Consider the following 112,498-nt stretch of genomic DNA (forward strand, 5'->3'; position numbering starts at 1 on the left):
GCGATGCTCACCAAGGAATTGCGCGCCGATCTGGGTGTGATGATTTCGGCTAGCCACAACCCGTTCGCCGACAATGGCATCAAGCTGTTTGGCCCCGACGGCTATAAGCTCAGCGACGATGACGAGATGGCGATCGAGGCGCGCCTGGAGTCCCCGTCGAAGCTGGTCGATGCTGAAAAGATCGGCCGCGCCAAGCGGATCGACGACGCGCGGGGGCGCTATATCCATTTCGCCAAGTCGACCTTTCCCGAGACTCTCAGGCTCGACGGGCTCAAGGTGGTGATCGATTGCGCCAATGGTGCCGCCTATCAGGTCGCTCCGGAGGCGCTGTGGGAACTGGGCGCCGAAGTGGTCGCGCTGGGCACCAGCCCCAACGGCACGAACATCAACGATGGCTGCGGGTCGACCTCGCCCGATATTCTGAGCGAGACGGTGGTGGCTTCGGGCGCCGACCTGGGGCTGGCGCTCGATGGCGACGCGGACCGGTTGATTGTCGCGGACGAAAAGGGGCGGCTGGTCGACGGCGACCAGCTGATGGCGTTGATCGCGCTGGCCCAACATCGACGCGGGACGCTCACGGGTGGGGCCCTGGTGGCGACGGTGATGTCCAACCTCGGGCTCGAGCGGAAGCTGGCCGACGAGGGTGTGGGCATGCACCGCACCAAGGTCGGCGACCGTCATGTGCTCGAGGCCATGCGTCGGCTGGGCTGCAACGTCGGCGGCGAGCAGTCGGGGCACATCATCCTGACCGACCATGCGACCACCGGGGATGGGCTGGTCGCGGGCTTGCAGATCCTCGCCGCGCTGGTCGAGAGCGGCAAGGCGGCGAGCGAGGTGCTGCACATGTTCGATCCGGTGCCGCAGCTGCTGAAGAATGTTCGCTATGCCGGCGGGCGGCCGTTAATGGATGAGACGGTCAAGGCGGTCATCGCCGAGGCCGAGGCCGAACTCGACGGGCGCGGGCGGCTGGTGATCCGCAAGTCGGGGACCGAACCGCTGATCCGGGTGATGGCCGAGGGCGACGATCCCAAGCTTGTAAAGAAGCTGGTCGACCGCATTTGCGATGCAGTGAGCGAGGCGGCGACCTGATGCTTGAGATGCAGCCCGATTGCGAGAAGCGCGGGATCGACCGCCCGGCGCGATCGGGCGCCAATCTGAAGTGGCATCCAGCCTCGACAATCCGGAAACATCAAGGATGAGCACGGTCCGCGTCCTTGCCATCGCCGGGTCGGATTCAGGAGGCGGCGCGGGCATCCAGGCCGACATCAAGACCATCACCATGCTCGGCGGCCATGCGATGACGGCGGTCACCGCGATCACCGCCCAGAACACCGAAGGGGTAAGCGCGGTCCATGCGGTGCCGACCGAGATCGTGCTGGCGCAGATCGACGCGGTGGTCGGCGATATCGGAGTCGACGCGGTCAAGATCGGGATGATCGGATCGCCGTTCACCGCGCTCCACATCGCGGCGAAGCTGGAAGCGCTCGCGGTGCCGGTGGTGTTCGATCCGGTGATGACCGCGACCAGCGGCGCCAACCTGGCCGACGAAGCGACCATCGCCGCGTTCGGCAGGCTGATGGACGTATCGACCATCGTCACGCCCAACCTGCCCGAACTGCGCCGCTTGACGAGCGAAGAGGATGAAGTCGCGGCGGCGTTGCAGCTGGTCTCGAAACATCGCTGCGCGGTGCTGATCAAGGGTGGTCATGAGGAAGGCGACGCGCTCGCCGACGCGCTGATCGAGGAAGATAATATGACCAGCTGGCAGGGCCAACGGATCGACACCACCAGCACTCATGGCACCGGCTGCACGCTAGCCAGCGCAATTGCCTATTATCTCGGCCGCGGGCTCGGCCTTGCCCAGTCGGTCGAGCGGGCGCGGCTGTTCGTGCGCATGGCGCTGCACGAGGCGCCGGGCCTCGGCAAGGGGCATGGGCCGCTAGGCCAGCAGGCGGTGCGGCTCGATACCGGCATGGGCCTGAGGCTCAACCAAGTGACCGTCACCGGCAACGATTATGCCAAGATGGTCAACTTTTATCGGGCGCTCGGCCTCAAGCAGATCATCGACAGTCCGGACAACCAATATGCCCGGTTTGAGACCAACGGCGGGGCGACCTTCTCGGTCCAGTGCGACCCCGAGGAGACCGTGTCCGAGACCACGGCCATCTATTTCGAGTGTGATGACCTGGATGAGCGGGTCGAGCGGCTGGCGCGATCGGGCATCCCATTCGAGCACGGCCCGCGCGGCCAGCCGTGGATGTGGCGCGAAGCTCGACTGCGCGACCCTTCAGGCAACACCATTTTCCTTTATCGCGCGGGCGAGGCGAGACGCTACCCGCCGTGGCGAATCGCTGACGCCTGATTTCACGCGAAGCGTGAAGCAAGAAAATAGGAACTATTTTTTTCTGGCTTCGCCAAAGGGTGCCTTCTGGCATAGGCTGGCGCGATGATTGCGGGAGTCGATGAGGCGGGGCGGGGGCCGTTGGCGGGGCCGGTGGTGGCTGCGGCGGTGGTGCTATGCGGCAAGGAGATCCGCGGGCTGGCCGACAGCAAGGTGCTGGCCGCCGCCGAGCGCACCAAGCTGGCGAAACGAATTCGGGAGCGGTGTCATGTCGGGGTTGGCCTGGCCAGCGTCGCGGAGATCGACGCGATCAACATTTTCCAGGCGACGATGCTGGCGATGGCCCGCGCGGTTGAGGCGCTGTGCGCGGTGATTGGCTGCGATCCGCTGCAGGTGCTGATCGACGGCAATCTGACCCCGCGCGGACGGCGCGAGGAATGGCGCTGGCCGGCCCGCGCGATCGTCGGCGGCGACGCGAGGGAGCGCTGCATCTCGGCCGCGTCGATCGTCGCCAAGGTCCATCGTGACGCGCTGATGACCGCCGAGCATGAGCGGCTGCCGCACTATGGTTTCGCGCGCCACAAGGGCTATGGCACGCCCGAGCATCTCGCCGCGCTGCGCCAGCACGGGCCTTGTGAATTGCACCGCCGTAGCTTCGCGCCGGTGGCCCAGTGTCAGCTTTTCCAGGGTTTGAGTCTTTACGGCCACACCACAAGGGATTGAGTAAGACCCGCAGTTCCGGCCCTATATTTTGTGCCCTGACTCGTGGCGGATTCCGTTTGTTCTTATGCCTCCGGGGCGCCCAAACATAGCCGCGGCCTTGACCGCGACTCCCGCCTGACTCATCGGTGGAGGGATAACGGGGGGCTAGCGTTTCGATGAACATGATTGTGCCGGTGACGGAGACCCGTGGGCGTTCGCGCCCGCGCACTAGTCCGGTGAAGATGAAAGAGTTGCCGCTCGACACGATCGTCGAGGGTGACTGCATCGCCGCCATGGCGCGGCTGCCCGACAAGTCGGTCGACATGATCTTCGCCGATCCACCTTACAATCTCCAGCTGCAGGGCGATTTGTTCCGGCCCGAGGGCGGGCGGGTCGACGCGGTCGACGATGATTGGGACAAGTTCGACAGCCTCCAGATCTACGACGATTTTACCCGCGACTGGCTGGCCGAAGCGCGGCGCATCCTCAAGGACGATGGCACCATCTGGGTAATCGGCAGCTACCACAATATCTACCGCGTCGGCGCGCTGCTGCAGGACGCCGACTTCTGGATCCTGAACGACATCGTGTGGCGCAAGTCCAACCCAATGCCCAATTTCCGCGGCACTCGCTTCACCAATGCGCACGAGACGCTGATCTGGTGCGCCAAGGACGGCAAGGCGAGATACACTTTCAACTATCGCCAGATGAAGGCGCTTAACGACGATCTCCAGATGCGCTCGGACTGGATGATGCCGATTTGCGGCGGGGCTGAGCGGTCCAAGGACGAAGCCGGCGACAAGGCGCATCCGACCCAGAAGCCAGAGGCTCTGCTCTATCGAATTCTGCTCGCCTGCACCAAGCCGGGCGATATCGTGCTCGACCCGTTTTTCGGCACCGGGACGACCGGCGCCGTGGCGCGCCGGCTGGGGCGCAAATGGATCGGGATCGAGCGAGAGGCCAAATATGTGAAGGTAGCGCGGGCGCGGATCGACGCGACGCTGCCCCTGGACGAGAGCGCGATGACGGTGATGGCCGACAAGCGCAACGCGCCGCGCGTGGCATTCGGCCTGCTGGTCGAAAGCGGGATGGTGCCGGCGGGAAGCAAGCTGACCGACGCCAGGCGACGTTGGAGCGCGAGCGTCGGCGCCGATGGATCGATCGTCTGCGAAGGGCAGGCGGGGTCGATTCACCAGGTGGGCGCAGCGTTGCAGGGCGCGCCTTCGTGCAATGGCTGGACGTTCTGGCATGTCGAAGAAGCCGGCAAGCTCCAGCCGATCGACGCGCTGCGCCAACAGCATCTCTCCGCGCTATAAGCGAGCGATGCGAACCCTTCTCCGCCCCACGGGCTTCGTCGATTCGCCGTTCGGGCAGGACGGTAAAGTCGCAAGGCTGGCGGGGGGCCTAAGCTGGTTCGCGTCGGTCGAACTGGTCCACGAAGATGGCACGCGCGAACTGGTGCCTGTCGAGGGGGTCGAGGCACGGTTTGACGCGGCTATGGCGGCAGATTGGGCGCGGATCGTCGCGCCGCGCGCGCCTTTGATCATGGGCACGCGCACGATCCGACTCGACCAGCCTCAGGTGATGGGGATCATCAACGCAACCCCCGACAGCTTTTCGGATGGCGGCGTCTATGCCGACGCGACCGCTGCGACCGAAGCCGGCGCGACGATGACAGCGCAGGGCGCCGCCCTGATCGATGTCGGGGGCGAGTCGACCCGGCCGGGCGCGAGCGAAGTATGGGAGGGCGACGAGATCGAGCGTGTCCTGCCGGTCGTACAACAGCTCGCCGCGGGCGGCACGGCGGTGTCGATCGACACGCGCAAGTCGGGGGTTATGAGCGCGGCGATCGGCGCGGGCGCGGGGCTGGTCAACGATGTGTCGGCGCTGACCTGGGATCCGCAATCGGCGGAAGTGGTCGCCAACGCCGGCGTGGCAGTGGTGTTGATGCACCATCGGGGCGACCCGGCGACGATGCAGGACGCGCCGCGATACGACGACGTGCTGGTCGAAGTGTTCGAATGGCTCGAGGATCGGGTCGCGGCGGCGCTGGAGGCGGGAGTCGACCGCGCCAACATTCTGGTCGATCCGGGCATCGGGTTCGGAAAGTCGGTGGCCCATAATCTCGAACTGCTCAACGGTCTGGCGCTACTTCACGGGCTGGGCTGCCCGATCGTCGTCGGCGCGAGCCGCAAGCGGATGATCGGCGCGCTGGCGGGCGAGGCGCCCGCCGACCAGCGGCTCGCCGGTAGTCTAGCGCTGGCGCTGAAGGCGGTCGAGCAAGGCGCACAGATGGTCCGTGTCCACGACGTGCCCGAGACCGTTCAGGCGCTCAAGGCGTGGCGCGGGTTGCGCGACGCCGCCCTGACTCCGCGGGCTTGAACACCACCACCATCGGCCCGAGGTCGGCAAAAGCGTCCATGCGGTTGTCGACCGGATCCCACAGCGAACTGACCGAGCCGTCGAAGTAGAGCGCATCGCGGACCCCGACCCGCTCGCGCATGAAGCGGGCCAGCTTGCCGAACGACACTGCATCCAGGCTGATCACGAAATGCGCTCCACCCTTATAGTCGATCCCCACCGCGTTGCGGACGAAATGCGACGCGCCATCGCGATCGATGCGCGGGTTCATCTGCCCGCCAATCAGCAACATCGGCCCCGATTGGGTCGCATATTCGATGGTGGGCGTGGGTCCGACCCGATCGCTGGTGACGGCCTCGACCGCACCATTGTCGCGCACCAGGAAAACCCCGTTGGGCATCAGATGGAAATTGCCGAATCCCTTGCGGCGGTTGATTGCGTGGACCTCACGCCCCTTCTCGACCATCAGCCCGACCGGCTTGCCGGCATCGTCGAACATGCCGGCGTTCATGGCGAAGGCGACGTTGCCGGCACGTTCGCCGAGCGCTGCCTGGAGCGCCGCAAAGCTGCGATATCCACTATGAATTTCGATCTTGCCGCGACCAGGCTCGCAAACGGTAAAGGCGGTGCTTTCGAACCGCTCGTCGTGACAGGGAGATTTGGGGGGCGCGGGCGGGGGCGCGGTCGGCGAGCAGCCGGTCATCAGGAGCAGGAAGGGCCAGGGCCGCATCGTGTGACCTTGGCGGCGTCAGGCGGCGGTGTCGATGCCCAGTTCGCCCAATTTGCGATAGAGGGTCGAGCGACCGATGCCGAGGCGGCGGGCGACTTCGGTCATGCGGCCGCGATAATGGCCGATGGCGAGGCGGATGATGTCGGCTTCGATGTCCTCGAGGCTGCGCAAATGGCCGTCCTGCCGGTAGAGCGTTACCTGCGCAGCGCCGGACATGGCGGCGTCGGCCGAAGCCTGGCCGATGTCGGTGGCGACGTCGCTGCGGCGCCCGGTGAAGCGCGATTGAACGGCGATATGCGGGAAATCATCGGCGGTCAGCGAATGGCCTTCGGTCTGCAGCGCGGACCGGAACAATACGCCGGCGAGCTGCCGGACATTTCCCGGCCAGCCGTAGCGCATCAGCACGGCCAGCGCGTCATTGCCGATCGACAGCGGGCGCATTCCCGGCTCGCTGGCGAAACGGGTGAGGAAATGGCGGGCGAGCGCAGGAATATCGCCGCTCCGCTCGCGCAGGGGCGAAAGGGTGACGGTGGTCGCCCCGATTCGATCGGCCAAGTCGGGATCGAAATCGTTGGGCAGTGGGCGGCTGGATGTGGCGATCAACCGGACATCGACCGAATTGGACCCGTTGCAACCGACCGGCCGAACTTCGCCAGTGGCCAGGACTCGGTCAAGTTTCTGCTGCGTTTCAAGGGGCAGCGTACCGATCTCGTCAAGCAGCAGCGTGCCGCCGTCGGCCTCGACCAGCCTGCCGGTCTTTTCCGCGAAGGCACCGGGAAAGGCGCCGGGGACATGGCCGAATAGCGCCGATTCGATGGCATTGGGCGCGATCGACTTGCAGTCGAGCTGGACCAGAGGACCGCGAGCGCGAAGGCTCGCGTGATGGATCGCGCGCGCGAAAGTTTCCTTGCCGCTGCCTGGTTCACCGAAAATCAGGACGGGAAGGCGGTTGCGCGCGCCCTTCGCGGCGACCGCGAGAGCGGCGCGGAAATCGGGCGCGGCGCCGACCAGCTGATCGAGCGACAATATGGGCGCAATCTTTTCCGACAAGGGAGCAAGCTCGCCCGGCGCTCGGCGGCGATCGGCGTGCGAGGCCAGCGCGTCGAGCAGGCGTTCGGGCGCGATCGGCTTGGCAAGGTAATCGGACGCGCCGGCGCGCATCGCCTCGACCGCCAGCGCGACCGAGCCGCCGTCGGCGAGCACGATCACCGGCAGTTCGGCGCGGCACGAGCGCAGTGCCGCGATCAGCGCGGGGCTTTGGTCCGCCGCCCAACTCGACAGGACCGCGGCGCGGACTTCGCGCCCATGGGGTCCCTGGAGCAAGCCTACTGCGGTCTCGGCGCAGACGGCGCCGACTGTGCTCCAGCCCGCGCGCGAGGCGACCGACGCCAGCTGCCGCCGCTCATTTGCGTCGGCATCGACCAGCAGCAGGGACCGCAAGACTTCGTCGGGCATCGGCTTCTCCGTCCGGCAAGCATATCGACGAGGAGTAAAGGGCAGCTTAAGCACTGGCGAAAAAGGCGCTTGGGCGGCGACGGCAGGCTTGTTAAGACGCCTGCCAACGATCGTTTCACCAAGGGAAATCGCCATGGCCGCCGACGAGGCTCATCCGACCGTTACCGAAATGGATTACCCGGCGCATGAGCGCAATTATTCGGGCTTCATCAACCTGTTCAAATGGGGGACGGTCGGCGCAGCGATCATCGCTGCCATTGTCCTCTATATCATCGCCAACTAGGCCGCCCGCTTGAAGATCGCGGTCCTCAAGGAGAGTGGCGAGGAGACGCGGGTCGCCGCCATCCCCGAAACGGTGAAGAAATTCAGCGCGCTGAGCGCCGCAATCGCGGTCGAGCAAGGGGCCGGGACAAAGGCGTCGATCGCCGATCATGACTTCGAGACAGCGGGCGCGAGAGTCGCGCCGCGGGGCGAGGTTCTGAAAAACGCGGACATCATCCTGTGCGTGGCGGGGCCGGAGGCAGCAGCGCTGGCCAGCGCGACGCCCGGGGCGCTGCTGGTTGGGGCGCTCGACCCGGTACGGCGCGGCGCCGAGATCGCGGCATACGCCACGGCCGGCATCGAGGCGCTGGCGATGGAATGGATGCCACGCATCACTCGCGCGCAATCGATGGACATATTGTCCTCCCAGTCGAACCTGGCAGGGTACAAGGCGGTGGTCGATGCCGCGTCCCTGTATGGACGCGCCTATCCAATGATGATGACCGCGGCCGGTACGGTCAGTCCGGCCAAGCTGTTCGTGATGGGAGTAGGGGTCGCCGGGCTGCAAGCGATCGCCACCGGGCGGCGACTCGGAGCGCAGGTCAGCGCGACCGATGTCCGTTCGGCAACACGCGAGCAGATCCAGTCATTGGGTGCCAAGCCGATCTTCGTCGAGAATGTCGCCGGGATCGAAGGCGAAGGGCAGGGCGGCTATGCCGGCGAGACCAGCCCCGAATATCAGGCGGCGCAGGCCGAGCTGGTGTCGGGCCATATCGCTAAGCAGGACATCGTCATCACCACCGCGTTGATCCCTGGGCGGCCGGCGCCGCGGCTAATCAGCGATGCGCAGCTGGCGACGATGCGCCCCGGAAGCGTGATCGTCGACCTGGCGGCGGAGGCTGGAGGCAATGTCGAGGGCTGCGTCGCGGGCGAGACAATCGATCGCCACGGAGTGAAAATTGTCGGCGCGGTGCAACTGGCGCGCAGCCTGGCGGCCGACGCATCGGCGCTATATTCACGCAATCTGTACAATTTCCTCGCCGCCTTTTGGGACAAGGAGGCGGGCCTGGCGCTCCCCGACGAAGACGAGATTGTGAAAGCGATTCGCCTGACGCGCGCGGGCGCAGTGGTTCATGAACGAGTTCGGCCCTAGCCCGAGTCGCAGGCGGAAATCGGTCGCGAATTCGGCGATGCCCGGTCGATACGAAAAAGGCCCAGCGCACCCGTGACGGAGTGAGCCAAGCACAATTCAAATAGAGCGTAAACGACAAACAGCGATCTGCGCCGAACCGCAAATCGCCTTTTGTCTCAAATTGTTACCCGGCCGAGGCCGAGAAAATTGTTAGCCGCGACCGCCTACGCCGTCCCAGCCGCCGCCGAAGAGCCAAGTCCACAGCCCGCGGTTCGGGCGTTGAATCTTCTTCATGATCGTCCCCTGTGTTCGCACGGCCACTCATGCCGTCGACAGGGACGTTAACCTTAATCGAAATGGTTATCAAGAAATTTACCAAGTTATGCGGCCCGGCGTTTCCTCTCGCTAGTTAGCCGTCTGCTTAAATCGCTGAAGCTGGACGGGCGGGCGATGACGAAACCTTGCGCAACTTCACATTTCATTGCGACTAGGAGGTCCAGGGTCTCGCGGTTCTCGACTCCTTCGGCGACAACCGTGCGACCGAGGGAGTGGGCGAGTGCGATCGTCGATTGAACCATGACCAGATCGCTGCGGTTGTCGCGCATTGATTTGACGAAGCTCTGGTCGATCTTGATCTCACTAGCCGGGATTTTCTTGAGATATTCGAGGGTCGAAAGTCCGGTGCCATAATCGTCGATCGAAATTTTGATTCCCAGATCGCGCAGGCGTAATAGCGGCTCGATATCGGATCCGTTGGTGGCCAGCGTGGCGGTTTCGGTCAGTTCCAGGGTTAGCCTGGCCGGGTCGAGATGATGCTTTCGGAGCAGCGCGCTGACGCGTGAGGGAAGAATGGGGTTCGACAACATGCGCGCCGAAAGGTTGACCGCCATATCGAACGGGCGGTGGTCGCGGTTGACCTTGGCCGCCACCGCAATCGCGCGGTCGAGGACGAAAAAGGTCAGCTTTTCGATGCGGTCATTCTGCTCGGCCGCCGCAATAAACTCGCTTGGGCTGATCGGCCCTTTTTCCGGGTGGGTCCAACGCGCAAGCGCTTCCGCGCCCTTGGTGAAACCGGTAGTGAGGTCCATCTGCGGCTGAAAGGCGACCCACACTTGGCCATTGTCGATGGCATTGTCGAGCTGGCCGAGCAGCGAAAGCCGCCATTCGGCATCCTTCAGCCGTTCCGGATCATGGTATTTCCAGCGAAGCCCCTCTCTATGCGCTTCGTCGGCCGCGACCAGCGCACTGCCAAGACGATTGGAGATAGATCGCCCACTGCCGATTTCGACGCCAAAACTCACCGAAATATCAAATTGTTTTCCATCGACCTTGGCAGGACTGCGGAACAAAGCATGCAGCGCCTCGACATGATGGCCGATTGCTGTGTCGGGCTGGACGGTCCAGGCGAAGATGCCCTCGTCTCCTTGATAGACGGTCTCAATTTCCGAGCCCACCTTGAGACGAGCGACGATTTGTTCAATCAGATTTGCCTCCTGCGCGAGCGACATCGTCGAGACGATTTGCGGGAAGTTGAGAATTCGCGCGGCGACTAGCGTCCGATTGCGTTCTTGATGGGACCGCCGCAGCGCGTGCATATTCGGCAGGCCGCTGACGGTGTTGACCAATCCGCGTTTCTTCGCGTGGGCCCACCCAAGCGCTGTACCCACAAAAATCAGCGTGAAGAGCGCTGGAGTGATGTCAATGAAGATTAGGTTTGCTTCCAAGGCCACCGGTACGGCCAAAAGTCCGATACCCACGGCAACGAGGACTAGAGGGCGCTTCGGTCCGCTCATTCGCAAGCACAAAAGAATCGCGCCTAAGGTAATCACAAGTACAAGTAGCCACCCCATGTCAACTGGATCGCCCGCCTTCAGGGTTTCTGCCGCAATTATATGGACGTACACGCCGCCGTATTTTCCCTGACCGGGTATCATATATTGGTCATATTGTCGCCAAGCGTCCGGGCCAACGATAACGACTTTACCGCGCAAAGCAGAAGCGGGCACTCGGCCCGCGAGTAAATCAATTGCGCTGATTTTTGGGATGGATTTTACGTCGAAGGCGTAATCGATCCGAAATGACGGTCGGTCGCTAACCTTCCTCTCCGTCATGATTGTCGCAAAAGTTGGAAACTTTCTACCTCCAATCGGGACCCAATAGTTCAAGTTCCAAATTTCGTTTGCATAATTATAATGAGCAGAAATCGAACCAATTTGCGCATTTCGATAAAAACGCGGAAGTGAACGCACACTAACGCCCGGTTCGTTGTCAATCCCTACCCGATCAAGAATAGCTAGCACGACGTTCGTGTTCGAAGAGATGGCGCGTTCCAAGGCGGCGTCTTCGACGGGCGTCGTCCGATCAGGGAAAATGAAGTCATGCACCTGCATTTTGGGATGCGAGGCGCCAATCTTGCTGATCAGTTCGGCATAGCGCGACCGAGGCCACGGCCAGCGGCCGACCTTCTGCACCGATTTTTCGTCAATCGCGACCAGCACGATATCGCCGCTGACCGGCCGTTCATGAAAATAGTTGCGCACGACACGTAAGCGGTCCTCAGGATATTCGCCTGCGCCAATCAGCCCGAACAGTAGGCCAAGCAACACCGCCCAGATGACCGTCCGATACGGGCCTCGGGTTGCGGACTTGCTACCGGTTCGGCGCAACAGGGGCATATGGTTTCGGCTTCCTGCTTCTTCCCACCCGCGATGCGCAGAAAAAGGTTATCAAATCGGAAACCGCGCCGGAATTAATCGGGCGCGGCAGTGATGCGCCCGGCCGCCCTCGACAAGCCGCCACGGCCTTGCCACAACATCGGCTTTGCCAAGGGAGGCCGGCTTGGACTTCATCTCGATCCTATCGATATTCGTGCTGGCCTGTTTCGTCGGCTATTTCGTCGTCTGGTCGGTGACCCCGGCGCTGCACACGCCGCTGATGTCGGTGACCAACGCGATTTCTTCGGTCATCATCGTTGGCGCGTTGATCGCCAGTGCTGCAGGCGGCTCTGTCACGTCGAAATGGCTTGGGCTGGTCGCGGTCGCGTTGGCCAGCGTCAATATTTTTGGCGGTTTCGCGGTGACCGCGCGGATGCTGGCGATGTACAAGAAAAAGGACCGCGGCGATGCATGAGGCGGTGACCCCGGCGTGGGTGCTGATCGCTTATCTGATCGCCGGCATTTGCTTCATCCTCGCACTGCGCGGCCTGTCGAGCCCGGCAACCAGCCAGCGCGGCAACCGGCTAGGCATGGCGGGGATGGCTATTGCCGTCATTACGACGTTGTGGACGCAATTTCTGGACTTTTCGGCGGTGGGTCTGGACGGCCAACACATTCGGCCATTCGAAATGATGTTGATCGATTGGACGGCCATCGGTGAAATTCTGGCCGCCATCGTGATCGGCGGCGGCATTGGGCTGGTTACCGCCCGCCGGATCCAGATGACCGCGATGCCTCAGTTGGTCGCGGCTTTCCACAGTTTGGTCGGCTTGGCCGCGGTGCTAGTCGGAGCGGCCGCCTTCCTCAACCCGGAGGCGTTCGGAATCGCCGTGCGGATCACGCCGATCGCCACCCCCTCTTTCCTTAGCATCCTGCCGGTAAGCAGGGTCGAGATGGGGCTTGGCGTCGCGATTGGCGCGATCACCTTCTCTGGCTCGGTTATCGCCTTTCTGAAGCTCAACGGCACCATGTCGGGCGCGCCAATTCTGCTGCCCCTGCGGCATGTCCTCAACCTTGGCACACTGGTCGCGATCCTCGGGCTGATCGCCTATTTCACTCAGGATCAGTCGCCCTGGATATTCTGGACCATCACCGCGCTCGCCTTCGCGATAGGCTTCCTCCTCATCATCCCGATTGGCGGCGCGGACATGCCCGTCGTGATTTCGATGCTCAACAGCTATTCGGGTTGGGCGGCGGCGGCGATGGGCTTCACGCTGCACAACAGCGCGATGATCATCACCGGCGCGCTGGTCGGATCGTCGGGCGCGATTTTGAGCTATATCATGTGCCGCGCGATGAACCGCAGCTTCATCAGCGTCATCGCCGGCGGGTTCGGCGCGGTTGCCGGCTCCGGCGGCGGCGAAGCGATCGACCGGCCCTACAAGCGCGGCTCGGCCGAGGACGCCGCGTTCCTGATGAAACAGGCCGACAAGGTGATCATCGTTCCGGGCTATGGCATGGCGGTGTCCCAGGCCCAGCATGCGCTGCGCGAAATGGCCGAGATGCTGAAGAAAGAGGGGGTCGAGGTCAAATATGCGATCCACCCGGTGGCGGGGCGGATGCCGGGGCACATGAACGTTCTCCTTGCCGAGGCCAATGTTCCCTATGATGAGGTGTTCGAACTGGAGGACATCAACAGCGAATTCGCGCAGGCCGACGTCGCCTTCGTGATCGGCGCCAACGACGTCACCAATCCGGCCGCAAAGACCGACAAAACATCGCCGATTTACGGCATGCCGGTGTTGGACGTGGAGAAGGCGCGGACCGTTTTATTTATCAAGCGGTCGATGGGCGGCGCGGGTTATGCCGGGGTCGATAACGAGCTATTCTATCGCGACAACACGATGATGCTTCTGTCCGACGCGAAAAAGATGGTCGAGGAAATCGTCAAAGCGCTCGGCTAGGTTGGGCGACAGTTCGCGCGCTGTCGTCTAGCGAACCTCGATTGCGATGACGGTGATCGCTTTGCCCGAGCCCGGCAACTCGACCTCCTCCCCGACTTCGGCGCCGAGCAAGGCGCGGGCGAGGGGCGCGGAAAAGGCGATGCGGTCGGCGGCGGGATCGGCCTCGTCGTGCCCCACGATTTCCATTGCGCGCGTTTCGCCAGCGCGAACAAACGTCACGCGCGTCCCGATCGCGACCATATCGCCCTTGGGGGCAGCGGCGATCTGGGCACTGGCGAGGCGGTTGCGCCAGTAGCGGGCGTCTCGCAGCAGCGCCTTGCGCTCCTCCTCGCCAAGTTCGGCGCCAAGCTGAGCCTCGATCGCGTCATGGCGCGCCTCGATCAGCGCATAGCCCCGTTCGGTGACGAGGTTGGGGCCGGGCGGCATCGGCAGCTCGAACTTTGGCTCGAGATGCTCCTCATCGCTCTCGCGGCGAAAGGCGACGCTCATCGGCGGGCGCGGGGGCGGTGGGCAATCATCGTCGGCCTATTAGCATAGGCGGACGTCCTCGCACGAGGATTGGCGCGCTGCCTATCGCAACTCTGTCGCTTAGCCTCTAAATCCTTCTCGTGAGCAAAGCCGATCGCCCAGACCAGCCCAATGCTTCCGCGCGCTTCAATGAGGAGGCGGCGACCTATACCGTGCGCGGGTCAGGCGCGCCCGACATCGAGGCGGGGGTGGCCGCTATCCGCAACGTGTTGAAGACGTTACCGGTGCGGCCTGGCGTTTATCGGATGCAGGATGCGCGGGGCGACGTGCTCTATGTCGGCAAGGCCAAGGGGCTCAAAAGCCGGGTGGCCAATTACACCCAGGTCGCGCGGCTGCCCAAGCGGTTGCAGCGGATGGTCAGCCAGACGCGGTCGATGACCATCGTCACCACACGTACCGAGGCCGAGGCGCTGTTGCTCGAGGCGCAGCTGATCAAGCGCTTCCGTCCGCCGTACAATGTTCTGCTGCGCGACGACAAAAGCTTCCCGTTCATCCTGCTGCGCGACGATCATGCCTTTCCGCGGGTCCAGAAGCATCGCGGTGCGCGACGCGCGAAGGGGCAATATTATGGGCCGTTCGCCAGCGCCGGATCGGTCACGCGGACGCTTAATGCGTTGCAGAAGCTATTCCTGCTAAGAAGCTGTTCCGACAGTTTTTTTACCAACCGCTCGCGTCCGTGCCTTCTGTATCAAATCCGCCGCTGCTCGGCACCGTGCGTCGGGCGGATCGGTGAGGAGGAGTATGGCGAGCTGGTCGCCGACGCCAAGAATTTCCTCACCGGCAAATCGACTGGGGTCCAGGCGCGGCTGGGCAAATCGATGTCCGAGGCGGCCGACAAGCAGGATTATGAGCTGGCCGCGGTCTTTCGCGACCGGCTGCGCGCGCTGACCTATATCCAGGGCAGCCAGACGGTTCATGCCGAGGGGCTGGGCGATGGGGACATTTTTGCGCTCGCCTGCAACGCCGGCCAGATGTGCATCCAGGCTTTTTTTATCCGCGGCGGGCAGAATTGGGGGCATCGCGCCTTCTTCCCGGCGCACACCAACGATGTGCCCGAAGCCGAAGTGCTGTCGAGTTTTCTCGTCCAATTCTACGAGGATGTCCCGCCGCCGCGCCGCATTCTGCTCGACCGCGACCTGCCAGAAGCAGCGCTGATCGCCGAGGCGTTGAGCGAGCGCGCCGAGCGCAAGGTCGAGATCGACCGGCCGCAGCGTGGCGCGCGCAAGAAGCTGATCGACCAGGCCAAGCGCAACGCCGAAGAAGCGCTCGAACGGCGGCAAGCGGAATCGACTACCCAGGGCAAATTGCTGCGCGAGCTGGCCGAGACGTTTGAGCTGGCCGAACCACCGAAGCGCATCGAGGTTTATGACAACAGCCACATCATGGGCGCCAACGCCACCGGCGCGATGATCGTCGCCGGGCCGGAAGGGTTCCGCAAGAATCAGTATCGCAAGTTCAACATCAAGTCGGGGATTACGCCAGGCGATGATTTCGGGATGATGCGCGAAGTGCTCGAGCGGCGCTTCGCCCGGCTGGAAAAGGAGGACCCGGACCGTAGCTCCGGCGAATGGCCGGACCTGTTGCTGATCGACGGCGGCAAGGGGCAACTCTCCACCGTGTGCGAAATACTGGAGAATGCCGGGGTCCACGACATTCCGGTCGTCGGGGTCGCCAAGGGGCCTGATCGCAACGCCGGGCGCGAGACGTTTCATATGCCGGGCGGCCGCGAAATCACTTTCCCGCCCAACGCGCCGCTGCTGTTCTACTTCCAGCGGCTGCGCGACGAGGCGCACCGCTTTGCCATCGGCACGCATCGGGCCAAGCGCGCCAAGAGCCTGACCACCTCGACCCTCGACGAAGTTCCCGGGATCGGCCCCAACCGCAAGCGCGCGCTGCTGATGCACTTCGGCACGGCCCGGGCGGTCAAGGGCGCGGCGCTCGATGATCTCGAGCGGGCGCCGGGTATTTCGAAGACGATGGCGCTGCAGCTCTACGACTATTTCCACCCGCACGGCTGATGCGCTTCACCACGCCCGCTATCATCCTCTCGCTGCGCCCCCACGGCGAGCATGGCGCAGTGCTGCGGGTGATGACGCCGGAGCATGGGCTGCAGGCGGCCTACGTGCGCGGCGCGCGCGGACGGCGGATGCGTCCGGTGCTGCTCGCCGGGAATTTGGTCGAGGCCACCCTCCGCGCGCGGACCGACACGCAGTTGCCGCAGGCGACGGTCGAGCTGCTGCATAGCCGAGCCCCGTTGCTCGCCGAGCCGCTGCCCGCTGCGGCGATCGACTGGGCGACCGCGCTGACCACAACGGCCTTGCCCGAAGCGCAGCCCTATCGGCGGCTCTATTCCGCGCTTGATGGGTTGCTGGCGGCGGTCGAAGCGGCCCCGGCTGCGAGCGGCTGGGGCGCTGCGCTGGTTCGCTACGAACTGCTGCTGCTCGCTGAGCTCGGCTTCGGGCTCGACCTCGATCGCTGCGCGGTGAGCGGCGACGCAGAGGATTTGATCGCGGTCAGCCCGCGCTCGGGCAGGGCGGTTAGCGCGGCCGAGGCCGAGCCCTATCTCGGCAAGTTGCTGCCCCTGCCACGCTTTGTGCGCGAGGGTGGGATAGCGTCATGGGCGGATATTCTCGACGGACTGACTCTAAGCGGCCACTTTCTGCTCCGCGATGTGGTCACGGATCGTTCGGCGACGGTCGCCGATGCGCGGGGACGGCTGGTCGAGCGGATGCGGCGTGCTGCCGGGCCCGGCTAAGGTCTGGCGATATACCAGGGCAGGGCTTCATCGAGGCCGCGTTTGACCGAATAGGCCGGTTGATAGCCGAGCTTGCGGCGCGCCTTCGAAATGTCGGCCTGGGAATGGCGCACGTCGCCGGCGCGAAAGTCGGCCATCGTCGGCTTTCGGTCATAATGGACTTGGTGATCGCGCAGCCCGTCGCGGATGAACGCGAACAACTCCCCGAGCGTGGCGCGGTCGCCGAACGCGACATTATAGACCTCCCCTTGCGCTTCGTCGGGGCCGAGCGCGGCTAGCAGGTTTGCCTGAACGGCATTGGCGACATAGCAGAAATCGCGGCTGGTCTCGCCGTCGCCATTGATGACGACCTCCTCGCCCGCGATCATCGCCGCGACCCATTTGGGGATCACCGCCGCGTAGGCCCCATCAGGGTCCTGGCGTGGGCCGAACACGTTGAAATAGCGCAGCCCCGTGGCCTGATAGCCATAGCATCGGGCATAGACCGAGGCGTAAATCTCGTTGGCCAGCTTCGTTGCCGCATAGGGCGACAGCGAATTGCCGATTCGCTCCTCGCGCTTGGGCAAATTGGGTTCGTCGCCATAAGTTGAGCTGGAGGCGGCGTAAATGAAGCGTGACACGCCGGCGGACCGCGCTGCATCGAGCATGTTGAGGAAGCCGGTGACGTTGACGTCGTGGCTGGTCAGCGGATCGGCGATCGATCTCGGCACCGATCCGAGCGCTGCCTGGTGGAGGACGATATCGGCACCGGCGACGGCCGCGGCGCAGGTATAGCGATCGCGAATGTCGCCAACAATCATCCGGAAGGTCCCGCGGCTGGAACTCAGCGCCTCGTCGAGGTTGCGTTGATGCCCGGTTGCGAAATTGTCGAGGCCGACCACGCTCTGGCCGTTAGCGAGCAGCACCTCGACCAGGTTCGATCCAATGAATCCAGCGGGGCCGGTCACTAGCCATCGCCTCTGGCGGCCCTCGAGCAAGCGAGGAAGATCAAAGTCCGACGGATCCATGCCGGGCTTCTTGGCGCGATAAAGTGATCCTGTCGATTGGCGATGTTGCGGCTTGCGAAGGTCGCGGCCACGAGCCTAGCTTCAGCTATGGCCGATTTGCTCGCTTCGCTGTTTCCTCATGTCGCCGAAACGCGTGGCATGACGGTGCGGGTGGCTGTGAGCTTCCTTGCCGAACAGTCAGCGCCGGCGCAGGGCCGCTGGTTCTGGTCCTACCATGTCCGGCTTGAAAATCATGGTGAAGGCGTGGTCCAGTTACTCGCCCGCTACTGGAAGATCGTCGACGGGCGGGGCAATGTGCACGAAGTGCGCGGCCAGGGAGTGGTCGGGGATATGCCGGTCATTCCGCGGGGCGAAAGCTATGACTATGTCTCCGGCTGCCCGCTCGACACCCCGACAGGAACAATGAGCGGTCATTATCAGCTGGTCGACGAATCGGGGACCGCGTTCCACGTCGCCATTCCGAAATTTGCGTTGCTCGCGCCGGCCGAAATACGCGAATGACGCCGCGCAAGGGCGGCGTCATTCAGTGGCGCGACGTTGAGTCAGGCCCTAATTGGGGCTGCGCGGGACCGGAGTGAAGTCGAGATCGTCGTTGTCATCCCTGGTGAGAATGTAAATCCCGAGCGCTATCGTACCCAAAATCACCGCCAGAACGGGAAGAGGGGGGAAGCCTATCCCGTCGTCATCATCGTCGTCGTCGTCACGATAGTTCTGAGCCGCAGCCAGCGACGCGGCGCTCGCGCTGCTCAAGGAACTCATCGCCCCCAGCGCAAGCCATGGGTTGACCGCCGTAGCGCCAATCGCGGGAGCCGGGGCAGCCGCAATGGCGCTTGTCGAAACCGAGCACAGCGCTAGGGCGGCGACGGCTGCTGTTAACTTGCGCATGGAACTCGACATGGTGCTAAACTCCCGGATGATGGCGCGACCTTATCCAATAAAACGCTTAACGCCAAGTCATTTAACGCATTTCTTTGACGCAGGTTTCATGAAATCTGTCGCCGGAACGCCACGGTCCGTCGATGCGGAGGAGGAATAATATTCCGAGTCGCCCCCGGAGTGTTGTCTAACGGTGAGCGAGGCTTCTATGCGATTGACGTCATTTCCGTCGCCGACGGCTCCGCCGCCCCGCCATTCTTGAGGCACTCATGCACCCCGGCAAGGTCAAGCCAACACCTACCATCCTTATTTCTGCCAACAGTCTGTTCAATATCGTTAACTTTCGTGCCGGGCTGGTACGGGGCATCGCTGCTGAGGGGTTCAGGCCGATCCTGGTCGCACCGCTCGACCCGGCCTTTGAGCCGTTAACCACTCTGAATGCCGAAACCATTGCCGTCCGTATCGATCGATCGGGGATCAACCCGCTGATCGATGCCGCCTTGCTGCTCGCGTATTGGCAGCTGTGTCGGCGGAAGCGGCCCGCAGCCTACCTGGGGTTCACGATCAAGCCCAACATCTACGGGGCGCTGGCGGCAAGGGCGGCCGGTGTGCCCAGCATCCTCAATGTCAGCGGGCTCGGCACAGCGTTCCTCAGCAGCGGCCTGTTCGCGTGGTTCATAAGTCATTTGTATCGCGTCGCTTTCAATCGAGCTGCGACCGTCTTCTTCCAGAATCCCGACGACCGTGACTTATTTCTCACACGCAAGATCGTGCGCCCCGAACAAGTCCGGCTGCTTCCCGGTTCAGGAATTGACCTTGATCGCTTTCGCCCGATCGAGGTCGATCCCGGAGCTGAGCCGGTGTTTCTGTTCATCGGCCGCCTGATCGCCGACAAGGGAGTGAGGGAATTTGTCGAGGCCGCGGGCCAAGTCCGCCAAACTCATCCGGGCGCTCGGTTTCAGCTGCTTGGCGCGATCGATCCAGGAAACCGGACGAGCGTCACGCCGACCGAGCTAGAGCGCTGGGTCCGGTTAGGAACGGTCGAGCATTTAGGGCAAATGGACGATGTTCGGCCGGCAATCGCGGCCGCCAGCGCGGTGGTGCTACCTTCCTACCGCGAAGGCTTGCCGCGGTCGCTGCTCGAAGGTGGCGCCATGGGCCGGCCGCTGATCGCCACCGATGTCCCGGGCAATCGCGAGCTGGTCGAGGAAGGTTTGACCGGCATGTCATGCCGCCCCCGAGATGCTTCCTCCCTGGCAGAAGCGGTGCGTCGTTTCCTCGACCTTGAGGCGGTCGGGCGACGCGCCCTTGGCCAAGCGGCGCTTGAGCGGGTTCGCGGACGTTTCGGCGAGCGCAAGGTGATCGACGCTTATCTGGGCGCGTTGAAACCATATCGCACCTCCACCGGTTAGCGGTCCGCATGTTCGGTTACGACAAAGAGGCGAAGGGTCCACCGCGAACCCCTAAAGGCTACCGCGCCTATGCGGTCGGCGACGTTCATGGTCGGCTCGACCTCCTCGAGCTGCTGCTTGCCGACATCGAACGGGACATGGTCGAGCGCCCTTCGCGCCGATCGCTGCTGGTTTTCCTGGGCGACCTTATCGATCGCGGATCCTCGTCGCGCGGCGTGATCGAGCTTTTGCGAACATTTCACCGACCCGGAGTGCGTCCGGTCTTTCTTGCCGGTAACCACGAAGAAGTGCTGCTGCGCCTGCTCGCCGGCGAACGCGGGTTGTTCGCCGATTGGCTGAAATATGGCGGGGCCGAGTGCCTGGCGAGTTATGGTGTCGACCCGACGACGGTCCAGCAACATGGCGAGCGAGCGGCCCTGGCGCGCCTCAAGGCCGCCATTCCGGCCTCGCATCGCCAGTTCATGGCCAGTTTCGTGGACACGTTGCGGTTCGGCGACTATCTGTTCGTGCACGCTGGCATTCGGCCCGATGTCGACCTGACGCTCCAAACTCAGTCGGACCTTCGCTGGATCCGCCAACCCTTCCTCGGTGACGAGCGCGATCATGGCTTCCTCGTGATCCATGGCCACACGATCACGACGAGCGTCGACGAATGTGCCAACCGGATAGGCCTGGACACAGGCGCCTACCGTACAGGGGTACTCACTGCGATTGCCCTCGACGGATGCGAGCGGCGCTATTTCTCTGCGAAGAAAACCCACGATGGAGCAAAGTAGCCCGACATTGATTTGGTTATGAGGCCGGTTTAGGGCGTCACCACTATAGGGATCGCGTGTAGGATGATTGATATGCAGGACAGGTCCCTGGAGCGGAAGTCGCACCGCCGAACGATTCTTGCCGTGCTTGCTTGCGCGGCGGTGATGGCGCCCGGCTGTGCCGACAAGCGCGGCGGGCCCATCCCCTACGGAGTGTCGACGTTTGGCGTGCCGGACTCGCCGGCCGTGATCCCGCTCGAGGCGGGCTACAAGATCGCGCCGATGGACACGCTCAGCGTCAAGGTGTTCAAAATGCCCGATCTGTCGGGCGATTATGAGGTCGACCTGACGGGCCAGGTGTCGCTGCCGCTGATCGGCAGTGTATCGGCGGCCGATCTGACCACCACCCAGCTCGACGACGCGCTGACCCGCAAGCTGGGCGAAAAATATTTGGAAAACCCAGACGTCAGCGTCGGCATCAAATCGTCAACGCGCCGCAATCTGACGGTCGATGGCGCGGTCAACAAGGCCGGATCGTTCGCGCTCAACGGACCGACTACGTTGATGCAGGCTGTGGCGCTCGCCGGCGGCACCGGGCCGGATGCCAATCCCCGCCGCGTTGCGATCTTCCGGTCGATTAGCGGTAAGCGTCAAGCGGCCGCATTCGACTTGACCAGCATCCGCCGCGGCGAAGCGGAAGATCCGCAGGTCTATGCCGGCGACATCGTCGTGATCGACGGGTCTTCGGTCAAGGCCATTCAAAAGCAGCTCCTCAACGGCCTGCCCATCCTGTCGATATTCAGCCCATTCTAATGGAAACGCCGATAAGCCTTCCGATATCAATTTGGGCGATGTGCCGTGAACCATAATATTGCCGTGACCGACGACAATGATTTCTACCTGGATCGGGTGCCGCCCGACGGTCGTGTCGGGCAGCGCCGGACGACGGTAAACCCGCCCCCCGCTAGCCTCGACCTTCCCGCCCTGCTCCGGATCATTAGCCATTGGCGTTGGCTGATCCTGGGGGCGATTGCGCTTGGATTGCTTGGCGGGATCGTACTCACGATGTTGACCACTCCGGTCTATCGTTCGTGGGTGACTCTCGAGGTCAACCCGCCGACCGTGGAGATCATGGACGAGCAGTCGCGCGAGCGGGCGTCGGCGTCGAGCAGCTGGGATTTTGTCGCGACTCAAGTTGGGCTGCTGTCGAGCCGCAGCATTGCCGAACGCGCGGCCCAGGACCTCAACCTAGCCAACAACAAGACATTCGTAGGCGAGGGCGGCGACGCATCGACCCGCCTAAAGGCGGCGACCGGCAAGGTCGCGGGCGGAATCAACGTGATCGCGCCCAAGGAAGGACAGCTGATCAAATTCAGCTATGACGACACGTCCCCGCAACTGTCGGCGGCGATCGCCAACCAGTTGGCCGACAGCTTCATCAACAGCAATTTGCAGCGGCGCTACGACGCCTCGGCTTACGCCCGCAGTTTCCTTGAAAAGCAGATCGCCAAGACACGTGCCGACCTGGAGCGGTCGGAAAAGCAGGCGGTCGCCTATGCGCAAGCGCAAGGGATTATCAACACCGGCGCCGCCGACGGCAAGGCACCGGGCGACACCAACTCTCTGCAAGGCGAATCCCTGGTCGCCCTCAACCGGGCGCTGGCCGATGCGGTGGCGCGACGGGTCGCGGCCGAAGGCGCTTTCCGGCAGGGGGGCGCGGTCGGAGCAACCGCCGAGGTCAACGCCAGCGCTCAGGCGCTGCGTCAAGCGCGGGCGGTGCTGGAAGCGGAATATTCGGAGAAGCGCACGCTGCTGAAGCCCGAACATCCCGACATGCTCAGTCTCAAATCGCGGATCGACGAGCTCAATCGACAGGTCAACCGTGAAACCGCACAGGCATCCTCGGGCCGGTCGAACACGCTGCTTGCGGATTATCGCTCGGCGTTGGCTGCCGAGCGCTCACTGCAAGGACAGGTGGCGGGGCTTAAGGGATCGGTGCTCGACCTTCGCGGGCGGAGCATCCAATACACCATCCTGCAGCGCGAAGTGGACACCAACCGTGCCCTCTACGACGCGCTGTTGCAACGCTATAAGGAAGTTGGGGTAGCGGGCGGCATCGGTACTGCTCCGGTTTCGGTCGTCGATAGGGCCGATGTGCCCGGCGGGCCATTCAAGCCCAATCTGCTGCTCAACTTGCTGCTCGGGATGATGGCCGGCCTGCTTGCTGGGCTTGGCATCGCGGTTGCGCTCGAATTTCTTTATGACACAGTCAAGACGCGGGACGATGTGCGGACCAAGCTTGGCCTCGCCTGCCTTGGCGCGATTCCCAAAGCGGGGGGCAAGGACAGCTTCATCGACGAGCTAAAGGACCCCAAGTCGATCGTCTCCGAAGCCTATTCGGCGGTGGTCGCGTCGCTTCGCTTCAGCACCGAGGAGGGGCTACCCAAGACGCTGCTGGTGACAAGCACTCGCCCAACGGAGGGCAAATCATCCTCGTCGCTGGCGCTGGCACAGAATTTCGCCCGCCGCGGCGCGACTGTGCTGCTGATTGATTGCGACCTGCGCAAGCCGGCATTCAGGGCATCGTCGGAAAAGGTTGGGCTGACCCGCCTCCTGACCAGCGAGGACGAAGAAGTCCGCAAGCACGTCTTGCCGACCCAGTTTTCCGACCTGTGGCTGCTTCCCAGCGGGCCGCTGCCGCCCAATCCCGCCGACCTTTTGTCGAGCGGGCGCTTTCCTGAAATCCTCCGCCAATTCAACGAGCATTTCGACATCGTCATCTGCGACGCCCCGCCGGTGTTGGGACTAGCGGATTCTCTGTTGCTAGCCTCGGTCGCCGGCAATGTTCTGTTCGTCATCGAAAGCGGCAAAACACGGACCAAAGCCGCGCTCGAAACGCTTCGCCTCCTGCGCGACACCGGGACGAATATTGTCGGCGCGGCGTTGACCAAGTCGTCCGAAGACATGGGCGGTTACGGCTATAAAGCCTATGGCTATGGCGCACTTGACCGGAAACGGACCGAAATCCTCATGATCCCACACGAGGCCGACAGCTGAGTGGCGACCGGTCCGAGGGGAGATGTCCGTGATCCGGCTAGTCGCGATCGGCCTGCTGTCATTGCTTGCGATCGTCCAGATTGCCCGCCAGGCCGTGGTGTCGGCCTTTGCAAAGACCCACCCGGCCTATGCTCGCGCAACGTGGGGCGCTCATCCCGACGTCGCGTTCAAGTTCGGCCTGGAGGCTATCGCCGCGGCCGCCGCCGAACATCGTTCGGCGCCGCGCGCCCGCATCCAGGATATGTTGGCCAGGGCCCGATGGTCGCCCCTTTCGCCCGAACCCTTCCTCGTCCGAGGCGTCGATTTGCGCCTATCCGCCAATGAGGGCGGGGCCGGTCGGGCCTTTGCCGCAGCCCTGCGTCGCGACCCTAGGTCGATCGCCGCGCGCTATTTCCTCGCCGACCATTATTTGCGCAGTGGGCAAGGCGACAAAGGCCTGACCGAACTGGCAATGCTGACGCGGCTTGTGCCCAACTCGATCTCCGGTGTGGCGCCATATTATGCCGCCTTCGCCAGCCGCCCCGGGGGCGCAGCGCGGATCAAGGCGATGTTGGACGACCATCCCGAGTTCGAGCCGGTGGTCCTGGCGGCGCTGGCAGACGACGCCCGCAACGCCGATCTCATCCTCTTTTTATCGTCGGGCCGGAAGAATTTCGACGAAGCGCCCCCGGGTTGGCAAGGTCGCCTGGTTCAGGCCCTGGTCGCAGCAGGGCAATATGAGAAAGCGCGCACGGTCTGGTCGCGAATTGCTGGCACCTCAGCGGCCACCGCATCCGGCGCACTATTGTTCGACCCGGAGTTTTCGCATGGGTCGGCGCCGCCGCCATTCGGCTGGACGCTGGTCTCGAACGGCTCGGCAGTAGCCGAAGCGCAAGCAGGCGGACGGCTCCACCTGATTTATTTCGGGCGCGACAACATCGTCCTGGCGAGCCAGTTGCTGTTGCTGAAGCCGGGCCGATACCGACTGACGGCCGATGTCGACCGAAGCATCGACGCGACATCGATTGCCTGGCGCCTGACGTGCCGCCCGACGGACAAGCCGATCCTGTCGCTGCGTCTGGGCAAACGGGGAGAGGGGAATTCGCTTACCGGGGCGTTCGCCGTCGCCGGCGACTGCCCAGCCCAATTGCTCGAGCTTGCCGGTACCTCGCCCGAATTCCCGGAGACGGTCGATCTCACCCTTGCCAACCTTCGGCTGACAAGAGTGGCTTCATGACCCGTGAAAAGCTGCGAGCCATGACCCGGGAAAAGCTGCGCGCCGCCCTGGGCCCGACCTATCTCTTCTTCTGCCTGGTTCTGGGCGGCAGCGTCCAGGGCGTGTGGGGCGCGACCTCGTTGCAGCTGTTGGCGGTGTTGATCATCGCCTGGTCGTTCGCCGAACCCGGGCAAACCAACTTGCAACGCCCCATGCGGCAGTTGGGCTGGTTGGTCGTGGCCGCGGTGACGCTGTTCGCCGTGCATCTGCTCCCCCTTCCGCCGGCAATCATAATGGCGATGCCCGGGCGTGAAATCGTCGCCGAAGGCCGGGTGATCCTCGGTCTCCGGGCGGGCTGGAGCAGCCTGTCGCTATCGCCTTACGATACGGCGGCAGCGATATTGCCGCTTTTGCCGCCGGTCGCCATGCTCTGCGCCATTGTGCGCCTGAGGGCCTATTCGCCGCACGGGCTGGCGGTGGCGGTGCTAACGGCAACCGTTGCGGCGGTCGCGCTCGGCGCGCTCCAAACCGGATCGCCCGATCCGCCCACCTCCCCCTGGTACCTTTACAAGATCAGCAATTTCGGGGTCGCGACCGGCTTCTTTGCCAACAGCAATCATATGGCCTCGATGCTGCTGGTCTCGATCCCGTTCATGGTCGCCCTGGCGGCCCATTCGAGCCGCGCGGCCAAGGAAGCGCGCAAACGCTTCACCTTGCTCGTCGTTGGCGCTGCCGGGCTGGGCCTGATCATGGTCGGCCTGGCGCTCAACGGATCGCTGTCCGGCTACGGCCTGGTCATCCCGGTGACGATCGCTAGCCTGCTGATCGCAATTCCGCTTGGCCTGACGGCACGCAGGGCCGCGCTCGGACTGTGCGCCGCCGGTATGCTGGCCTTCTTCCTTTTGCTGTTCAGTCCGCTCAGCAATCATATGCCGGGTGCCGCGACCTCGATCGATAGCCGCCAGGAGATGCTAGCCGGAGGCACCGCCGCCTTTACCCAGTTCGCGCCGGTCGGATCAGGTTTCGGCACCTTTACCAGAGTGTATCCCCTGTTCGAGCGACCCGGCGAGGTAGATGCGACCTTCGTCAACCACGCCCATAACGATTATCTCGAGCTGGCGGTCGAGACCGGGCTGCCCGGGATTGCTTTGATGCTGCTTTTCCTCCTGTGGTGGGCCGCGGCGGTGCGGCGGATGCTGGCGTCGCCCGCCGCGGACGGGTTCGCCATGGCAGGCGCGATTGGATCGGCCGCGGTCCTGGTGCACAGCGCGGTCGATTACCCGCTGCGGACGGCAGCGGTGGCGGCGCTATTCGCCACCTGTATCGCGTTGATCCTGGTGTCGCGGCGAACCGCGAGCGCCAAGACCGATATCCGGCCCACCCGCCACCTCGTCATCGGCTGAGCGCCGCACAAACAAGCCCGGGCGGGCGCGAGCCAGCAGCACCAGCAGCGTCGGCAAGAACATCGTCGACGCGATGTCCTTCAAGCTTTCACCATATTGCGCGGCGGGGTCGGGCCATACTTCGACCCACAGATCGTTGGCTTCGTTGGCTAGTTCGAGCGCCAGCACGACAAGCCATGGACGCCAGTTGGCGACGCTCGTTCGCAGTCCGACCGCAATGAGGATCGACAGGAGCGTCCCCGCGACGATATGCAGGGCGTCCATGCTGAGCGAGGTCGCATGCGCGGCGAGCAGCTTTACCTGATACCAGATCATCGCGCGCTATGCGCCGCGCCGGACGATCGACGCAAGCTGACGCGTAGCTTCGGACATTTTGAAGCGCCAACCGGGCAGCAGAACGAGTTGCGACGCCCTGATGGGAAGGGTACCGAGCATCGTCTCGGTCGGCTCGCGGCGCGACCAGACACCGTCCAGATAGATCATGGCCGATGCGACCAGCCAGCGATTCGCCGGGTCGGACAACAGGCGATTGCGCAAGCCGCCCAGGGGGATGGCATAAAGCCGTTCCGCCAACAGCAACGCCTGCCCCGCGCTACGGCCGGCCCCGGCATCGATGGCGAACCGATAAAACCGTTCAAACTCTGCCGGGTCACGGCCATGGAGAAAGGCGGCGAGGTCGGTAATCCATTTGAGCCGAAACCAGGCACTGGATGCGCCGTGAATGCACAAATAAGCGAACAGAGGGTCGTCGGCGAGGGTCGGAAGCATGAGCTTTGGCGAAATCTCGACGCTCTGCCGCGTCGTGCCGACGTCGATAGCGGGGATCAAGGCGGGATGGTCGGCGAGCCGGCCGTGCAGTTCGACGAAAATCGATTCCTTGCCCTTGCGCCAGACCGATTCCTTGTTCCGATCGTGCCACTGGGCAATGCGCCGGGCATCGCCTGGTGCGACCGGCCGATAGCCGAGCTCGACCAGTCGGTTGGCGGCATCGCCGATCCGCGACGGTGCGACAAGCAAGTCGATGTCCCACCCCATTTTCACGAATGGGTCGCCATAGGCGATGACGCCCAGCGTCAGCCCTTTGAGGAACAGCAGCGGAATCCCGGCCCGATCGAACGAGGCGAGGAGGCGGGCGCTCTCGGCGGCGTTCAGCATGCCGGCTTGGGCGATCGACGTCGCCGCGGCTGTAAGGCGATCGGCTGTGGGTCCATCGACGGGCAGGTCCAAGTCGTTGATCGCCCGCCAGACGAGCCCTTCGACGCGATTTCGCCGGGCCAGCGCCAACAGAGCATCCCCATCCACAGCCTTTGCCATCGCACATAGTTCCGTCCGGTCCGGCGCGGGCGCGAACGCCTGCCGGCACAAGGCCAGCAAATATCGAAAGGCGGGGGAGAGGCGGCGGCTAGGGATCGGGTTTATCCATCTTCGGTCTACTACCTTCTAACTGCTGATTGCTGTGCGTATAGCAAACCGCCAACCATCCGGGATTATGTATCAGCGTGCCCGCTTCGCGTTTCACCTCAATGCTCGCCAAGGCCCGCCAACTGGGCTGGAGCGACCGTTTGGTCCTTCTGGATGCCTTGGCTTCGCTTGCATTAGCGTCTGCGCTGATCCGCCTCGCGCCGTTCGAGCGCGCCGTCCGTTCGGCCTCTCGCCGCCGGCCGGGAACGCCGCGCGCTTCCGATGCGACCGTTCGACGAGTCGTGTGGAGCGTCGACGCGGCCGCGGCGCGAGTGCCATGGAAGGCTATGTGTTTTCAACGGGGACTGGCCGTCCAGCGGATGCTGCGTCGTAGAGGCCTTGACGCGTTCCTCCATTACGGCCTGGGCCATGGCGGGGCGCGCGACCTAGAGGCCCATGTCTGGGTTACGGTGGGCGGCGTGGTAGTGATCGGCGGAGAAGAAGCGCGTCGATTCCATCAAGTCGCCGTCTTTCCCGATTGGGGGCCGACCGTTGCGCGAAGCAAATGATTATCGCCTGTTCGGGCTGACGCTGCGCAGCGACTTGCCGTTGCCCGAGTTGGTCCGGGTGGACGGAGTCGTGGATCCAGATGTTCGAGTGGTGCTTGCCGATTCCTCCATGCCCCAATCAGGGCGGGGCTTAGGCTTCGCGGTCGAGGGGGTAGCGCGGTTCGAGGTGATTGGCGGTTCGACTATCATCGTCGCCGTCGACCCGGATTCGGCTCCGCGCAACGTAAGGCTCTATTTGCTAGGTTCGGCGATGGGCATGCTGCTTCACCAGCGGCAGCTTCTACCTCTCCACGCCAACGCGATCGAAATCGACGGGAAAGCTTATGCTTTTCTCGGTGCCTCGGGCGCGGGTAAGTCGACCCTGGCCGCGGCGTTTCAGGATCGCGGATATCGGGTGCTCGCCGACGATGTCTGCGTGATTCGTTTTGAGGATAACGGGCGTGCCATGGTTGCTCCCGGCATGCCGCGCCTCCGCCTCTGGCGCGATTCGCTCGAAGCGAGCGGCCGGGACGCCTCCGCTTATCCGCGTTCCTATGCGGGTGACGAGACCTGGGACAAATATGACGTCGGGCTGCCGCCGTCGGCGACCCTTGCCGACTCTGTCTCGCTGGCGTCAATTTTCGAGCTTCGCGCTGCTGACCGGTTTTGCGTGACGGGCCTTGGCGGGATGGATGCGGTATCGGCCCTGATGGCGAATACCTATCGAGGATACTTCGTCGCCGAGGCCGATGGTGCCAGGAATCATTGGCAGGACTGTATCAGGCTGGCAAAGTCGGTGCCCGTCATGACGTTCGCGCGGCCACTCGATTTTACCCAGCTCGATGCCTGTGTCTCCTATCTCCTTTCGGCCATCAAGGCGGCGGCATCCGGGCACGCGACGGGCTGAATGGCCGAGGCCGGCGGTGTCCGCGGGCCGGACGAACAAACGATTGAACCCAGAGCATGCTGTTGCTAAGCAAAAGTTCGCAGTTTCATGGACTTCGGCGTTCACGACTCGCGTAATGGAGGCAATGTATGACGAATATTTCTGACAATTCGGGCCGCAAGCCCTGGTCCACGCCGCGTCTCAAGTCGATCAAAGCGGGTTCTGCCGAGTCCAAAAAGGGCAGTGGCATTGCTGATGGCGGGGCGGGCGGCAACAACAAGTCGTAACCTGTTCGGGACTTTCCCGCTAAGTCGTGTCAGCGATCGCTGGATTTGTCCGTCGGAAGACCGATACCAATCCCGAATTGGCATGTCGTGACATGCTCGCGGCGTTGTCCGCGTTCGGTTCGGACGGTCGCGTCATTGCCCACGCCGATCGTGCTGCGTTTGGCCGCAATCTTTTCAAAACACTTCCTGAAGACGATTTCGACGCACAGCCGACGCTTTGGCCACAGGGCCGTCTGTTTGTAGCCGATGCCCGAATTGACAACCGAGCGGATGTCGCACGATCGCTCCGGATCGCCGCGGCCGATGCAGCCATTCTATCCGATGGAGCATTGCTGGCAGCGTCTTGGCGCCGATGGAAATTTGACGCGGTCGAGCGGGTTTTGGGCGACTATGCGTTTGCAACTTGGGACGGCGAGCGCGAGTGCCTTACGCTGGTTCGCAGTCCATTTTCGCTGAAGCCCTTATTCTTCTGCTCGGAGCCACGATTTGCGGCATTCGCCTCGATGCCCGCCGGGCTTTTTGCGCTCCGGGAATTTTCGAAGAAAATTAACATCCATTATGCGGCCGGAGTTGCCGCGCTTTATTCATATCTCGGCTCCGCCACCATCTTCGAGGGGGTCGAAATGGTGCGGCATGGTCATGCCGTGGAATTGGCCCGAGATGCGACGCGAAGCTTTCCAATCTGGACTCTAGAGCGGAAGATGTCGCCGATCCGGCGCGCTGAAGAAGCCGGTGAAGCGCTGCGTGCCGAGTTTGATCGGGCAACGCGGTGCAGCCTTCGTCGTCACAAGGGGTCGGTTGCATCGCAGTTGAGTTCAGGGCGCGACAGCAGCGCCGTTACCGCGAGCGCGGCCATCGCGATGAAAGACGGTCGGGAGCTTCTGACCGCGCTAACCGGCGCACCGCGCGAGGGCTTTTCGGCCGCCGATCCGCCCGAAATGTTGTCCGACGAAAGCGGCATGGCTTCGAAGATGGCTGCAATCCACCCCAATTTGCGCCACGTCATCTGCCGGCCTTCTTCCGGCTCGATAATTCCGACGATGGAGGCGATCAATGCGGTCCATCACGGCCCCCTTCTCAATCCCTCCAACCTGCCATGGTGGGCCGCGATTAACGATGCGGCATCGACCCAGGGCAATTCGGTTCTCCTGCATGGGACGACCGGTAATTTTACGATCAGCGCTGGGGGACCCGATCATATAGGTGACTTCCTGCACGAGGAGGGGCCGCTGGCGTGGGCGCAAGTCCTCACCACGATCGGCGGCGGGCCGCCTTCCCGCTGGATCGGTGCATTGAGCCAAATCGTCGGGCCCTTCCTGTCGCGCTCGGCGTACGACCTCATTCTCAAAGCCAGCGGCCGCTCGTCGGACGATGTCTGCCGCGTCCTTGTCCTGCGAGAGCCCTACCGCACCCGGGCCGAGGCGCTCCTTCGAGAAAAATTCGGTGATGCGCGTCCTCCGCTAAGCGCCTTTGAGTATCGCCGTGACATGCTGATGTTGCGCGACAATCCGGAAAAGATGTCGCTGGGCAAGTGGGGTCTCGACCCGCGCGATCCGACGTCGGATCGAGCGGTGGTGGAGCTCTGCTTTTCATTTCGTGCGAGGCATCTGTTTTCGTCCGGCGCCGGGCGCCCGGCGTTCGACGCGGCATTCGGCAACCGTATCCCGCGTGAGAGCCTTTGCTCCACCAGGCGTGGGTATCAAGGTGCCGACTGGTTCGAGCATTTTCCACTGCGGCAAGTCGCAGCTGCATTTATGACCTATGGGAAGAACGAGTTAGTTCGCGAGCTGTTGGACTATCGGTATATCGAAGCGCTGCTCGATGCCTGGCCGGCCGACGGCTGGGATCGCCGCGAGCGCTTGCTGACTTATCGGAACAGCCTGATCGGCGCGCTCGCGCTGGCCAGTTTCATAGATTTTCATTTTCCCGATTAGGAACTCACTGAATCGACGAGCCCCTCGTCGACCAACTGCGCGAGAAGTTTTTCGACCTCAGTCCGGCAAGCCGCGGGCTCTACGTCATAAATTTCGGTCAAACGATCGCATATTCTCTCAAGGTCGGTCGGCTCGCTCAGCAAATCCCATACGTCGCGCGTGACATTTTCCATTCCAAAGCACTGACCGCGCTTTAGGTGGAGCGCGACGATATCATCGCCGACCCGAGTGAAGAGAGCGTCGCTCGATCGACTGAAGGTAAATTTTGTCATGGTGTCTCCGCACTGGCGCCTTGGTCGTGAGAGGGGTGGGCAGGCTTTCGGAAAAACTTGTCGAAATAATGCCTCACGGCAGCCCATTGCAATTTTCGATTCATTAGAGCCAGATCGCGCTCGGACTGCTCGCTCTCGCCGGGGGCGTCTGCCCGTGCCCGCGCGACAAGTTGCTTCGCGACGGCAACGTGGTGGAGCGCGCCCTCGAGCGCAATATTGCCGGCTTCTAGATTCTGCAGCAAAACGCATTTGTAACGGGAGCATACGCGTGGCCGGTCGGGATAGACGGTGCATTGGCTGCCCGAAAGGCGAGGGCAGGGCAGCTCGAACCTGAGTTCGCCGTCGGATCGGACCGTCAAACCCAGCCTTTCGGCGACTGGCACTTCGTCGGAATCGAGCACGGCGGCACCGTGAAGGTCGCCGGCGCAACAAATGCCGCAGCTCGTGCACAGAAGGGTGGCGTCCCTCTGGTTTGGCGCAGGGTCGAGCGAAGGTAACGTTTCCATCGTTCGCGAACTAGCGCGTGAAATGCGAAAGCCAAAGTATCAACCGAATGCTGGACGCTGTTCATCTCAACACCTAGGACCGCACGGTGCCGGCTCGGGCACGCTGCCTCGGGGAAGCGTCTTGGTCGTTTACTGGTTGCTTTTCGCCTATTTTGCCCTGGGTGCGGTGCTCACGACCAACCGTGAGCGCGATCAAGACCAGACGCCGCTTTTTTTCTTTTTCGGCATGCTGTTGATCTTGCTGGCAATCGGACTGCGCTACGAGGTCGGCGCGGATTGGCAAACATACGAGTTCCTGTTTTCCTTCGCTCGTTACGCCAGCCTAGGCGAGATGATGGAGTTCGGCGATCCCGGCTATCAGTTCGTCAACTGGCTGGTGAGGCAGATTGGGCTCGAGGTTTGGCTGGTCAATCTGATTTGTGCCGGCTTTTTCACTTGGGGGTTGACCCGCCTCGCGCGTGCACAGGCCAACCCATGGCTCGCGGTGCTGGTCGCCATTCCCTATTTGGTCGTGGTGGTTGCGATGGGCTATTCGCGCCAGGCTGCGGCGATCGGGGTGTTGATGGCCGGACTTGCCGCGGTGCAGCAGGGGGCGTCGACGCTTCGCTTTCTCGCCTATGTTGCTGTGGCCACGCTGTTTCACCGCACAGCCCTGGTCACGATTCCGCTGGTGATCTTTGCCGGCAATCGCACTGGATTTCTTAACCTGGTCGCCGGAGTTGCGGGTTCGTTTGTCCTTTACGACCTGTTTCTGTCCGATTCAGTAGACGTCTACGTCAGAAACTATGTGGAAGCGGAATATACCTCCCAGGGCGCGGCTGTCCGAGTTGCAATGAGCGTCATTCCCGCCTTCTTGTTCTTCACGCTGCGGCGGGCATTCGATTTCAACCTGCACGCGGACCGCTTGTGGCGCAATTTCAGCCTTGCCGCGTTTGGTATACTGATCCTGCTGTTCACCTTGGCCTCCTCGACCGCTGTCGACCGTCTCGCTTTGTACCTCATTCCGCTTCAGGTCGCCGTTCTGCCGCGAACGGTTCGCCTTTTTCGCGGGCAGGAAATCGGCACTTTCCTGGTTCTCGCTTATTCCTTCGCGGTGCTTTTCGTCTGGCTGAACTTCGCCGACCACTCAAAATATTGGCTGCCCTACCGAATTTATCCGATATTCTGATTCTGATCGGCCATGTTGAGGGTTGCCGTGTTCCCCGGCAGGCGACTACAGCCAGAAGGTGTCCTCCCAGAGGGATTGGCCCGTCCGCGTCGAGATGGAGTGGCGAAGTGAAGGGAATCATCCTCGCCGGCGGAAGCGGGAGCCGTCTATATCCGGCGACGCTAGCCGTCTCCAAGCAGATGCTCCCGATCTTCGATAAGCCGATGATCTACTATCCACTCGGCGTGTTGATGCTGGCCGGCATTCGCGATATCCTGATCATTTCCACTCCGGTTGACCTGCCTCGCTTCGAGGCCCTGCTTGGTGACGGCAGCGAGTTTGGCATCACGCTAAGGTATGCCGAGCAGGCCGCGCCCAATGGGCTGGCCGAAGCGTTTCTGATTGGCCGAGAGTTCATAGGGGAAAGTTCGGTAGCCCTCATCCTCGGCGACAATATCTTCTATGGAGCCGGGCTCGGCGAAATGGTCAGGCACGGCGCCGCCCAGGTCCTCGGCGCAACCGTGTTCGCCTATGCCGTCGATGATCCTGAGCGTTATGGCGTGGTAACATTTGACCCCGCAACCGGTCTTGCCGTGACGATCGAGGAGAAACCGGAGAAGCCGACGTCCCGCTGGGCGGTCACCGGGCTCTATTTCTACGATAATCAAGTTGTTGAGATTGCCGCGAGCCTGTCGCCATCGACACGCGGCGAGCTGGAGATCAGCGACGTCAATCGCGCATATCTGGAACGAGGGCAGTTGCAGGTGACCCGATTGGGACGTGGCTATGCCTGGCTGGACACCGGAACGCATGACAGTTTGCACGAAGCGTCGTCATTCGTCCGCACAATAGAGCATCGCCAGGGGTTGAAGATCATGTGCCTGGAAGAAATCGCACTCGACCTTGGCTATTTGAAGCCGGAGCATCTACGCGACCGCGCCGACAGACTGGGTAATACGCAGTATGCCGCCTATCTTCGGCGCCGGGCCCAAGAGGCCGCCGATGGTTGATGTGCGCCCCCTCGACCTGCCTGGTCTGGTGGAGCTACGGCCCCGGCGTTTCTCCGATGACCGTGGCTTCTTCTCGGAAACCTGGAATCAGGCGAGTTGGCAAGATGCGGGCATCAACGTAGATTTTGTCCAGGACAATTACAGCTTGTCATCCGAGCGTGGCGTACTTCGCGGCCTCCATTACCAAGCGCCGCCCGCCGCGCAGGACAAGCTGGTGCGCGTCTCGCGCGGCGCGGTGTTCGATGTCGCGGTCGATATCCGGCACGGTTCGCCGACATTTGGACGATGGACGGGCCTGATCCTGTCCGCGGCCGAGTGGAATCAGCTGTTCGTGCCCAAGGGATTTGCTCACGGTTTTGTCACGATCGAGCCGGGCAGCGAGGTTCAGTATAAGGTCTCCGCGGCTTACAGTCCGGAGTACGACCGCGCGATCCGGTTTGACGATCCCATCATTGCGGTCGAATGGCCGATTGAAGCGGGTGCCTTGCTTCTTTCGGACAAGGATTCGGCCGCTCCGCTACTGGCCGACCGCAACACCGGCTTCACCTATTGATGGACACTGGATCGGGCCTGCAGCGAACTCTCGTCACCGGCGGCGCCGGCTTCATCGGTAGCGCGGTGGTGCGCCTGCTCGTCGGCAAAGGCTATCATGTCGTCAATCTGGACAAGCTTACCTATTCGGGCAGCCTGACGTGCGTCGCCGGCGTTGCCGATGCGACGAACTACCGCTTCGTCGAGGCCGACATTTGTGATCAGCCGGCGCTCGCGCGAATCCTCGCGGAAGAGCGGATCGAGGCAATTATGCATCTCGCCGCCGAAAGCCATGTCGACCGGTCGATCGACGGTCCCGGCGTGTTCATCGAAACCAATATCGTCGGCACTTTTCGGCTTCTGAACGCCGCGCTCGACCATTGGCGCGGGCTCGACGAAAAAGCGCGGGCGCGCTTCCGGTTCCACCACGTTTCGACCGATGAGGTATTCGGGGACCTGCCGCTCGATCAAGGGGTGTTCACCGAGGAAACACCTTACGCGCCGTCGTCGCCCTACAGCGCGTCAAAGGCGGCGTCGGATCATCTCGTTCGGGCGTGGCACGAGACCTACGGACTGCCGGTCGTGCTTTCGAATTGCTCGAACAATTACGGGCCTTTTCATTTTCCCGAAAAACTCGTTCCGCTAATTATCCTGAATGCGCTCGAGGGCCGCGAATTGCCCGTCTATGGCAAGGGCGAAAATGTCCGTGACTGGCTGTTTGTCGAAGACCATGCTCGGGCGCTTGAGATGGTTTTGACTAAGGGAATCGTCGGTCAGAGTTACAATGTCGGCGGGCGAGCCGAGCGGTCCAACCTTGCTGTCGTCGAAGCCGTTTGCGATCTGCTCGACCAGCGCCGGCCACGCCCGGATCTGACCGCCTATCGAACGCTCATTCGGTTCGTAGCAGACCGTCCCGGGCATGACCGTCGGTACGCGATCGACCCCTCGAAGATCGAGCGCGATCTTGGTTGGCGCGCGCAGGAGAGTTTCGAAAGCGGGATGACCCGAACCGTCGACTGGTATCTCGCCAACGAGGATTGGTGGCGGCCGATCCGGGAGCAGCGCTACGCGGGAGAACGGCTGGGCATGGGTCGATGAGGATATTGGTGACCGGGAAGCATGGGCAACTGGTCCGAAGTCTGCTCGAAACGCCGTCAGCGCGCGAGGCGGTTGAGTGGCTGGTCACCGGACGCCCGGAGGTTGACCTGCAATGTCCGGGCTCGCTCGCCCGGGCGATCCGCGACCAGGCACCCGACTTAGTGATCAATGCCGCTGCCTTCACCGTGGTCGACCAAGCCGAGGAAGACGAGGCGGCCACCATGCGGGTCAATGCCGACGCTGCCGGCGAGGCGGCTTCGGCGGCTCGCGATCATGCCATCCCGATCATCCAGGTTTCGACCGATTACGTCTTCGACGGCCGTGCCGCGGCCGCCTATAGGGAGGACATGGCGACCAGCCCGCTCGGTGTCTATGGCCGCTCCAAGCTGGCCGGGGAGGAGCAGGTCCGCGCGGCCAATCCGGACCACCTCATCGTCCGCACCGCGTGGCTCTACAGTCCGTTTGGAAACAATTTCGTCAAGACGATCATGCGCGCCGCCGGGCAGCGCGATGTCTTGACCGTGGTCGACGATCAGCTGGGTAGCCCCACATCCACTCTGGACCTTGCCGCCGGCCTGATGAGCGCGATCAACGGTTTGGCGAAGGGTAACCGCACGGGGCTAGGCGAGACCTATCACCTTGCGGGCTCGGGCCGCACAACCTGGTGCGGCCTTGCAACTGAAGTCATGGCTAACTGCCGGCGGCTGGGGCTTGATCATGTCGACGTCCTGCCGATCGCCACAGCCGACTGGCCGACCCGCGCGCCCCGACCCCACAACAGCGAACTCGACAGCGGCAAATTCGCGGATGCTTTCGGCTTCACCATGCCTGACTGGAGACATTCGGTGCGAAACGTCGTCGAACGGCTCGCCGCCGATCGATGACGCCCGGCATCCTCTACATCAGCTACGACGGCATGCTCGAGCCGCTCGGGCAGTCGCAGGTGCTGGCGTATCTGGAGAAACTGGCGCCGGGGAGACGGATCCACTTGATCAGCTTTGAAAAGGCTGGGGACTGGCGGGACGAGTCCAAGCGGAACAAGGTGCGACAACGAGTGGTCGCCGCTGGAATCACTTGGCACCCTTTGCGCTATCACAAAAGCCCATCGGCGCCCGCGACTGCCTATGACGTAGCGCGCGGAACGACTGTCGCGCTCTCGCTTGCGATTCGGCATCGGCTATCGATCGTTCATGCCCGGAGCTATGTTCCGGCGTTAATGGCGTTGGCCGTTAAGCGAGCTACCAGTGCGCGCTTTCTGTTCGACATGCGCGGGCTTTGGGCGGATGAGAGGGTGGACGGCGGTCTCTGGCCGGCGGGCGGAAGATTATACAGAACGGCCAAGGCTCTCGAGCGCCGGTTCCTGTTGGCCGCCGACCATGTCGTGGCACTGACGAATGCCTCGGCCGCCGAGATTCGTCGCTTTTCCTATCTCGCCAATCGGGCGCTCGGGATGTCGGTCATTCCTACCTGTGCCGATCTCGACAAGTTCAAGATCCAAGGTGCAATGCCCCGATCGCCGTTCACGCTCGGCTATGTCGGGTCGGTCGGCACCTGGTATCTTCTTGATGAAATGCTGAGCAGCTTTCGTTTTGTCGCTGCCGAATTGCCGGATGCGCGCCTTCTCATCGTGAATCGCAACGAACACGGCCTTATCCGCGAGCGAATCGCCGCGGCGGGGATCAATTTCGCTTCGGTTGAGCTCGTGGCGGCGGACCATTTCGACATTCCAACGCAGATCGCGCGAATGACCGCCGCCATGGCAATCATCAAGCCAAGCTATTCCAAGATTGCCAGCGCGCCGACCAAATTGGCCGAATATTTGGGATGCGGCGTGCCCTGCCTCGGCAATGTCGGGGTTGGGGATATGAAAGAAATACTCGAAGGGGAGAGAGTTGGCGTCGCGCTATGCGGCCTTGCCGACGACGAGCTCAAGGAAGGCGCGCGGAGCTTAATTGCGCTGTCGCGCGAGCCTGACATTAGTCACCGTTGTCGCTCGACCGCACTAAAGCTCTTCTCACTCGAAACCGGCGTAGGGGCGTATCAGTCCATTTATGACGCACTGGGAATTCGGCAGTGAGTGCGACGCACGATAGGCGAAAGAAAATGCTGGTCGTTTGTCCATTTCCATTCGGCGTCGCGGCGGGACAGCGCCTCAAGTTCGAGCAATATTATTGCGACTGGCGCGCGGCGGGGTGGGACGTCGCTATTGCGCCGTACATGGACATGGCACTGTGGAACGTTCTTTACGAGCGTGGCCATTTCGCCGCCAAGTTGTGGGGCGTTTTAAGGGGATATTTGCGGCGAATCGGCGATCTGGCGCGGCTTGGCCGCTTCGATTTGGTCTATTGCCACATGTCGATGACGCCGCTCGGGACCTCGCTGTTCGAGCGTTTGCTCCGCGCTCGATCACACCGCCTCCTGTTCGACGTCGAGGATAATGTTATCCTCGATGGGGCCCGTGCGGTTAACGACCATCCCAATCCTTTGCTGCGTTACCTCCGCGGCACCGGGAAAGCGCGGTACCTGATCCGAACCGCGGACCATGTCGTAAGCAGTTCGCCCGCTCTCAATGAGCGCTGCCTCGCGATCAACCAGCGGCGGAAGTGCAGCTACGTCTCTTCTTCGGTCGATACCGATCGGTTCGTGCCCGCCAATTCCTATTCAAACGAGCGTCCAATCGTCATCGGCTGGACGGGGACTTTTAGCAGCCGGGTCTATCTCGACTTGCTGCGTCCCGTGTTCCGGGCGCTCGCTCGCCGTCGCGACTTTCGCCTGCGGGTGATCGGCAACTTCGATTACGACTTGCCCGGAGTCGACCTGGAGGTGATCCGCTGGACCGCCGAACGGGAGGTCGAGGATTTGCAGGGGATCGACATCGGCGTCTACCCGTTGACGATCGACGAATGGGTGACCGGGAAGAGCGGATTGAAGGCGATCCAGTATATGGCGTTCGGCCTACCATGCGTAGCGACCGATGTTGGGACTACTCCGGACATCATCCGCCACGGAGAAAACGGCCTGCTGGTGCGGACAGAGGAGGAATGGATGGCCGCGCTGGAACAGTTGATTGATCAGCCCGGCCTTCGTCGACGGCTGGGCGAACAGGCGCGGGCCGACGCGGTTGCGCGTTATTCCATCAAGGCCGTCGCCGCCGACTATCGCCGGGCGCTGGCGAGTGCCATGGAAGCCGAATGACGACCGAAAGGCCGCGCATTTACCTGGCCGGATCGGGCGGTATGCTCGGCGAAGCCTTTCATCGCGTGTTCGCCCCCAGCCATGAGCTGAAATGCACCGATATCGATGTCAACGCGCCATGGCTGAGCTATCTCGATTTCCGCGATGCCGACGCCTATCGCGCCGACGTTGCCGCCTTCCGGCCGGACTTTCTGTTCCATCTCGGCGCCCACACCAGCCTCGAATATTGCGAGCAGAATGTCGATGATACCTACGCCACCAACACGCTGGCAGTCGAAAATGCGGTCCACATTGCTAACGACCTAGGCGTTCCTCTCCTTTACATCAGCACGGCAGGAATCTTCGACGGCGCGCAAGAAACCTATGACGATTGGGATGAGCCCAACCCGCTCGGTCACTATGCGCGCAGCAAATTTATGGGGGAACGGTTCGTCGCCGCCAATTGCCGCCGGCATCTCGTCTGCCGCGCCGGATGGATGATGGGCGGCGGGCCGGCCAAGGACAAGAAGTTCATTCAAAAACTGATGAAGCAGCTGAAGGATGGCGTGCGCGAGTTGCACATCGTCGACGACAAGCTGGGCACGCCAACCTACACCGTCGACTTCGCGCGCAATGTCCAGCTGCTGCTCGAACAGCGTCTGTGGGGCATTTACAACATGGTCTGCGGTGGGGTCACCAGCCGGATCGAGGTCTCCCGGCATCTGATCGCCACGCTCGGTCTCACCGACACGGTCACCATCACGCCGGTGTCGTCCGACTATTTCGCCGAGGAATATTTCGCGCCGCGCCCGCCGTCGGAACGGCTGATCGCTGCCAAGCTGACGTTGCGCGGCCTTAACATCATGCGCGACTGGCGCCTGTGCGTCGACGAATATCTTGCAGAATATTATGCCGGGTACCTCGATGGCGCGCCGCGGCGCTAACAGCCATGGCCCACCTCGCGTTTCTCCTTCCCGACATGCGTTGCGGGGGCGCGGAACAGGTTGCGCTGTCTTTCATCAGAAATTTCCTGGCTTCCGGCCATGAGGTCGACTTGATCTTGCTGGAAGCCAAGGGCGAACTGCTGCCTCTTGTGCCGCCCAAGGTTCGAGTGATCGGCCTTGGCGTAAGGCGCATCAGGGCTGCGATCGGGCCGTTGATCAACTATCTCCGGTCGGAGCGTCCCGACGCACTCCAGGCCTTGATGTGGCCGCTGACCTCGATCGCAGTCGTTGCGCACCGGCTGGCGCGAAGCAGGGCTCGGCTGGTGATCTGCGACCACACGATGCTGTCGCTGCAGCCAACCTTAGGCGCAGGCCGGGGGCGAAGGGCGTTGGCGCGGGCGTCGATTCGGCTCACCTATCCGCTGGCCGACGCACGGGTGATTGTGTCGCACGGCGCCGCCGACGATCTTGCCGAGTTCGGCCGCATCGACCGCAAGAGCATCACGGTGATCGCCAACCCGGTCAGCCCGCCGGGGTCGGATTGCGCTTCAACCCCCGACATCGAGGCGATGTGGCGCCAGGAGTCTTCGCGGATCATCACAGTCGGTGCGCTTAAGTCGGAGAAGAATCATTTCCTGCTGCTGGAAGCCTTCGCGCTCTTGCCCGCGACCCTCGAAGCCAAGCTGATGATCGTCGGCGACGGCGAGCTTGGGCCGGCGCTGAAGGCGCACGCCAAGGTCCTGGGTGTGGCCGATCGAGTGATCTTCGCCGGTTTCACGCTCGATCCGCGGCCTTATTACGCTTCGGCCGACCTGTTCGTGCTGTCATCCGATATCGAAGGCTATCCGCTGGTTCTGGTTGAAGCGATGCACGCCGGGCTGCGCATCGTCAGCAACCGCTGCCAGAGCGGGCCCGAAGAAATACTCGCGGGGGGAAAATATGGCACGCTGGTCCCGCCTCGAAATACCCGGGCGTTGGCGCAGGCCATGACCGCCGCGCTCTCCGAGCCGCACGATCCCGAATCGATCAAGGCGCGGGCGCTCGACCTGTCGAAAGACAGTTTCGACCGCTATGCGGAGGTGATGCTGGGAAAAGACGAGAGCATTGCCGCTCCCGCCAACTAATCCCCAGTTCGCACGAGGTCGCGGGCGGCGCTCACTGGTCCGTGGAAATATCGATAGCCGCCCGACAGAAGTAGACGGGCGATCGACATCACCCGGCGAACCGCCGGTTGCCGGACCAGCGCCACCCGCGCTTCTAGGCTGCGGTGTTCATGGTCAATCAGGGTTAACGCCGCCTCGACATTCGATAGTCCGAGTCGTTCGATTCGCGCTCGATTGGCGAGCATCCAGTTGCGATAGATGCGCAGCGCCGCAATACGCTGCAGCCACGCCTCGACCGGCGGGTGGACTAGGCGGTTTTCGACCAGGTCCGTGACGGCGACGCCACGCCAGTCATGAAGGAGACTCTGCGAAGCATTGCCTCCATATCGTCGAAAATACTGCAGTGGCTCTTCGATTTGTTTGCGGACCCCCAGCAAGGTGGACAGTTCGTTGATCCAGCGATCATGGGTGATGAACCCGACCGCAATCAAAGCCTCGGCTTTTTCGGGGATTGGAAGCAGAATATCGCTCCATGCCTTGCGGATACCCGAGCTGCATCCGCTCACCAGGGCTTCTCGATTGTAGCCGAGCGTCCGCAAGTTATCGGTCATGGTATGATTGGCGTGATGAAGGTTTTCGTCGGTAATAATTTGATCATTGATGACGGCCATCGTCGAAGCGTCGTCGAAGGCCTTGTGAGCGATTTCCAACTTCCGGGGAAACCAGCTGTCATCCTGGTCGCTGAGAAAAATCAGGGCGCCTTCGCAATAGCCGATGGCCGTTTCGAAATTTCTCGTGAATCCCAGCCTCTCGGAATTCCGGATAAGCCTGACGGAAAACGGGGCGTTGCGCGCAAACTGTTCGACGATGGCGATCGTCTCATCGCTCGATCCATCGTCGGTGATCACGATCTCGTCGGGAAGGAGCGTCTGCGACGCGAAGCTATCCAGCTGCTCGCGGATGTAGCGCGCGCCATTGTATGTTGCCATGGCGATGGATGTTCGCACGGTCGTTACCTCGGCTTGACCGCGGTCAGCGTCAGGAATTCCGCCCGTCTGCGAGCAGACATCGCCTTCAATTGCATAGGCAAGCGCGGCGCTGCAGCCAACTCAATTGACCGATCATCCTTATTTGGATCGAGGCCGGCCGCCATGCGCCGGCTCTGGATGGACAGGCTTTGGAATGGTTGCAATCGGGGGCGGTAGCGAACCGATCGAAACCCGGCCTGTTCGAGGATGCTTCGCAAGCTTCGGCGATTGAACAGGATTAAGTGCCGCGGTGTCTCCAACCCGCGCCAGTTTGTTCCGTACAATTCGTGACCGATGGCATCGATATTCGGCGTATCGATGTACAGTCCTCCACCCGGCCGTAATAAATCATATGCTTCCTGAAGGAGTAATATTGGATCATGCACATGTTCAATGACGTGACTTAATGTGATGAAGTCGAAGCTTTCTGCTTGGTCCAGCCAATCGGTTACGCTCTCCCGGACTTCTATCACTTTCTCTTGAGCGAGCTGCCTGGCGACCGGATCCGGGTCCACACCCGCTACCTGCCAGCCGGCCCCCTTCGCCAAACTAAGGAAGGCCCCGTTGCCACAGCCAATATCAAGCACCTTCCGGGGTGTCCCGGATCTGGGACGCGGGAGAAATCGATAGGCGATATCGATGGGCCATTTGAGCGGTGGAATGAGCGCTGCGACCATGTTTCCTATGGCTGAGGATGACTTGAACGACGTGCCAAATCGATGATTGCGATAGCCATTGCCAAGTCGGGAGCGGAGTCGCTCGAAGAACGTGTCCGGGATCTGCAGGGCGACATCTTCATGCGTGTAATAGCGGCCATACGCGATTCCGATTGTGTCTTTGGTCGGACGAGGGTCCAAGTAGGCGCTGCGACAATTCCCACATCGCCACATTGTCCACTCGCCAGGAGCGGCGAAGAAGACGTTGTCGACCAATCGCTCGTGAAGCATGGTGCGCAGCGGCGCGTGGCATATCGGGCAGATTGTTTGCCGTTCGAGCCCTTCCTTGGGCCAGCCGGTCTTCTGCGTCGCGAGGGCACGGGACTGGATGACGTTGGGCATGACGCTTTCCGTTCCTTTTACCGGCTTTGCAGTCGCGATAACGGGATTGCGAGCATTTCGTCCAGTTGGCGAGGCGGTGACCGCAGCATGACCACGGCGGTCATGATCCCGACAAATGCGGCCAGCGGCCAGCGCAGGGGGCCGACGAGTGGCCATAAAAAAGCCAGAGCGACCGCTGAGGCGACGAGGAATCCGTGGGTGACAAGAATGAGTATTGTTGCGCGATCGTATCTCGCCAGGCGATGCATGACGACCGCGTCGACACTGCAGCGCAGCGACCATGCGACCGCCGCGCCAACAAGCCCGAACGCCTTCATGAAGAAGTAGAGAAGCACGAAGTAAGGAATGATTTCGGCAACATGGAGCTTGGCGATAAGGTCCGGCCGACCGCTCGCCTGAAGTTTGACGAACGGCATCCGCGCTAGACTGTTGATCCAGAATCCGGCGAGCAAGACAAGGGCTGGTTCCCGGGCGGTTTGGCCGTTTGCCGCTCCAAGCCAAAGCTGCAGAAACCATCCGGCGCCAATCGCCATGACGATTGTTGCGGGAGTGATCATGAACGCCAGCAGGCGGGACGCCTCCAGCGTCAAACTTGCCGCCTCGTTGCTCATTTTTTCGCCGGCAAGGCGAGGCAGAAGAGCAGATGACAACGCAGCCGGTAGAACCGTCAGTTGGCTGACCAAATTAAATGGGGCGACGTATAGAGCAAGCGCTGCGGCCGTCAGCACCGCGCCAATCGCAAACCGGTCGATGAAAACCAGAATCGGTCCGACAATGTTTGACACGGTCGTCCAACCTCCGAAGCGAAGAAGTTCTTTGATGTGTGTCCTCTCGGCAAGCTGTGGGCGGTGGAGTTTAACTGCGCGAACGCAGCTGACGGCCAAGGCGACAAGCATGACGGCCCTGCCAATCAGGCTCGTCGCAAGAAGGAGGGGTAATTCGCGGCTGACATACAATGCGGCCAGCAACGGCAGGACCGACGTTGTAATCGCCCCGATGCCCAAGATGAGGTTGATTCGAAGAAATTCTCTCCGTCCCTCGAGCGTTCCGACAAGCAGGCTCTGCATGACACCAAAGGGCACCGCCAGGATCAAAAACGGCAGGGCGCCCGAAACTTCCTTGCGAAGCGTAGGATCGGCCAGTTTGATGGACCCCAAAGCAGTCGGGGCGATCGCCACGAAGACGAGAACCGCAATCAACGAGAGCGAGGCCGATAGTAGCGCGCTCGTCCAGAAGATGCGGCTGCGTTCCAGGGAAGTCGACCGGGCCATTGTCGCCAGTTTCTGCGACGTGGCTTTCCCAAGGCCGAAATCGAACAGATTGAAATACCCAACGAGCAGCCAGCAGATCGCCAGCACCCCATATCGATCGAGCCCGATGGACTTGAGATAGAGCGGGACAGTGACGACCGAAACAGCGATCGGGATCACCGACCCGGCCAGATTATATACCGTGTGCTTCGCGACGCTCATGCTTTTCCCACGGTGAACTGGCCGCCACGCTGCCGATACCAGCAAACGCCCGCCTCCCTTGCCTTAGGACAGCCGGCGGGCCAAGGGGAAGGCCGTCGTCGCGGCCGAAGGGTCCTGTCATGTGCGGAATAGCGGGTTTGCTAGGGCCCGACGCGGCCAAGCCGGACGTAGTGCGGCGGATGACCGCGGTCATCGCGCATCGCGGCCCCGACGATCATGATGTCTGGACCGATCCGGAGGCCGGCATTGCGCTCGGCCATCGCCGCCTAGCGATCCTCGACCTTTCGCCACACGGACATCAGCCGATGCACTCCGCCGATGGCCGCTTCGTCGTCAGCTACAATGGCGAACTCTACAACCACACCGACATTCGCCATGAGCTTGAGCAATGCGGCAAGACGCCCGAGGGCGGCTGGCGCGGCCATTCGGACACCGAGACGCTGGTCGAGGCGATCGCCGCCTGGGGCCTGGAACGGGCGATCGACAAGGCGGTCGGGATGTTCGCCTTCGCGCTGTGGGACCGCAAGGATCGGATGCTTCGCCTGGTGCGCGACCGGTTTGGCGAAAAGCCGCTTTACTACGGGCAAATCGGCAAGGACCTGGCGTTCGCGTCCGAGCTGAAATCGCTGCGTGAGCATCCCCGATTCAACGCCGAGATCGATCGCGACGCGCTAAAGCTCTACGCCGCGCGGACTTATGTTCCCGCGCCTTATTCCATCTATCGCGGCATCTACAAGCTGCAGCCGGGCTGCATCCTGTCCATCCCCGCGGGCGAGCCGTTGGGGATGCTCAATGCGCCGCCCGAGGAGGGCGCCGCCGGCCCGATACGCCTGACACGTTACTGGTCCTATCGGGGCGTCATGGCTGCCGGCCTTACCGATCCGATCCACTCGGAGCGGGGTGCGCTCGAGGCGCTGGATAAGGTGCTCGGTACGGCGATCCGGAGGCAGGCGATTGCCGATGTGCCGGTCGGCGCCTTCCTGTCGGGCGGGATCGACAGCTCGACCATCGTCGCCCTCTACCAGAAATATTCGTCGACACCGGTGCGGACCTATTCGATCGGCTTCACCGAAGCCGGTTTCGACGAAGCGCAGCACGCCAAGGCGGTGGCGGCTCACTTGGGCACCGTCCATCACGAACATTATGTGTCGGTCGCCGAAGCCCGCGACGTCATCCCGCTGCTCCCCGCTATCTATGACGAACCGTTCGCGGACTCGTCGCAAATTCCGACATTCCTGGTCAGCAAGTTCGCGCGGTGCGAAGTGACGGTCGCGCTGACCGGCGACGGCGGGGACGAATTGTTCGCCGGCTACAACCGCCACATCATGGCGCCGCGATTGTGGCAGCGGTTGCAGAAGATGCCACGGGCGGCACGGGCTTTGGCTGCGGGTCCGCTGGGACTGGTGCCGCCGGCAGTGTGGGGCCGGCTCGCGTCAATGGTGGGCGGTGGTGGCAGCCCGTTCTTAGGCGGCAAAATCCAGAAAGGGATCAGGGTCGCCGGCGGTGCCAGGCGTTTTGACGATGTCTATCTGAGCTTCCTCGACGAATGGAGCCAGGAGCGCTCGCCGGTGCTCGGCGCGGGCCCGGGAAGCGCGGGCTTCGACCTCGACCCTCCGCGCGAAGCCGACGACACGCATCGCATGATGTATGGCGACGCGGTCAGCTATTTGCCCGATGACATTTTGTGCAAGGTCGACCGCGCGTCGATGGCGGTCAGCCTGGAAACTCGCGTGCCGTTTCTCGATCATCGCGTCGCCGCGCTGGCGGCGCGGATCCCACTCAACCTCAAGGTGCGAAACGGTACAGGCAAGCATATACTTCGTGAACTGCTGTTCCGTGAGGCTCCTCGGGCCCTGTTCGACCGGCCCAAGGCCGGCTTTGCGGTGCCTGTCGGCGAATGGATCAAGGGACCGCTCCGAAGTTGGGCCGAGGACCTGCTCGATTCTCGACGGATGACGGCGGAAGGGTGGTTCGATGCCTCGATCGTCCAGAGGCGATGGCGCGACCACCTCGCCGGGCGGCGTGATTCGACACCCGCGCTATGGGCAGTTTTGATGTTCCAGGCTTGGCTCCGCGAGCAAAAGGAGATGCGCGCGCTCGCCGCCTAAGTCGATTCGCCCGGCCTGGGCTCGCGTGGCCCGAACAATTGTTCATAAGATCCTGTTTCGACGATCCGTCCGTGATCGAGCCGAACGATCCGGTCGCAGGATCTGATGGTGGTCTTGCGGTGGGCGACAATGAGGATCGTGCGGCCTTCCGCGCCGAGCCGGTCGAGCGCGCCCATCAAAGCTTCCTCAGTTTCCTCGTCGAGCGCGCTGGTCGCTTCGTCGAGTATCAGCACCGATGCGCCCTTGTAGACTGCCCGCGCTACGCCAAGGCGTTGCCGCTGGCCGCCCGAAAGGCGCACCCCGCGCTCGCCGACCATTGTCTCGTATCCCTCGGGTAGCGTGGCGATGAAGTCGACGAGTTGAGCGACGGAAGCCGCATGGTCGACCCGCGCGAGGTCGATAGCCTGCGCGGGCTCGCCGAACGCGATGTTGCGCGCAATGCTGCCGTCAGCGAGGAAAATCGCTTGAGGGACGTGCGCGACATTCTTTTGCCAGGCCCGGACGCTGGCATGGTTGAGCACGACCCCATCAATCGTGATATGACCCGTGCCCGGCTCAAGCAGGCCCATCAGCAGATCGGCAAGCGTGCTTTTGCCCGCGCCCGTGCGCCCGATGAGGGCAATGCGCTCCCCCCGGGGAATCACCAAGTCAATGCCGCCGACTGCCGCCGCCGCCCGGCCTGGGTAATGGAAGCCAACCTGGTCGAACCGGATTTCGCGGGCGAAAGCGATCGGCGGCCCCGGCGGACTCTCTTTGGCTACGGCGACCGGGAGGGTGAGCAATTCAACGACGTCGGCGACAATCGCCTGCTCGGCAGCGAGCGTCGTCCATCCGTTGTAGAGTGTTTGGGTCAGTGGCAGTAGCCGCTGCGCCGCCAGCGCCAGCGCGCCGAGCACGGGCAGGGCATTCGCCAGGCCGCCGGTCCGTTCCGAAAGGACGATCGCCACGCCGACCAGCAGCAACAAGCCGAGCGCTTCGATCACGAACCGCGGGGCTGAGGAAATGAACGCGGAGCTGGCCGCCGCGCGCATGAAGCGCTCATCGATCGACCGAAATGCCTCGACGTAGGGAGCTTGCGAGTGGTCGAGGATGATATCGCGAATCCCGCCCAGGCTTTCCTGGACCGTCTGAATGCGTCGTTCGTACGATTCGCCGATCACGTTCGAATTACCGGCCAGGCGGCCGCGGATGGCGAGCAACCCGGCGGCATACACGCTCGCCACGAACAGGGCCGCAATGGCCGCGCTTGTTGCATCGATCATCAGCAGGGCCGCGACGATGAAGAGCGACATTATCAACGCAGAGGCGGTCTGGAGCAGTTGGAGAACCACGCTGAATACCAGCCGTTCCACCTTCGCTAGGGCGGCGACGATCTGGCTGCTGTTGCGCTGAAGGTGGAAAGCATAGGGCTGGAGCAGGATACGCCGCTGAATCTCGACCATCCAGTCGTGGCCCAGGCCGTAGGCGAAACGCTGCGTGGCCCAGGACAGGATCAGGCGAAGCACCGCGGCGAGGATCGCAGCCAGCGCAAACAGGCCAGCAGCGGTGACCATAGGCTCGGTGCCGGTTCGCATGCCAATTTGGGCGACTAGCCGGGCCATCCAGCTTGCCCCTTTCCCGATCGAGGCGTTGGTAAGCAGCGCGAGGAGCGGGATCAAGGCGCTGATTGTTACCAACTCGGCGAGCGCCGCCAGCGGCATCAATCCGCCGATCAGGACCAACTGACCGCGCCGTCGCCGCGGTATCATGCGCAACAGCTGGCGGACCGGCGCGGCCAAGTGCGGCTAGCCTACCGCCGCAAATCGCTCGGCGAGCGATGCAAGGCCCGGGCCGTGGGTAAGGTCGAGGTGTAGTGGTGTTACCGCGACATAGCCCTCGGCGACGGCTTCCAGGTCGGTCATATGACCCGGCGTCTCAATCGCGGGGACAAGGCCGAACCAATAATAGGGATAGCCGCGCGGGTCGGTTCGCTCGACGACCCTCAGCCGGCCATAGTCGCGGATCCCTTGACGACAAACGCGCACGCCGTTGACCATGCCCGGCGCCAGCGCCGGAAAATTGATGTTGACCAGTGTGCCCGCCTCGAACGGCATCTCGAGCAATGGCGCGAGCACCCGCCCGGCCCAGCTTTCAGCGGCTGCGAAGGGGACCGTATCGCCCATCCCTTCGCGCGGGTAGACTTGGCTGAGCGCGATCGAGCGCACCCCGGCCAGCGCACCTTCCATGGCCGCCGACACGGTGCCGGAATAGGTTACGTCCTCGGCCAAGTTGGCGCCGCGGTTCACACCGGACAGGATGAGGTCGGGCGGCGCATCCTTCATGACGTGCGCCAGCGCCAGCATGACGGCGTCGGTCGGTGTGCCGCTGACCGAGTAGCGCTGGTCGCCGTGGCGCTTGAGGCGAATCGGGCGGGAAAGAGTCAGGGAGTGACCCGCGCCAGACTGTTCCTCACCCGGTGCAACCGCCCAGACATCGTCCGACAAGGTTCGGGCGATTTGCTTCAGCACGGCCAAGCCGGGCGCGTGAATTCCGTCGTCGTTGGTGATCAGGATGCGCATCGTCTTGCTATGCGATGTGTGCGACGTTGGGACAATGGCCCAAGCGACCTGCGTCCAATCGGCAACAATCCCCAGCTAAATCGCGTTGAGGCCGGTCAGTTCTTGTTAAGGCGGAAGAGCTTAACTATGAGCGCCATGGGGATACCGACTGCACCGACTAAGTGTCGGGAAAGTCAAATGTATTTGCCTCCGGCCGAACCCGGTGGCCCGGGTTCGGCTCGGGCAGGCGCTTGCGCCGGGGAGGGTGTGATGGCTACCGCTCTTGTTGACCTATACGGGATTGGATCTGGTCTGTTCGACCAGATAATCTTGCCGGACGGATATCGTCCTTCGGACGGCGAAGAATTCATGGGCGACAATCAACGCGCCTATTTCCTGCGCAAGCTCAAGGACTGGAAAGAGTCGATTGTCGAGGAAAGCCGCGCGACGATGGCGCAGCTCCAGGTCGACTCGCTTCGCGAGCCCGACATCGCCGACCGCGCGTCGAGCGAGACCGACTGGTCGATCGAGCTTCGCACCCGCGATCGCCAGCGCAAGCTGATCGCCAAGATCGATGCCGCCGTCCGCCGTCTCTACGAAGGCGATTATGGCTATTGCGAAGTCACCGGCGACCCAATCTCGCTGGCGCGCCTCGAAGCGCGGCCGATCGCGACAATGACGCTGGAAGCCCAGGAAAAGCACGAGCGAATCGAGCGCGTCTCGCGCGACGATTGAGTTTTTAGATCAGGGAATTGGGAGGGCCGGCGGGAAACCGTCCGGCCCTTTCGCTTGGCCTCAAAAGTGGCCGGTAATCGCGTCCTTGAGGCGTAGCTTTTCTTTTTTTAGCCGGTGGAGGAGGGTTTCGTCTGGGTGGGTGCGATGCTCTTCGGTATCGATCTGCTCGTGGAGCGCGGCATGCTTGGATGCGAGGGCGTCGACTTGTCCTTTGTCCATCGGTCAATTTCCTTTCGTTGGCTGACACGTGACAGGCAATTGAATAAATCACGAAAACTCACTCTTGTCGCTACCCTTTGTCATCGCCTCGGCGGATGCAGGGTGCGGCTGGGCGTTGACGGCCCGCGCGTGACGGCAAGCGGCGCTTCGGATAAGAGGTAGCGATGAACGACGACGACCCGCTCGAGTTGTTGGCCCTACTGAAAAACGAGCATCGTCGGCTTGACGGGGAAACGGAGCTGCTGCGGCTGTCGGGCAACTGCGATCAGCTCGAGCTGGCGCGGATGAAGAAGCGGAAGCTTGCGCTCAGAGACCAGATTGAACAGCTGTCCGACCGCATCGTACCCGACATCATCGCTTGACGGATGCTGTCCGATCGCGGGACGGGTCCGGCGTTGGCGGTGACATCCGGTGACGAGGGGCGTTTCATCTTGGTCCCCGACATGGCAGAATTGCTTTCGATGACCGACTCGACCCAAGACCCTGGACCTGAAGCACGGATCACGCCGCGGCTGATCGACGCGCTCTATACCGAGGCGATGATCCTCGCCGACGAGGCGCGCGCCTATTTCGATGAGGCCGGGCGCGACGACCGGCAGTCGCTGGAGCCTTACGCCCGCGTCGGATTTGCCTGCGAGTCGCTTAAGGTGACGACGCGGATCATGCACATCGTCGCCTGGCTATTGACCCAGCGCGCGGTCGAGAGCGGCGAATTGCGCGCGATCGAGGGGCGCCGTCCCGAACGCCGCCTCGGCCACGCCAATGAAAGCGACCCTTTGGTCGTCGCCCAGCTGCCTGAGGCCGCGCAGCGGCTGATCCGGGCCAGCGCCGACCTTTATTCGCGTATTCAGCGGCTCGACGAGGGCCAGCTTGCCGGCGAACCGGCGCCGAGTCCGGCGCGAGCGCTGATGGGCCGGCTGGAGCGCGACCTCATCTGGAATCGCGGCGCCTAAGGGCATAAGATCAGGGCCATGCGCCCCTTCACGTTCCATTATGGCCCTTCCGTCCTGTCCGGCAGCGACGGAGCTGAGGGCCTTGTCGAGTTGTTGCCCGAGGGACGCTGCCTGTTCGTCACCGACGATGCGCTGTTGTCGCTCGGGCTGCCCGACCGATGGTTGGCGGCGATGCGCGAGCGGTGTGAGGTGGCGATGTTTAGCGCGGTCGAGGCCGACCCGTCGCTGGAGACTCTGCTTGCCGCGGTCGAGGTTGGGCGACGCCATGACGTCACCCATGTCGTCGGGTTCGGCGGGGGGAGCCCGATGGATGTTGCCAAGCTGGCCGCATATTTGCTCGGCTCAGGTGACGTCCTCGATGAGATTTGGGGCGTCGAACTCGCCAAGGGGCAGGGCCTGCCCCTCTCGCTGGTGCCGACCACCGCCGGGACCGGTTCGGAAGCGACGCCGATTTCGGTCATCACGGTCGAGGGCGGGACCAAGCTGGCGGTCAATGCGCGCGCGCTAACCGCCAAATGGGCGCTGCTCGATCCGACGCTGACCATCGGCCTGCCGCGCCACGTTACGGCGGCGACCGGAATCGATGCGATTGTCCATGCGGTCGAGGCCTACACCTCGGCGCGGCTCAAGAATCCGGTGTCCGACGCCCTGGCGCGCGAGGCGCTCCGACTGTTGAGCGCGAATTTGCTGACCGCCTGCAATGAACCCGCAAACCTCGAGGCTCGTTCGGCGATGCTGCTGGGCGCGCATCTGGCCGGCGTCGCCTTTTCCAATGCGCCCGTCGCCGGCGTTCATGCGCTGGCCTATCCGCTCGGTGGAATCCATCATCTGCCGCACGGCCTGTCGAATGCGCTGATGCTGCGCCATGTGCTGCAGCATAATAGCGAGGTAGCGCGCGACGATTATGCCGAGCTTGCTGAAATCCTTGCGCCCGACTGCGCGGGGCAGGGCAGCCAAGCCAAATGCGCGGGGTTGATCAACCGGCTCGACCAGCTGGCGACCGATTCGGGTTTGGCTTTACGGCTGCGCGACCATGGCGTGCCGGAGGGTGACATCCCGATGCTCGCTCAGGAAGCGATGAAGCAGCAGCGGTTGCTGGTGAACAATCCGTGCCCGATCGACGAAGCCGACGCGCGCCGGCTCTACGAGGCGGCCTGGTGAGCCGGGAGGCGCCACGGGGGCGCGACGCCTATCGCCACTTCACGCGCATCGCGACGCGCTGGGCCGACAACGACGCCTATGGGCATGTCAACAACACCGTCTATTACCAATGGTTCGACAGTGCGGTGAATGGCTGGTTGGTGGGCGAGGGGCTGCTCGATATCGCGTGCGGAGACCCGATCGGGCTGGTCGTCGAGACGGGCTGCAGCTATTTCACGGCGCTAAGCTTTCCAGGCGAAGTCGATGTCGGCATAGCCATCGACCGGATGGGGTCGTCGAGCGTTACTTATTTGATCGGCGTGTTCCCCGTGGAGCGGGTAGAACCCTCGGCTCAGGGGTTTTTCACCCATGTCTATGTCGGTCGCGGCAATCGTCGGCCAACGCCGCTGCCCGAGGAATGGCGGGCGAGCCTGGATAAGCTGGCCTAAGCCGCCAGTCGCGCCTTGGCCGCAGCATATTCACGGGCGATGCGGGCGATGAGGCCGGCCGCCGGCTCAACTTTGTCGATCACGCCGATTCCCTGGCCCGATCCCCAAATGTCGCGCCATGCCTCGGCGCCGCTGGCAGATTCGAAGTTCATCGCGTCGCCGCCGGGCTGAGCAAGGTTTTCGGGGTCGAGGCCAGCGGCGACGATCGAGGCCCGCAAATAATTGCCGTTGATTCCGGTAAACAGGTTGGAATTGACGATGTCGCCGGCGCGGCCGTCGACGATACCCTGCTTATACTCGGGCGTGGCGTGCGCCTCCGGCGTGGCGATGAATGGCGAGCCGATATAGGCGAGGTCGGCGCCCATCGCCTGTGCCGCCAGCACCGCTCCCCCGGTCGCGATCGCGCCTGACAGGATTAACGGACCGTCAAACCAGGCGCGAATTTCCTGAACCAGCGCGAACGGCGACCATTTGCCGGCATGGCCGCCCGCGCCCGCCGCAACCGCGATCAGCCCGTCGGCGCCTTTCTCAACTGCTTTCCGTGCGAAGCGGTCGTCGATGATGTCATGGAGCGTGATCCCGCCCCAGGCGTGAACCGCCTCATTCAGCTCGGTCCGTGCGCCCAGCGAGGTTATCACCAACGGCACCTTCCACTTAGCGCAGGTCGCGACGTCGGCTTCGAACCGGTCGTTGGAGCGATGTACGATCTGGTTGACCGCGAACGGCGCCGAGAGCGCCTCGGGATGGTCGCGGTCCCAGGCGGCGAGCTCTTCGGTGATCTGGTGAAGCCATTCGTCGAGCTGGCTCTGCGGCCGCGCATTCAATGCCGGGAAGCTGCCGACGATGCCGGCCTTGCATTGCGCAATCACCAGGCCGGGGTTCGAGACGATGAACAGTGGCGCGCCGATGATGGGCAGGCGCAGGCGATCGAATACGGCGGGGAGGGGCATGCGGTCTCCTCAATCGATCCGGTGGTAGCGTTTGAACCAGTCGACGAAGCGCGGAATCCCCTCGTCAATGCTCGTGGTCGGGGCGAAGCCTAGGTCGCGCTCGATCGCCGTCAGGTCGGCAAAGGTATCCTTGACGTCGCCCGGCTGCATCGGTTGACGGTCCAGGATCGCGGTCTTGCCGGTTGCCTGTTCGAGCAGGCCGATCATCCGCATCAATTCTTCCGAGCGATGGTTGCCGAGGTTGTAGATGGCGTGCGGGCTGTTGCTACCGCCAGCCTTTTCCTCGCCATTGTCGATTGGTGCCGTGTCGACGCAGGCAAGGACTCCACGGACGATGTCGTCGATGTAGGTGAAGTCGCGCCGCATCTCGCCATTGTTGAACAGCGTGAGCGGCAGGCCGGCGAACAAGGCGGCGGTAAACAGCCACATCGCCATATCGGGGCGGCCCCACGGCCCGTAGACGGTGAAGAACCGCAACCCGGTCATCGGCAGGCGGTAGAGATGCGCATAACTCTCCGCCATCAGCTCGCCCGACTTCTTGGTCGCGGCATAGAGCGAGACCGGCTGGTCGGCGCGGTCCTCGACGCGAAACGGCAGGCTGTGGTTGGCGCCATAGACCGATGACGAACTGGCATAGACCAAGTGCGCGGTCTCCTGCGCCCGCGCCAGCTGCAGTATGTTGATCTGGCCCATCAGGTTCGACCGCGCATAGGCCGCCGGGTTGGTCAGCGAGTATCGCACGCCGGCCTGTGCGCCAAAGTGTACGATACGGTCGAAGCGAAAGGGCGCGGCGAACTCGGCCAGCGCCCCCTCGTCGGCGAAATCGACCTGATGAAAGGTGAACGCTTTACCATGATGCTCGTCAATCTCGGCCAGCCGCGCGCGCTTCAATGCCGGGTCGTAATATTCGTTGAGGTCGTCGATCCCAACGACCCGCTCACCGCGGACCAACAAGGCACGCACGGTGGCCGATCCGATGAAGCCCGCGGCGCCGGTAACGAGGACGGTCATGCAGTTCTGCTAGCGGAGCATCGCGCGCGACGCGAGTGCTCTCGGTTGCGAAACGAAATTGGCCCTATTCGGGCTTTGCATGCGCCGCGCGGCGGCTAGACTGCCAAGCCGGCACAAGGAGCGGCGAGCATGACCGACGCAGTCTACCCAGTCCCGCAGTCATGGGCGGACAAGGCGTTGATCGACGCCGCGGCCTATGACCGCATGTATCGGGAATCGGTCGAGGATCCCGACCGCTTCTGGCGGCGCGAGGCGCAGCGGATCGACTGGATAAAGCCGTTCAGCCGAGTCAAGCAGACCAGCTTCGATGAGGCCGACTTCGGCATTAGCTGGTTCGCCGACGGGACGCTCAATCTTTCCGCCAGCTGCCTCGACCGCCACCTAGCGGAGCGTGGCGATACGACCGCCATTTTGTGGGAGCCCGACAACCCAGTCGATGCCGACCGCGCCATCACTTACCGCGAGCTTCATTCGATGGTCTGCCGCTTCGCGAATGCGTTAAAGGGGCGAGGCGTGAAGCGCGGCGACCGCGTCACCATCTATATGCCGATGGTGCCCGAGGCGGCGGTGGCGATGCTCGCCTGCGCCCGGATCGGCGCAATCCATTCAGTGGTGTTCGCTGGCTTCTCGCCCGAAGCATTGGCGGGGCGCATCATCGATTGCGACAGCCGCCTGGTGATCACCGCTGACGAGGGGATGCGCGGCGGTAAGGCGATCCCGCTCAAGGCCAATGTTGACGAGGCGGTCGAGCGTTGCACGTCGGTTAGCGCAGTCATCGTCTACCGGCGCACCGGTGCTACCGTGGCGATGCTAGAGAGCCGCGACGTCGAATGGGACGAAGCGATTGCCGACCAATCCGCTAACTGTGCGCCAGAAGAAATGGGCGCCGAGGATCCGCTGTTCATCCTCTACACGTCGGGGTCGACCGGTCAGCCGAAGGGCGTGCTTCACACCACCGGCGGCTATGCCGTGTGGACGTCGATGACCCACCAATATGTGTTCGATTACCGCCCTGGGCAGATTTACTGGTGCGCGGCCGACATCGGCTGGGTCACCGGCCACAGCTATATCGTCTATGGCCCGCTAGCCAATGGCGCGACCGTGGTGATGTTCGAAGGCGTGCCCAACTGGCCCGACGCGAGCCGCTTCTGGCAGGTCATCGACAAATATCAGGTCGAGATATTCTACACTGCGCCGACCGCGCTGCGCGCGCTGATGCGCGAGGGCGACGAGCCGGTTACTCGAACCTCGCGCGCCTCGCTGAAATTGCTCGGTACGGTCGGCGAGCCAATCAACCCGGAGGCGTGGAGCTGGTATCACCGCGTCGTTGGCGAGGGGCGCTGCCCGATCGTCGACACCTGGTGGCAGACCGAGACCGGCGGCGCGACGATTTCGCCGATGCCAGGCGCGACGCCGCTCAAGCCGGGCAGCGCGACCAGGCCGATGTTCGGCATCAAACTCGCCCTGCTCGACGGCGACGGCACTGCGATCGAGGGCGCGGGCAGCGGCTCGCTGGTCATCACTGACAGCTGGCCGGGCCAGATGCGCACCGTGTGGGGAGACCATGCTCGTTTTTTCCAAACCTATTTCAGCGCCTTTCCGGGCGTCTACACGACGGGCGACGGCTGCCGCCGCGACGAGGATGGCTATTACTGGATCACCGGGCGGATCGACGACGTTATCAATGTGTCGGGCCACCGTATGGGCACCGCCGAGGTCGAAAGCGCGCTGGTTGCGCACAAGTCGGTCGCCGAGGCGGCAGTGGTCGGCATGCCGCACGACATCAAGGGGCAGGGCATCTACGCCTATGTCACGGTCAACGTCGGGGTCGACCCTGACGAACCGTTGCGCGCCGAGCTGGTACAATGGGTGCGCAAGGAAATTGGTCCGATCGCCACCCCCGATGTCATCCAGTTCGCCCCGGTGCTTCCCAAGACTCGGTCGGGCAAGATTATGCGCCGCATCCTGCGCAAGATCGCTGAGGGGGATGTGTCGAACCTGGGGGACACGTCGACACTGGCCGACCCGGCAGTGGTCGACAATTTGTTGGCGAACCGAATAAAATAAAATGAGCGGAGAAAAGTGCAATTTGCGCGTGCTGAGTTCCACGCTTAGTGGGTGATCGTCGATCACAATATTGGCGAAGGTACCTGATAGCCGCGCGGAGAGTTATTTTATGGAAACGACCGATCCTCGATTTATCGCAAGTTGGGTAAGACGCAGCCTTAGAATTTTATGCGCCGCTTCGGCTCTCACAGCGTGTGTACCGGCCATTGCTGCAAAAAGAGCAACATTACCCCCTAACGGCTGTCCAATTGCAGGTTGGGTCTGGGTCCGGTGGAATGATGTTTATGGTCTCAACCTCGTCGGCATGGTGCAGTCCTACCCCGGGTGGACCTACGGCTTCCGCCCCGGCGCGCGGGTTGTTAATTCTACCGCTGGCGCAAATAGCGAGATTGAGGTCGTTCTAGTCCCAGTGCCTCTCGGCAAGCGTCGACCGCCGACGACGTCGGACCAGCATGTCTATGGCTACTGGTCGCACACTGAATTGGGCGTCAAACCGAATTGGGTGACGATCAGGTGCGGGAAATTACCCCCGATGCGATCGAGCACGGCGCCTGGAGATCTGTTCAATCCAGAACCTCCCAAGCCGCCACCGACCTTCCCGCCTCCGCCGCCTCCGCGCCCGGGTAAGTAAGGAAAGCCAGGAAGAGGAACTGCCGATGAGCTTCCGTTGCATTGGGTTTTTTCAGTTCAGGCTGTATAACCAAATTTTTCGATCCACGGCCTCAGAACCGGAAGGATGGGCTCCAATTGCGATCGGTACCGTTCCCAGCGGCCCACGGCGCTCTTATACAAAGGTTCGGTTACCTGCGCATAGCTTGCGGTCGTGATCAGGCCGCGACGTTCCGCCGTTATTTGATGATCGAGCATCTCCGGTGCCCACTTCAGCCCTAGTCTTTCGACTACGGGCAGGATCGCCGCCTTCGGATCCTCAACCATCTTCTCGTAGACAACCGTATTAGCTTCGACGGGGAATAAGGAGAGGGATTTTTCCCACATTGAAAAAGTGAGGTCGTAGAATTCCGCGGAAGTTTCCAGACTCAAAAAATTCGCCATGGCTGAATTCAGCCGGAAATTCGCCATGAAGCAGCTCAGGACAGCATCCGCCGGGTGCCGCAGCGCCAGAATGAAGCGCGCCTTGGGGAACAAGCGATAGATCTGCGGGATGCTCTGCATATGCAGTGGAGACTTATCGATCAGCAGCGACCCCTCGCGCAGTTCCGCATAGTTGCTTGCGATCTCGAAATAGCGCTCCTGGGCGCGGCGCACGTCCGCCTCGCTCATCCCAGCGATCGCATCGAAGCCGCAGCCTTCTGCCCGCAACTGATGGAGGACCGGTTTTTCCTCCATGACTTCGACGTCCGGGTGGCCCATCAAAATCGTGTCGAGGAGAGTTGTTCCGGAACGAGGGAAGCCGACGAGGAACACCGGCGCCGGAGCGGTCGGCAGGATTGGCGGGGTCGACCAGTTGTTGCGCCACTCGGGCGTCATGCATTGCAATTGATCTCGAAGCTGCGCGCGGACTTCAGCGGCGCGCTGAAGCGGCAAGGTCCGATCGGCAGCTAACGCCTGATTCATCCGAGAAAATGCATTGAAGGCGTCGTCAAAGTCGGCGAGGCCGTCGAGCAGTTGCCCGGCGAGGTGCCAACGCTGGATTGGTTCGAAGTCCTCGGGAACATCTTTCAACGCGTCCGCGCCGCGCCGGTATCGCCCTTCGCGCCGAGCTACTAAAGCGCGGATGAGATTTGCCGAAGCCTCGTCGATATTCGCTAATTGTGCTTCCGCAATCAGTGCTGGAAGCGATTTTGGTCGGTAATGCTCGAAGAGGTCGCAAAGGCCGAGGTAGGCATCTCCGTTCGCCGGCTCCAGGTCCAAAGCTCTGCGAAAGCTTCGTTCTGCCGCTTCGTCTTCAAAGCGGAGGAGATACTGCCGGCCGAGAGCGATCAGCATCTTGACGTCAGCCGGATCTCTTTCGACCGCTCGCTCCAAGATAGCATCCGAGTCCCCGCCGCCGCCCAGCGACTGAAGCAGGTCGAATAGCTCCGCCAGTGGCCCCGGATCGTCGGGGAAATCGTCAGCCATGCGCCGATATTCGGCGTCCGCTTCCGAGACCTTGCCTGCATCACGCAGGGTTCGAGCCAGATTTAAACGCGTTGAAATTGAATAGGGATTCAGTTCCACGGCGCGCTGAATTGCCGTTAGCGCGGAAGTCAGGTCACCCGAGCTTGCCCGCGCGTTGCCTAGATTGTTCCAGGTTTCCCAATCACTCGGTTCGGCCGCAACAACCTGCTCATAAGCGTCAATCGACGCAGATAAGTCGCCCGCCATTTGTGCAGCAAAGCCGAGGAGTCGCTGCAGATCGCCGCCTCGGTCGAGAGCAACCACATCATGGTTCAGAGCGCCCAGTGCGTCGGCATAGCGTTCGCACCCGACCATAGCCCTCGCAAGATTCTTGAGGATGAGCGGATCCGAGGGCCGCGCCTCGTGCGCTGCCTGCAAGTGGACAACGGCAGGTTCGAAGTCGCTTGCGCCCAGCAGGATCGAACCGATCAGCGCATGCAGAGCGACAGGGTCGCAGCCCCTCATCAGCCCGCGCTCGCCAATATCGCAGGCTTCACTGGTACGCCCGGCGGCTGCCGCAGCGACCGCCGAACGGATGACTTCAATCGTCTGGCTGTCCAGCGTTGGAGTTGTGTTCATCCCACGAGTCTAACTTGGCTTTCGAAACTGTCAGCATGCATCCCAAAAAAAGGGGCGGCGGACGCTAGTTCCGCCGCCCCATCAATGGTTAGCTCAGTCGTCTACTAACCGCGCTCCGGGCCTGGCGCGGGTGGCGGCGGCGCCGGCGGCGGTGGCGGCGTCGGGCATACCTGGTTTGCCACGATCACCAGTCCGTCCGGGCAAGTGATCGTCTCCAGAGCAGCCGGAGGTGGCGGCGGCGGAGCGAATTCAACCGGCGCCGGCCGTTCTGAGCGATGCTTGAAGTTCACCGTCATGGCAGCATAGAGAAACCGCCCCATGTAATCCCAGGTACCCGGGAAAGTGTTCCCGGCGCAGGCCGAAGTCGGGCAGGAGCCGTGTCCTGACGGAATAATCGGCGGGGTCTTGTCGAACACATTGTTGACACCTGCGCGCAGGTTGACCGAGTCCAGCAACGTGTAAGTCGCTGCGAGGTCGATATAGTCCTGCGGTTTCACGTGCGCATTCAGCTGATCTGCGGAGTTCGGCGCCGTCAACGCCGCATCGTCGCTGAGCGTCTCCAGGGCGACCTTACCTACGTGACGCCAATTCACAGAAACACCCAGGCCGAAAGGCATTTGAAGGGTAGCACGCGCCTTGTGCCGCCACTTTGGCATCGCCGATGTGCTGGCTACCGTGGCACCCGAGCAGACAGTGCCGTAATAGCCTGCGCAGTCGTAAGTGGGGGCGATCCCGTTGTTAACTTTGTACTTTTTGAGATAGGTTCCGAGGAAGCTCAGCGACAGATTGCCGAGGCCGCCGAGCCGACGGGAATAGGAAGAGTTGAAGTCATAACCGTTGGTCTTGATCCGGCCGACGTTCGTCGGAGTGTCGACGATATAACCGGCCCCTGGCCCTGCCGGCACCAGCCAGAGTGAGCCGCCGCCGTCGCGACGGATTAACGAGCACGAGGGGGCAATTGTAGTGGCTGTCGAATTGGCGACGCAATCGGAGATGACGGTATCGGCGCCAAACCCCTGGATCGCGTCCTTCAGATCGATGTTCCAATAGTCGACGCTGAACGCGAACCGCGGCAGGAAGCGAGGTTGCAGCACGATACCGGCCGTCTTGGTCGTCGCTTTTTCCGGCAGCAGGTCCACATTGCCGCCAAGCAGGCCGTTATACTGTTCCGACGGATTTGCAGGCGTGTTTTGTCCTACTCGTAAACCTTGGGCGATGCAGCCGTAGTCCGTAGCTTTTATCGTCACGCCGGCGCACGGATCGTTCGAACCGTCCAAAGCTACGTGAGGCTGAGTGAACAGCTCGAGAATGTTCGGTGCCCGGCTCGCCCGGTTGTACGACGCACGGAAGCGGATGTCCGCGATAGGAGCGAACTCGGCCGACAGCTTGTAAGTGTCGGTGTCATATTTGCGGCCGGCGCCGGTCTTGTACCACGACTTGCGGTAGCCAGCTCCGAACGTTAGCTCGTCGATGAAATTATGCTCGACGATCGGGAGCTGCACTTCGGCAAAGGCTTCATTGACATGGAAGTTTCCGCTGACCGGAAGCGTCGGAGCTCCCTGGCCGGTCAGATCGCCCGTTATGAATTCTTGATCCGGGGTGAGCGAAAGCTGTTCACGACGATACTCCCAGCCAACGTTAATCCCGAACCCATTGCTCGCCCATGGCGTCGCGACGCCGAGTTCGCCCAGTTGGCCGGTCAAATTGACGTTGGCAATCTGCTCTGAGGTTTCGCCCGGGTCGACGCCGTAGACGTTAACGTAATCGATGGCTGCTTGAGAGGGTGTACCAAAATAATTAAATGGTGCGCAGCCCGGGTCGGAACCATCTAGCACCGAGCGGCACACTGGCTGCCCAAACGTGGGGCTGCCTGCCCGCGGGTCATTCACTACGTTCACCGACCGTGCCAGTCGCACAGCCGATTGTTCGCCTTCGAAGACCTGCAGATATTTGGTCCGGCCGTATTGATAGTAAGCATCGTAGGAGAAAGCGTTGCTCAGGTCACCTCGAGTTCCGATGATCGCGCGATAGGAGGTGTGGCTGAAATTGCCGATACGAGGGCCGCCTTCGACGTTGCGCCGGAAAATCTGGAAGAAGCCCTGCTGATACGGTTTACCCTGCGCATCGATAAATGTCTGCGGCGGGGCACCCGGATTTGTAGTTCTTGTTAGCGGATAACTGCCCAAATTTCCATTAATGAGGTTTGTCGGACTGCAAACGATCGCCCTTGTGGCGGCCGTCATATACGGGTTGTCGCAGTTGATCGTGAAGGTGTTTCCGAAATTGCCTGACGGAGCAATTTGAGCGTTCGTCTTGTCGTCCATGAACATGAATTCGAGATACGGCTTAATTTGCGGCATGATCTCGTAATTAGCGAAAACGCCGGCGGTATATCGTTCGTCCGGCCGCACCCAGTGATTGAGCGGCGCGAAATTGTACCTCGTTCTGCCATTCACGATGTCGCCATTGCCGCCACGCGTGTAAAAAGTCGAAGTGCCGCCTGCGGCGTTGGTGTCAGGGACAAAGAGCAGAAAATTACCTTCCGCCGAGAAGGACGAACCGCCGCATTGCGGATTTATAGCGGCGGGAATTATGCCGCCCTTCTTCCGGACATCGTTGAGCGTACAGGCGCTATAATCCCGGTTGCCTTGCAAGGCCGCATTCTGCTTGCGGTAGCCGACGTAGCCGACGACATGACCACGGCCGTCGTCGAATCCCGCGCCCAATGAAACTGTCGCGTCGATCGCGCGCCCGTCCCATACACTGCCCTTGGGGTAGTCGTAGTTTACCCGGTGCAGAACGTTCGTGTTCCTATCTAGCTCATCACAAACTGACCGGCCCCCGCCGATGCTGGGGCAGTTATTATTGTGCTGATAGGTCGAAATTTGCCCGTCGAACCGAAGTCCCTCGAATTCGGTGTCCATGATGAAGTTGACGACGCCCGCGACCGCGTCCGCTCCATAGACCGACGATGCGCCGCCCGTCAGAATTTCCACGCGTTTGACCAGCGACGCTGGAATGATGTTGACGTCGGCCGCTCCAGTCGAACCTTGGTTCGGGTCGCCTGGTGTAAGCCGCCGCCCGTTGACCAGCGACAAGGTGCGCTTTGCGCCCAAGTAGCGCAGATCGATTTCTGCTGTCCCGGTGGATGGATTCGGCAGGCTGGGCCCCTGCGGCGCGGCCGCGGAGGGCAACTGGTTGATGAGGTCGTCAATGCGCGTCGTGCCACTCAGCTTGATATCCTGATCGCTGATCGTCACGACGGGTGCAGCAGAGGTCAAGTTCGGCTGCGGGATGCGTGAACCGGTGACGACAATGTCAGCCGTCTGGGCAACCTGCTCGCCCGTTGCGGAGACCGCGGGCGTCGGGTTCGCTTCGACTGGGCCGGCTGGCGGCGCGGCTGCAGGGTCGGCTGGCTGGCTTTGATCGGGAACAGCTGTCGGTGCAGCTTGCGCAAACGCCGGCACAGCGGACAGGGAAATTCCAGCAAGTACCGTCGTTGCGAGAATGTGAGTGCGAAAACTGATCATGCGAGCCCCCTAATAATAGAGCGGTCGCAATTCCGGTTTGTGCGAAATGAAGATATCAATTTTTTAAGATCACTCGATCCACAGTATCGAGCGCTAATGAATCAAGGCGCAATCTGCCCCGGCTGTGTTGTTGCGGTTACAGTTGGTGAATTCACGTGCGGGAGGCGCGCACAAGTCGGCGAGCCAATGTCAAGGCGAATGCCACCTCACAACGGATTGCTAGTCTGTTCACAACCGGGATGTGATCAACCGCGATCAGGCGGCTCGCTTACGCTTCGCGACGCTATCGTCCCAATTCATTTGTGTCTCGAAAGCCCGGGGGCGTCGCTCGAGCGCCGGCTGGCCCGATCGATACTGCGAGGGAGTCACGCCAAACGCCTTGCGAAAAACCGACGTGAAATGGCTGTGGCTTGAAAAGCCAAGATCGAGTGCGAGCTCCGTGATGTTGTTGCTGTACGGTAGCTTGAGCAGGGCGCGGCTCAGACGCAATCGAAGTTGATACTGGTAGAGCGGCATACCCTCGGAACGGGTGAATTCCTGGGTCAAGTATACGGGGCTGACGCTGACCAATTTTGCCATCTGTTGAAGTGAAAGGCGCTCGCCGCTGTGCGCGTGCAGCGCCTCCTTGGCTCGGTCAATCACCTTGGATGCTCGCGCCCGTGCCGCACGAGGCGGTTGAAGCTGATCGAGGGCAGAAACGACCAATTCGTCCTTGCGAAGCGAATCGTCCAAGCCCTGCGGCTGCCGAAGAAGCATGTGGGTCAGAAATTGCAGCGAGCGGGTTGAAGGTATCGACGCTTGCAAGAAGGCGGGGTTCGTTTCGGAGATTCGCGATCCGCAAATCTCCTCCATGAGATCGGGTGAGGGATTAATGAGAAGTGCTGCGTGGCCTACGCTAGGGACCAGCTTATCCTCGTAAAACTCCCATCCCGGCGAAATGCACAAGGTTCGCGTAGCATCGAGCAGCCAGTTTCGAGTGCCCGCAGAATAGGAAAACAAGCCGTAATAAGGAAGGACGATTTGATAGCTCGGTTCATATCCTGACGGGGGCGCTTGAGCCGGGCCGACGAAGCAATTTTCAACGCGCGCAAGATCACTTGAGTGCACGTTCATTCTGAAGCTTTCAGCTCTCTCAATGCGCTCGCCCAGAAACATTTCGCTATTGCCCCCCCTCCGTTCAGAGCGCTTTCAAGTAAACTTCGATGCAAACCCGGCTTGCGCAAACGCAAATCGGTTATTGCGCTTAATCAAGACGCCGCGTTAAGTATTAGCGTCCGTTTGTTGATCGCACCGTGGCATTACTCGACAAGGAATCACTCTAATCGCTGCTTGGGTCTATTTCAATCCCTGCAAATATAGACCCGATCAGCCTTTGATTGCCGTCCATCTTAAGATGTTGATAGCCGTGACTGGCACACCGCGAGCAGACTCTCAAGCTCGGTCCGCGCAGCAATTTTTCAGCTGCGCCGCCGCGGTTGGAGAGATCGATGCGGTTGATCGACAGGGTTGTGAATGCCTCACAACAGATTGAATTGACCGACGGCACGGGTCAGTCTCACGTGGTCACGGGCGTCGGAGCGAAATCCGCTACAATCAAGGGATGCGAGCTTCGTTACATCCTCGATCGAACAGCGTCCGATGAGTGCATGAAACTCGTTTTGAATTCCAACAATGGCCTGCTGAGTCCGGATAACTCGTTGCTGAGATTGCCCGCTGAGACATTCTGGATCGAATGGTTTGGAATGGCTCCTCAGCAATTTAAGTCGGGAATGTTGGTCGAAACGGCCGAAAACGGTCGCCGCGGGTTACTAACTGGCTATTTCCAAAGTGAGCATGATCGCGCCGACAAGGTAGGCGCTTGTGTCGAATTCGATCTGGATGGTTTGGCGCGAAGTGGATCGAGTATCGGCATGACGCACGCCAACTGTGCGCATCTCAATGACCTTTTGTCCTGTGCTTACCTCCATCTAGATCCAAGTTGGCATCGATACTTCCGCGCACGACCAGTCGGCACGTATGACCGGACCGCAGCAGACGTGGCGGAGCATTGCTGGTATTTTCTGCCGATGGCCTGCGCATTCGCGGCCATGCTCAACAGCCCGGACATATTGGTTGAGACCAGATCAAACCTCGAGCGCCTCAATCTGGCGCGTAAGCGCCGCGGCAATGAGCCGCTCCTAGACCATATCGAGGTTTCAATGAGACTTGGTCAGTATCGAGCGAACGCCGGCCAGGGCGATTTGCTGCATCAAAAAAATTCGCCAAGACTCCACCATGTGCGCGGCCATTTCGTCCATCGTGCTGGCAAGACTTTTTGGCGCTCGGCCCATCTCAGGGGAGATGCGGAACGGCCGATCACGCAAAAGACTGTCAGTGTCCGTGGGGCTGACCGGTCCAGTCCCTCGCGCGTGGCCGCGCTTAGTCAATTAGGCTGATGATGCGCTTGTCTAACTTTTCTAATCGCTCAATAGCGTTTTTCCGCGAAAACCGGACCCGGTCTGGAGCCGCTGAAGCGAATGGACCCTTGCAGATTACGCAGGATACAATCTTAATAAACTGATAGCCGAATCTATTGTGCGCAGGCAATCTAGCCCAGGGTGCCGGCGTTGAATTCCCTTTCTGCCGGCATCCACCACCACGGCTCAGCTACGAATTTTTTAGAAGGCCGCCTCCCAACCAAGCAGCAACCGCAAGCCAACCAAATCAAAGAAGCCTCGACCGCTTCGATGGCGCTATCGCAGCAATCATGGTCTGCGGCTCAGTTGAGCGCGACGAAGGGTCAAAGGGATATAAGGTGACCGGCGCGACTTCGGTAGACGAGGCGCCTCACGCCTCCCAACGGCTTCATAAAGTCAAGCTATTCTAGCCTTTCGCGATCTTTCGCGGCGCGGATTTCGTCGTCATCCATCTCCTATGATACGAAAGAAGGCGATGTGTAGTTGAAAACTTCTTCACTAGGATTGCGCGATTTCGAAGAAGCTGGGCTAATAACTCACTATTTTGCTGCAAAAGAGCTGAACTATCCGGTTGTTCAAAGAATTTCGATAGTATTTATCAATACAAACATTGCCTAATTCTCTTGGTCGCTACCTATAAACTGTAATCAAACGTAAGACAGACATGATCTGCGCACGTTCCTCCAAGCGCTATTCAGCCTTAACTCGGGTACAGATTAAGCTATTTGGTGCACGGGTAGGATGCTGATGCTTACAGCAAATATGGTGGACGCACTAGGGCTCGAACCTAGGACCCGCTGATTAAGAGTCAGCTGCTCTACCAACTGAGCTATGCGTCCCCAATGTCACTTGGGATGCCTGTGAGGCGGCGTGCGTGCCGCTGGGGAGCGGGGCGCGGGCGGGCCTCTAACATCGCTACCCCATAGGCGCAACCGCTGAACGGCAGAATATCAGGTCAGGCTCGAGCTGGTCCGCGACTGGCGTTCCAAGGACATTAGGATGCCGAGGCAGATCATCACCGTCATCACCGCCGATCCGCCGAAGCTGACCAGGGGCAGGGGGATGCCGACCACCGGAGCCAGCCCCATGACCATCATCAAATTGATCGAAACATAGAAGAAGATGGTTGCCGTAAGCCCGGCCGCGGCCAGCTGCGCGAAGCGGGTCTTCGCCTTGCGGCTGACGGCCATGCCCCAGCGGATGACGAGGAAAAACGCGACGATCAGCAACGCCCCGCCGACCAGTCCCCATTCCTCGACGAAGGTGGCGAAGACGAAATCGGTATGGCCTTCTGGCAAATAGTCGAGGTGGCTCTGGCTGCCGTTCAGAAAACCCTTGCCCCAGATGCCGCCGGATCCGATCGCGATTTTCGACTGGCTGATGTGATAGCCGGCGCCGAGCGGGTCGCTTTCGGGATCGAGGAAGATGAAGACGCGCTTGCGTTGGTATTCGTGCATGAAGGCGAACAGAATAGGGCCCGCGACCGCTGCCACGCCGGCGGCCGACAGGAAATACCACATCGGCAGGCCGGCGACGAACATCACCGTTATCCCGCCGAGCAGCACCATTACCGAGGTGCCTAGATCGGGCTGGACCAGGATCAGCGCAAACGGCACCAGCACCAGCGCGGCCGCCGGCCACAGGCCGCGCAATCGTCGAATGTCGCTCGCCGGGATGAGGTCGTAGAAGCGTGCGAGCACCAGCGCGATCGCCGGCTTCATGAATTCCGACGGCTGGAGGCGGATGAAGCCGAGGTCGATCCAGCGCTGGGCGCCCTTGCCGACGAAGCCGACCAGTTCGACCACGATCAGCAGCAAGATGATCAGGAAATAGGCGGGAAAGGTGGACTGTTTGATGAAATTTTCGGGCACGTAGCTGATGGAGATGGCGAAGCCCATGAAGGCAAGGATCGTCACCCCTTGCTTCAGCGCCCATGGCGAGGTCGACCCACCGGCGGCCGAATAGAGCGTGGCCAGGCCGATGGTGCAGATCACTCCGACGAGGAAGATTAGCCGCCACGGAAGCCGCGCCAGCGGCTGCGGAATGATCGCCGAGCTGATCATGAGCGGATCGCGGCCGCCAGATTGGCCTTGCCGATCGCTTCATAAGCGGCGGAGCGGCGCGCGGTGCGTTCGGCCAGAGTCCCGCCCCATTGCCGCTCGAGACCGGCGAGCTTGGCCAGCGCCTTTGCCGGATCGAACAAATAGCTCAGCGTGTCGCTGGCGATCGGCGCGGCGGTGACGATGTGGCCACTATGCTCAAGGATGCAGCCGACCGCGTAACGCGGATTGTCGAACGGGGCGAAACCTTGGAATAGCGAGTGGTCGCGCAACTTGAACGGAGTCGCATAGTCGCTTAGCACGCCGCCGGCACGCTCGCCGGCGGTGATGACGCGCACCTGCGCGGTACCGGTCTTGCCCGCCAGCAGCACGCCCGGGATTTGGAGCTGCGCGCTTCGGGCGGTGCCGTTGCCGTTGACGACGGCGCTCATCGCGTCGTGGACGACGGCAAAGTGCTTTGCCGATATATTGAGCGATGGTGCCTTGATTGGGCTGTTGGCAAGCAGGCGGGGGACGATGCCATTGCCCGATCCAAGGCGCGCCGCCATCACTGCCAATTGCAATGGATTGACTAGGACATAACCTTGGCCGATCGATGAATTCACGCTGTCCGCGACAGTCCATTTTTCCTTGTATTTCTGCAGCTTCCACTGACTGTCGGGGACGGTTCCGAAGCGCTGCGAAGCGACCGGCAGATCAAACTTCTCGCCCAGGCCAAGTCGCCGTGCGACCGATGCGAACCCGTCATAGCCGTGGCGCCGCGCCATTTCGTAAAAATAGACATCGCAGCTTTGCTCGACGGCGCGGTGCATATTGACCCCGCCATGGCCGCCGCGCTTCCAGCAGTGGAACACCCGGTTGCCAACGCGCAGCCCGCCGCTACACCCGACCACTTCCGTCGGCGATACCCCCATCTCCATCAACGCGACGATGTTCATCGGCTTGACCGTCGAACCGGGCGGGTAAAGGCCTTGGGTCACTTTGTTGAGCAAGGGCAGATGGTCGTCCTCCGACAGCATCCGCCATTCGGTGCGGCCGATTCCGTCGGAAAAGCTGTTGGGGTCGTAGGCGGGCATCGCAACGAAGGCGAGGATGGCGCCGGTCCGGCAGTCGATAACGACGATCGACCCCGACGCGTCGCCCATCCGCCGCGCGGCATATTCCTGAAGGCCGGCGTCGATCGTCAGCTGGACGGTCTGGCCCGAGCGGTCGGGTTTGGGCTCTAGCTCGCGTACCAGCTTGCCGCGCGCGGTGAGTTCGACCCGCTGACCCCCTGGCTGGCCGCGCATATGAGGCTCGAGCGTCTTTTCGAGCCCGTCCTTGCCGATCTTGAACCCGGGCGTGACCAGCAGCGGGTTTTTCTCTTTCTCATAATCCTTGGCCGAGGCGGCCCCGACATAGCCGACCAGGTGCGCCACCGCCGGACCGGCCGGGTAGAAGCGCGAGAATCCGCGAGTCGGCTGGACGCCCGGCAGCTCGGGCAGGTGGACGGTGACCGCGGCGTAATGATCGTAAGGAACATTCTCAGCGACGGCGACCGGCTGATAGCCGCGCGCCGCCTTCAGATCGCGAATGATCCGGTCGACATCGTCGGGCGTCAGCTGGAGCAACTTGGTCAGCAGCTTTAACGTCTCGGTCGGCCGCTCAAGCTGCTCGGGGATGATGTCGACCCGAAAATCCGATCGGTTGATGGCGATCGGCTTGCCCCCTCGATCGATGATCCAGCCGCGCCGGGGCGGGACGATGATCAGCTGGACGCGATTGCTTTCGGACAAAAGCTGATAATGTTTGTTCTGGGCGACCGACAGATAGCCGAGGCGGGCGATAAGAACGCCGCCGAACGCCGCTTGCGCCCCGCTGACCAGCATCATCCGCCTGGTGAACGTCATCGATTGATGCGCGGCGGTGAAACGCTTGGCCGTCATCGACCCAGTCTCCATCGGTCGAGCCGGGCGGCAAAAAAGGCCGCCACCGGGAAGCACAGGATCGAGATGACCACCGCCGGCGTAGTCGAGCTCCGCATCGGCACCGGCGCGCCGAGGATCGAGGCGACCTGCCATTGGGCGAGCTCGGCGAGCGCGACGAACAGCGCTGCGATCACCCATTCGATCCAATAGTCGCGCCAGAGGGTGCGGCGGTCGAGAACGTCCATGGCGATCATCAGTGCTGCCCATAACGATGTCGAAAGGCCGATCGGATTTCCGGCGATGAGGTCGTTGGCGAACCCCAAGAGCGCCGCCCACCACGCCGGCCATGCATCGGCGCGCAGCAGGCGCCAGGCGACCAGCATTAGCAGTCCCCAGTCGGGCCACCAGCCGGACGCCGAGACGATCGGCAGCAGCGACATCATGGAACCGGCCATGACCGTGGCCGCAGGAATATATTCGAATCCCGCGCGCGGCCCCTTGCCCAGCACGGCGCCGCGATTGCTGAGGGCCGACCGGACCATCACGGCTCTACGTCGCCGCTGGCGGCCGCGGCGGCAAGCGCCGCCGGTTCGAATGGGGGTTCGACGATTGCGAAGCTCACTCGCGACGGGTCGGCGATCGGCAAGGCAATTGCGCCGTCATCGTCGAGGCGAACGACCTTGGCGATCGGCACCAGCGGCGGATAGAGCCCGCCGGTGCCCGACGTGACGATAATATCGCCGGGTCGGAACGGGTTCTTGCCGACCTCGAGCGGGCGAACATCGATCGTGCCATCCCCGCGTCCGGTCGAGATGACCGGCTGGCCGCCCCGCAGGATGCGGGCAGGGACGATGTTTGCGCGATCTGTGACCAGCAGCACGCGGCTGGCGGTGCGGCCGGAGTCGACGACTCGCCCAATCAGCCCTTCGGGCGCGCGCACCGGCATGCCGTTGGCCACCCCCTCGTCGGTACCGACCGAGATCACCGCAAAACGGCGCGGGCTTTCGAAGGAGGAACCGACCACGCGGCCGGTAGCGACCGTCTTGCCGCTGCGCTCGCGCAGCTGGAGGGCAGCTTTGAGTTGCCTGTTTTCTTCGAGGATAGCTCGCGCCTCGACCATTCGGCGCATCAGCGCGGCACGGTCGCGCTTCAGCCGGCCGTTCTGATTGGCCGCGTCCCAATAATTTCCCGCGCCGCCGACCAGTCCGGAGACGGTGGTGGTCACCTGCCGCAGCGACACGCTGATCGGCGCGGTGAGGTCGAGCGCGGCGCCGCGGACTACGGCAAAGCTTTGTGGCGCGGCCAGCGAGAGGATCAGCAAGGCAAGGCCGATGATCAGCCCGGCGACGACCGCCATGAAACTGAAGAAGAGGCCATATTGCGCGCGCCTCGACCAGCCTGGGCGCGGTCCCGCCGAGGCCGCCATCGCTCAGCGCCTCCTAGGCGGTTTGCAGGACGCCGCGGAACTGCTCTTCTTCGAGCGCACGGCCGGTGCCGAGCGCGACGCAGGTCAGCGGATCCTCGGCCACGGTGACCGGCAGGCCGGTCTCGTCGCGCAATACTTCGTCGAGTCCCTGGAGCAGGGCCCCGCCGCCGGTCAGCACAATGCCCTGGTCGCAAATGTCGGCCGCCAACTCGGGTGCGGTATTTTCCAGCGCAATGCGGACGCCTTCAACGATCGTGCCCACGGGTTCCGACAGCGCTTCGGCAATCTGGCCTTGATTGATCGAGATTTCCTTGGGCACCCCGTTAACCAGGTCGCGGCCCTTGATGTGAACCGTCTTGCCTATGCCGTCGACCGGCGGCTTAGCGATGCCGACTTCCTTCTTGATCCGCTCGGCAGTGGCTTCGCCGATCAGGAGGTTGTGATTGCGGCGGACGTAGGACGAGATTGCTTCGTCCATCTTGTCGCCGCCGACGCGGACCGAAGTGGTGTAGGCGAGGCCGCGCAGCGACAGCACCGCAACTTCGGTCGTGCCGCCGCCGATGTCGACCACCATCGACCCGATCGGTTCAGTTACCGGCATGTCGGCTCCGATCGCCGCGGCCATCGGCTCCTCGATCAGATAGACTTGGCTGGCGCCGGCGTTCGACGCGGCGTCGCGGATCGCTCGGCGTTCGACCGAAGTCGATCCGCTGGGCACGCAAATCACGATTTCGGGGAAGCGCCAGGCGCGCATCTTGCCCCCATGGACCTTATGAATGAAGTGCTTGATCATCTGCTCGGCGACGTCGATGTCGGCGATGACGCCATCGCGCAGCGGGCGGATCGCCTCGATCTGGTCGGGCGTCTTGCCCATCATCAGCTTGGCGTCCTCGCCGACCGCCTTGACCTTCTTGACCCCGTTGATAGTCTCGATCGCGACGACGGAGGGTTCATTGAGCACGATGCCGCGGCCGCGGACATAGACCAAAGTATTGGCCGTCCCCAGATCGATCGCCATGTCGTGCGACATCCATTTGAACCAGCGTGCCCAGAACATGCTTTCCCCGTCTCTCGCTAATCGTTCGGAAGGAGGGCCGCCACCCGGCCGGCCTGATTCACAATCCCTTATCCAAGCCCTTGTGAAAGCGGCATGAATCGCCCGAACAATTCAGCGCTTCGCAGGGGCCTTCGGATTGGGCTACGAAGGTTAACATGTCAATAAGAAGGCTGCCTTCCGACCTCATCAATCGCATCGCCGCGGGCGAGGTGGTCGAACGCCCCGCGAGCGCTCTCAAGGAACTGGTCGAAAATGCGCTCGACGCCGGCGCGACCGGCGTCGCGATTCGGCTGGCCGCGGGCGGGCTCGAGCTGGTCGAGGTCAGCGATGACGGCAGCGGAATGATCCCGTCGGAGATGCGCCTCGCGCTCGAACGCCACGCCACATCCAAGCTACCAAACGACCATATCGAGGATGTTTCGAGTTTCGGCTTTCGCGGCGAGGCGCTGCCGTCGATCGCCAGCGTCGCCCGGCTGACGATTGACAGCCGCCCCCACGGCAGTGACGGCTGGCGGATCGAAGTCGATCATGGGGCAATCGCAGGGGAGGGGCCGGCTGCGCTCCCGCCAGGCACCCGCGTCCGGGTCGAGGTTCTGTTCGACAAGGTGCCGGCGCGGCGCAAATTCCTGCGCAGCCCCCGCGCCGAATATGCCGCCTGCCTGGACATCGTGAAGCGGCTCGCCATGGCCCGTCCCGATGTCGGCTTCAGCCTCGACCACGACGGTCGCCGAGCGCTCTCGGTGCAGCCATCGGACGGGCCGACCCGCGTCGCCGCGCTGCTCAGCCATGAGCTGGAGCGGCACGGCCTCGGCATCGACTGCGCCCGCGACGGCCTCAGGCTGACGGGCGTCATCAGCCTGCCGACCTTCAACCGCGGCATGGCCGACCAGCAATATCTGTTCGTCAATTTGCGCCCGGTGAAGGATCGGCTCTTGGTCGGTTCGCTGCGCGCCGCCTACCGGGACTTGTTGGCCCGCGACCGCCACCCGGTCGCCGCCCTGTTCGTCGAGGTGCCGACGAGCGAGGTCGACATCAACGTCCATCCCGCCAAGACCGAGGTCCGCTTCCGCGACCCGGCCGCAGTGCGTGGGTTGATCGTGGGAGGATTGCGGGCAGCGCTCGACGAAGCAGGGCATCGCAGCGCGGCGCGCGAGCAGTTCGCCGCGGCGGTCAATTGGACGAGCGAGATTCTCCCCTTCCGCGGGCCGGAGGGGTCGGAGGTGGGGACGCTCATTCATGAAGCTGCGTCATTCTTCGCGCCTAGTTATCCCCACTCCAACCCCTCCCGCTCGCGGGAGGGGCTTTTGGTCGACGCCCCTCATGCTCGCGCCGAGCCCGCCACCGCGCCGGTGCCGTCCTTTCCGCTCGGCGTCGCGCGCGGCCAGGTCGCGGCGACCTATATCGTCGCCGAGGCCGAGGATGGTCTTGTGATCGTCGACCAGCATGCCGCGCACGAGCGCTTGGTGCTCGAGCGAATGCGGCGCGACCGGGCGGGGGGCGAAGTCGCTCGTCAGGCGCTGCTGATGCCCGACGTCGTCGAAATGGACGAGCCCGACTGCGACCGGCTCGAATCTGCTGCGCCCGATCTGGCCGGGCTGGGCCTCGAAATCGAGCGGTTCGGCCCGACGGCGATGCTGGTCCGCGCCACGCCGGCCGCACTTGGCAAGGCCGATATCCCCGGCCTGCTCCACGATCTGGCAGCCGAGCTGGCCGAACTTGGCACCGCCCTGGCACTGCGCGACAAGCTCGATCTCGTCGCCGCGACGATGGCCTGCCACGGTTCGGTCCGCGCCGGTCGAATCCTGTCGGTTGCCGAGATGAATGCGCTGCTGCGTGAGATGGAGATCACGCCCCATTCGGGCCAGTGCAACCATGGCCGCCCGACTTGGGTCAAGCTGGCCCATGCCGATATCGAGAAACTGTTCGGCCGGCGCTGACTCTTGGCTGCTTTCCTTGTTGCCGATCGTGATTTGCTCTAAGGAAATCGACGGCGCTCCTTAATGGAGACGAGTGATGAGCGATTGGGACAAGAGCTATTTCGCGAGCCGGGCGGCCGAAGAGGCTGAACTCGCGCTGGCCACCGACGATCCGTCGGCCCAGGACGCGCATCGCCGCTTGCAACGGGCCTATCTTGAACGCGCATTGGTCGGCGATCGGGTTCCCGACCAGCGGGTGGAGTAGGTCAGTCGAGCAGGCGCCGCCGCGCCGCTTCGACCGGCAACGCACGAGCGCTCGTGCGCGCTTCGCGCAATAAGGTATAGCCGCCTGCTTCCTCGTCGCTGAGCAGGGCGGCGAATTTTCCCGCCCGAACCTCCCCGAGCACCTCGCGCATTCGTTGCCGCACGCCTTCGTCGACAATCCGCGGACCGCCGATCACTGCGCCAAGCTCGGCGGTGTTGCTGATCGCCTCGCGCATCCCGGCGATGCCGCGCGCCTCGATCAGATCGGCGAGCAGCTTCAACTCGCCGACGCATTCCATATAGGCGACCTCCTCGCTGACCCCAGCCGCCACGAGCGTGTCGAACCCGGCGATGAGGATTTCCGGGACCGCGCCCCACACAACCGCCTGCTCGTTGAACAAATCGGCTTCGCATTCCTCGGCGAAGCTGGTCGGCAGCAGCCCTGCGCGCCCGCAGCCGAGCGCTCGGCCATAAGCGAGTGCCAGCGCCTCGGCCCCGCCGCTCATGTCTTGGGCCACCGCGTATAATGCGACCATGCCCGTGCCCTCGAGGTAGAGCGAGCGCAGGGCCGTTCCTGGCCCCTTGGGCGCGACCAAGATCACGTCGAGGTCGACGCGCGGCCGGACGAACCCAAACCGGATTGCGAGGCCATGGCTGAAGCCGAGCGTCGCGCCTTGCCGCATACCCGGCTCGATCTCGAGATACAGCGCCGCCATCACCTCGTCGGGCGCAAGCAGCATGACGAGGTCGGCCCGTCCCACCGCGTTTGCTAGCGACGCCGTGACCAGACCGTCCTGCTCGACCCGCACGCGGCTAGGCGAGCCGTCGCGTAGGCCGACAACCACATCGATGCCGCTGTCATGCAAATTTAGCGCCTGCGCGCGGCCCTGGTTGCCGTAGCCGAGGATTGCCACCCGCTTGCCGGTGAGCGGGGCGGGGTCGATGTCGGCATCGCGCTTCGCGTCCATCGCTCGTCGCTACTCCGCGCACGCGAGCAGCGCCAGCGCGCGATCGACCGCATCATTTTCGAGCGGCTCGTCGAACCGCGACCAGGTGGGCGGCGGCTGATGCGCGAACCAGGTATATTGGCGCTTGGCGTAGCGGCGCGTCGCTATCTGGCCGGCCGAGATGGCCTCCTCGCGAGTCAGTTCGCCGCGCAACAGCGCGCCAAGTTCAGGAACGCCGAGCGCGCGCATCACCGGCAATTGAGGGTCGAGCCGCCGAGCGAGCAACGCCTCGACCTCGCCGAGCGCGCCATCCTCGACCATCGTCGCGAAGCGCCGATCGCATCGTTCGTTGAGCCACGGGCGGGGTGGCATGAGGATGATGGGGTGAAGCGCGATCTCGACGCCCATTCCGCCCATGCGCTCGGCCTGCCACGACTTGAGCGTTCGACCGCTCGACCGCACAACTTCGAGAGCGCGCGCGATCCTCGTCGTGTCTCCAGGATTGAGCCCCGCTGCCGCGCACGGATCGAGCCGGGTCAATGCGGCCCGGTTTTCAGCGACGCTCGCCCCGCGCACCTGCGCGCGAATGGCCGGGTCGATCGACGGCACCGGGGCGATGCCGTCCAGCAAGGTGCGCAGATAGAGCCCGGTTCCGCCAACCAGGATCGGCAGCCGGCCTTCGTCATGCAGCCCCCCGATTTCGCGTCGCGCCAAGGCGGCCCATTCGGCGGCCGAGCACGCGTCAGCACCGTCGCGCACCCCGTAGAGCCGGTGCGTGGCCAGCGCGCGGTCGGCGGGTGAAGGGGCTGCGGACAAAATCGGCAGATCGCGATAAAGCTGCGCGCTGTCGGCGTTTACAATGACGCCCCCGGTCCGCTCGGCTAACGCCAACGCGAGCGCCGACTTGCCGCTGGCGGTCGGACCGGCGATGAGGCCGACGGGAGGTTTCGACTTGGCCATCGCCACGCTGATAGCAGCCGGAAGGCTCGACGAAAGGTTCTTGGCCGCAGCGCTAACGCGGATCGACGGCGTCCGGCTCGCCCGCTGGGTCGAACCCGGTAACGCCGCTGACCTCGAGACCAACCTCGGTCAGGGAGAGATGCGCGCCGCCTACGAGGGCTGGGAAGGCGTCGACGTCATCGTGCACCCGCCCGGTCCGCGTGAAAAAAAACTTCTGGTCGCCGACATGGATTCGACCATGATCGGGCAGGAATGCATCGACGAGTTGGCCGACTATGCCGGGGTCAAGCCGCAAGTCGCCGCCATCACCGAGCGGGCGATGCGCGGCGAACTAGATTTCATTGGCGCGCTTCACGAGCGGGTCGCGCTGCTCAAGGGACTGAAGGAAAACGCCATCGCCCATTGCCTCGCCGAGCGAGTGCGGCCCAATCCCGGCGCCGCGACACTGGTACGGACAATGGCAGCGCGCGGGGCAATGACCTTGCTCGTCTCGGGCGGATTTACCGCCTTCGCCGGGCCGGTCGCCGAAGAGATCGGGTTCGCCCAAGTCGAGGCGAATGACCTTGCAGTCGAAGATGGTCATCTAACCGGCAAGGTGGCTGGTCCGATCGTCGATTCCGCTCAGAAGCTTCGAGCGCTTGAAAATGCCCGCGACGAACTTGATATCGAAAACACCGACGTGCTGGCGATCGGCGATGGCGCCAATGATGCGCCGATGGTCGCCGCTTCCGGACTGGGAATCGCCTATCGCGCCAAGCCCGCGCTGATCGCGGTCGCCGACGCGCGGCTCGACCATCATGGGCTCGACGCCTTGCTGTGGGCGCAGGGCATTCCCCGCGCGTCATGGGTAGTCGCCTAGCGCGCCTCAACTGGGAAGCAGGGCTGGGGGGCGAGTCGGGCGCAACCCGCTGCCGCCGCCGCGCGGGACGCAAACGGGCCCGCCTGCAGCCGCACGATCGCGCCGACCGGGACATAATAGGCCTGCGCGCCGCTCACCCGCCCGCCGATCCGTGCGAACAGCGCTTCGGCCGACTTTCGCTGCCCAAAGGCGCCCAGCTGCACGCGCCACGTTCCGGTCGATGCCGTGACAGCTGGAGTTGGTGCGGGCAGCGCAATTTTTGGCACGGGCGCTTTTGCCGGAGCGATTTTTGGCGCGGTCGTCTTTAGGGCCGCTGCGGTCTTCCTGTCCTCGGCCATTGCCTTGGCCAGCGCGACGCCCTTCTGCCGCTGGACGAGCGGCATCGCGGCATCCATGTCGGCCAACGTCCCCTTGGCCGGGGCAAGGCCCTGCGCCGCGGCGCGGCTGACATAGGCGTAGCCGGTGACTGGGTCTTCGGTGACCCCGTCGCCGTTGAATAAGGCGGTCCCGTAGAGCAGCAACGCGCGCGGCTCACCGGCGTCCGCCGCCGCTTTGAGCCAGCGCATCCCGCTCACCCTGTTGCCGTTCTGGAACAGCAGCAAGCCGAGCGTTGCCTGGGCATCGACATGACCCTTGCGAGCGGCGCGTTCGAGCCAATTTAGCGCCTGACCCATGTCGACCGGCACGCCCTTGCCCAAGCGATAAGCCTGGCCGAGATTGAAGGCGGCATCGACGTCACCCTTGTCGGCCAGCGGCCGCCAAATCGCCACGGCCGCCGACGCGTCGCCCTTCTGCCAGGCCTCGATTCCCGCACGGACCGATTGGGCGTCAGCGGGGGCGACGGCGAGCACGAAGAGCGGAATCAGCATTGAAATACGCATGGTTCAAGGCCTTTGCCGGAGGTTGGCTTAACCCTAGCCGCCCTCGCGGCGCGGCAACAAGGTCCGGCGGAGATTAACCAATATTTAGGGGCTTTGCTGTCAGGTGATCGCACAACGGCGTCATTTGGCGAGGGGAATAGAATGCGCGTTCTGGCAATGGCATCGCAGAAGGGCGGATCGGGCAAGACGACCCTGTCCGGCCACCTCGCGGTGCAGGCGCAGCTGGCGGGCGCCGGTCCCGTCTGCCTGATCGACATCGATCCGCAAGGCTCGCTCGCCGATTGGTGGAACGAGCGCGAGGCCGATATGCCGGCCTTCGCCCAGACCACGGTCGCTCGTCTCGCCTCCGACCTTGAGGTGCTTCGCCAGCAGGGCTTTCGCCTGGCCGTGATCGACACGCCACCGGCAATCACCATGGCGATCCAGAGCGTCATTGCGGTGGCCGAGCTGATCGTCATCCCGACCCGTCCCAGCCCGCACGATCTTCGCGCCGTTGGCGCTACGGTCGATTTGTGCGACCGCGCCGGCAAGCCGCTCCTGTTCGTCGTCAACGGTGCCACGCCGAAAGCCAAGATCACCTACGAGGCGGCTGTCGCCCTTTCGCAGCACGGCACCGTAGCTCCGGTCACTCTCCACCATCGCACCGATTTCGCCGCCTCGATGATCGACGGCCGCACGGTGATGGAAGTAGACCCCAACGGCCGCTCGGCGCGCGAAGTGACCGAACTGTGGGATTACATCTCCGACCGGCTCGAAAAGAATTTCCGCCGCACCGTGTTCGCTGCCCCGAACGCCGCTCCCTCCGCAACGCCGCGTCCGGTCGGTGGCTTCGGCCGCCGAGTGAGCCAGTAAGGGAGTGGTGACGATGGGAGAACCCAAGGCATTCGCTTCGCTTTCGTCGGGCCTTCTCGCCCGCAAAGGCGCCGCTCGCCCCGCCATGCGCCCGCAGGGCTTCGGCCAGATCGGCTCTGGCCTCGACGACCTCGGCTGGGACGACATGGGCTTCGAGCCGCCAAAGCCGGCGCTGACCACGGTCCGCGACGCCGAACATGATGCGTTTGGCGATGAATTGGCCGAGCCCGCGCTACGCAACCCGCTCGCCGCTTTGACCCCGATTCCTTCGCCGGTTCATGACCAGCAGGCGGAAATCGCCGGCCGTTTCGCCGCCCATGAGGAGGATGGCGAAGAGGAGGACGGCGATTATGTCGACGAAACCGCCGAGCTTTACGATCCGGAAACCGACGAAGCGCATGCGCTTGACGTAGTGGTGGAAACCGCGCCTGAGCCGGCCCCGCTTGCGCTGATCCCGGTGCTGGCAACCAAGGCGTCCGCCTCCACGGTTCAGGCACCCAAGACTAACGCCGTCCCAGTTCGCCGTGCGGTGCGTCCGCGCGTCGCCGCGGGTGGCAAGGCCAAGTCGGCGTTCACGCTGCGCCTCGACCCGTCGCGCCATTTGAAGCTTCGTCTAGCATGCGCCGTTACCGGTCGCTCGGCGCAGCAATTGGTGACCGACGCACTGGACCAGCTCCTGACCGACATGCCGGAACTCGAGTCGATGGCCGAGCGCGCGCCGCGCGCCCGACGCGCCGAGGGATAAAAAGGGGAGTGTCATGACCAAGCCGTATCGCCTGGGGGCCGCGCTGACCGCCGCATCGCTGATCGCGATCGTCGCCGGTTGCGCCGGTCCGGGATCGTCGGGGCCGCGCAGCGCCTCGATCTTCGGCGTCAAGGTCGACACCGCCAATATCGGGCTGGCGACCAAGGCGCAGCTGGCGCTTGCCGCCAACGACCTCGCCACCGCCATACCGCTCGCCGAGCGAGCCGTCGGCAAGAGCCCGAACGACGCCGGTTTCCGCGCGCTGCTCGGCAATTGCTACCTCGCCGCCGGGCGGTTTGCCTCCGCTGAGGCCGCTTATCGCGACTCGCTGACGTTGGTGTCGAACCAGCCGCAGCTGATTCTCAAACTGGCCTTGGTTCAGGCCGCGCAGGGCAAGGCCGGGGAAGCCATCGCGCTGCTGGCCGCCGGGCAGGGCGTCCTCGACGCCGCCGATCTTGGCCTTGCGCTGACACTCGCCGGCGACACGCAGTCGGCCTTGCAAGTGCTTGATCCCGCGTCTCGCGTGGCCGGCGCCGACGCCCGCACTCGCCAGAATTTGGCTCTGGCCCACGCCTTCGCCGGCAATTGGGAACAGGCTCGCCTGATCGCCGGGCAAGATCTCGCCGCCGACCAGGTCGACGCCCGCATCCAACAATGGATGACGCTGGCCAAGCCGGCCCGCCCCTCTGACCAAGTGGCTGCCTTCATCGGTGTCCAACCCGTGGCCGGCGATCCCGGCCAACCGGTTCGCCTTGCGCTCAACAAGGCCGACGCCAAGAGCCGTCAGGCCGCTGCCATGCCGGTGACCGTGACGGATCAAGCGCCCCCGCCGGTCGAGGTAGCTGCCGTCGTTCCGCAGCCCGTCCTAGCCTCCGTCGCTGAACCGCAACCCGCGCCCGAACCGGCCCCGGCGGTTGCGGCGCCAGTCCTTGGGGCCTCGGTTACTGTGATGCTTCCTCCTGTCGCCTCAGCGCCGAATACGCTGTCCGCGACACCCCCATCGCCGATCCGGCAGGCTCGTCCGGCGCTGTCGCCGGCCGTGGTTCGGTTGGCACCAACCCTCGCCAGCCTGCGCCGAAACGCCGCCGCCCCGATAATGCGCGGTGGGCGCAGCCGCGCCGTCGTCCAGCTCGGGTCCTTTTCGTCGCGCGATCGCGTGTCCGGTGCATGGTCCAAAGCCGTGGCTAATTACAGTGCGCTGCGCTCCTACACCCCGGTCAGCGCCCGCTTCGCCGCCGCCCAGGGCATCTTCTATCGCCTGTCGGTCAAGGGGTTCGCCAGCGACCGAGACGCGATCAATCTGTGCGCTTCCTTGAAGCGCGCTGGGGGCAAATGCTTCGTTCGAGCTGCATTCAACGACGCGCCCGTGCAGATCGCCTCGCGCTAAGGCCTAACGCGCCGATCGGCAGTGAGGAGGTCAAGGCAGGCCATCCTCACTGCCACCCCCATTTCGACTTGCCGCACGATTAGTGAGCGCTCGTCGTGATCGGCCAGAGCGCCGTCGATCTCGACGCCCCGGTTGATTGGTCCCGGGTGCATCACCACCGCATACGGCGCAGCATGAGCAAAGCGTTCCTTGGTGAGGCCATAATGCGCCAGATATTCGCCGGGACCATCGCCCAGCTCCTCGCTCAGCCGCTCACGCTGGACGCGCAGCATCATCACCGCGTCGGCTCCCACAACCGCCTCTTCGATCGTCCCGCCGGCGATATCGTCCGGCAGCAGTGACGGCGGCCCGGCGAATCGTAGCTCGGCGCCTAACCGCGTCAGCAGGAGGGCGTTCGACCGCGCTACCCGGCTATGCTTGAGATCGCCGCAGATCGCGATCTTCAGTCCTTCGATCCGTCCGAAATGCTGGCGCAGCGTTGCCGCGTCGAGGAGCGCCTGGGTCGGGTGCTCGCCGATCCCATCGCCGCCATTGATTACCGGGCAGTCCATGATCCGTGCCACATCGGCGGGCGCGCCGCTTGTGCCATGGCGGATGACCAATACGTCGGGCCGCATGGCGTTGAGGGTGCGCGCGGTGTCAGCCAGCGTCTCGCCCTTCTTGATCGAGCTATGCTCGACCTGCATCGTCACCACTTGCGCGCCAAGCCGGTTGGCTGCGATCTCGAAGCTAAGCAGCGTACGCGTCGAATTCTCGAAGAAGGCATTGACGATCGTCAGCCCATCGAGCCGGTGGTCATTGCGCCGCGGTTGGCGATTGTAAGCGAACCAGCGTTCACCCTCGTCGAGAATGGTGGCGATCTGGTCATCGGAAAGGGAGGTGATCGATAGGAGGTCCATCGAAGCGGCGGCCTAGCGCGGTTGCGGTAAATTGACCAGCGCGTCGATCGCGGCTTGAAGGATGTGCGCCGCAGCGTGGGCGTCGATCTTTTCGGCGCGCTTGGCGCGGCTCATGTCGGCCTCGATCATCGTCCGCTCGACCGCCACGGTCGACCAGCGCTCGTCCCACAATAACAGCCGCAATCCGAGCGGGACGAGGTTGCGGGCGAAGGCACGGACCGACTGGGTGCGGGGTGAATCGCTGCCGTCGAGGTTGAGGGGCAGGCCGACGACTAGGCCGGTTAAAGAGTGACGACCAACGAACCCGCGCAGATGCCCGAGATCGGCCGAGAATTTGGTCCGCCGAATCGTCTCGACCGCCGTAGCGTAGCTCCAGGTCGCGTCGCAGGTGGCAAGGCCGATCGTCTTCGTGCCGACGTCCAACCCACCCAACCGCCCTTGGCGCGCTGCGCCGGCGAACTCCGCCGCGCTAGTGACGATCAGCGCTTGCGCCATGCCGCCAGCCGCCGCTGCGCATCGGCGCGAATCGAGCCCCAGAACAGGGCATAATCATAGACATGGTAATTATTGCCCGGCAGCACATAGGGGCCGAGGTTGGGCGCCGCGCCGTCGATGATCAGGAAGCCCTTGTCGCAATGCGCGCCGACCTGGCCGACCGCGAGCGTCGCGTTGGCAAATTTCGCATCGGGCATCAGCGTGCCGAGATTGGCCGATGCGGGGGCGGCGCCGTCCTTGGTGCCGGTCAGCGGATTGACGCAGATCATGTCGGCGCGCCGCCGCTCGCCACCCGCGCCCAAGGTCCCGACCCAGGCATCGGTGATCAGCGTTGGGTTGGCCGGCTCGGCGAAGCTTTGCCACGACAGGACGCATGCGGCTTCGTCGGGCGCGGTGCAGGCGGAAAGCCCGGTCGCGGGAAGGTCGGCGGTGGCCGACAGCGGCCAGCCGACGACATAAGCCGCGACTAGCCGATTGCCGAGCACAGCTTTGCGGTCGACCAGCAGCCGCGATAGATGCAGCGCGCCCTGGCTATGCCCGGCAAGAATGATCGGCGTGTCCGCGTCCTGTGCGGCGAGAAACGCATCGAACCCACGCAGCACGTCGCCATAGGCGAGGTCGAGCGCCTTGGTCGCGTCGGCGCTCTTCAGCAAAAACGCCCCGAACGCCGCCTGGCGATAACGCGGCGCCCAAATGTCCGACACGGCGTTGAACGCGCTCGCCTGGCTTTGAACGAACAGCTGCGCCTGCGCCCCGGCATCGCCCCCCGCATCATACGGCGCGTTCCACCGGTCGCGCTTGAGATAGGTCGTCGGGTGAATGAAAAAAGTCGCGGCCGGCGATGCTTCCTTGGTCAAAACCACGCCGGCCGGCAACCATCCCGAAGCGTCCCTCGCCAGCCCGGGCTTGGCGAGCCACGCTGCATCGTTCGCATAATCGGGCGTCGTCGAAGGAGGCGGCGCGGCAAAATGACCCACCGGAGTAGCGAAGCTGGTCAGCGCCTTGTCACCAAACTGGAAGATCGCGAACGCTCCCGCCACGCCGAGCAAGGTCAGGAAGACGATCAGGAGCAGGAACCGGCGCGCGCACATCGGCTGCCGCCTAGAGGGCGCACCGCGCTTCGGCAACTGCTTGAAGGCCGCCGCGCCCCCTGCTAGCCGCGCTTCGGGTCGCTTGCCGATCCGAAGCAGCAGGAACTCCATGTCTGTCGATGCGAAACAGGTGCGCCACGTCGCCAAGCTAGCCCGGATCGCGATGAGCGATGCCGAGGTCGAGGCGCTGGTGCCCGAATTGAACAACATCCTCGGCTGGGTCGAACAGCTTGCCGAGGTCGATACCGATGGGGTCGAGCCGCTGACCGCCGTGATCGACTTGCCCCTTCGTCTCCGCGACGACGTCGTCAATGACGGCAATGTCAGGGATGCCGTGCTCAAGAACGCGCCCGACGCTCAGCACGGATTTTTCGCCGTTCCCAAGGTGATCGAATAGTGAGTCTCAACCTCAAGACGATCGCCGAGCTGCGCGACGGCTTCCGCGCCGGCGAATTTTCGGCGCGCGAGATCGCGGCCGACTTCAACGCGGCGGTCGAGGCGGGGCGGGCGCTCAACGCCTATACGGTCGAGACCCCGGAACTGGCGCTGGCGGCCGCCGATGCCGCCGATGCCGCGCGAGCTGGGGGCGAACTGAAGCCACTGTCGGGCATCCCGCTTGGCATCAAGGATTTGTTTGCCACCGAGGGTGTCGATTCTACCGCAGGCAGCAACATCCTGAAGGGTTTCGAACCGCCCTATGAATCGACCGTCTCGGGCAAGCTCAAGGCTGCCGGCGCGGGGATGCTGGGCAAGCTCAACATGGACGAGTTCGCGATGGGCTCGTCGAACGAGACCAGCGCCTACGGCCCGGTCATCTCGCCATGGCGTCGCACCGACGGCGGCAACACGGCGCTAACCCCGGGGGGGAGCTCGGGCGGGTCGGCCGCAGCAGTCGCGGCGGGGCTGGCGCCTGGGGCCACGGGCACCGACACAGGCGGCTCGATCCGTCAGCCGGCGGCGTTCGTCGGCATTTGCGGGATCAAGCCGACCTACGGCCGCTGCTCGCGCTGGGGCATCGTCGCCTTCGCTTCGTCGCTCGACCAGGCCGGGCCGATGGCGCGCACCGTGCGCGACTGCGCAATCTTGCTCGAAACGATGAGCGGCTTCGACCCGAAGGACGCCACCTCGCTTGATGTGCCCGTGCCGCAATGGGAAGCGGGTTTGTCGAGCAATCTGAAGGGCAAGCGCGTCGGCATTCCGACCGAATATCGCATCGACGGCGTGCCGACCGAGATCGATGCGCTGTGGGAGCAGGGAGTCGAATGGCTGCGCGACGCCGGCGCCGAGCCGGTCAAAATCTCGCTTCCGCACACCCGCCATGCGCTGCCGACCTATTACATCATCGCGCCGGCCGAAGCCTCGTCGAATCTCGCCCGCTACGACGGGGTGCGCTACGGGCTGAGAGTCGAAAGCGAGGCCGGGCACGGCACCACGCTCGACGGCATGTACGCCGCGACGAGAGCGAGGGGCTTCGGCGCCGAGGTCAAGCGACGCATCATGATTGGCACCTATGTTTTGTCGGCGGGCTATTACGACGCCTATTTCACCAAGGCGCAGAAAGTCCGCACGCTGATCAAGCGCGATTTCACCACTGCCTTCGCCGACTGCGATTTCATCCTCACCCCGACCGCCCCCTCGGCGGCGTTCGGGCTCAATGAGAAAATGAGCGACCCGCTGGCGATGTATCTCAACGACGTGTTCGCGGTGCCGGCGAGTCTTGCCGGACTCCCCGCGATGTCGGTCCCCGGCGGTCTCGACGGCCAGGGCCTCCCGCTCGGCCTCCACCTCATCGGTCGCGAATTGGATGAACAGGGCGTGCTGAACGCAGCTTTGGCGGTCGAGGAACGCGCCGGGTTTTCAGCACGGGCGGAGAAGTGGTGGTGAGCGACTATCGGATCACAGGCGCCACCGGCGAGTGGGAAGTCGTGATCGGGCTTGAGGTCCACGCCCAGGTCACCTCCAACGCCAAGCTTTTCTCGGGCGCGTCGACCACCTTCGGCGCCGAGCCGAACACGCAAGTGTCGCTGGTCGACGCCGCGATGCCTGGAATGCTGCCGGTGCCCAACCGTGAATGCATCCGCCAGGCGGTGCGCACCGGGATGGCGATCGAGGCTAAGATCAACAATTGGTCACGGTTCGACCGCAAGAATTATTTCTACGCCGACCTGCCGCAGGGCTACCAGATTTCGCAGCTTTACCATCCCCTGGTCGGCGAGGGCGAAATCACCGTGCTGCTAGATGACAAGGACGAGGCAAGCGCGCGGACCATCGGAGTCGAGCGGATCCACCTCGAGCAGGACGCGGGCAAGCTGATGCACGACCAGCATCCGACGATGAGCTATGTCGACCTCAACCGCTCGGGCGTCGCGCTAATGGAGATTGTGTCTAAACCTGATATGTGTTCGCCCGCCGAAGCAGGGGCTTATCTGCGCAAGTTAAGAGCAATTCTTCGTTATGTCGGCAGCTGCGACGGCAATATGGAGGAAGGCTCGATGCGCGCCGACGTCAATGTCTCGGTGCGCAAACCGGGCCCAATCACTTCAGAAAACCCGCTCGGTACTCGCACCGAGACCAAGAACGTCAACTCAGTGCGCTTCGTCATGGCCGTGATCGAGCATGAGGCGCGCCGCCAGGTCGAGGTGATTGAGGGGGGCGGGGCGATCGTCCAGGAAACCCGGCTGTACGACCCCGACAAGAATGTCACCCGCACGCTCCGCTCAAAGGAAGACGCGCACGATTATCGCTACTTCCCCGATCCTGACCTGCTCCCGCTCGAGCTCGACGAGGCGTTCCTCGCCGACTGTCGCGCGTCGCTACCCGAACTGCCCGACGCCAAGCGCAAGCGGTTCGAAAATCTCGACATCGGCGCCTACAACGCCTCGATCCTTACCGCCGAGGTCGAGACCGCGCGCTGGTTCGACCAGCTATTGGAAGAAGGCGCCGACCCGGTCGCCGCGTCGAACTGGGTCGCGGGAGAACTGTTCGGCGCTCTGAATCGCCTGGGCAAGACGATCGTCGATTCACCCGTCGGTCCGAAACAAGCCGCCGAGCTGCTCGCACTGATCGCCGACAAGACGCTCAGCGGCAGCCTCGCCAAACAGGTGTTCGAAATCATGCTCGACACCGGCCAGGACGCTGGCGCGGTTGTCGAGGAGCGCGGCCTCAAGCAGACCAGCGACACCGGCGCTATCGACGCCGAAATCGACAACATCCTCGCCGCCAATGCCGAAAAGGTTCAGCAATATAAGGATGGCAAGGAAGCCTTGTTCGGCTTCTTCGTCGGCCAGACGATGAAGGCGATGGCCGGCAAGGCCAATCCAGGCGTCGTCAACGAACGGCTGCGCTCGAAGCTCGGCTGATCCACGGGACAAGGAGAGTAAGATGCGCCGTATCCTGTTCCTTGCTGGCCTGACCGCTGCCACCGCCTGCAGCTCGGCGCCTGCGCAACCAGCACGACTGCTCGCTCCGACTGCGCCGAAGCTGATCGTTGCGCTTTCGATCGACCAATTCTCATCCGATCTATTCGAAGAATATCGTCCGGTACTGCTCGGCGGGATCGGGCGGTTGTCGCGCGGGGCCGCTTTTCGCAACGGCTATCAGGGCCATAGCGCAACCGAGACCTGCCCCGGTCATTCGACGATCATGACCGGATCGCGCCCGTCGCGGACGGGGATCATTGCCAACGTCTGGTACGACCTTTCGCAGAGCCGGTCCGACAAGGCCGTCTACTGCGCCGAGGACGAGCGGATCGCGGGTAGTTCGAGCCTCGCCTACACCGTCTCGCCCTATCATCTCCGCGTTCCGACGCTTGGCGATCGGCTAAAGGCTGTCCAGCCGGTATCGCGCAACGTCGCGGTGGCGGGTAAGGATCGCGCCGCGGTGATGATGTCGGGCCGCGCGGTTGACCAGCGCTGGTACTGGGACGGCAAGACGTTCGCCACCGATTTGAAGGGCGCGGGAATGCCGCGTGCCGTCACCGCAGCCCGGACCGCGGTCGCGCAGGCCATCGCGCAAGATCGCTCCGCACTCCAAATGCCCGCGCTGTGTCAGCAGAAGTCGCGCGTGGTCTCGCTCGAAGGCGGCGGCGCGCCGGTCGGCAACGGGGCTTTCGCCCGCAAGGCCGGCGACGCGAGAAATTTCCGCGCCAGCCCCGAATTCGACGGCGCCACCCTGGCGCTCGCGGCCGCGCTGATCGAGGAAATGCAGCTTGGTCGCGGCCGCTCGACCGACATCATCTCGGTCGGCCTGTCAGCCACCGATTTCGTCGGCCACAGCTATGGGACCGAGGGCGCGGAGATGTGCCTCCAGCTGTTCTCGCTCGATCGCGACCTCGGCGATTTCTTCCGCCTGCTCGACAGCAAGGGCATCGATTATCTTGTCACGCTGACCGCCGATCATGGCGGGCAGGATGTCCCTGAGCGCAAGCGCGAGCAAGGCGTGCCAGGTGCCGCCCGCGTTCCCGCTAGCCTGTTCGCCAGCGCGATGGGCAAGGCGATCGGCGCCCGGCTGGGGCTCAAGGGACCAGTGCTCTACGGCGACGGTGCGTTCGGCGACATGTACGTCGATCGCGCTCTGCCCGACGTCGACCGCACGCGCGCTTTGGCCGCCGCGGTCGGCGCATATAAAGCCCATCCGATGGTTGAGGCCGTGTTTACCCATGACCAGCTGCGTGCCACGAAATCGCCGACAGCCTCACCCGACAAATGGAGCTTGGTCGAGCGCGCTCGCGCCTCGTTCGATGATCAGCGGTCGGGCGATCTGATCGTGTTGTTGAAGCGCGACATCACCCCGATCGCCGACACCAAATCCTATGTCGCAACCCACGGCAGCCCGTGGGACTATGACCGGCGCGTCCCGGTCCTGTTCTGGCGGCGCGAGATGGAGGCATCGGACCGCACCGACGCGGTCGAGACCGCCGACATCATGCCGACGCTGGCCGCCGCGCTCGGGCTTGCGGTGGATCCGCGCTCGATCGACGGCAAATGTTTGGGGGCAATCCCCGGCATCGCTTGTCCAGTGCGCTAATAGCAATCAGCCGGCAGGTGCGCCCGTGACGTTGATGCCGAACATGCGGACCCCGGTTTCGGTCCGGGGTCGATGGCTGCTGTTGGGCCCGAAGACCAAGTAGCTTCCGGCGCCGAAGACGCGATCACCCTCGATCATGTCTCCGCTCAGGATCAACACCTCCTCGCCATATTGATCATGCTGATCGACATGGGGCCACTCCGCGCCAGGTTCCATCTCGACAATCCACGCGCGGACCCCGCCGGCAGTCGGTAGGTCGCGGCGCACGCATCCGGGTCCGACGATAACGGGCGGAACGGCTTCAGGCAGAATATGAGTGGGCATGGGCGGGTATCCGTTGGTAGATGCGTTGGAATGCATTTAAGCCGCTGCGACGGCTGGTTTCATCCGTTAATATGTCGCGCCGCCCGGCGATATGCCGGCGGGATGGGAGTTGACCGGTGGCGCTTGATGAGAGGGATGAGGCGCTGATGCTCGCGCTCGAGAAAAACGCGCGCGCAAGCGTCGTGGAGATCGCCCGGGCAATCGGCCTGTCGCGCAGCGCGACCCAGGCGAGGATGGCCCGGCTGGAGAGAATCGGCGCGATTGGCGGCTATACTGTGCGTCGGGGCGAGGTCGCGCGGGGGGCGCGGGTCCGCGCGTTCCTGACGGTCCGGCACGCCGATAGGGGAAATTGTGCCAGGCTGCTTCCGCTGCTGCGCGGTCGCCCTCAAGTTGTTGCGATCCACCAGCTCAGTGGAAAGATCGATCTGCTGATCGAGGCTGAGGCCGGGGATGTCGCGGGAATCGACGCACTGGCGGAGGAGGTCCGCGCGATCACGGGGGTTGCGCGGGTAACGATTTACGTCGTGCTCGGTGCCGACAGGCGAGTTTGGTGAAGTGCTGGCGCCGCCACTAACCGTGCGGCGGCGCGGCTGTGCGCTAGCCTACTGATACGCTTGCCTTTTTCAAAAAACCGCGCCACTCCTCTCTGGTCATGGAGGGACATCATGCGCCGGTTCGGTATTGCGCTATTGGTTTCCGTCACGCTCGCCGGCTGCGTCCAGACGCGCCAGTTCGCCGACGTTGAATTCGCGCCGCCGCAAGGCGACTACAAGCTGCTGGTGATGCGCCCCGACGTCAGCGTCGGATCGGTCACCACCGGCGGCCTGGTCGAGCCGCGCGCCGACTGGACCGAGAGCGCGCGGGCCAAATTGCTCGCCGCAATCCGCTCACAACAGGCCGGACGCGGCGGCAATTTGCGCATTCTCGAGCGCCGCGATTCGTTCCCCGGCATAGATCCTGATACGATCGCCGAGCTCGAACGGCTGCATTCCGCGGTCGGTAGTTCGATCGCGCTGCATAAATATTCGGGCGCTTACCTGCCAACCAAGCGGGGCAAGGGCCTCGACTATACGCTCGGCGAGGATGCGGTCGCGCTCGGCCGCCGCACCGGCTACGACTACGCGCTGTTCCTCCATGCCGAAGACAGCTTCGCCTCGACCGGGCGGGTCGCGCTGCAGGTGCTCGGCATCGCCGGTTGCCTGGTCGGCTTTTGCGCTCCCAACATCGGCGGCGCAGGGCAATTCGCCTATGCCAGCCTGGTCGATTTGCGGACCGGCGAGGTAGTGTGGTTCAACGTCCTGCAGGCCGGGAGCCAGATCGCCGGGATCAAGGTGGGCGACATGCGCACCGACGCCGGCGCGGCGCAGATGGTCGAGCGGCTGTTAGGCCGGATGAAGCCCGGCAAGGAAGTTCGCCGCCGTCAAGGAGCGGTTCGGTGACGAACCTTTCTCGACGCGCGCTGCTTGGTGGCGGCGGATTGGTCGCCGCTAGCCTGACCACCGGCATTGCCCAGGCCCGCATTCTACCGAAGGACATGACGCCCCTGATCGGCCCCGGCTACCGTGCCCAGGATGTCGACGAAAAGGGCCTGTGGCAGCAGATGGAGCGGATCGAGGAGGAGGTCGCCGGGTCGAACCTGTTGATCAAGGATCCGGCGCTGACCCGCTACCTCGGGACGTTGATCGGCAATGTCGGCGGTCCGGCGGCCAAGGACATGCGCATCTACCTCGCGCGCATTCCCGAATTCAACGCGGTGATGTTCCCGACCGGCTTTGCGGTGGTGTTCTCGGGCTTGCTGCTGCGGATGCGCAACGAAGCGCAACTGGCCGGCGTCATCGCCCATGAAAGCGCTCACTTTCTGCGCAAGCACCAGCTTCGCCAGTGGCGCGACGTGAAGCGCAAGACCGACATCTTCTCTTTCCTCGCGATGGGCGCAGGCGTCGCCGGCGGTGTGACTGGCGTCTATGCTGGCGACCTCGTCCGCCTTGCCCAGTTCGGGACCATCCTGTCGCTGCTAAAATATAACCGAGTGCTCGAGGCCGAGGCTGACGCGATGGGCGTGCGCCTGCTTGCCGAGGCGGGTTACGATCCGATGGCGATGAGCGAGACCTGGCAACAGTTGATCGGCGAGCTGGACTTGTCAGCCAAATATCGCCGCAAGCATCGCGACCGCGACTTCTCGCTATTTTCAACCCATCCCAACCCCGAATCGCGCATGGCCGACCTCAAAGTCTCGGCCGTCGAGGTGCGTCAGCCCGGCCGCAGCTACGACCCCTATCGCGATCGCTACCTTGGCCAGCTCGCCGGAATTCGCCCGACCTTGCTCGACGATCAGGTCAAGCTGAACGATCCCGGCGCCAGTCAATATGTGATCAATACGCTGGCGAAGGACGGTTGGAACGGCTTGCTGCGTTTCCACGAGGGTGAGGTCTGGCGCTTGCGCGGCCGCAAGGTGGACGAGGTTCGCGCCGCGCAAGGCTATGCCGCCGCAATCGCCTATCCCGACGCGCCGCCGGACGCCTGGCGATGGCACGGGATCATGCTGATGAAGGCCGGGCGCCAGGCCGAGGCGCGCGTTGCCTTCGCTCGCTACTTGGCGATGGCCCCGTCCGCCCCGGACGCGGCTCTCATTCGCCAGATGATGACCGGTTGAGGAGAAGATGATGCGCTCACTGATCCTCTCGGCGGCGGCCCTGTCGCTCTGCGCTTGCAGTTCGCTCGGGGGTGGCGGGTTTGGCTATGGCGGCTATTCGCTCATCCGCGCCAAAGAAATGCGGGTCGGCAATCATTCGGTTGCGGTCACTCCGCCGCGTGAATGGAACAAGCAATCGACGACCCTGTTCGACGATATCTCGACGGTCGAGGACTGGACTCAGAACGGCCCTTATCTCGACACGATCAGTTTCGTCACCGGCATGAAGGACGGCAAGGCGGTGGTCCGCCAGCGCAATCGCGATGACCGGCAGGTTCCGAAATTCCGGTCGAACATGACCCCGCCGGAGATTGCTGCGATGATCGAAAGCCTGTTTCGCGTCCGCGGCGGAACGGTCGATTTCAAGACAACCTCGCTCGCCCCTCGACCCTTTCTCGGCGCGAGCGGCTTCCAACTGGATTATGAGCATCTCGACAGCGACGAGGTTCGTCGCCGCGGCCGCGCAGTCGGGGCGGTGATCGACGGCCGACTATACCTGATCCTTCTCGACGCGGCCAAGTCGCACTATTTTAGTGCTTCTCTGCCCGATTTCGAAGCGCTGGTCGGCTCGGCTCATCGCATCCGTTAGACCGGATCGGGCGCGGGAGGCGGCTCGGGTTCGCCGGGAAGCGGCGGGACGTGACCGGGCTCGTCGGCCGGCGAAGGCTCGCCGGGGCGCGAGGGGCGGCTGGCCAACCTTAGCTGTTCGGTCCCGGAGTTCCCGGCGCGGGTACGTCGACATCACCGCCGGGCATCGGCGCTTCGGCTGGCGGCGTCGTCGGTTGAGCTGGCTGGCCGGGCTGTTGGGCGGGAACTTCGTTGGGGTTTGTGGACATGTGCAATCGCCTCCTCTTGCAAGACACAACCCGCTCGCTCACGATATGTTGCACGTTCCGTCGCTCTTGCTCCGCAGCCGATCCTTGCTATAGGCGCCGCACCTTCAAGGCGTCCGCGCGGGCGTGGCGGAATTGGTAGACGCGCTGGTTTTAGGTACCAGTATCGTAAGATGTGGGGGTTCGAGTCCCTTCGCCCGCACCATAAAGCCGTACAGCCTGCCCGGGGGTAGGCGAGCAGCTTGATCCGAGCGAAGGCTGAACCGTTGAGTAGGAATTTACGAGAGTGAGCATGAAGACCGTCGAGACGGAAAATGAAGGCCTGAAGCGGGCCTACACGCTGACCATCCCTGCCAAGGATATCGACTCCCGCGTCGACGGCGAGATTAAGCGGCTTGCGCCGACCGTGCGCATGCCCGGTTTTCGTCCCGGCAAGGTGCCGCCGAATCTCATTCGCAAGATGCACGGCGAGGCGCTGATGCGCGACGCGCTGAACACCGCGGTGCAGGATGGCGTCCAGCAGCTGATGACCGACAAAAAGCTGCGTCCGGCGATGCCGCCCGAAGTCGAGCTCGACGAGCGCTACGAGGCGGGGAGAGACGCCGAGGTCAAGGTCCGGCTCGAAACACTTCCCGATGTGCCCAAGCCGAAGATCGAGGGTTTGAAGCTCGAGCGGTTAACCGCCGAGATAGACGACGCCGCGATCGACGCGCAGCTTCAACAGCTGGCGACGTCGCAGGCTCGCTATGAGGACGCCAAGAAGGGTCACAAGGCTGTCACCGGCGATCAGGTCGTGATCGATTTCGTCGGCAAAGTCGATGGGGTCGCGTTCGATGGCGGTACGGGGCAAGATATGGCGGTCGTGCTTGGCTCGGGCCAGCTGATTCCAGGCTTCGAAGACCAAATGATTGGCGTCAAGGCCGGCGACGAGAAGCAGCTCAGCCTGACCTTCCCGGACGATTATCAGGTTGACGATCTCAAGGGCAAGGCGGCGACCTTCGACATCAAGGTCAGCGCGGTAAAGACCGCTGTCGGGATCAAGATCGACGACGATTTCGCCAAGCAGCTTGGTCTCGACGACCTCGATCGGCTGAAGGGCGTGCTGCGCGACCAGCAGCAAGAAGAACTGAATGGCCTTACCCGCACCCATATGAAGCGCCGCCTCCTCGACCAGCTGGCCGAAGCGCATGATTTCGATGTCCCTGCGTCGATGGTCGATGCGGAATATGAGAACATCATGGCCCAGCTTCGTCATGAGGCCAGCCATGAGGCTGATCCCGACGCCGCGCTCAAGGAGATCGAGGCCGAGATCGACGATTATCGCGACATCGCGGTTCGTCGGGTCCGGCTCGGACTGTTGCTGAGCGAAATCGGTTCGGCCAACAGCATTGAGGTCAGCCAGCAGGAAATGAACCGCCTGATCGGCCAGGCCGCGTCGCAGTATCAGCCCAAGGACCGCGACAATTTCGTCCGGTACATTCAGCAGACACCGATGGCCGCCGCCCAGCTGCGCGCGCCGCTCTACGAGGACAAGGTGGTCGACTATCTGTTTGGTCAGGCCGAGATCACCGATCGCTCAGTGAGCCGCGGCGAGATCGAGGCCGACCTCGAGAGCGAAGAAGGCCATGTCCACGGTCCGGGCTGCGGCCACGAGCACAGCGAGGCCAAGAAGGCGAAGAAGCCGATGAAGGCGGCGATCTCCAAGAAGGCCGCACCGAGCAAGTCCGAACCGACGGTTATCGCCAAGGCCGATGCCAAGCCGAAGCCAGCCAAGCCGATCAAGGACGGCGCGGGCGGCAAGCCCGCCGACGCCAAGGCGGCCAAGCCGGCGACGGCCGCCCAGAAACCCGCCGCCAACAAACAACCCGCCACCACGAAGAAGCCGGCCGCTAAAAAGAAGTAAGGCGATCGCAAGGATCGGCGGGTAGGGGAGAGGCATGAACATGTCAGCCAGTCCCCGCATCGCCGTGGTGCTGCCCTGCTATAATGAGGAAGCCGCGATCGCCGAAACGGTCGCCGGCTTTCGCGCCGCCTTGCCGCAGGCGGCCATCTATGTGTTCGACAACAACAGCCGCGACCGCACTGTCGAGCTGGCGCGGTCGGCCGGGGCCGTCGTGCGGAACGAGCGGCAGCAGGGCAAAGGACATGTTGTCCGGCGCATGTTCGCCGACGTCGATGCCGACGTATACGTCATGGCCGACGGCGATCTTACCTACGATCCCAAGGCCGCGCCGGAGATGGTGCGAATGCTGCTCGCCGAGCAACTCGATATGGTCGTCGGGACGCGTCAACATGAGGTCGCGGACGCCTATCGCGGCGGTCACGTCCTCGGCAATCGCCTGTTCACCAGCCTCTTGTCGGGCCTCTTCGGTCGAAGCTTCACCGATATTTTTTCGGGCTACCGCGTCTTTTCGCGGCGCTTCGTCAAAAGCTTTCCCGTGCTCTCCGCCGGCTTTGAAATCGAAACCGAGATGAGCGTCCACGCGCTGGAACTGAGGATGCCGGTTGGCGAAATCGCCACTGCCTACGGCGCGCGTCCCGAAGGCTCGGCGTCGAAGCTGTCGACCTATCGCGATGGCTGGCGAATCCTGAAGACGATCGGCACTCTCTACCGGATCGAGCGTCCCGTCCTTTTTTATGGCGGCATCGGAGCGTTGCTGATGGTCGCCGCGGTGTTGCTCGCAATCCCGCTGGTCGTCACCTATCTTGACACCGGGCTCGTCCCGCGTTTCCCCACCGCTATCCTGGTGACCGGCATGACGATCGTCGCGGTACTGTGCTTTTTTGCCGGGTTGATCCTCGACACGGTCACGCGTGGGCGTCGAGAGGTGCGGCGTCTCGCCTACCTGTCCCAACCCGTCCCGGATGTTGCCGAAAAGTAACACATGGCGGGTTGAGAAGCATAAAATACCGCAGGGGCTCTTCTCTCACTGATTAGGTTTCGTTACCCTTTTGTATCTGCGGAGACCTAGGGGTCGCGGTTTAACGGGGAGATTATCGATGGGGCGTGTTTTGACGGGGCTTCGTTGCGGAGCCGGTTTGTTTGCGTTGGTTATCGGCGGGGCTGCTGCCGCCCAGGACACGCTGCCGCCCGCTGATGCCTCTTCAACGTCCGCCAGCGAGCCGTCGAACGTCGGCGAAATCGTCGTTACCGGATCGCGCATCCGCCGCGATCCGCTGTCGCAGGATTCGCCGGTCGTGTTCGTCGATAAGGACGACATCGCCAAGACCGGGCTGTCGGCCATCGCGGATGTGCTGCAACGGTTGCCGAGCGCCTCGGGCGGCCTCAATTCCAAGTCCAACAACAGCGGCAATGTCGGCAATCCACCTGATGGCGGCGGCGTCGGCGCCGGCTCAGCGGAAATCGATTTGCGCTATCTAAGCGCCAAGCGGACTTTGGTGCTGGTCGACGGGCTTCGGTTCGTTAACGGGACCAGCGCCAGCGGCCTTCCAGCGACTGTCGATCTCAACACCATCCCGGCCAATTCGATCGAGCGTATCGAGGTGCTCCAATCGGGCGCATCCCCGCTCTACGGGTCGGACGCCATTGCCGGCGTGGTCAACATCATCACGGTAGCCCAGCAAGAGGGGATCCGTGCCTCGGCGCAGTTCGGCACCTTCCGACAGGGAGATGGCCATACGCAAGATTATCAGCTGAGCTACGGCCTCAAGGGGCCGACCACCAATTTTGTCGTCGGTGGCAGCTACGTGAAGCAGGAGGCGGTGCGCTCCGCTGACCGCGACATCTCCCAGTTCCCCAACCCGCATCAGACGGCTTGCTCGCCAACCCAGTCGGGGTGCTCGAGCGCTTCGGCGAACGGTCGTTTCGATCTTCGACCTTACGTGAAGGGCGGCAATTTTACCATCTCGACCGCCCCAGATAACACGCCGACCTTTGCGGAACTGCGTCCGTTCACAGCCGCCGATCGGTTCAATTTCGCGCCGTTTCAATACCTCCTGACGCCGTCCCAGCGCTACGGCGTCTGGGCAAGTTTCAAGCAAGAAATCACGTCGGACATCAATCTTCGAATCAAAACGCAGTACAGCCACCGTAAGTCTCAGAATCAGGCGGCGTTCGAACCGCTGTTTATTGGGCCGGACGCGGGCAACGGCGCAGGCAGTCTGTTCGACACGCTGTCGATCGACAAAACCAATCCATTCAACCCATTTGGATATACGCTGGAGTCGGGCCTCAATCCGAACGGTACGTTCAACGGCAGAGCGCAGAATTATTCGTTCATCGGTCGCCGCTTGATCGAGGCAGGGCAACGCACCTTCAACCAGAAGGTTAACACCTATTCCGTAACGACAACGGTGGACGGCTCCTTCGATGTTGGCGCTCGTCAATGGTTCTGGGACCTGAACGCCGTCGCCGCCGGCAATCAGGCGCGCCAAAGCTTCACCGGCAACGTCAACGCCGCCCGTGTGGCACAGGCGATCGGGCCGCTCGCGGGCTGCGTCGCCCCGTGTGTCCCCTTGAACCTGTTTGGCGGCGCCGGCACGATTACCCCGGCAATGCTCAACTTTATCGCGTTTACCGAGCGCGATAGTAGCGCCCAATATCTGTTCGACTACACCGCCAACTTGAGCGGCGATTTGTTCGACCTGCCGGCCGGACCTCTCGCCTTCGCGGTCGGCTATGAGCATCGCTATCAGAAAGCGAATTTTGAGCCCGACCCGATCGTCGCCGCCGGCCTCGGCGCCGACATTCCCGCTGCTCCCGCGGGTGGCCATTACGACGCCGACGAAGTCTTTGGCGAAGTGCGTGTGCCGATTCTGAAGGAAACGCCGTTCTTCTACTCGCTAGAGGCCAATGCCGCGGTCCGCCATTCGAACTATTCGACCAGCGGCAGCAGCACGACATACACCGCTACCGGCTTGTGGAAACCAGTTGAGGATCTGCTGCTACGCGGCTCTTACGCCACCGGGTTCCGGGCGCCGAGCCTGGGCGAGCTATTCGGTGGCCGCTCGCGTTTCGATCTTAATGTCAACGACCCCTGTTCGAACATTCCCGGGTCGCCGTACCAGTCGAACGCCACGGTCCGCGCCAACTGCACGGCCAACGGCGTTCCCGTGTCGGGCAGCTACGCCGAGGATCCCTTTCAGGCTCCCGTAATCACCCAGGGCAATCGCGCCTTGAAGCCAGAAAAATCGCGCAGCTTCCTCGCCGGCGCTGTCTACTCGCCTGCCTGGGCACGTAGGGGTGGTTTCGCCAGCAACCTGAGCCTCGAAGTCAATTATTATGACATCGAGGTCACCAATGCGATCGGAGTGGTGGATCCGAACCTGGTGCTCAACAATTGCGCGCTGCTAGGCGATAAGCCAAGCTGCGCTCTGGTGGTTAGGACCGGAAACGGTTTCGTCAACGAGATCAACGGCACGCTTCAAAATCTCGACAGCATCCGGACCAAGGGCATCGACCTGATCGGCATTTATCGCTCGCGTAGGACCGGCCTCGGCACCTTTGGGTTGACCCTCAACGCGACCCGGCTGCTGAAATATGTCCTAACCGCGTCGAATGGCTTCGTCGTGCTCAACCGCAAGGGCACCGAGCGTGGCAGCCCGGACCAGGCTTTCCCCAAGTACAAGGGCAATGCGACGATCGACTGGACGCTTGGCGATTTTGGCGCGTCGTTCACCGGCCGCTATATCGACGCCGTAACGGAATTGAGGGGGGGGACAACGCCCCATGAGCTGGGCAGCCGCATTTATGGCGATTTCCAGCTCAATTACGAGCCGTCGTTCCTGGCCAAAAGGTTCGCCTTCACTGCGGGGGTCAACAACGTGTTCGACAAGGACCCGCCGGCTTGCTTTACGTGCAGCGTGAACAATTACGACCCGACAACCTACGACGTTCCGGGCCAGTTCGGTTATCTCCGCGTTTCGTACAAAATGTAGCGGCGACGGCCCTTGGGTCGCGCCGGAACAGGGGAGGGCGGTTGGCTTCGTGCCGGCCGCCCTTTTTCATGCCCCATACCGCCCCGGCTTGAATGAGCGCGCAATCCTGCCGATGTAGGGCGCCACGCAACGCAAGGACCGACCTTCCCATGAACCATCACGATATCGCATCGCAGCTTGTACCGATCGTCATCGAGCAATCGAACCGCGGCGAGCGGAGCTTCGACATATTCTCCCGCCTGCTGCGCGAGCGGATCATCTTCGTCACTGGTGTGGTCGAAGATGGAATGGCGTCGCTGATCACCGCCCAACTGTTGTTCCTCGAATCCGAGAATCCCAAGAAAGACATCTTCATGTACATCAACTCGCCGGGCGGCGTGGTGACTGCCGGTCTCGCGATCCATGACACGATGCAGTACATCCGCCCCAAGGTCGGGACCGTGTGCATCGGTCAGGCGGCGTCAATGGGCAGCTTCCTGCTCGCTGCCGGTGAGCCTGGCATGAGGGTCGCGCTGACCAACAGCCGAATCATGGTCCACCAGCCATCCGGCGGGGCGCAGGGAATGGCCAGCGACATCGAGATTCAGGCGCGTGAAATCCTGCGCATGCGCTCGCGCCTCAACACGCTTTACGCCAAATATACCGGCCAGCCGCTCGAAGTGATCGAGCTGGCGATGGATCGGGACAAATTCCTTGAGGCTGACGAGGCTAAGACGTTCGGCATCATCGACGAGGTTTTCGACCGTCGTCCGGAGTCCGGTGAAGACGCTGGATCGGGCGCGGGCGACATCACCCCGGCGTAACCAAACCGTCATTTTTCTTGCGGCTTCGGCCGTCACCTTTTAGCCCCGTCGCGCGACCCGCGGCGGGGCTCTATCGTTAGCGCGGGCAAAGGGGACCGACCATTCGTCAGATTGCCGCCTTGCCGTACCGCAACGTCGGGCGCGGGCTCGATGCGCCGGTCAGCATCCTGCTCGTGACCTCGCGCGAATCGAAGCGGTGGGTGATTCCCAAGGGCAATTACGGCAGCAATATCGCACCTCACGCCGCCGCCGCGCTTGAAGCGGAGGAGGAAGCGGGTGTCCGCGGCGCCGTATGCCCGACCGCGCTTGGCAGCTTTCGCTATCGCAAGCGCAAGGGCAGTGGCGCATCGCTGATGGCCGATGTCGAGGTGTTTCCGCTCGCGGTCAGCGAGGAGCTTGAGGATTGGAAAGAAAAAAGCCAGCGTGAGCGCCGCTGGTTTTCGCTCGCAGGGGCTGCGGCTGCAGTCGACGAACCCGATCTGTCCGACCTAATCCGCTCCTTCGGGGCATCCGAATTCAACAAGGCGGCGCGTAGCACAGGCGTGCTCAATCTCGTCGCCCGGAAATCGAAAGTGGGTCCTATGTTTGCCTGGTTCCAGCGCCTCCTGCCCCGCACCGGCGGCTTTTTCGAGCTGTTCGAAGCGCATGCCGTCGCGGTGGTCGCCGCCGCGGATGCGATGGGCCGGCTGGCCCAAGGCGGGCCCGCGATGTCCGAGAATGCGCGCGAAATCTACGAGCGCGAGCACGACGCCGACCAGATTATTCGCGAAGTGCTCAAGACCGTCCGCGAAACCTTTCTCACGCCGTTCGACCGCAGCGCGATCACCTCGCTGATCGGAGCGATGGACAATGCGATCGACGAAATGCAGGCCGCAGCGTCGGCGATCGAGCTCTACGAGCTCAAGGCTTTCGGCCAGCAAATGAAGGACATGGTGGCGATCATCGTCGACGCCGCCCGGCTCACCGCCGAAGCAATGCCGTTGCTCCGCGACGTCGGCAAGAACGGCGTGCGCCTGCACGAGCTTACCGAGCGGTTGGTACGGATGGAGGGCCATGCCGACGAAATCCACTCGGCCGGGCTCAAGCAGGCGTTCCAGACGCATCGCAACGGCAACGCCATCGATTTCATCGTCCAGCGCGAAATCTTCAAGCATCTCGAGCGGATCGTCGATGCGTTTGAGGATGTCGCCAACGAGGTCGATGGCATCGTCATCGACCATAGCTAAGCGCTGCGGAGATGCACGAACTCGCACTGCCGCTGCTCGTGGGGCTGATCCTCCTGGCGCTGGCGTTCGATTTCTTGAACGGCCTCCACGACGCAGCCAATTCGATTGCCACGGTGGTCGCGACCAAACTGCTCGGCCCGGTCCAGGCGGTCGCCTTCGCCGCCTTTTTCAATTTCGCCGCTTACTTCCTGATGCTGGTCTTTCCAACGCTGCATAAGGTCGCCGACACCATCGGCAAGGGATTGATCGACAAGGATTTGATCACACCATCCGTGGTCTTTGCCGCCCTGATCGGGGCGATGTTCTGGAACGTCGTGACTTGGCTGAAGGGCATCCCTTCCTCGTCAAGCCACGCGCTTGTCGGGGGGATCGTTGGCGCGGGAGTCGCCCATGCCGGGCTGTCCGGGGTGCAATGGGCCGGACTCAACAAAACGCTGCTGTTCATCCCGCTGGCCCCGATGATCGGGATGTTGGTCGCAATGATCGTCATGCTGACCTCCAGCTGGCTCGCCCTTCGCGCCGGCGCTCGCGGGGCCGAGCGCAGCTTTCGCGCCCTCCATCTCTTTTCCTCTGCGGCCTATTCGATCGGTCACGGCCTCAATGACGCGCAAAAGACGATGGGGATCATCACCGTCCTGCTCTATTCGACCGGCTACCTGACGGGGAAATTCGAGGTTCCGCATTGGGTCGCGATCAGCTGCTACGTTGCAATCGGCCTCGGGACGCTCACCGGCGGGTGGAAAATCATCGAGACGATGGGGAGCCGGATCACCAAATTGTCGCAGCACCAGGGCTTCGCCGCCTCGCTCGGAGGGTCGATCATGTTGTTCGGAGCTTCGAGCTTTGGCATCCCGGTGTCGACCACCCACACCATCACAGGCGCGGTGATCGGTGCGGGGGTGGCGCGTCGCGAGTCGGCGGTCCGGTGGGGCGTCGCGCGCAATGTCATCACCGCCTGGGTAATCACCATCCCGGCCTCCGCCAGCGTGGCCGCCCTGTTCTACTGGCTGACGACATTATTTGATTAAGGGTATGATTTTAGCGCGTTTTTGAAATAGGCTGCCGCAATGGCCCAGCTTGCCGCAGAACCGCGTGACCGCATCAAATCCGCGCTGGGCGTGGCGTTGGTTCACGCGCTGGCCGGGCTGGCGCTGGTCCGCGGGCTTGGCTTCACCATCGACGAACATCCCGCGGACGTCGAGCGCTTGATCGACGTTGCGCTCGATCCGCCTCCGCCGCCGGTCCGGCCGGCGGCGCCCGACACCGAAGAGCGAAAAATAGCCCGCCCCAAGGATGCCGAAGGCGCGGCGTCCCCGGCCAACAAGAAGGACACGCCGACCGAGGTCGTTGCTCCAATCCCGATGATTCCGCTTCCGCTCCCGCTGCCGATCTCCGTGGCGAAAGTTGCGGGGCAGGGCACTGCGCCAGCGGTAGGCGCGGCCCAGCTTCCTGGCCCGGGGACAGGCGCGGGAGGGATAGGCAATGGCCTGGGCAGCGGCTTATCTGGTAATGGCGCCGGTGGTGGAGGCGGCGGGCTCGGCGCCCGCGCTCGCTACCTGTCGGGCGGCATCGACCCCGACGATTACCCCGGTGGCGCCTATAGGCGTCGGGCGCAGGGAACGACCTACATTCGCTTTGCCGTGCTTCCCAACGGCCGTGTGCGCGACTGTCGGGTAACTCGATCGAGCGGTCATCGCGATCTCGATTCGGCCACATGCCCCCTGCTGGAGCGAAGCTTGCGCTATCGACCGGCACGCGACGCCCTGGGGCGAGCGGTCGCGGAGACTGTCAACGGCCAGCAAGACTGGGTGCTCGGCCCCGAACCTCCGGCGGTCGAATATGACGCCGAGGTCGTCGACGAGCCGCGCTGATCCGCAGGCAGAACGGTGATCGTCACGCCTTGCGGCCAGCCGTCGCGCCCTCCATATTGGCGCAAACCTCGTAGGGCGGAGCGCGTTAACGCTCTCAACAGTTTGAATGTGCGATAATCCGGGCTAGCATCACACGGCCCGCGTTGCGGCTTGTAACGAGACAAGGGACTTTATGACCAAGCTATCCGGCGGCGGCGACAGCAAGAGCACGCTTTACTGCAGCTTCTGCGGCAAGTCGCAGCATGAGGTGCGCAAGCTGATCGCGGGCCCGACTGTGTTCATCTGCGACGAATGCGTCGAGCTGTGCAACGACATCATCCGCGAGGAAACCAAGTCTGCTCTTGTGAAAACGAGGGACGGGGTGCCGACGCCGGGCGAGATCTACAAGGTGCTCGACGACTATGTCATCGGCCAGAATCGCGCCAAGCGGGTCCTGTCGGTGGCGGTGCACAACCACTACAAGCGTCTCAACCACGGGTCGAAGACCGGCAACGAGGTCGAGCTGGCCAAGTCGAACATCCTCCTGATTGGTCCGACCGGGTGCGGCAAGACCCTGCTCGCCCAGACGCTGGCGCGGATTCTAGACGTGCCGTTCACCATGGCCGACGCGACCACCCTGACCGAGGCCGGCTATGTCGGCGAGGATGTCGAGAACATCATCCTCAAATTGCTTCAGGCGTCCGACTACAACGTTGAGAAAGCGCAGCGCGGGATCGTCTACATCGACGAGATCGACAAGATTAGCCGCAAGTCGGACAATCCCTCGATCACCCGCGACGTCTCGGGCGAGGGCGTTCAACAGGCGCTTCTGAAGCTGATGGAAGGCACCACAGCTAGCGTGCCGCCGCAGGGCGGGCGCAAGCATCCACAGCAGGAATTCCTGCAGGTCGACACGACCAACATTCTGTTTATCTGCGGCGGCGCTTTCGCCGGGCTCGAAAAGATCATCGCCGACCGCCTGCAGGGCAAGTCGATCGGCTTCGGCGCGTTCGTCGCAGGTCCCGACGAGCGCCGCACCGGTGACATCCTCAAATCGACCGAGCCCGAAGACTTGCTCAAGTTCGGCCTGATTCCCGAGTTCATCGGCCGCCTGCCGGTTATCGCCACGCTCGAGGATCTGGACGAGACCGCGCTGGTCAAGATTTTGATCGAGCCCAAGAATGCGCTGGTCAAGCAATATCAGAAGCTGTTCGACATGGAGGAGGTCGAGCTGGCCTTCTCCGACGACGCGCTGAGCGCGGTCGCCAAGAAGGCGATCGAGCGCAAAACCGGCGCGCGCGGGCTGCGCTCGATCCTCGAAGGCATATTGCTCGATACGATGTTCGACCTGCCGTCGATGGACGGGGTCGATGAGGTCCATGTCGACAAGGATGTGATCGACGGCCGCAAGGAGCCGGTGCGCGTCTACGCCAAGAAGGAAAAGAGTGCCGCATCCGGGACGACGGGCGACGCGGCCTGATAACGACCAAGCGACGGTGACGCCAATTCGCCCCGCGCTTGCTGACGGCCTCCGCCGCGTATGACCGCAAGTGAATTGGGGCGGGGCCGTGCATGGCCCCGAACCCTGCTTCCGATCGTCCTTCTGGCCGGGCTGGCGCTTCGCCTGATTCAGGTCACGTCAGAACCATTGTGGACGGACGAGGCCCTCACGCTTCTGCTGGCCCGCTTTTCGGTCGAAAAGCTGCTGTTCGCGCCTGTCGATCCGACGCCGGGCCTCTATTATTCGCTGTTCAAGGTCATCGTCCCTCCGGGCGCCGATATCCTAGCGGCACGCCTTCCGTCGATAGTCTTAGGCACGGCTTCGATCTTCCTGGTCTATCTCGCCGGTCAGCTTGCGATGTCGCAAAGGGCCGGCCTGACCGCGGCTGCATTGTTCGCCGTCTCATTGCCGATGATCGATTATAGCCAGGAAGCGCGCGCCTACAGCTTGCTGATCTTCCTGGTCCTGCTCTCCATGATCGGCTTTCTGGCGTGGTTCGGGGGCATCCCTAACGGGCGAATTCGAATCGGCGCCATATTCGGATTCGCGGCCGCGACGGTGTTGTCCTTTTACACGCAATTCACGGCCGTCTTCTGGATCGTTCCGATCGTCATGGTCGGCGGGGAAATGACCAAGCGCCTGGGCGATGCCCGCGCCCAACGGCTTTATCTGGCTGCAAAGATTGGCATGGCGCTCTTTGCGGTCCCCGAATTGGTGCGCCTCTATCTCCGCGGAACGACATTCGGCGGCCTTGGATGGCTGCCCAACGTTGATCTGCAGGAATTTTTGGCGACGGTTGGCGATGTTCTGATTCCGGCCGGCTATTGGAACGGTCGGGAGCCTGCGTTGAGCATTTGGTCGGCACTGGCTCTCGGGCTGAGCGTGGGACTGATCGCGTGGAGGCTGGCTGCCCGCCGGTCCACCTTGCGGGAGAGCATCACGGTCGAAGCGGTCGCGGTCATCGTCGTTCTGATGACGGTGCCGGCCCTCGTTTGGCTGTTTGGTTTTGTCGTGACGCCGATCTTCATGCCGCGCGCCATCTTGCTGGCTGTCCCCGGATTCATTCTCCTCCTCGCACTTTGGGCGGAGGTTGAGCGCAAGCCGTGGCTCGCGCCGCTGCTGGTCTGCGTGTACGCCGGCAGCCTGCTGATCACCGGGACCATTCGCCCGCGCGAGCCATGGCGATCGGTCGCCAGGCTTCTTTCGGGGCCGGCCGGCCGGGGCGAAGCGATCATGATCTGTCCCCAATGGCGCGGCCCGTCCTTGCGGCACGCCCTTGGCGCCAGCGTGAAGCCCAGCCTCTATTTCATGTTCGATCAACGGGTGATGATCATGTCGCCGTCCATGTCAGGGCGGGATTGGGAGCAAAATTACCTCAGGGCGATCATTCGTCCGATCGTCGATCAGGGCTCCGGCTCTTCGAGCGCGGCCCTTGGTTCGCGTGTCGTGGCTACGCCGGCGGTCTTTTGGATTGTCGAAAGCGAATGTTCTCCCGAACAGGTCCAGGCTCGGCGGCAATGGCTGGGCGCTGGCGTTGAGCGACAAATGCTCGACTTGCCCGCCACGCCGTTACATGCGGGCATTCGCGTCCTCAAATTTGAGAGCCAGGCCCGGCCCCGCTCCGTGCTCATTCCGTCGCAGGTCGACACCAAATCCGGAGCCAAGCCTTGAATCAAGCCCAAGTCCCGGACCTACCCCGCTTTATACCCTTGCCGTTGCGCGAGCCGCGGCGGGCGTGGCTGGCGATCCTCATCGGCGCCGCCATGACCATCGCCGGAAGTCTGGCGCTTTCCGCCTTGTCGCACCTCTTGGCTCCCGACATCGCCTCACCCGAATTTCCAATGAAAGGGCCGCTTGCGTTCTTCATGCTGGTCGCCTTCGCGCCGTTCGTCGAAACACTGATTATGGCTGGTTTCCTGACCCTGTTCCTGCGTTTCATGCGTCCGGCCTATGCGATCGGCCTAAGTTCACTCGGCTGGGGCGTGGCCCATTCGATCGAAGCATTGGGATGGGGCCTGGTGATCTGGTGGCCGTTCCTGATCTTCTCGACCCTGTTCGTCGTTTGGCGGCAAAAGGGGTTCTGGGTCGGGGTGGCCGTCGCCGCGGCGACCCACGTCCTGCAGAACATCGTCCCCGCCTGGCTCGTCGCCTTCGGTTAGCCAGTCCGGCGTTGCGCTCGCGTGGAGCCTTGCCCATATACCGGCGATGACAACCCGCACCCTGCCAGTCCTGCCGCTTCGCGACATCGTCGTATTTCCCCATCGCATCGTGCCGTTGTTCGTCGGGCGCGAGAAATCCGTCGCGGCGTTGGAGGCGGCGATGGGCGCCGGCAAGGAATTGTTCCTGGTCGCCCAGCTCGATCCGGCCGAGGACGACCCCGACCGCGATGCGCTTTACGACCTCGGCGTGATTGCCACCGCGATGCAGTTGTTGAAGCTCCCCGACGGCACCGTGCGGGTACTGGTCGAAGGCGCGCAGCGCGCGCGGCTGGTCAACCTTTCGGAGGGGGAGGGCTATCAGTCCGCCGAGGTTGAGCTGGTCGAGGATCAGGCCGCCGATGACACCGAGGCCCAGGCGCTGATGCGCTCGGTCATCGATCAATTCGAAAATTACGCCAAATTGAACAAGCGACTCCCGGCCGAGACTTCAATGCAGCTTGGCGAGCTCGAGGATCCGTCGATCCTCGCCGACGCGGTCGCCTCCAACCTGTCGATCAAGGTCGCCGACAAGCAGGCGCTGCTCGGCGAATTGAACCCCGCGCGCCGTCTCGAAATGGTGTTCGCCTTCATGGAAGGCGAGCTTGGCGTGCTGCAGGTCGAGAAAAAAATTCGTAGCCGGGTTAAGCGGCAGATGGAGAAGACCCAGCGCGAATATTATCTGACCGAGCAATTGAAGGCGATTCAGCGCGAGCTGGGCAACGAGGGCGAGGAAGGCGGCGACGAGCTCAACGAGCTGGCCGCCAAGATTCGCAAGACGCGGCTGTCCAAGGAAGCCCGCAGCCGCGCCACCGCCGAGCTGAAAAAGCTACGCGGGATGGCGCCGATGTCGGCCGAGGCGACCGTCGCGCGCAACTATCTGGACGTGTTGCTCGGCTTGCCGTGGGGCAAGAAGAGCCGCCTCAAGCGCGATATCGCCGAAGCCCAGGCGGTCCTTGACGAGGATCATTATGGGCTCGAAAAGGTCAAGGACCGGATTGTCGAATACCTCGCCGTTCAGGCCCGCACCAATCGCCTGAAGGGTCCGATCCTGTGCCTCGTCGGCCCGCCCGGTGTCGGCAAAACCTCGTTGGGCCGCTCGATCGCCCGCGCCACCGGCCGCGAGTTCGCGCGCCAGTCTTTGGGCGGTGTGCGCGATGAAGCCGAAATTCGCGGCCACCGCCGCACCTACATCGGCTCGCTCCCAGGCAAGATTATTTCAAATCTTAAAAAGGCGGGGACCAGCAATCCGCTATTCCTGCTCGACGAGATCGACAAGCTTGGCCAGGATTTCCGGGGCGATCCCGCCTCGGCGCTTTTGGAAGTGCTCGATCCCGAGCAGAATTCGAAGTTCCAGGACCATTATCTCGAGATTGATTACGACCTGTCGGACGTGATGTTCGTCACCACCGCCAATTCGCTCGACATGCCGCAAGCGCTGCTCGACCGGATGGAGATTATCCGCCTCGAAGGCTATACCGAGGACGAAAAGGTCGAGATCGCTCGGCGCCACCTGATTCCCAAGCAGATCGAGGCCCACGGTCTCAAGGACGGCGAGCTGCACTTTGCCGATAAAGGGTTGCGCGCGATCCTGCGCCATTACACCCGCGAGGCCGGCGTACGCACGCTCGAGCGCGAGCTCGCCAAGATCGCACGCAAGTCGCTGCGCCAAATCCTCGAGGGTAAGCTCGAGGCGGTCGAACTCAACGCCGACAATGTCGCCGATTTTCTCGGCGTGCGCCGCTACCGCTACGGCATGGGCGAGGAAGAGGATCAGATCGGCGCGGTCACCGGGCTCGCCTGGACCGAGGTCGGCGGCGAATTACTGACGATCGAGGCGGTCACCGTCCCCGGAAAGGGCGCGATCAAGACGACCGGCAAGTTGGGCGACGTCATGACCGAATCGATCGCCACCGCGATGAGCTTCGTCAAGGCGCGCAGCCCAAGCTATGGGGTCAAACCGTCGATCTTCGCGCGCAAGGATATTCACGTCCATCTGCCCGAAGGCGCAGTGCCCAAGGACGGGCCCTCTGCCGGCGTCGGCATGGTCACCGCTATGATCTCGACCCTGACGGCGATTCCGGTGCGGCGCGATATCGCCATGACCGGCGAGGTGACGCTGCGCGGCCGAGTGCTGCCGATCGGCGGACTCAAGGAGAAGCTTCTTGCCGCGTTGCGCGGCGGCATAACCACAGTGCTCATCCCGGCCGAGAATGAAAAGGATCTGGCTGAAATTCCGTCCTCGGTGCGGGACGCGCTCGAGATTATTCCGGTGGCGCATGTCGATGAAGTTCTAGCGCTCGCACTGTCGCAGCCGATGACGCCGATCGAATGGACCGATGCCGACGAAGCGGCGACCGAACCGATGGTCCATCCGCTCGGGGGAGGGGACAGCGCGACGATACGCCACTGAAGGCTTTGACTTGAGTGCTAGAAATTGCCTTAAAGGTGCACAGCATTGGTGCCGCGACTCCCCGCGGCCGTGTTCCGGGAGCCCTGGAGGATGAACAAGCAGGAACTGATCGGCCATGTCGCCGACCGCGGCGGCCTCTCACGCAACGTCGCCAGCCAAGCGGTCGAAACGATGCTCGAGGTGATCACCTCAACTTTGAAGCGCGGCGACGAAGTTCGGCTTGTCGGGTTCGGCAATTTTTCAGTTACGCGCCGCAAGGCGTCGACGGGCCGCAACCCGCGCACCGGTGAACCAATGCAGATCAAGGCGACCTCGCAGCCCAAATTCCGTCCGGGCAAAGTGCTCAAGGACGCGGTTCAGTAGTTCGCCGCTTGCCTTACGGGGACGGCTGGACAGCCGAATGCCCGTCGCTTAAGGCGCGCGATTGGCCGGGCATGGGCGCGTAGCTCAGTGGTAGAGCACACCCTTCACACGGGTGGGGTCGCAGGTTCAATCCCTGCCGCGCCCACCATGCCGGCATTGAAGTGGGCATCCGAGCGAACCCGACCGCCGGTATTGGCCGGTTTCATCTGAGATAGCCGGGTTGAAAGCCCGCTACGCGGCGAAGCTCGCTCCAGTCGGTAAAGATGATTTCCCGTCCCTGACGTTTGATCAGGCCCTGGCGCTCAAGGTCCGCAAACACGCGATTGACGTTGACCGAAGTTTGGCCCGTGATGTCAGCGACCTGTTGCTGTGTAAAGGGGTTGAGCATGCTCTCGTGGCGCACGTCGATGCCGCTTCGCTCCGCTGTCTCGGACAGCAAATGCGCGACGCGGGCCGTGCTGTCGCGGCGGCCGGTGTTGACCAGCCACTCATAGCCGATCGAATTGTGGCGCTGCACCAATTTCCAGAAGAAGCGCGAAAGCTCGGGGATTTCTTCGACCAGCGGCTCGAAATCCTCGGCCTTACCGACCATCACTTCACTGCGTACGATCGCCTGGATACCATATTCGGCGGCACCCTCGCGCGGCAGGATTCCGTCGCCGGGGTATCGCAGCGCAACAATCTGACGGCGCCCGCTGCCATCCGACTTGAATTTGGAGAGAATGCCTGATCGTACGAACATCACTTCGTCGCGGGCAACCCCAGGCTCCCGGAACGGACGGCGCGGTTCAACCTGCACAATCTTGCTGGGCATTGCGACCAGTCGATCGGCCAGCCACGGTTCGAGCCCGGCGGCGATCAATTTTTCGCGCAAGGACACGCCAGCGTCGGCCGGCGAGCGCGTTCGTGGAGTTGTCATATCCTCTCCTTAGGCCGCGAAATACGTCCGGCCCGACATTGCGCAAGCTTTATGCTGCAGCCGGTCAACGGAAGTTAGCGGTAATCGATAAACCGGCTCATTTGAGGCACGAAAGCGCAAATCAGGTCCATCGTCCGTTTTTATCCGAAGGCGTCGACGGAGCGATGACATTCGCGGCTCACCGCGCCAAGCCCGATCGCCCCGTTCACCGCCCATCGCTTGCCAAGGCTGGCGGGCAACCTTAAGGACCGCGCGCGCCCTTTCGCGGCGCGTGCATGGCGATCGTAGCTCAGTTGGTTAGAGCATCGGTTTGTGGTACCGAGGGTCGCGGGTTCAAGTCCCGTCGGTCGCCCCATTTTCCCTGTTGCAACAGGTAGTTAAGCGACCAATGGACACGCCCTGGGCCTATCCCGATTTCGACGCGCATGAAGTGCTGCAGTTTGTCACCGATGCCAAGAGTGGACTCCGCGCGATCATCGCGATGCATTCGACCCATCTAGGACCGGCCGCGGGTGGAACGCGCCTGTGGCATTATGCCGACGACGCCGACGCGCTGACCGACGCGCTGCGCCTGTCGCGCGGTATGAGCTACAAGAACGCGATGGCCGGCCTCCCGCTAGGTGGTGGCAAGGCCGTGATGCTCGCCGACGCCAAGCTAACCAAGACACCCGAGATGCTCGCCGCCTTCGGCCGTGCGGTCGACCGGCTTGGTGGCAATTACGTCACTGCCGAAGACGTCGGCATGTCGGTCGCCGATATGATCGCGATCCGGCGGCAGACGAAATTCGTCGCCGGCCTTCCGGCCGAGGGCGACGAAGTCGGCGGCGATCCGGGTCCGCACACGTCGCTCGGCGTCTTTCTCGGTGTCAAAGCCGCAGTCCGCAGGGCACTGGGCAAGGACAGCCTCGCCGGACTTCATCTCGCCCTACAGGGCGCGGGCAGCGTTGCCGGCGGTGTCGCTCGCCTTGCCGCGGCCGAAGGCGCCAAGCTGTCGATCGCTGACGTCGACCAAGCCAGGGTCGAAGCGCTCGCTGCGGCAACCGGCGCCGCTATCGTAGCTCCGGCCGACATCCTGTCGCTGGACGCTGACGTTGTCAGCCCCTGCGCGCTCGGCGCGATCCTGTCCGAAGAGAGCATCGCAGCGCTCAGCGCGCCGATCGTCGCCGGCGGTGCCAACAACCAGCTCGCCACGCCCGAGGACGGCCAACGGCTTGCAGCGCGCGGCATCCTTTACGCGCCCGACTATGTCATCAACGCCGGCGGCATCATCAATGTGTCGACCGAATATCTCGGCGGCGGCGACGCCGGGCTGGTGCGCGAGCGGATCGAGGCGATTCCCGCCCGCCTCGAAACCATCTGGACCGAAAGCGCCGCCACCGACCGCGACCCGGCGGCGGTCGCCGACGCCATGGCGCAAAAGCTGATCGGTCGCGGTTGATTGAAGGCAGGGCAGGGGTGCGCTAGGCGTGATCACCACCATGCACGGCTTCGCCAACCCCGCCCGCTTCCTAAAAATCGCCCGGCCGCTGACTGGGTGGCTGCTTGGTGTTGGCTTGGCTCTGACGCTGGGCGGCGCGCTTTCAGGCCTGCTGATCACCCCGCCCGACTATCTTCAGGGTGAGACCGTGCGAATCCTCTATATCCACGTTCCCGCTGCCTGGCTCGGCATGGCCGGATGGGGATCGATCGCCGCCGCCTCGATCAGCCAACTGGTCTGGCGCCATCCGCTCGCCGCGGTCGCCGGCCGCGCCGTAGCGGTGCCGGGCGCGACCTTCGCAGCGCTGTGCCTCGCCACCGGCTCGATCTGGGGTCGCCCGACCTGGGGTACCTGGTGGGAATGGGACGGGCGCCTGACCTCGATGCTGATCCTGTTCTTCCTCTATTTGGGCTATATTGCGCTGGCGTCGGCCGAGCGTGAGCGCGCCGGCGACGGGCGAATGGCGGCGATCTTCGGCCTGGTCGGGGCGATCAATCTACCGATCATTCACTATTCAGTGCTGTGGTGGCGAACGCTTCACCAGGGCCAATCGATCAGCCTTGGCGGCGGATCGTCGATCGCGCCCGAACTGCTGTGGCCGCTGCCGCTGACGATGGTCGGTTTCACCGCGCTGTTCGCCGCGGTGACGCTGATGCGGATGCGGGCCGATCTCGCACGCCTTAAGATCGAGGCGCGTCTTCGCCGGAACGCTGCATGAACCAGTGGGCGTTCGTCCTCGCCGCCTACGGCCTGTCTGCGCTGGCGACGCTCGGCCTGATTGGCGGAGCGCTTATCTCGATGCGTCGCGCCGAAGCCGAGGCCGCAGCGGTCAAGCAGCGCCGATGATCGTCCGGCCAAAACACCAGCGGCTGATCCTCGTCGGCCTGGCGTTGGTCGCGTTGGTCGGCGCGGTGCTGCTCGCCATGTGGGGGTTGAAGGACCGCGCCGCCTATTTCGTCACCCCGAGCGAAATTTCCGCAGGCCGCGCCGCGGCCGGCCAGCCGATCCGGCTTGGCGGCATGGTAGTCAAGGGCTCGCTCCGGCGCGCAGCCGATGGCGTCACCATCCGTTTCGTCGTCTCCGATCTTAAGGCGACCACGCCGGTCATCTATCGCGGCATCACGCCAGATCTGTTCCGCGAGGGCAGCGGGGTGATTGCCGAGGGGCGGCTCGACCCCAAGGGCGAGTTCGTCGCCGATACCATCCTCGCCAAGCACGACGAGCGCTACATGCCGCCGCAAATGGCTCAGCCGGCCCAGCCGGGCCCGCCAAGGACGTGATCGCCGAGGCGGGCCTCGCCGCGCTGTGGCTCGCCGCCGCGCTCGCCGCGCTGCAACTGGCGCTCTCGCTAGGGCTGGCCGGCGAAGACGGTCGACGGGTCGCCACCGTTCGCG

Annotated in this window: 103 protein-coding genes and 4 tRNA genes; 72 read left to right on the forward strand and 35 right to left on the reverse strand. The window is 63.1% G+C overall.

Features of this window, described 5'->3' with window-relative positions:
* The 5 genes from glmM to folP all read left to right on the forward strand — a co-directional run.
* A partial coding sequence (glmM, locus tag H0W65_RS00700) for a phosphoglucosamine mutase (RefSeq protein WP_294002789.1) occupies nucleotides 1–1,089 on the forward strand: 1,089 nt, incomplete at its 5' end.
* Between the two features lie 106 nt (nucleotides 1,090–1,195).
* Nucleotides 1,196–2,362 (forward strand): bifunctional hydroxymethylpyrimidine kinase/phosphomethylpyrimidine kinase, encoded by a 1,167-nt coding sequence (gene thiD, locus H0W65_RS00705; protein ID WP_294002791.1) that lies wholly within the window; start codon nucleotides 1,196–1,198, stop codon nucleotides 2,360–2,362.
* Between the two features lie 84 nt (nucleotides 2,363–2,446).
* On the forward strand, nucleotides 2,447–3,064 hold the full coding sequence (locus tag H0W65_RS00710) for a ribonuclease HII (RefSeq protein WP_294002793.1): 618 nt from the start codon (nucleotides 2,447–2,449) through the stop codon (nucleotides 3,062–3,064).
* 221 nt (nucleotides 3,065–3,285) lie between these two features.
* Nucleotides 3,286–4,359 (forward strand): site-specific DNA-methyltransferase, encoded by a 1,074-nt coding sequence (locus tag H0W65_RS00715; RefSeq protein WP_294002970.1) that lies wholly within the window; start codon nucleotides 3,286–3,288, stop codon nucleotides 4,357–4,359.
* 7 nt (nucleotides 4,360–4,366) lie between these two features.
* On the forward strand, nucleotides 4,367–5,425 hold the full coding sequence (gene folP, locus H0W65_RS00720) for a dihydropteroate synthase (RefSeq protein ID WP_294002795.1): 1,059 nt from the start codon (nucleotides 4,367–4,369) through the stop codon (nucleotides 5,423–5,425).
* On the opposite strand, the gene H0W65_RS00725 is transcribed toward folP, so the two are convergent.
* Both H0W65_RS00725 and H0W65_RS00730 read right to left on the reverse strand, forming a co-directional pair.
* Nucleotides 5,376–6,134 carry a phosphodiester glycosidase family protein gene (locus tag H0W65_RS00725; RefSeq protein ID WP_294002797.1) on the reverse strand — a complete coding sequence of 253 codons (759 nt, stop codon included), beginning with the start codon at nucleotides 6,132–6,134 and terminating at the stop codon, nucleotides 5,376–5,378. The genes folP and H0W65_RS00725 overlap by 50 nt on opposite strands.
* Nucleotides 6,135–6,152: 18 nt before the next feature.
* Nucleotides 6,153–7,589: a sigma-54 dependent transcriptional regulator gene (locus tag H0W65_RS00730; protein WP_294002799.1), complete on the reverse strand. Its 1,437-nt coding sequence runs from the start codon at nucleotides 7,587–7,589 to the stop codon at nucleotides 6,153–6,155.
* Nucleotides 7,590–7,722: 133 nt separating this feature from the next.
* On the opposite strand from H0W65_RS00730, the gene H0W65_RS00735 reads away from it, so the two are divergent.
* Together H0W65_RS00735 and H0W65_RS00740 are read left to right on the forward strand one after the other, a co-directional pair.
* The gene (locus H0W65_RS00735; RefSeq protein WP_294002800.1) at nucleotides 7,723–7,872 is read left to right on the forward strand and encodes an aa3-type cytochrome c oxidase subunit IV; all 150 of its coding nucleotides are present in this window, start codon (nucleotides 7,723–7,725) and stop codon (nucleotides 7,870–7,872) included.
* Nucleotides 7,873–7,881: 9 nt separating this feature from the next.
* Nucleotides 7,882–9,003 carry an NAD(P) transhydrogenase subunit alpha gene (locus tag H0W65_RS00740; RefSeq protein WP_294002802.1) on the forward strand — a complete coding sequence of 374 codons (1,122 nt, stop codon included), beginning with the start codon at nucleotides 7,882–7,884 and terminating at the stop codon, nucleotides 9,001–9,003.
* Between the two features lie 359 nt (nucleotides 9,004–9,362).
* Here H0W65_RS00740 and H0W65_RS00745 read toward each other — a convergent pair whose 3' ends face one another.
* Nucleotides 9,363–11,657: an EAL domain-containing protein gene (locus tag H0W65_RS00745; RefSeq protein WP_294002804.1), complete on the reverse strand. Its 2,295-nt coding sequence runs from the start codon at nucleotides 11,655–11,657 to the stop codon at nucleotides 9,363–9,365.
* A 163-nt stretch (nucleotides 11,658–11,820) separates the two neighbouring features.
* Here H0W65_RS00745 and H0W65_RS00750 point away from each other — a divergent pair, with 163 nt between their 5' ends.
* Both H0W65_RS00750 and H0W65_RS00755 read left to right on the forward strand, forming a co-directional pair.
* Nucleotides 11,821–12,111: an NAD(P) transhydrogenase subunit alpha gene (locus tag H0W65_RS00750; RefSeq protein WP_294002806.1), complete on the forward strand. Its 291-nt coding sequence runs from the start codon at nucleotides 11,821–11,823 to the stop codon at nucleotides 12,109–12,111.
* Nucleotides 12,104–13,600, forward strand: a complete 1,497-nt coding sequence (locus H0W65_RS00755) for an NAD(P)(+) transhydrogenase (Re/Si-specific) subunit beta (protein ID WP_294002808.1) — start codon at nucleotides 12,104–12,106, stop codon at nucleotides 13,598–13,600. Before H0W65_RS00750 ends, H0W65_RS00755 begins: the two co-directional genes overlap by 8 nt.
* A gap of 27 nt (nucleotides 13,601–13,627) precedes the next feature.
* Here the strand turns inward: H0W65_RS00755 and H0W65_RS00760 are convergent, their stop codons facing one another.
* Entirely contained in the window at nucleotides 13,628–14,089 is a 462-nt protein-coding gene (locus H0W65_RS00760) for a GreA/GreB family elongation factor (RefSeq protein WP_294002810.1), read from the reverse strand.
* A gap of 119 nt (nucleotides 14,090–14,208) precedes the next feature.
* Between H0W65_RS00760 and uvrC the strand changes: the two genes are divergently transcribed.
* Nucleotides 14,209–16,146 (forward strand): excinuclease ABC subunit UvrC, encoded by a 1,938-nt coding sequence (gene uvrC / locus H0W65_RS00765; protein ID WP_294002812.1) that lies wholly within the window; start codon nucleotides 14,209–14,211, stop codon nucleotides 16,144–16,146.
* Complete coding sequence (gene recO / locus H0W65_RS00770; protein ID WP_294002814.1) at nucleotides 16,146–16,883, forward strand: DNA repair protein RecO; 738 nt, start codon at nucleotides 16,146–16,148, stop codon at nucleotides 16,881–16,883. The genes uvrC and recO overlap by 1 nt, the downstream gene beginning before the upstream one ends.
* Here the strand turns inward: recO and H0W65_RS00775 are convergent.
* Entirely contained in the window at nucleotides 16,880–17,830 is a 951-nt protein-coding gene (locus H0W65_RS00775) for an SDR family oxidoreductase (protein ID WP_294002816.1), read from the reverse strand. The genes recO and H0W65_RS00775 overlap by 4 nt on opposite strands.
* Before the next feature lie 147 nt (nucleotides 17,831–17,977).
* Here H0W65_RS00775 and apaG point away from each other — a divergent pair, with 147 nt between their 5' ends.
* The gene (gene apaG, locus H0W65_RS00780; RefSeq protein ID WP_294002818.1) at nucleotides 17,978–18,391 is read left to right on the forward strand and encodes a Co2+/Mg2+ efflux protein ApaG; all 414 of its coding nucleotides are present in this window, start codon (nucleotides 17,978–17,980) and stop codon (nucleotides 18,389–18,391) included.
* A gap of 48 nt (nucleotides 18,392–18,439) precedes the next feature.
* Here the strand turns inward: apaG and H0W65_RS00785 are convergent, their stop codons facing one another.
* Nucleotides 18,440–18,787: a hypothetical protein gene (locus H0W65_RS00785; RefSeq protein WP_294002820.1), complete on the reverse strand. Its 348-nt coding sequence runs from the start codon at nucleotides 18,785–18,787 to the stop codon at nucleotides 18,440–18,442.
* A 248-nt stretch (nucleotides 18,788–19,035) separates the two neighbouring features.
* Here H0W65_RS00785 and H0W65_RS00790 point away from each other — a divergent pair, with 248 nt between their 5' ends.
* The 6 genes from H0W65_RS00790 to H0W65_RS00815 all read left to right on the forward strand — a co-directional run bounded on the left by H0W65_RS00790 (nucleotide 19,036) and on the right by H0W65_RS00815 (nucleotide 26,588).
* Nucleotides 19,036–20,178: a glycosyltransferase family 4 protein gene (locus H0W65_RS00790; protein ID WP_294002822.1), complete on the forward strand. Its 1,143-nt coding sequence runs from the start codon at nucleotides 19,036–19,038 to the stop codon at nucleotides 20,176–20,178.
* A gap of 8 nt (nucleotides 20,179–20,186) precedes the next feature.
* Nucleotides 20,187–20,954: a metallophosphoesterase gene (locus H0W65_RS00795; RefSeq protein WP_294002824.1), complete on the forward strand. Its 768-nt coding sequence runs from the start codon at nucleotides 20,187–20,189 to the stop codon at nucleotides 20,952–20,954.
* Between the two features lie 144 nt (nucleotides 20,955–21,098).
* Entirely contained in the window at nucleotides 21,099–21,746 is a 648-nt protein-coding gene (locus H0W65_RS00800; RefSeq protein ID WP_294002826.1) for a polysaccharide biosynthesis/export family protein, read from the forward strand.
* A gap of 45 nt (nucleotides 21,747–21,791) precedes the next feature.
* Entirely contained in the window at nucleotides 21,792–23,990 is a 2,199-nt protein-coding gene (locus H0W65_RS00805) for a GumC family protein (RefSeq protein ID WP_294002828.1), read from the forward strand.
* A 28-nt stretch (nucleotides 23,991–24,018) separates the two neighbouring features.
* Nucleotides 24,019–25,206: a tetratricopeptide repeat protein gene (locus H0W65_RS00810; RefSeq protein WP_294002830.1), complete on the forward strand. Its 1,188-nt coding sequence runs from the start codon at nucleotides 24,019–24,021 to the stop codon at nucleotides 25,204–25,206.
* Nucleotides 25,203–26,588, forward strand: coding sequence for an O-antigen ligase (locus H0W65_RS00815; RefSeq protein WP_294002832.1), 1,386 nt, complete (start codon nucleotides 25,203–25,205; stop codon nucleotides 26,586–26,588). Before H0W65_RS00810 ends, H0W65_RS00815 begins: the two co-directional genes overlap by 4 nt.
* On the opposite strand, the gene H0W65_RS00820 is transcribed toward H0W65_RS00815, so the two are convergent.
* The gene (locus H0W65_RS00820) at nucleotides 26,493–26,903 is read right to left on the reverse strand and encodes a hypothetical protein (protein ID WP_294002834.1); all 411 of its coding nucleotides are present in this window, start codon (nucleotides 26,901–26,903) and stop codon (nucleotides 26,493–26,495) included. The genes H0W65_RS00815 and H0W65_RS00820 overlap by 96 nt on opposite strands.
* Nucleotides 26,904–26,909: 6 nt before the next feature.
* Entirely contained in the window at nucleotides 26,910–27,902 is a 993-nt protein-coding gene (locus H0W65_RS00825; RefSeq protein ID WP_294002836.1) for a nucleotidyltransferase family protein, read from the reverse strand.
* A 209-nt stretch (nucleotides 27,903–28,111) separates the two neighbouring features.
* Here H0W65_RS00825 and H0W65_RS00830 point away from each other — a divergent pair, with 209 nt between their 5' ends.
* The 4 genes from H0W65_RS00830 (at nucleotide 28,112) to H0W65_RS00845 (ending at nucleotide 31,644) form a co-directional block, all read left to right on the forward strand.
* The gene (locus tag H0W65_RS00830) at nucleotides 28,112–28,558 is read left to right on the forward strand and encodes a lasso peptide biosynthesis B2 protein (protein ID WP_294002972.1); all 447 of its coding nucleotides are present in this window, start codon (nucleotides 28,112–28,114) and stop codon (nucleotides 28,556–28,558) included.
* Nucleotides 28,542–29,444 carry a hypothetical protein gene (locus tag H0W65_RS00835; protein ID WP_294002838.1) on the forward strand — a complete coding sequence of 301 codons (903 nt, stop codon included), beginning with the start codon at nucleotides 28,542–28,544 and terminating at the stop codon, nucleotides 29,442–29,444. The genes H0W65_RS00830 and H0W65_RS00835 overlap by 17 nt, the downstream gene beginning before the upstream one ends.
* A gap of 128 nt (nucleotides 29,445–29,572) precedes the next feature.
* Nucleotides 29,573–29,710 carry a hypothetical protein gene (locus tag H0W65_RS00840; RefSeq protein ID WP_294002839.1) on the forward strand — a complete coding sequence of 46 codons (138 nt, stop codon included), beginning with the start codon at nucleotides 29,573–29,575 and terminating at the stop codon, nucleotides 29,708–29,710.
* A gap of 92 nt (nucleotides 29,711–29,802) precedes the next feature.
* A complete protein-coding gene (locus H0W65_RS00845; protein ID WP_294002841.1) occupies nucleotides 29,803–31,644 on the forward strand; it encodes an asparagine synthase-related protein in 1,842 nt (613 codons plus the stop codon).
* Here H0W65_RS00845 and H0W65_RS00850 read toward each other — a convergent pair.
* Entirely contained in the window at nucleotides 31,641–31,916 is a 276-nt protein-coding gene (locus H0W65_RS00850) for a PqqD family protein (RefSeq protein WP_294002842.1), read from the reverse strand. The genes H0W65_RS00845 and H0W65_RS00850 overlap by 4 nt on opposite strands.
* Nucleotides 31,913–32,422, reverse strand: coding sequence for a YkgJ family cysteine cluster protein (locus H0W65_RS12155; RefSeq protein WP_367120103.1), 510 nt, complete (start codon nucleotides 32,420–32,422; stop codon nucleotides 31,913–31,915). The genes H0W65_RS00850 and H0W65_RS12155 overlap by 4 nt, the downstream gene beginning before the upstream one ends.
* Between H0W65_RS12155 and H0W65_RS00855 the strand changes: the two genes are divergently transcribed.
* The 9 genes from H0W65_RS00855 to H0W65_RS00895 all read left to right on the forward strand — a co-directional run bounded on the left by H0W65_RS00855 (nucleotide 32,349) and on the right by H0W65_RS00895 (nucleotide 41,450).
* Nucleotides 32,349–33,590 (forward strand): EpsG family protein, encoded by a 1,242-nt coding sequence (locus H0W65_RS00855; protein ID WP_294002844.1) that lies wholly within the window; start codon nucleotides 32,349–32,351, stop codon nucleotides 33,588–33,590. The two genes, H0W65_RS12155 and H0W65_RS00855, sit on opposite strands and share 74 nt — an antisense overlap.
* 107 nt (nucleotides 33,591–33,697) lie before the next feature.
* The gene (gene rfbA, locus H0W65_RS00860; RefSeq protein WP_294002846.1) at nucleotides 33,698–34,579 is read left to right on the forward strand and encodes a glucose-1-phosphate thymidylyltransferase RfbA; all 882 of its coding nucleotides are present in this window, start codon (nucleotides 33,698–33,700) and stop codon (nucleotides 34,577–34,579) included.
* The gene (gene rfbC, locus H0W65_RS00865; protein ID WP_294002848.1) at nucleotides 34,572–35,132 is read left to right on the forward strand and encodes a dTDP-4-dehydrorhamnose 3,5-epimerase; all 561 of its coding nucleotides are present in this window, start codon (nucleotides 34,572–34,574) and stop codon (nucleotides 35,130–35,132) included. Before rfbA ends, rfbC begins: the two co-directional genes overlap by 8 nt.
* Nucleotides 35,132–36,208: a dTDP-glucose 4,6-dehydratase gene (gene rfbB / locus H0W65_RS00870; RefSeq protein ID WP_367120104.1), complete on the forward strand. Its 1,077-nt coding sequence runs from the start codon at nucleotides 35,132–35,134 to the stop codon at nucleotides 36,206–36,208. The genes rfbC and rfbB overlap by 1 nt, the downstream gene beginning before the upstream one ends.
* An 8-nt stretch (nucleotides 36,209–36,216) precedes the next feature.
* Nucleotides 36,217–37,092 (forward strand): dTDP-4-dehydrorhamnose reductase, encoded by an 876-nt coding sequence (rfbD, locus tag H0W65_RS00875; protein WP_294002850.1) that lies wholly within the window; start codon nucleotides 36,217–36,219, stop codon nucleotides 37,090–37,092.
* Nucleotides 37,089–38,285 (forward strand): glycosyltransferase, encoded by a 1,197-nt coding sequence (locus H0W65_RS00880; RefSeq protein WP_294002852.1) that lies wholly within the window; start codon nucleotides 37,089–37,091, stop codon nucleotides 38,283–38,285. The genes rfbD and H0W65_RS00880 overlap by 4 nt, the downstream gene beginning before the upstream one ends.
* Before the next feature lie 26 nt (nucleotides 38,286–38,311).
* A complete protein-coding gene (locus H0W65_RS00885; RefSeq protein ID WP_294002854.1) occupies nucleotides 38,312–39,403 on the forward strand; it encodes a glycosyltransferase family 4 protein in 1,092 nt (363 codons plus the stop codon).
* Complete coding sequence (locus H0W65_RS00890) at nucleotides 39,400–40,326, forward strand: NAD(P)-dependent oxidoreductase (RefSeq protein WP_294002856.1); 927 nt, start codon at nucleotides 39,400–39,402, stop codon at nucleotides 40,324–40,326. Before H0W65_RS00885 ends, H0W65_RS00890 begins: the two co-directional genes overlap by 4 nt.
* 5 nt (nucleotides 40,327–40,331) lie before the next feature.
* Entirely contained in the window at nucleotides 40,332–41,450 is a 1,119-nt protein-coding gene (locus tag H0W65_RS00895; protein WP_294002858.1) for a glycosyltransferase, read from the forward strand.
* Here the strand turns inward: H0W65_RS00895 and H0W65_RS00900 are convergent.
* From H0W65_RS00900 to H0W65_RS00910, 3 genes are read right to left on the reverse strand one after another with little or no spacing between them, the layout of a single operon-like run.
* Complete coding sequence (locus tag H0W65_RS00900) at nucleotides 41,447–42,436, reverse strand: glycosyltransferase (protein ID WP_294002860.1); 990 nt, start codon at nucleotides 42,434–42,436, stop codon at nucleotides 41,447–41,449. The genes H0W65_RS00895 and H0W65_RS00900 overlap by 4 nt on opposite strands.
* A gap of 5 nt (nucleotides 42,437–42,441) precedes the next feature.
* The gene (locus H0W65_RS00905; RefSeq protein ID WP_294002862.1) at nucleotides 42,442–43,515 is read right to left on the reverse strand and encodes a class I SAM-dependent methyltransferase; all 1,074 of its coding nucleotides are present in this window, start codon (nucleotides 43,513–43,515) and stop codon (nucleotides 42,442–42,444) included.
* A 17-nt stretch (nucleotides 43,516–43,532) separates the two neighbouring features.
* Entirely contained in the window at nucleotides 43,533–44,987 is a 1,455-nt protein-coding gene (locus H0W65_RS00910; RefSeq protein WP_294002864.1) for an oligosaccharide flippase family protein, read from the reverse strand.
* Nucleotides 44,988–45,106: 119 nt separating this feature from the next.
* On the opposite strand from H0W65_RS00910, the gene asnB reads away from it, so the two are divergent.
* Nucleotides 45,107–47,095 carry an asparagine synthase (glutamine-hydrolyzing) gene (asnB, locus tag H0W65_RS00915; protein WP_294002866.1) on the forward strand — a complete coding sequence of 663 codons (1,989 nt, stop codon included), beginning with the start codon at nucleotides 45,107–45,109 and terminating at the stop codon, nucleotides 47,093–47,095.
* Here asnB and H0W65_RS00920 read toward each other — a convergent pair.
* Nucleotides 47,092–48,873, reverse strand: coding sequence for an ABC transporter ATP-binding protein (locus H0W65_RS00920; protein ID WP_294002868.1), 1,782 nt, complete (start codon nucleotides 48,871–48,873; stop codon nucleotides 47,092–47,094). The two genes, asnB and H0W65_RS00920, sit on opposite strands and share 4 nt — an antisense overlap.
* Before the next feature lie 6 nt (nucleotides 48,874–48,879).
* Entirely contained in the window at nucleotides 48,880–49,653 is a 774-nt protein-coding gene (surE, locus tag H0W65_RS00925) for a 5'/3'-nucleotidase SurE (protein ID WP_294002870.1), read from the reverse strand.
* 348 nt (nucleotides 49,654–50,001) lie between these two features.
* Here surE and dksA point away from each other — a divergent pair, with 348 nt between their 5' ends.
* Nucleotides 50,002–50,367 carry an RNA polymerase-binding protein DksA gene (gene dksA / locus H0W65_RS00930; protein WP_294002976.1) on the forward strand — a complete coding sequence of 122 codons (366 nt, stop codon included), beginning with the start codon at nucleotides 50,002–50,004 and terminating at the stop codon, nucleotides 50,365–50,367.
* 60 nt (nucleotides 50,368–50,427) lie between these two features.
* On the opposite strand, the gene H0W65_RS00935 is transcribed toward dksA, so the two are convergent.
* Nucleotides 50,428–50,586, reverse strand: a complete 159-nt coding sequence (locus H0W65_RS00935; RefSeq protein WP_294002872.1) for a YdcH family protein — start codon at nucleotides 50,584–50,586, stop codon at nucleotides 50,428–50,430.
* 164 nt (nucleotides 50,587–50,750) lie between these two features.
* Here H0W65_RS00935 and H0W65_RS00940 point away from each other — a divergent pair, with 164 nt between their 5' ends.
* Genes H0W65_RS00940 through H0W65_RS00955 form a run of 4 tightly spaced genes read left to right on the forward strand, consistent with a single transcriptional unit; the run spans nucleotide 50,751 to nucleotide 53,128 of the window.
* Nucleotides 50,751–50,948: a DUF465 domain-containing protein gene (locus H0W65_RS00940; protein ID WP_294002874.1), complete on the forward strand. Its 198-nt coding sequence runs from the start codon at nucleotides 50,751–50,753 to the stop codon at nucleotides 50,946–50,948.
* Nucleotides 50,949–50,987: 39 nt separating this feature from the next.
* Nucleotides 50,988–51,539, forward strand: a complete 552-nt coding sequence (locus tag H0W65_RS00945; RefSeq protein ID WP_367120106.1) for a DUF1465 family protein — start codon at nucleotides 50,988–50,990, stop codon at nucleotides 51,537–51,539.
* An 18-nt stretch (nucleotides 51,540–51,557) separates the two neighbouring features.
* The gene (locus H0W65_RS00950) at nucleotides 51,558–52,700 is read left to right on the forward strand and encodes an iron-containing alcohol dehydrogenase (protein WP_294002876.1); all 1,143 of its coding nucleotides are present in this window, start codon (nucleotides 51,558–51,560) and stop codon (nucleotides 52,698–52,700) included.
* On the forward strand, nucleotides 52,697–53,128 hold the full coding sequence (locus tag H0W65_RS00955; protein WP_294002878.1) for a thioesterase family protein: 432 nt from the start codon (nucleotides 52,697–52,699) through the stop codon (nucleotides 53,126–53,128). The genes H0W65_RS00950 and H0W65_RS00955 overlap by 4 nt, the downstream gene beginning before the upstream one ends.
* On the opposite strand, the gene H0W65_RS00960 is transcribed toward H0W65_RS00955, so the two are convergent.
* Complete coding sequence (locus H0W65_RS00960) at nucleotides 53,125–54,078, reverse strand: nitronate monooxygenase family protein (protein WP_294002879.1); 954 nt, start codon at nucleotides 54,076–54,078, stop codon at nucleotides 53,125–53,127. The genes H0W65_RS00955 and H0W65_RS00960 overlap by 4 nt on opposite strands.
* A gap of 9 nt (nucleotides 54,079–54,087) precedes the next feature.
* The gene (locus H0W65_RS00965; RefSeq protein ID WP_294002881.1) at nucleotides 54,088–55,089 is read right to left on the reverse strand and encodes an NAD-dependent epimerase/dehydratase family protein; all 1,002 of its coding nucleotides are present in this window, start codon (nucleotides 55,087–55,089) and stop codon (nucleotides 54,088–54,090) included.
* Nucleotides 55,090–55,218: 129 nt separating this feature from the next.
* Here H0W65_RS00965 and acs point away from each other — a divergent pair, with 129 nt between their 5' ends.
* Nucleotides 55,219–57,156, forward strand: coding sequence for an acetate--CoA ligase (gene acs / locus H0W65_RS00970; RefSeq protein WP_294002883.1), 1,938 nt, complete (start codon nucleotides 55,219–55,221; stop codon nucleotides 57,154–57,156).
* Between the two features lie 687 nt (nucleotides 57,157–57,843).
* On the opposite strand, the gene H0W65_RS00975 is transcribed toward acs, so the two are convergent.
* From H0W65_RS00975 to H0W65_RS00985, 3 genes are all read right to left on the reverse strand, one after another.
* Nucleotides 57,844–59,853 (reverse strand): tetratricopeptide repeat-containing sulfotransferase family protein, encoded by a 2,010-nt coding sequence (locus H0W65_RS00975; RefSeq protein ID WP_294002885.1) that lies wholly within the window; start codon nucleotides 59,851–59,853, stop codon nucleotides 57,844–57,846.
* 104 nt (nucleotides 59,854–59,957) lie between these two features.
* Entirely contained in the window at nucleotides 59,958–63,383 is a 3,426-nt protein-coding gene (locus tag H0W65_RS00980; RefSeq protein ID WP_294002887.1) for a TonB-dependent receptor, read from the reverse strand.
* 255 nt (nucleotides 63,384–63,638) lie between these two features.
* The gene (locus H0W65_RS00985; protein ID WP_294002889.1) at nucleotides 63,639–64,538 is read right to left on the reverse strand and encodes an AraC family transcriptional regulator; all 900 of its coding nucleotides are present in this window, start codon (nucleotides 64,536–64,538) and stop codon (nucleotides 63,639–63,641) included.
* A 332-nt stretch (nucleotides 64,539–64,870) separates the two neighbouring features.
* Here H0W65_RS00985 and H0W65_RS00990 point away from each other — a divergent pair, with 332 nt between their 5' ends.
* The gene (locus H0W65_RS00990) at nucleotides 64,871–65,818 is read left to right on the forward strand and encodes a hypothetical protein (RefSeq protein ID WP_294002890.1); all 948 of its coding nucleotides are present in this window, start codon (nucleotides 64,871–64,873) and stop codon (nucleotides 65,816–65,818) included.
* A gap of 784 nt (nucleotides 65,819–66,602) precedes the next feature.
* Here the strand turns inward: H0W65_RS00990 and H0W65_RS00995 are convergent.
* The 6 genes from H0W65_RS00995 to H0W65_RS01020 form a co-directional block, all read right to left on the reverse strand.
* Nucleotides 66,603–66,678, reverse strand: a tRNA-Lys gene (locus H0W65_RS00995).
* Nucleotides 66,679–66,789: 111 nt separating this feature from the next.
* On the reverse strand, nucleotides 66,790–67,902 hold the full coding sequence (gene rodA, locus H0W65_RS01000) for a rod shape-determining protein RodA (RefSeq protein WP_294002892.1): 1,113 nt from the start codon (nucleotides 67,900–67,902) through the stop codon (nucleotides 66,790–66,792).
* Nucleotides 67,899–69,824: a penicillin-binding protein 2 gene (gene mrdA, locus H0W65_RS01005; RefSeq protein WP_294002894.1), complete on the reverse strand. Its 1,926-nt coding sequence runs from the start codon at nucleotides 69,822–69,824 to the stop codon at nucleotides 67,899–67,901. The genes rodA and mrdA overlap by 4 nt, the downstream gene beginning before the upstream one ends.
* Complete coding sequence (mreD, locus tag H0W65_RS01010; protein ID WP_294002896.1) at nucleotides 69,821–70,348, reverse strand: rod shape-determining protein MreD; 528 nt, start codon at nucleotides 70,346–70,348, stop codon at nucleotides 69,821–69,823. Before mreD ends, mrdA begins: the two co-directional genes overlap by 4 nt.
* Nucleotides 70,348–71,232 carry a rod shape-determining protein MreC gene (mreC, locus tag H0W65_RS01015; protein WP_294002898.1) on the reverse strand — a complete coding sequence of 295 codons (885 nt, stop codon included), beginning with the start codon at nucleotides 71,230–71,232 and terminating at the stop codon, nucleotides 70,348–70,350. The genes mreD and mreC overlap by 1 nt, the downstream gene beginning before the upstream one ends.
* A 13-nt stretch (nucleotides 71,233–71,245) precedes the next feature.
* On the reverse strand, nucleotides 71,246–72,289 hold the full coding sequence (locus H0W65_RS01020) for a rod shape-determining protein (protein ID WP_294002900.1): 1,044 nt from the start codon (nucleotides 72,287–72,289) through the stop codon (nucleotides 71,246–71,248).
* Between the two features lie 155 nt (nucleotides 72,290–72,444).
* On the opposite strand from H0W65_RS01020, the gene mutL reads away from it, so the two are divergent.
* Together mutL and H0W65_RS01030 are read left to right on the forward strand one after the other, a co-directional pair.
* Nucleotides 72,445–74,226, forward strand: a complete 1,782-nt coding sequence (mutL, locus tag H0W65_RS01025) for a DNA mismatch repair endonuclease MutL (protein ID WP_294002902.1) — start codon at nucleotides 72,445–72,447, stop codon at nucleotides 74,224–74,226.
* 76 nt (nucleotides 74,227–74,302) lie between these two features.
* Nucleotides 74,303–74,470 (forward strand): hypothetical protein, encoded by a 168-nt coding sequence (locus tag H0W65_RS01030; protein WP_294002903.1) that lies wholly within the window; start codon nucleotides 74,303–74,305, stop codon nucleotides 74,468–74,470.
* Nucleotide 74,471: 1 nt separating this feature from the next.
* On the opposite strand, the gene ilvC is transcribed toward H0W65_RS01030, so the two are convergent.
* Nucleotides 74,472–75,437, reverse strand: a complete 966-nt coding sequence (gene ilvC / locus H0W65_RS01035) for a ketol-acid reductoisomerase (protein ID WP_294002905.1) — start codon at nucleotides 75,435–75,437, stop codon at nucleotides 74,472–74,474.
* A gap of 9 nt (nucleotides 75,438–75,446) precedes the next feature.
* Nucleotides 75,447–76,376 carry a tRNA (adenosine(37)-N6)-dimethylallyltransferase MiaA gene (gene miaA / locus H0W65_RS01040; protein ID WP_294002907.1) on the reverse strand — a complete coding sequence of 310 codons (930 nt, stop codon included), beginning with the start codon at nucleotides 76,374–76,376 and terminating at the stop codon, nucleotides 75,447–75,449.
* On the opposite strand from miaA, the gene serB reads away from it, so the two are divergent.
* Nucleotides 76,369–77,235, forward strand: coding sequence for a phosphoserine phosphatase SerB (serB, locus tag H0W65_RS01045; protein ID WP_294002909.1), 867 nt, complete (start codon nucleotides 76,369–76,371; stop codon nucleotides 77,233–77,235). The genes miaA and serB overlap by 8 nt on opposite strands.
* Here the strand turns inward: serB and H0W65_RS01050 are convergent.
* Nucleotides 77,232–78,116, reverse strand: a complete 885-nt coding sequence (locus tag H0W65_RS01050) for an SPOR domain-containing protein (protein ID WP_294002911.1) — start codon at nucleotides 78,114–78,116, stop codon at nucleotides 77,232–77,234. The two genes, serB and H0W65_RS01050, sit on opposite strands and share 4 nt — an antisense overlap.
* 141 nt (nucleotides 78,117–78,257) lie before the next feature.
* Here H0W65_RS01050 and H0W65_RS01055 point away from each other — a divergent pair, with 141 nt between their 5' ends.
* Genes H0W65_RS01055 through H0W65_RS01065 form a run of 3 tightly spaced genes read left to right on the forward strand, consistent with a single transcriptional unit; the run spans nucleotide 78,258 to nucleotide 81,100 of the window.
* Nucleotides 78,258–78,968, forward strand: a complete 711-nt coding sequence (locus H0W65_RS01055) for a ParA family protein (RefSeq protein WP_294002913.1) — start codon at nucleotides 78,258–78,260, stop codon at nucleotides 78,966–78,968.
* 13 nt (nucleotides 78,969–78,981) lie between these two features.
* Nucleotides 78,982–79,713: a hypothetical protein gene (locus tag H0W65_RS01060; protein WP_294002980.1), complete on the forward strand. Its 732-nt coding sequence runs from the start codon at nucleotides 78,982–78,984 to the stop codon at nucleotides 79,711–79,713.
* A 13-nt stretch (nucleotides 79,714–79,726) separates the two neighbouring features.
* Nucleotides 79,727–81,100 (forward strand): tetratricopeptide repeat protein, encoded by a 1,374-nt coding sequence (locus H0W65_RS01065; RefSeq protein WP_294002915.1) that lies wholly within the window; start codon nucleotides 79,727–79,729, stop codon nucleotides 81,098–81,100.
* Here the strand turns inward: H0W65_RS01065 and H0W65_RS01070 are convergent.
* From H0W65_RS01070 to H0W65_RS01080, 3 genes are read right to left on the reverse strand one after another with little or no spacing between them, the layout of a single operon-like run.
* Nucleotides 81,097–81,999: an aspartate carbamoyltransferase catalytic subunit gene (locus H0W65_RS01070; protein ID WP_294002917.1), complete on the reverse strand. Its 903-nt coding sequence runs from the start codon at nucleotides 81,997–81,999 to the stop codon at nucleotides 81,097–81,099. The genes H0W65_RS01065 and H0W65_RS01070 overlap by 4 nt on opposite strands.
* Nucleotides 82,000–82,011: 12 nt before the next feature.
* Nucleotides 82,012–82,494 (reverse strand): Holliday junction resolvase RuvX, encoded by a 483-nt coding sequence (gene ruvX, locus H0W65_RS01075; RefSeq protein ID WP_294002919.1) that lies wholly within the window; start codon nucleotides 82,492–82,494, stop codon nucleotides 82,012–82,014.
* A complete protein-coding gene (locus H0W65_RS01080) occupies nucleotides 82,479–83,696 on the reverse strand; it encodes a DUF3089 domain-containing protein (RefSeq protein ID WP_294002921.1) in 1,218 nt (405 codons plus the stop codon). The genes ruvX and H0W65_RS01080 overlap by 16 nt, the downstream gene beginning before the upstream one ends.
* On the opposite strand from H0W65_RS01080, the gene gatC reads away from it, so the two are divergent.
* The 4 genes from gatC to H0W65_RS01100 are packed head-to-tail and all read left to right on the forward strand — an operon-like array spanning nucleotide 83,695 to nucleotide 88,610.
* Complete coding sequence (gatC, locus tag H0W65_RS01085) at nucleotides 83,695–83,982, forward strand: Asp-tRNA(Asn)/Glu-tRNA(Gln) amidotransferase subunit GatC (RefSeq protein ID WP_294002923.1); 288 nt, start codon at nucleotides 83,695–83,697, stop codon at nucleotides 83,980–83,982. The genes H0W65_RS01080 and gatC overlap by 2 nt on opposite strands.
* The gene (gene gatA, locus H0W65_RS01090) at nucleotides 83,982–85,469 is read left to right on the forward strand and encodes an Asp-tRNA(Asn)/Glu-tRNA(Gln) amidotransferase subunit GatA (RefSeq protein WP_294002925.1); all 1,488 of its coding nucleotides are present in this window, start codon (nucleotides 83,982–83,984) and stop codon (nucleotides 85,467–85,469) included. The genes gatC and gatA overlap by 1 nt, the downstream gene beginning before the upstream one ends.
* Nucleotides 85,466–86,944: an Asp-tRNA(Asn)/Glu-tRNA(Gln) amidotransferase subunit GatB gene (gatB, locus tag H0W65_RS01095; protein ID WP_294002927.1), complete on the forward strand. Its 1,479-nt coding sequence runs from the start codon at nucleotides 85,466–85,468 to the stop codon at nucleotides 86,942–86,944. The genes gatA and gatB overlap by 4 nt, the downstream gene beginning before the upstream one ends.
* 22 nt (nucleotides 86,945–86,966) lie before the next feature.
* Nucleotides 86,967–88,610, forward strand: a complete 1,644-nt coding sequence (locus H0W65_RS01100; protein WP_294002929.1) for an alkaline phosphatase family protein — start codon at nucleotides 86,967–86,969, stop codon at nucleotides 88,608–88,610.
* A gap of 6 nt (nucleotides 88,611–88,616) precedes the next feature.
* On the opposite strand, the gene H0W65_RS01105 is transcribed toward H0W65_RS01100, so the two are convergent.
* Complete coding sequence (locus tag H0W65_RS01105) at nucleotides 88,617–88,934, reverse strand: cupin domain-containing protein (RefSeq protein WP_294002931.1); 318 nt, start codon at nucleotides 88,932–88,934, stop codon at nucleotides 88,617–88,619.
* Nucleotides 88,935–89,050: 116 nt separating this feature from the next.
* Here H0W65_RS01105 and H0W65_RS01110 point away from each other — a divergent pair, with 116 nt between their 5' ends.
* From H0W65_RS01110 to H0W65_RS01195, 18 genes are all read left to right on the forward strand, one after another.
* Entirely contained in the window at nucleotides 89,051–89,488 is a 438-nt protein-coding gene (locus H0W65_RS01110; protein ID WP_294002933.1) for an Lrp/AsnC family transcriptional regulator, read from the forward strand.
* A 111-nt stretch (nucleotides 89,489–89,599) separates the two neighbouring features.
* A complete protein-coding gene (locus H0W65_RS01115) occupies nucleotides 89,600–90,373 on the forward strand; it encodes a hypothetical protein (protein WP_294002935.1) in 774 nt (257 codons plus the stop codon).
* Entirely contained in the window at nucleotides 90,370–91,587 is a 1,218-nt protein-coding gene (locus tag H0W65_RS01120; protein WP_294002937.1) for a M48 family metalloprotease, read from the forward strand. Before H0W65_RS01115 ends, H0W65_RS01120 begins: the two co-directional genes overlap by 4 nt.
* 7 nt (nucleotides 91,588–91,594) lie before the next feature.
* Entirely contained in the window at nucleotides 91,595–92,215 is a 621-nt protein-coding gene (locus H0W65_RS01125; RefSeq protein ID WP_294002939.1) for a hypothetical protein, read from the forward strand.
* A 364-nt stretch (nucleotides 92,216–92,579) separates the two neighbouring features.
* A tRNA-Leu gene (locus H0W65_RS01130) sits at nucleotides 92,580–92,664 on the forward strand.
* Nucleotides 92,665–92,751: 87 nt separating this feature from the next.
* Nucleotides 92,752–94,362 (forward strand): trigger factor, encoded by a 1,611-nt coding sequence (tig, locus tag H0W65_RS01135; protein WP_294002982.1) that lies wholly within the window; start codon nucleotides 92,752–92,754, stop codon nucleotides 94,360–94,362.
* Between the two features lie 34 nt (nucleotides 94,363–94,396).
* Nucleotides 94,397–95,341, forward strand: a complete 945-nt coding sequence (locus H0W65_RS01140; protein WP_367120105.1) for a glycosyltransferase family 2 protein — start codon at nucleotides 94,397–94,399, stop codon at nucleotides 95,339–95,341.
* Nucleotides 95,342–95,507: 166 nt separating this feature from the next.
* The gene (locus H0W65_RS01145; protein WP_294002943.1) at nucleotides 95,508–98,357 is read left to right on the forward strand and encodes a TonB-dependent receptor; all 2,850 of its coding nucleotides are present in this window, start codon (nucleotides 95,508–95,510) and stop codon (nucleotides 98,355–98,357) included.
* A gap of 149 nt (nucleotides 98,358–98,506) precedes the next feature.
* Nucleotides 98,507–99,160, forward strand: a complete 654-nt coding sequence (locus tag H0W65_RS01150; protein WP_294002945.1) for an ATP-dependent Clp protease proteolytic subunit — start codon at nucleotides 98,507–98,509, stop codon at nucleotides 99,158–99,160.
* Nucleotides 99,161–99,279: 119 nt separating this feature from the next.
* The gene (locus H0W65_RS01155) at nucleotides 99,280–100,386 is read left to right on the forward strand and encodes a DUF47 family protein (protein WP_294002947.1); all 1,107 of its coding nucleotides are present in this window, start codon (nucleotides 99,280–99,282) and stop codon (nucleotides 100,384–100,386) included.
* An 11-nt stretch (nucleotides 100,387–100,397) separates the two neighbouring features.
* On the forward strand, nucleotides 100,398–101,414 hold the full coding sequence (locus H0W65_RS01160) for an inorganic phosphate transporter (RefSeq protein ID WP_294002949.1): 1,017 nt from the start codon (nucleotides 100,398–100,400) through the stop codon (nucleotides 101,412–101,414).
* A gap of 39 nt (nucleotides 101,415–101,453) precedes the next feature.
* The gene (locus H0W65_RS01165; RefSeq protein ID WP_294002951.1) at nucleotides 101,454–102,257 is read left to right on the forward strand and encodes an energy transducer TonB; all 804 of its coding nucleotides are present in this window, start codon (nucleotides 101,454–101,456) and stop codon (nucleotides 102,255–102,257) included.
* Between the two features lie 172 nt (nucleotides 102,258–102,429).
* Nucleotides 102,430–103,716: an ATP-dependent Clp protease ATP-binding subunit ClpX gene (gene clpX / locus H0W65_RS01170; RefSeq protein ID WP_294002953.1), complete on the forward strand. Its 1,287-nt coding sequence runs from the start codon at nucleotides 102,430–102,432 to the stop codon at nucleotides 103,714–103,716.
* Between the two features lie 60 nt (nucleotides 103,717–103,776).
* A complete protein-coding gene (locus H0W65_RS01175; protein WP_294002955.1) occupies nucleotides 103,777–105,408 on the forward strand; it encodes a glycosyltransferase family 39 protein in 1,632 nt (543 codons plus the stop codon).
* Nucleotides 105,405–105,896: a hypothetical protein gene (locus tag H0W65_RS01180; RefSeq protein WP_294002957.1), complete on the forward strand. Its 492-nt coding sequence runs from the start codon at nucleotides 105,405–105,407 to the stop codon at nucleotides 105,894–105,896. The genes H0W65_RS01175 and H0W65_RS01180 overlap by 4 nt, the downstream gene beginning before the upstream one ends.
* Nucleotides 105,897–105,942: 46 nt before the next feature.
* On the forward strand, nucleotides 105,943–108,345 hold the full coding sequence (gene lon, locus H0W65_RS01185; protein WP_294002959.1) for an endopeptidase La: 2,403 nt from the start codon (nucleotides 105,943–105,945) through the stop codon (nucleotides 108,343–108,345).
* 90 nt (nucleotides 108,346–108,435) lie between these two features.
* Entirely contained in the window at nucleotides 108,436–108,708 is a 273-nt protein-coding gene (locus H0W65_RS01190; protein WP_294002960.1) for an HU family DNA-binding protein, read from the forward strand.
* Between the two features lie 73 nt (nucleotides 108,709–108,781).
* Nucleotides 108,782–108,856: transfer RNA gene (locus H0W65_RS01195), tRNA-Val, on the forward strand.
* Between the two features lie 54 nt (nucleotides 108,857–108,910).
* On the opposite strand, the gene H0W65_RS01200 is transcribed toward H0W65_RS01195, so the two are convergent.
* Nucleotides 108,911–109,627, reverse strand: a complete 717-nt coding sequence (locus tag H0W65_RS01200) for a Crp/Fnr family transcriptional regulator (RefSeq protein ID WP_294002962.1) — start codon at nucleotides 109,625–109,627, stop codon at nucleotides 108,911–108,913.
* A 278-nt stretch (nucleotides 109,628–109,905) separates the two neighbouring features.
* On the opposite strand from H0W65_RS01200, the gene H0W65_RS01205 reads away from it, so the two are divergent.
* The 5 genes from H0W65_RS01205 (at nucleotide 109,906) to ccmE (ending at nucleotide 112,384) form a co-directional block, all read left to right on the forward strand.
* Nucleotides 109,906–109,982, forward strand: a tRNA-His gene (locus tag H0W65_RS01205).
* Between the two features lie 33 nt (nucleotides 109,983–110,015).
* Nucleotides 110,016–111,065 carry a Glu/Leu/Phe/Val dehydrogenase dimerization domain-containing protein gene (locus H0W65_RS01210; RefSeq protein ID WP_294002964.1) on the forward strand — a complete coding sequence of 350 codons (1,050 nt, stop codon included), beginning with the start codon at nucleotides 110,016–110,018 and terminating at the stop codon, nucleotides 111,063–111,065.
* 40 nt (nucleotides 111,066–111,105) lie between these two features.
* Entirely contained in the window at nucleotides 111,106–111,822 is a 717-nt protein-coding gene (gene ccmC / locus H0W65_RS01215; RefSeq protein WP_294002984.1) for a heme ABC transporter permease CcmC, read from the forward strand.
* Nucleotides 111,819–111,950 carry a heme exporter protein CcmD gene (gene ccmD / locus H0W65_RS01220; protein ID WP_294002966.1) on the forward strand — a complete coding sequence of 44 codons (132 nt, stop codon included), beginning with the start codon at nucleotides 111,819–111,821 and terminating at the stop codon, nucleotides 111,948–111,950. The genes ccmC and ccmD overlap by 4 nt, the downstream gene beginning before the upstream one ends.
* The gene (gene ccmE / locus H0W65_RS01225) at nucleotides 111,947–112,384 is read left to right on the forward strand and encodes a cytochrome c maturation protein CcmE (RefSeq protein ID WP_294002968.1); all 438 of its coding nucleotides are present in this window, start codon (nucleotides 111,947–111,949) and stop codon (nucleotides 112,382–112,384) included. Before ccmD ends, ccmE begins: the two co-directional genes overlap by 4 nt.
* Nucleotides 112,385–112,498 lie beyond the last annotated feature (114 nt).

It is taken from the genome of Sphingomonas sp., from assembly GCF_013816785.1.
GTDB lineage: Bacteria > Pseudomonadota > Alphaproteobacteria > Sphingomonadales > Sphingomonadaceae > Sphingomicrobium.

Excerpts from the sequence above, each read along its gene's own strand:
- thiD (WP_294002791.1), top strand. The coding sequence starts at position 1,196 with ATGAGCACGGTCCGCGTCCTTGCCATCGCCGGGTCGGATTCAGGAGGC.
- H0W65_RS00710 (WP_294002793.1), top strand. The coding sequence starts at position 2,447 with ATGATTGCGGGAGTCGATGAGGCGGGGCGGGGGCCGTTGGCGGGGCCG.
- H0W65_RS00715 (WP_294002970.1), top strand. The coding sequence starts at position 3,286 with ATGAAAGAGTTGCCGCTCGACACGATCGTCGAGGGTGACTGCATCGCC.
- folP (WP_294002795.1), top strand. The coding sequence starts at position 4,367 with ATGCGAACCCTTCTCCGCCCCACGGGCTTCGTCGATTCGCCGTTCGGG.
- H0W65_RS00725 (WP_294002797.1), bottom strand. The coding sequence starts at position 6,134 with ATGCGGCCCTGGCCCTTCCTGCTCCTGATGACCGGCTGCTCGCCGACC.
- H0W65_RS00730 (WP_294002799.1), bottom strand. The coding sequence starts at position 7,589 with ATGCCCGACGAAGTCTTGCGGTCCCTGCTGCTGGTCGATGCCGACGCA.
- H0W65_RS00735 (WP_294002800.1), top strand. The coding sequence starts at position 7,723 with ATGGCCGCCGACGAGGCTCATCCGACCGTTACCGAAATGGATTACCCG.
- H0W65_RS00745 (WP_294002804.1), bottom strand. The coding sequence starts at position 11,657 with ATGCCCCTGTTGCGCCGAACCGGTAGCAAGTCCGCAACCCGAGGCCCG.
- H0W65_RS00755 (WP_294002808.1), top strand. The coding sequence starts at position 12,104 with ATGCATGAGGCGGTGACCCCGGCGTGGGTGCTGATCGCTTATCTGATC.
- H0W65_RS00760 (WP_294002810.1), bottom strand. The coding sequence starts at position 14,089 with ATGAGCGTCGCCTTTCGCCGCGAGAGCGATGAGGAGCATCTCGAGCCA.
- recO (WP_294002814.1), top strand. The coding sequence starts at position 16,146 with ATGCGCTTCACCACGCCCGCTATCATCCTCTCGCTGCGCCCCCACGGC.
- apaG (WP_294002818.1), top strand. The coding sequence starts at position 17,978 with ATGGCCGATTTGCTCGCTTCGCTGTTTCCTCATGTCGCCGAAACGCGT.
- H0W65_RS00785 (WP_294002820.1), bottom strand. The coding sequence starts at position 18,787 with ATGTCGAGTTCCATGCGCAAGTTAACAGCAGCCGTCGCCGCCCTAGCG.
- H0W65_RS00790 (WP_294002822.1), top strand. The coding sequence starts at position 19,036 with ATGCACCCCGGCAAGGTCAAGCCAACACCTACCATCCTTATTTCTGCC.
- H0W65_RS00795 (WP_294002824.1), top strand. The coding sequence starts at position 20,187 with ATGTTCGGTTACGACAAAGAGGCGAAGGGTCCACCGCGAACCCCTAAA.
- H0W65_RS00800 (WP_294002826.1), top strand. The coding sequence starts at position 21,099 with ATGGCGCCCGGCTGTGCCGACAAGCGCGGCGGGCCCATCCCCTACGGA.
- H0W65_RS00815 (WP_294002832.1), top strand. The coding sequence starts at position 25,203 with ATGACCCGTGAAAAGCTGCGAGCCATGACCCGGGAAAAGCTGCGCGCC.
- H0W65_RS00820 (WP_294002834.1), bottom strand. The coding sequence starts at position 26,903 with ATGATCTGGTATCAGGTAAAGCTGCTCGCCGCGCATGCGACCTCGCTC.
- H0W65_RS00825 (WP_294002836.1), bottom strand. The coding sequence starts at position 27,902 with ATGGCAAAGGCTGTGGATGGGGATGCTCTGTTGGCGCTGGCCCGGCGA.
- H0W65_RS00830 (WP_294002972.1), top strand. The coding sequence starts at position 28,112 with ATGCTCGCCAAGGCCCGCCAACTGGGCTGGAGCGACCGTTTGGTCCTT.
- H0W65_RS00840 (WP_294002839.1), top strand. The coding sequence starts at position 29,573 with ATGACGAATATTTCTGACAATTCGGGCCGCAAGCCCTGGTCCACGCCG.
- H0W65_RS00845 (WP_294002841.1), top strand. The coding sequence starts at position 29,803 with ATGCTCGCGGCGTTGTCCGCGTTCGGTTCGGACGGTCGCGTCATTGCC.
- H0W65_RS00850 (WP_294002842.1), bottom strand. The coding sequence starts at position 31,916 with ATGACAAAATTTACCTTCAGTCGATCGAGCGACGCTCTCTTCACTCGG.
- H0W65_RS00855 (WP_294002844.1), top strand. The coding sequence starts at position 32,349 with ATGCCGCAGCTCGTGCACAGAAGGGTGGCGTCCCTCTGGTTTGGCGCA.
- H0W65_RS12155 (WP_367120103.1), bottom strand. The coding sequence starts at position 32,422 with ATGGAAACGTTACCTTCGCTCGACCCTGCGCCAAACCAGAGGGACGCC.
- rfbC (WP_294002848.1), top strand. The coding sequence starts at position 34,572 with ATGGTTGATGTGCGCCCCCTCGACCTGCCTGGTCTGGTGGAGCTACGG.
- rfbB (WP_367120104.1), top strand. The coding sequence starts at position 35,132 with ATGGACACTGGATCGGGCCTGCAGCGAACTCTCGTCACCGGCGGCGCC.
- H0W65_RS00880 (WP_294002852.1), top strand. The coding sequence starts at position 37,089 with ATGACGCCCGGCATCCTCTACATCAGCTACGACGGCATGCTCGAGCCG.
- H0W65_RS00885 (WP_294002854.1), top strand. The coding sequence starts at position 38,312 with ATGCTGGTCGTTTGTCCATTTCCATTCGGCGTCGCGGCGGGACAGCGC.
- H0W65_RS00890 (WP_294002856.1), top strand. The coding sequence starts at position 39,400 with ATGACGACCGAAAGGCCGCGCATTTACCTGGCCGGATCGGGCGGTATG.
- H0W65_RS00895 (WP_294002858.1), top strand. The coding sequence starts at position 40,332 with ATGGCCCACCTCGCGTTTCTCCTTCCCGACATGCGTTGCGGGGGCGCG.
- H0W65_RS00905 (WP_294002862.1), bottom strand. The coding sequence starts at position 43,515 with ATGCCCAACGTCATCCAGTCCCGTGCCCTCGCGACGCAGAAGACCGGC.
- H0W65_RS00910 (WP_294002864.1), bottom strand. The coding sequence starts at position 44,987 with ATGAGCGTCGCGAAGCACACGGTATATAATCTGGCCGGGTCGGTGATC.
- asnB (WP_294002866.1), top strand. The coding sequence starts at position 45,107 with ATGTGCGGAATAGCGGGTTTGCTAGGGCCCGACGCGGCCAAGCCGGAC.
- surE (WP_294002870.1), bottom strand. The coding sequence starts at position 49,653 with ATGCGCATCCTGATCACCAACGACGACGGAATTCACGCGCCCGGCTTG.
- dksA (WP_294002976.1), top strand. The coding sequence starts at position 50,002 with ATGGGCGACAATCAACGCGCCTATTTCCTGCGCAAGCTCAAGGACTGG.
- H0W65_RS00935 (WP_294002872.1), bottom strand. The coding sequence starts at position 50,586 with ATGGACAAAGGACAAGTCGACGCCCTCGCATCCAAGCATGCCGCGCTC.
- H0W65_RS00940 (WP_294002874.1), top strand. The coding sequence starts at position 50,751 with ATGAACGACGACGACCCGCTCGAGTTGTTGGCCCTACTGAAAAACGAG.
- H0W65_RS00950 (WP_294002876.1), top strand. The coding sequence starts at position 51,558 with ATGCGCCCCTTCACGTTCCATTATGGCCCTTCCGTCCTGTCCGGCAGC.
- H0W65_RS00960 (WP_294002879.1), bottom strand. The coding sequence starts at position 54,078 with ATGCCCCTCCCCGCCGTATTCGATCGCCTGCGCCTGCCCATCATCGGC.
- H0W65_RS00965 (WP_294002881.1), bottom strand. The coding sequence starts at position 55,089 with ATGACCGTCCTCGTTACCGGCGCCGCGGGCTTCATCGGATCGGCCACC.
- acs (WP_294002883.1), top strand. The coding sequence starts at position 55,219 with ATGACCGACGCAGTCTACCCAGTCCCGCAGTCATGGGCGGACAAGGCG.
- H0W65_RS00975 (WP_294002885.1), bottom strand. The coding sequence starts at position 59,853 with ATGAACACAACTCCAACGCTGGACAGCCAGACGATTGAAGTCATCCGT.
- H0W65_RS00980 (WP_294002887.1), bottom strand. The coding sequence starts at position 63,383 with ATGATCAGTTTTCGCACTCACATTCTCGCAACGACGGTACTTGCTGGA.
- H0W65_RS00985 (WP_294002889.1), bottom strand. The coding sequence starts at position 64,538 with ATGTTTCTGGGCGAGCGCATTGAGAGAGCTGAAAGCTTCAGAATGAAC.
- H0W65_RS00990 (WP_294002890.1), top strand. The coding sequence starts at position 64,871 with ATGCGGTTGATCGACAGGGTTGTGAATGCCTCACAACAGATTGAATTG.
- rodA (WP_294002892.1), bottom strand. The coding sequence starts at position 67,902 with ATGATCAGCTCGGCGATCATTCCGCAGCCGCTGGCGCGGCTTCCGTGG.
- mrdA (WP_294002894.1), bottom strand. The coding sequence starts at position 69,824 with ATGACGGCCAAGCGTTTCACCGCCGCGCATCAATCGATGACGTTCACC.
- mreD (WP_294002896.1), bottom strand. The coding sequence starts at position 70,348 with ATGGTCCGGTCGGCCCTCAGCAATCGCGGCGCCGTGCTGGGCAAGGGG.
- mreC (WP_294002898.1), bottom strand. The coding sequence starts at position 71,232 with ATGGCGGCCTCGGCGGGACCGCGCCCAGGCTGGTCGAGGCGCGCGCAA.
- H0W65_RS01020 (WP_294002900.1), bottom strand. The coding sequence starts at position 72,289 with ATGTTCTGGGCACGCTGGTTCAAATGGATGTCGCACGACATGGCGATC.
- mutL (WP_294002902.1), top strand. The coding sequence starts at position 72,445 with ATGTCAATAAGAAGGCTGCCTTCCGACCTCATCAATCGCATCGCCGCG.
- H0W65_RS01030 (WP_294002903.1), top strand. The coding sequence starts at position 74,303 with ATGAGCGATTGGGACAAGAGCTATTTCGCGAGCCGGGCGGCCGAAGAG.
- ilvC (WP_294002905.1), bottom strand. The coding sequence starts at position 75,437 with ATGGACGCGAAGCGCGATGCCGACATCGACCCCGCCCCGCTCACCGGC.
- miaA (WP_294002907.1), bottom strand. The coding sequence starts at position 76,376 with ATGGCCAAGTCGAAACCTCCCGTCGGCCTCATCGCCGGTCCGACCGCC.
- H0W65_RS01050 (WP_294002911.1), bottom strand. The coding sequence starts at position 78,116 with ATGCGTATTTCAATGCTGATTCCGCTCTTCGTGCTCGCCGTCGCCCCC.
- H0W65_RS01055 (WP_294002913.1), top strand. The coding sequence starts at position 78,258 with ATGCGCGTTCTGGCAATGGCATCGCAGAAGGGCGGATCGGGCAAGACG.
- H0W65_RS01060 (WP_294002980.1), top strand. The coding sequence starts at position 78,982 with ATGGGAGAACCCAAGGCATTCGCTTCGCTTTCGTCGGGCCTTCTCGCC.
- H0W65_RS01065 (WP_294002915.1), top strand. The coding sequence starts at position 79,727 with ATGACCAAGCCGTATCGCCTGGGGGCCGCGCTGACCGCCGCATCGCTG.
- H0W65_RS01070 (WP_294002917.1), bottom strand. The coding sequence starts at position 81,999 with ATGGACCTCCTATCGATCACCTCCCTTTCCGATGACCAGATCGCCACC.
- ruvX (WP_294002919.1), bottom strand. The coding sequence starts at position 82,494 with ATGGCGCAAGCGCTGATCGTCACTAGCGCGGCGGAGTTCGCCGGCGCA.
- gatC (WP_294002923.1), top strand. The coding sequence starts at position 83,695 with ATGTCTGTCGATGCGAAACAGGTGCGCCACGTCGCCAAGCTAGCCCGG.
- H0W65_RS01080 (WP_294002921.1), bottom strand. The coding sequence starts at position 83,696 with ATGGAGTTCCTGCTGCTTCGGATCGGCAAGCGACCCGAAGCGCGGCTA.
- H0W65_RS01100 (WP_294002929.1), top strand. The coding sequence starts at position 86,967 with ATGCGCCGTATCCTGTTCCTTGCTGGCCTGACCGCTGCCACCGCCTGC.
- H0W65_RS01105 (WP_294002931.1), bottom strand. The coding sequence starts at position 88,934 with ATGCCCACTCATATTCTGCCTGAAGCCGTTCCGCCCGTTATCGTCGGA.
- H0W65_RS01115 (WP_294002935.1), top strand. The coding sequence starts at position 89,600 with ATGCGCCGGTTCGGTATTGCGCTATTGGTTTCCGTCACGCTCGCCGGC.
- H0W65_RS01125 (WP_294002939.1), top strand. The coding sequence starts at position 91,595 with ATGATGCGCTCACTGATCCTCTCGGCGGCGGCCCTGTCGCTCTGCGCT.
- tig (WP_294002982.1), top strand. The coding sequence starts at position 92,752 with ATGAAGACCGTCGAGACGGAAAATGAAGGCCTGAAGCGGGCCTACACG.
- H0W65_RS01140 (WP_367120105.1), top strand. The coding sequence starts at position 94,397 with ATGAACATGTCAGCCAGTCCCCGCATCGCCGTGGTGCTGCCCTGCTAT.
- H0W65_RS01150 (WP_294002945.1), top strand. The coding sequence starts at position 98,507 with ATGAACCATCACGATATCGCATCGCAGCTTGTACCGATCGTCATCGAG.
- H0W65_RS01160 (WP_294002949.1), top strand. The coding sequence starts at position 100,398 with ATGCACGAACTCGCACTGCCGCTGCTCGTGGGGCTGATCCTCCTGGCG.
- H0W65_RS01165 (WP_294002951.1), top strand. The coding sequence starts at position 101,454 with ATGGCCCAGCTTGCCGCAGAACCGCGTGACCGCATCAAATCCGCGCTG.
- clpX (WP_294002953.1), top strand. The coding sequence starts at position 102,430 with ATGACCAAGCTATCCGGCGGCGGCGACAGCAAGAGCACGCTTTACTGC.
- H0W65_RS01175 (WP_294002955.1), top strand. The coding sequence starts at position 103,777 with ATGACCGCAAGTGAATTGGGGCGGGGCCGTGCATGGCCCCGAACCCTG.
- lon (WP_294002959.1), top strand. The coding sequence starts at position 105,943 with ATGACAACCCGCACCCTGCCAGTCCTGCCGCTTCGCGACATCGTCGTA.
- H0W65_RS01190 (WP_294002960.1), top strand. The coding sequence starts at position 108,436 with ATGAACAAGCAGGAACTGATCGGCCATGTCGCCGACCGCGGCGGCCTC.
- H0W65_RS01200 (WP_294002962.1), bottom strand. The coding sequence starts at position 109,627 with ATGACAACTCCACGAACGCGCTCGCCGGCCGACGCTGGCGTGTCCTTG.
- H0W65_RS01210 (WP_294002964.1), top strand. The coding sequence starts at position 110,016 with ATGGACACGCCCTGGGCCTATCCCGATTTCGACGCGCATGAAGTGCTG.
- ccmC (WP_294002984.1), top strand. The coding sequence starts at position 111,106 with ATGCACGGCTTCGCCAACCCCGCCCGCTTCCTAAAAATCGCCCGGCCG.
- ccmD (WP_294002966.1), top strand. The coding sequence starts at position 111,819 with ATGAACCAGTGGGCGTTCGTCCTCGCCGCCTACGGCCTGTCTGCGCTG.
- ccmE (WP_294002968.1), top strand. The coding sequence starts at position 111,947 with ATGATCGTCCGGCCAAAACACCAGCGGCTGATCCTCGTCGGCCTGGCG.